We start from the raw sequence: 115,343 nt of genomic DNA on the forward strand, positions 1-115,343 counted from the left end.
AGTACCAATTTGATCGGGTGCTACGGCACTCATTACTTTTTGCCAATCAAGGCCACTGGAATGGATAGCATCACTGGCTGCAAAAATTGTCGCTTGCAGCCCCCGAGGCTGATAACGGCTGTTATATAACACCGACGGGTCAAAGCCCGTTGGCAATTGCCCCGCCGCTTTAATCGGGTTATCTCGGAAACTATCATGTTTAAAGGTAAATTCGCCGTTGATACGTACTTCAACTTGGCCTTTATCTAGCTCAGTTATTTGCCAGTTACTAGGCACTGGCGAAGGTAGTTGCCGTGCTCGCGTGGTAAAGGTGATCGCTTGTTCGCTGTGGCCAGTTAACTTTTGCTGCCAGTGAGTCGCATCCACATCAAAGTGCGTCGCCTCAATACGGCGAATTAGCGTACCCGATAAAATTTGTTCGCCAAGCTGGCTCTCAACATTGTCAAGAGTAATGGTATTTCCATCGCCATCAACTAATTGCTCTTCTTGCTTACTCACCAAATTCATAAGCGCAGCAAGACCAAGTAAGGTTTCTTGGCGCTGTTGCTGCCCTAAAGCATCGAGGACAACACGACGAAACCCTTGGTTAAACGAAGTACGGCCAGCGGCATTGATGCCACCCATAGCGACAATGACAGGTAATGCTTTCATAATAACTCTAAGACGTTAAGACTTTATATGCCTCTAGTGTAAGTGGAACTACACCAGGCCTTTGTGCTTTAATGGCCATATATTTATTAAAAATAGCCAAATTGAAGTGGTCGGAGCTTTGTATGTCCCCTTACAACGTCATGATTGCCCTGTATCCGCATATGCTGGCCACCAGCTTAACTCTGCCGTTTGAGATGCTTCAGGCTGGCTACGCCTATGCTAAGCGCCATGTGCCAAATTGTCGGGCACTGAGTATTGAGCTGCTTAGCCATAACCGAGAGCCGGTTACCGCACACAGCGGATTGCCGTTTTTTCCAGGCCGTAACTATGATGATATTTCGCATTGTGATTTATTGATTTTACCGAGCCTATGGCGTAACCCCAGACCAGTATTGCGCCAACAGAATGCATTGGTAGCGGCATTACGGACGATGAACTGCAAGCACACAGCCATGATAGGGGTGGGCACTGGCAATTGCTTTTTAGCAGAGGCTGGGTTGCTGGATGGTCACCCTGCCACCACGCACTGGCATTATGCTGCGCAGTTCAAACGTGACTACCCCAAGGTTGATCTAAAACCGGAATACTTCATCACCCAAGCCGAAGGGCTATACAGTGTTGCCAGCCTTAACGCGCTCGCAGATGTGATTGTTCATCTATTAGAAAGCCTCTACGGTCGCGCATGTGCTTTACATGTGCAGCGTAACTTCTCACATGAGGTCCGTAAGCCCTATGAACAGCAGCGTTATCTAGAGGGGATGAATGAACGCCACCCTGATGAGCTGATAGCGCAAATCCAGTTTTGGATGAAAAACAACTTAAGCGCTGAGTTGAGTATTACTGGACTTGCAAGCTCCTTTGATATTTCTCAGCGTAGCCTCACCCGGCGTTTTAAACAGGCCGCAGGCCTCAGCCCCAACCAATATTGGCGTAAACTGAAAATTCAAAGCGCTCAAGAGCTGCTCGCCAGCTCGAACTTAACGATTAACGACATCGCAATGGAATTAGGCTTTAGTAATCAAGCCCTTCTTAATCGCCTATTTCGTCAAGAGCTGGGGCAAAGCCCCAGTGAGTATCGAGCCTTGGTGCGCAAAAAGCTGTTCGACAGCAGTGGCTGAGACATTGTTACGAACGCCCGTTAAATTCATCCCGAGGCAAAAACTCTAATACCGTCGCATTGATACAATAGCGCGCCTTGCCACCAGGCCCCTCATTGGGAAACACATGACCCAGGTGAATGCCCGACGACTTTGAGCGGATCTCAATGCGCTGCATACCGAAGCTGCTGTCTTGATGACGAGTCACTTGCCCTGCCACCGGCTGAGTGAAAGACAACCAACCGGTGCCGGAATTGAAGCGATCGCGAGTATCGAACAGTGGCGCCCCTGATAGTTTATCAACAAACACTCCGTCCGGCGTGTTTTTGAACACCTCATATTGCTTACAAAATCGGCTGTCCGTCCCTTTGGCGAATGCTACCCGATACGCTTCTGAATCACCCAGTTTAAAGGCGCCGAGAGCTTTGTAGAATAGCTCAGGTGGCATATAACCTTGGTGCGCAGCTACTTCTTGGCCATTTTCTATAAATAAAATAGTGGGGGTGGCGTAAGTCTCAGAAGTAATTGTAAGGTCTTGAAGCTGCGAGGCGTAACGTAAATGTACGTCAATCGTGCCCTGATAACTTGCCAACACCTCTTGTTTAAACTTTTCACAATAAGGGCAATAGTTTGGTGAGTCTAAAACGACAATGTGTTTGCCCTCAAGCAGCGGAGTGTTGTCTTGGTGCTCTGTCTCCTTGGCGTTAAACACCACGCCGGTAGAGTGATCCGGACAGTATCCATTAGGATTCTTACGCAAGTAGTCTTGATGATAGCGCTCAGCCATATGGAATTTATCGAGCGGTTTGATGAGCGTAGCTATCTTACCGTAACCCGCCTCGCTCAATAATGCTTGGTATTGTGCTTTTACTCGCTGCGCAAGTTCAGTTTGTTCGTTGCTGTAAGTGAGTATGGTCGAGCGATATTGCGTACCTCGGTCATTCCCTTGGCGATTGACTTGGGTGGGGTCATGTTGCTCAAAATAAAACTGTAAAATACGCTCTAATGAGATGGCATTGGCATTAAAGGTCACCCTCACCACCTCAGCATAGTTATTCTCATCATAGCGCCGCTTAGCAGCAATGATATTTTTGTATGTCGGTTTGAAACCACGCCCATCGGCATAGCCTGACTGAGCATCGAGCACTCCAGGGAGAGCTTCAAAGCGTTTTTCAACCCCCCAGAAGCACCCTGCTCCGAGCACGACGCGTTCTTTCGCGACACTCATTTGTGCGTCATTGTTGTCTGCGCCCATGGCTGCTGTGCTGGTAACGAGAAAAATAAGAAGAAAAAACAACTTGTTAAACATGCTAGCCTCATTAAACTAAATGATCATAGAAGCCCTGTAAGTACGTAGAGTGAATACAACGGTACGCCGGACCTGTGCTATTGCTTTACGCAGTAGCGTGTCTTTTAGTTGACCGTTCACACCAATAAATTTATTCATTGAGTACACGCATGAAAAACAAACTGACCAAAGAAGCCATATATGAACGCCTCGCCAACGTCGAAGATGCACGCGCTTGTAAAGCCATCGACGAAAATGCCTGCAAAGTGGTGCCCGGCAATTACTTAACCTTGCTACTGGCACAAATTCTCAGCAAGTTTGCTGATGCGCTACTCAACCCTAAAGTCACCCTGCCTTGGTTGATGCAAAGTTTGCAGGTTCCCAGTGCACTGATCGCGTGGCTGGTGCCTATTCGCGAGTCTGGCTCATTATTACCGCAGTTAGCAATTGCCGACTTTATTCGTACTTTAGCGGTGCGCAAGTGGGTGTGGGTGCTAGGTGCCATAGTGCAAAGTCTTTGTATATTTGCCATGGTCGCAGTGGGGTTAACCTTGCAAGGCACCACAGCGGGGCTTGCTATCATCGCTTTGCTGGTGGTGTTTTCCTTAGCGCGCGGGTTTAATTCCGTCGCTGCGAAAGATGTACTGGGCAAGGTCATCCCCAAGCAGCAACGGGGCAGTTTATCCGGCTTTGCGGCAAGTGCAGCTGGGCTTGCGACCATTACCTTTGGCCTTGGTTTATGGTTTTATCAACAACAAGGGGATAAATCAGCGGTACTCATTGCCTTAACCTGTGGTGCCCTTGTATGGCTAATGGCCGCCCTCACCTATGGTCGTATTCGTGAATACAGCGGCGCTACAGAAGGAGGTCGAAATGGCCTTCGCCATGCGCTGGGCAAGCTCACTTTACTTAAGACTGACAAACAATTTGCGCACTTTGTGCTAACCCGAGCATTGCTATTGTGTTCGGCGTTAAGCGCCCCTTTTTATATTGTGTTGGCCAGTGAGCAACAGTTCGACTTTTCATTACTCGCTTTATTTATGGGAATTTCCGGCGTCGCCAGCTTAATCTCAGCACCGATTTGGGGGCGTCTCAGTGATTTATCCAGTAAGCATGTGCTCGTCTTAGGTGCCACCTTAGTTAGCATCAATGGTTTTGCCGTTTATCTGGTCGCGACCTATTACCCTGGTTTGTTGAGTCATATTGCCTTTTTGCCAGCAATGTATCTGGTATTAACTATTGCCCACCAAGGCGTGCGTTTAGGACGCAAAACCTACGTGGTTGATATGGCAGAGGGCAATAAACGTACAGATTATGTGGCGGTAAGCAACACGGTTATAGGGGTCTGTTTATTGGCGTTTGGCAGTTTGGGCTTGTTAAGCCACTGGCTCAACAATGCTGAACTCATTTTTATTTACAGCATTCTCGGCATTGCAGGGGCTATTAGCGCTTTGATGTTGCCACGGGTTTAACTTTATCGCACGCGGTACTTAATTATCCGCATTTATGCTAATTTGCTAGCACAATAACAACAACTCAGTGAGGAGTTTATGGCCACAGCGAGACCTGATCCGCGCTTTTATCATATTGATACCCATACCTTGGTACTCGATTGCAGTGCCATAGACGGCATTGAGCATCAACACAAGCAGCGCATGGTCAATCACTTGGCCAACACGTATATAAATCAAGGCTGTTGTATTGATGTGGTCAGCGCCCATCAATGTCTGACTCTGTATTGCGCTCACGGCACTGATGTAGTGCAGTTGCAGCAGCAATTACTAACAGCGTGGCATCAGCTTGACGAAACAACGCTCAGTCACGCACACCACGACATTCCCGTGCACTATGGGGGCGAATACGGTATTGATTTAGAAGCCGTAGCTGAAGCCAGCAAGATGAGTGTCAAGGAAGTCATAGAGCTGCACAGTAGCGCCTTGTACGAGGTCGATTTTCTTGGCTTTCAACCTGGCTTCGCTTATATCAGTGGGCTCCCCAAAGCGCTGCATTTACCGCGCCTAGACACGCCCCGTACTGAGGTGAAAAAAGGCACCGTCGCCATCGCTCACGATAAAACCGCCATTTATCCTGCTCAATCCCCGGGGGGATGGAACCTGATTGGCTACACTGATCTGTGTTTATTCGACAAACATAACACCCCCCCTGCTTTATTTGCACCCGGTGATACTATTCGCTTTGTGGAGGTAAACCATGATTGAAGTGATAAAAAGCGGCCCACAGTTAAGTATTCAGGATTTGGGGCGATTCAATTATCGCCATTTGGGTGTATCGCAAGCAGGCGCTGCCGACAGTGATGCCCTGCGTATTGCCAACCGATTAGTGGGGAACCCAGATAATACGCCAGCGCTTGAAGTGACCTTGGGCATGGCGCAGCTAAAATTTTGCAGTAGCCAGTGCTTTTCACTCAGTGGCGCCGACATGAGTGCTAATCTCAATGGTGCTCGAGTTGACCCAGGCTGGAGTTATCAAGCGCAGCCTGGTGACATACTGACTTTCGCCTCCAGCGCACTGAACCTGCGCTGTTACCTTGCCTTTGCCGGAGGCATTGCCGCCACGGCAGAACTGGGTAGCTACAGCACCGATATCATGGCCGGTTTGGGCGCCAATCACGGTCGTGCACTATGTGCGGGTGAGCGAATAGCCATCCACCCTAGCAACTTTCACCCGCAGGGTTTTGGGGCCCGCTTACCGACCCGACAAGGGCCTATTCATTTTATCCCGGAACAACGCGATCATGGTTTAACCGCATCAATCAAGAGCGCTTTTATTGAAGGCCGTTGGCAAGTTGCACCGCAAAGTAACCGCATGGGATTGCGACTGCATTGGCCACAGCATGAGCGCCTGAGCCACTACCTCGGGATCGCCAGCACGGCGGTGAGCCCCGGTACCATCCAATTACCTGGCAATGGCGAGCCCATTGTGTTGCTCAATGATTGTCAGACAACGGGCGGCTACCCTATTCTCGGTCACGTGATCAGTGCAGACTTGCCCCGCTTAGGGCAGGCTCGCGCCGGCGCTGAGTTGCAGTTCGAGGCCGTGAGCCTAGCACAAGCAGAGGCGATCAATGCAACCCACCAGCATGAACTTAACCGCCTTGAGATTGCCATGCGGGGGCGCCAACACGCTCACTAAGGTATCGCGCTTTGGTTTTCGACAAAGTGCACCCCTCACTCTATCTAAGGCGCACCACCTTGGTGCGTCGCAATTACACCTATCGACCGAAAATGTGCTAAAGCTGTTGCTTTTTCCCCGCAACAAACTTACTCCGACCTATTATGGTGCATAACAGCTTTTTTATGACTTATTTCAGTGCATTAAATTTGCATTAAAGAGGTAAATTGCGGTGTGACTTGGCAAATTTTTTCTGATACAACAAAGGTGAAGTAACAGGAATGAGGAAAAACCATGTGTTCAATCTTTGCCGTGCTGGATATAAAATCTGGCGCACAAAAGCTGCGCGAGCAAGCCATAGATATGTCCAAGCTATTACGTCATCGGGGCCCCGATTGGTCTGGTGTTTACAGTAGCGATAATGCCATTTTGGTGCATGAACGACTGGCTATCGTCGGTGTTCAAAGCGGTGCCCAACCTTTGTATAACGCCGATCGAAGTCATGTTTTGGCTGTCAACGGCGAAATTTATAACCACCAGCAGCTCGCTGAGACGCTAACAATCGATTTTGACTTTCAAACGCAAAGCGATTGCGAGGTGATCTTAGCTTTATACGAACAACAAGGCAGTGATTTTTTAGATGACTTAAACGGTATCTTTGCCTTTTGCTTGTATGATGAGCGCAAAAATAAATACCTGATTGGCCGCGATCATATCGGTATCGTGCCCCTTTACACAGGTCGCGACGAGCAAGGCAATTTTTATGTTGCCAGTGAGCTTAAAGCACTGTCCCCTATTTGCAATCATATTGAAGAATTCCCTCCGGGCCACTACCTTGACAGTGATATCGGAGAGTATCGCCCTTACTATCAACGCGATTGGCAGCACTTTGACAACGTCAAGGATAACCCTGCAGAAGCCAAAGCCGTGCGTGAAGGTTTAGAAGCAGCGGTAAAGCGCCAGTTAATGTGTGATGTTCCCTATGGCGTATTGCTATCTGGCGGGCTCGATTCGTCGGTGATCTCGGCAATCACACAAAAATTTGCCAGTAAACGCATAGAAGACAATGACGCCAGTGATGCATGGTGGCCTCGCCTACATTCATTCTCCATTGGTCTGGAAGGGTCGCCCGACTTAGCTGCCGCAGAGCAAGTCGCCAAACAAATAGGCACTATTCATCACCCCATTCACTTTACCGTGCAACAAGGCATTGATGCCTTAAAAGAAGTGATCTATCACTTAGAAACCTATGATGTCACCACAGTACGCGCGTCCACGCCCATGTATCTAATGGCCCGGCAAATTAAAGCCATGGGCATAAAAATGGTGCTTTCCGGAGAAGGCGCCGATGAGCTATTTGGTGGCTATTTGTATTTTCATAAAGCCCCCAACGCGCAAGAGTTCCATGAAGAGCTTAATCGTAAAGTCTCTAAATTGCATATGTTCGACTGCCTGCGAGCGAATAAATCAATGGCAGCATGGGGGGTGGAAGCCAGAGTGCCGTTTTTGGACAAAGAATTTGTCGATACTGCCATGCGCATTAACCCTGAGGCGAAAATGTGTAAAGACGGGAAAATAGAAAAACACATTATTCGCCAAGCCTTTGAAGGCTACTTACCGGACGATGTGCTGTGGCGACAAAAAGAGCAGTTCTCCGACGGCGTTGGCTATAGCTGGATAGACTCACTGAAGGACTATGTCGATACCCAGGTCAGTGATATTGATATGGCCAATGCCCACTATCGTTTCCCACTAAACACGCCACAAACCAAAGAGGCGTACTTCTATCGCAGTATTTTCAGTCAACACTTCCCAGGAGAAGCACCAACCCGGTGTGTGCCTCATGGCAAATCCGTGGCCTGTTCAACCCCTGAGGCTTTAGCCTGGGATGCATCTTTTGCCGATAACGCTGACCCGTCAGGTCGAGCAGCCAACACTCACCAAGCGGCCTATGCAACGCCCAAAGCATAGGCTCTATCCGGCAAAATCAAAGCTTGCGCTGCGCTTGAGTAAACGCTTTGGCTGCAGCGCGCTTTACTTTGCCAAGGTATTCAGTCAGCTATCGGGCCGAGGGGCCAACCCCAGTTGGGTGTTTGATGGGCCACGATTACAGGCCCATCACTGCCGTCATATTTCAATGCGCTTAGCGCCTGTGATGTGCACCTTTGTGACTAACCACGCTCGTTCACAAGTGATCCAATGGTGGCAAAATGGCCATGCTGTGCGCCGCTGCGGTCACGGCACTCTCGCTCACATTGCGTGCAGCGCCAATGGCAAATCAATGTGCTCCAAAACCGAGCCTCTTAGCGGCGGACTGGCTGTTAACGCTCAAGCGATGTTAACTTTTGACGCCCTTGAAGCAAGCCCTTGCAATGACAACAGCTTATCAAAAATCGTAAACCTGCCTTTGAGCTTCACTGGCAACGAACCTTTTGGCTATGATTTCATGCAATGCGACAGCGACGATCTTCGCTTCCTTGAAGTGGATTTAGAGCACCTTGCTACGCGCCGCAACGCGCTGATCGTCATCAATAAGCCAAGTCACGTTCAACGACATTGGCAATGTCGCTACTTTGCGCCGCAATTCGGTAACCCGGAGGACTTGGCAACCGCATCTGCCCTCGCTGTGATAGCGCCCTGGCTGCACCGTCATTATGGTCTTAATAGCGCAGTCATCCACCAGGGTTCGAGTCGCCTAAACTATAAGTTATCGGGTCAATATGTGCTTATTTTTGCCAAGGTGTTAGCGCTGCGGCTTCACTAAGCACAGCGCAAAATCCCCTTGCGAATCGCACCAACTATCTACCAGGGTCAATCCGGCATTGCCAATCAAGGAACTAAAGCTCGCTAACGTGTACTTATGCGAATTTTCGGTATGAATGGACTCTCCTGCACGAAGCGTAAAACGCTGATCTCGCACACTGATGCAGGTGTCTTGATTCGCCACCAAGTGCATTTCAACGCGGTGTTGTTCACTGTTGAAGCGGGCCTCATGGCGAAAGTGCTCTAAGCACAGATGTGCGCCTAGCTCACGCGCAATACGCGTCAGTAGATTACGATTAAACGCAGCGGTCACCCCTTCTTTATCATCATAGGCGGCCAATAATCGTGGTGTCGCTTTAATTAAATCAATACCAATGAGCACACGGCCGTTGTGACCACACAGCGTACGTAAATTATGCAGCACTTCAATTGCATGGATGGGGGAAAAGTTGCCTAAGGTTGAGCCTGGGAAAAACACCACATTATTGCTGCCATTCAGGCCATGCTGTTGCACTAACGCCTTGATAGTCGGGCCATGGGTAAAGTCACAATGCAGTGGGTGGATGTTGACGTGGGCAAAGCGCTGGCGTAAACGCTGCTGAGTATACAGCAACATTTCTGTGGAAATTTCCAGGGGTATAAAGCCATTTACGTCAGGCATGTTATCCAGTAAATACGCGACTTTCTGGCCCGAGCCGCAGCCGGGTTCGATAACGGTTGCCTGTGTCGGCAAGTGCGCGACGATGTCCTGCGCATACTGTGCCAGCAAGGCCAATTCTGTGCGCGTAAGATAGTACTCTTGCAGCGCCGTGATCTGCTCAAACAATTGCGCACCAAAGTCGTCGTACAGATATTTGCATGGCAGCGTTTTTTGACTTCGCGATAGGCCATCAATAACGTCATCCAAAAAGCTCTGACGGCAGGTGAATGGCAATGCATGGTTACTCATAGATTCTGTCCTTGGCGAGGCGAATGCCACTACACATCCACCGTTGATGGGGGTAAAAAAAGTTGCGATACGTTAATCGCGTATGCTGCTTGGGGGTGAAATACGACCCACCTCTGAGCACCTGCTGATTCACCATAAACTTTCCGTTATATTCCCCGGCATCGCCCGCAAATGGCCGAAACCCAGGGTATGGCTGGTAGCTACTTAAAGTCCACTGCCAAGCGCAGTCATCAATTTGTGCGATATCACAATGACCTGCTTGAGCTTGCTCCATGGCCCACTCCCACTCAAACTCACTTGGCAACCGCGCGCCTTTAAATTGTCCGAAGGCACTGGCTTCATAAAAGCTGAGATGACGCACTGGTGCATTCATCGCAAGCGGGATTAACCCTTGGGGGGTGAATTCATACCAATTGTTATTCTGGTAGCGCCAATACAGCGGCGCTTTTATCTGCTGGCGCTGTAACCAACTAAAGCCATCACTGTGCCAAAACTCGCTGCGCTGATAGCCATCTGCGTCGATAAAGGCCAGATAGTCTGCGTTGGTGACAAGATGTGATGCAATGGAAAACTCATTAATATAGACGCGGTGACGGGGCCGCTCATTGTCAAAACTAAAGCCCGTTTGCGCCCCTATTTGCGCATCTGTGTTAGCAAAATCCAGCCACTGCCTGGGTTGCTCGTTCGAGGGACACACTAAGTGCTCGTCTAAAGTCGGGAACAGCGGATTAACACTGAAGTTATAAAGCATATCCATACGCATTAACTCTTGGTGCTGCTGCTCGTGCGCAATCCCTAAATTGACCCACTCTGCGCACTCATCGCTATCATGCTCAAGGGCGGCAACAACGTGGTTATCAACCCAGTGGCGATAATCCATCACTTGGCGCAATGAAGGACGAGATAATACGCCCCGTTGAGGGCGTGAGAACTGCTCACCGATACCTTGATAATAGGAATTGAACAGCACCTTGAAATCAGGATGGAAAGGCGCAGAAATAATCTTTTTTGGCGCAAGTAAAAATGTTTCAAAGAACCAACTGGTGTGCGCCAAGTGCCATTTCATTGGGCTCACATCAGCCATTGCTTGAATTTGACAATCTTCAGCACTGAGGTTTGCCACCAAGGCTTCGCTGTTCTCCCGACACTGGCGGTACTGCTCTATCAACGCATGGGTTGTTTTGGTCACGACACGGACACCTTAAATTATTGTTGTTGTGTTTGAGCTTGGTTCCTAAAGCCTAGACGAGCCTCAGTAATTTTCCATTCCCTTGTTTGTAATCGATTATTTACACATCAGTTGTGAACTTAGCAGCAAAAAGTTGCACCGAGGTGGCAGCTAAGAGACACTTTTGTGGCACTAAAATAACAACTAGGAACTCTTGATTATGCGTTTTCGCTCTCTTAGCGCCCTTGCGCTCGCTGTTGCTGCCTCACCGGCACTGGCAGACGAAGGTATGTGGCAACCTCACCAGCTTCCGGAATTGGAATCTGTGTTAAAGCAAAAAGGGTTAGAAATAGACCCTAAGAACATCTCTAAGCTCACCGAATTCCCGATGAATGCAGTTATCAGCTTAGGGGGTTGTACAGCCTCATTTGTGTCGCCTAAAGGTTTAGTCGTCACCAACCATCACTGCGCGTACGGCTCCATTCAATATAATTCCAGTGCCGATAATAATATTCTGGAAAACGGCTTTTTAGCGAAAAAGCCTGAACAGGAATTACCTGCCGCCCCAGGCTCTCGAGTGTATGTAACCGAGCAAGTTACTAATGTCACTGACAAGGTGAACGCCCAGTTAAACGATGATATGGATGGTAATACTCGCTACAAAGCCATCGAAAAAGCAGAAAAATCGCTGGTGGCTGAATGTGAAAAAGACGTGGGTTACCGCTGTAACGTCTATACCTTCCATGGTGGATTGGAATATTACCTGATTAAAGCACTGGAAATTAAAGATGTGCGTTTGGTTTATAACCCAGCCATGGGCATCGGTAAATATGGCGGTGATATTGATAACTGGATGTGGCCACGTCACACCGGCGACTATTCATTTTACCGTGCCTACGTCAGTAAAGACGGTCAACCCGCAGAGTACAGTGAAGATAATGTGCCGTTCACTCCAGATTCTTACCTGAAAGTCAGTGCCAAAGGCGTTAAAGAGGGTGATTTTGTGATGGTTACCGGCTACCCGGGGCGCACCAACCGTTACCGCACTGCTTCCGAAGTGGCACACCAATTTACCCATGTGTACCCTACTGCTAAAGCCTATCGTGAACAAAGCATTGATATCATAAAGGCGCAGGCTCCGGAAGGCTCACAAGCACGTATAGCCTACGAGAGTACTTTGGCTGGACTGGCTAATTATGCGAAAAACTATGGTGGCATGATTGACTCCTATCAAAACACTGATATGCAAACACGCAAAGATGCTTTGGCGCAAAAGCTTGCGACTTGGATCAAGGCGGACAGTGCGCGTCAGTCGCGCTACGGCGATACCCTTACCCAGCTCAATGAGCTGGTAAAGCAATCGCAAGCAACCAGTGAGCTGGACTTGATTTTAGGCTACATGGGCCGCAGTGCCATGCTCTCTAGTGCGCAGCGTTTATACCGCCTAGCCAATGAGAAGCAATTGCCTGATGCTGAGCGTGAACCTGGCTACCAACAGCGCGATCAAGCTCGTTTTGAAGCGCGCATGACCAGCCTATCTCGTCGTTACGACGACACCGTGGATAGCGCCATCCTCGCCCACTTTATCGACCTTTATGCACAACTGCCGCAAGCGCAGCGTATTGCATCTTTAGATAAAGCCTTAGGGATTGATAAGGGTTATGATAGCGAGGCCATGCGCCAGCGCATCGACTCTTGGTATGCCAAGACCGAGCTTAACGAACAGCAAGCTCGTATCGATTGGATGAACAAATCAGTATCAGAGTTCAAACAAAGCGACGATCCGTTTTTGGCCATCGCTGTAGCCACCTATGATGATATGCGCAGCCGAGAAAAGGCGAAAAAGGCGCTCAGTGGTGAACTGGCTAAAGTACGTCCGCAATATATGGCGGCCATTATTGCCTTTTACCAAGAGCAAGGGTTACCCGTCTATGCCGATGCCAATAGTACCTTACGCGTGACTTATGGCACAGTGAAAGGCTACTCGCCTAAAGACGCACTGACCTATACGCCGTTTACAACCTTAGAGGGCATCGCGCAGAAGTACACTGGCGAAGCGCCTTTTGATGCACCGAAAAAGCAAATGCAGCTAATTGCCGACAAACAATATGGTGAATACCAAATGTCGTCGCTTGGCTCAGTGCCGGTCAACTTTTTAAGCACCGTTGATACCACAGGTGGTAACTCAGGCTCACCGACGTTAAATGGTAAAGCTGAATTAGTCGGCCTTCTATTTGACGGTGTAAGTGAAAGTATTATCGGTGATTGGGACTATGATCCTAACCTCAACCGCTCCATTCATGTAGACACTCGCTATATGCTGTGGGTCATGGAGCATGTGGATAACGCCGATAACCTACTTGCTGAAATGGATATCGTTCGATAATTTGCAGTGAAATTATTTTTACTTATAAGCGCCTTCGGGCGCTTTTTTGATCGCCCCTTGAAACATCCCCGTAATGTATAAGATTCAAGCTGTTAGACAATTGGTGATTTACATTTACATTTTTGCTTCTAAACTAGTGTAAGTGATATGGGGCCTATTTTAGTTAGTCTACAAACCACCTCTCTGTGCGCTGGCACGCAGGGTAACTCACATAGGTCTAAGCTCTAAGGGCATTATGACAATAACTAGAGGTATGCATGAGTGAACATCATGATAAGTATAGTATAGAAAATACCGACTACACCGTCGGCCAGGACAACGTGCAAAAATGGGGGTTTGATGTCCATAACCCTGTTTTTGGCGTGAGCGCTGGCCTTATTTTGGTGTTTTTAATCGCCATTTTAGTGACCGACCCGGCCACCGCCAAAGGGGCGCTAGATGGTATCAAATGGGATATTATCGGCAACTTTGACGCCTTGTTTATGTGGGCGGCAAACATTTTTGTCATCTTCTGTTTAGCATTAATCGTCTCTCCTTACGGAAATATCCGCTTAGGTGGTGAAAGCGCCAGACCAACTCACTCACGTATTTCTTGGTTAGCGATGTTGTTTGCAGCCGGTATGGGGATTGGCTTGATGTTTTGGGGCGTTGCAGAGCCGGTTGCCTATTTCACAGGCTGGTATGAAACTCCCCTTGGTGTTGAAGCAAACACACCCGAAGCAGCGAAGGTCGCTATGGGGGCAACCATGTTCCATTGGGGTTTACACCCTTGGGCTATCTATGCAGTTGTCGCGTTATCTTTAGCTTTCTTCGCCTACAACAAGGGCTTACCCCTCTCTATTCGCTCTATTTTTTACCCGTTACTGGGCGATCGCGCTTGGGGCTGGCCTGGTCACATCATTGGTATTTTAGCTGTTCTTGCAACTTTATTCGGTCTTGCTACCTCACTGGGTTTAGGCGCTCAACAAGCCTCCGCAGGGATTAACCATGTGTTTGGCAGCGACGGCGATATTGGCATGCAAGTGGCCGTTATCGCGGGCGTTACCTTGTTAGCTATTATCTCAGTAGTGCGCGGTATTGATGGCGGTGTAAAACTGCTCAGTAACGTCAATATGGCCATCGCCTTTGCATTACTGGTGTTCGTTGGTTTGGTGGGTTTTGCCGCAGCAGTGGGCAATGTGCCTAATACCATTATGGGGTATGTTGAAAACATTATTCCACTTAGTAACCCGCACGGTCGCGAAGACGAAGCCTGGCTCCATGGTTGGACTGTGTTCTACTGGGCGTGGTGGATTTCTTGGTCGCCGTTCGTTGGCATGTTCATCGCGCGTGTATCCGAAGGCCGTACAATTCGTGAATTCTTAACAGCGGTACTGCTGATCCCGACGCTCGTAACCGTATTGTGGATGTCTATCTACGGTGGTATTGCTATTGAACAAGTTATTGATGGGGTTGGTACCTTAGGTGAGAAAGGCTTGACGGAAGTTCCTCTGGCGATGTTCCAGATGTTTGAACAACTGCCTATGGCAAGTGTCCTTTCTTTTATCGCCATTGTTTTAGTATTGGTATTTTTCATCACTTCATCTGACTCTGGTTCTTTGGTTATCGACTCGATTACCGCCGGCGGTAAAGTAGATGCACCTGTTCCTCAGCGTATATTCTGGGCAACCGTGGAAGGTGCCATTGCCGCTGCATTGCTATGGATTGGTGGTACTGAGGCCATAGAGGCGCTGCAAGCCGGCGCTATATCCACAGGCCTCCCCTTTACCATTGTGCTATTGCTAATGTGTGTAAGCTTAATTTTAGGCCTGCGCACCGAGCCCCGCCCTGGTAAATAGTTAACCTTAACCTAAGTAAGACGCCGCAATATTGCGGCGTTTTTTGTATCTAGGGTGTCACTTCCATAACTGCGACAGCGGTGTGTCAGGGCGATAATGATAACGCAACTGCGCTTGCAGTAATTCGGCGGTCGCAAGAGCATCTGTCAATGCGTTATGACCCTGATAGGCCGGCAGATTATAGCGCAGCCGAGTGTCCCCCAAACGCAAAGAGCCAATCTTGTCTTTAAATAGCCGACCTAATAAGCCACGACGTGCTAGTAGCGCTTGGTGCTCAACATCCATGGTATCAATTAACGCAAACTCGATCCCCTCACCTATGCGCCGCTCTAATGCATTAAAGAAAAATGGCCGCTCAATCGCATGGTAGTGAACCACAGCTACATGCCCGGCGAGAGCCTCAAGTACAGGCTCTAATACGGCGGTTAAATCCGGAGCATTGGCAATTTCAGAATGAGTTATACCATGAATAACAATGGACGATTCTGCTAGTTGCTGGCTTGGCTTAACCAACCAATGCCCCGACCGTTGGCAATAAATGCGATGCCAACTAAACGGCACCACACCAATACTGACAATATCATCGTTGCGAGCATCTAAACCTGTGGTTTCAAAATCTAAAGCCGCAAAGGGCACATGTTCTAAAGGGGTATCTCCAGCGGGGATACCAGCTTGATAAAACTGCCTCAGTTGCGGCGACTGGCATTGCTTCGCTAGTGCTTGATAGCGTGATGGCCAATCAAGCAAAGACGCTTTGTTAGCCATTACTTCAACCCTGCGCCGTTTTGATAACGAAATTTTAAGAAACTTTGTGCTTTTTCTAAAATCGCAAAAGCCTCTTTTAGGTTTCGTTGCTCGAAAGGCGACAGCAAATGCGGGTCTAGGTGGTTATCCGGTGCTTCGCCTTGCTCTATTTGCCATGCTTGGTGACGAATACGGGTCATGGCAATGTATTCAAGTGCATCGCGCAGATCCTGTGCCTTGCCTTCAGGCAATAACTTGGCTTCAATAATATCTTCTAGGCGTTCAAAGGAGTTTTGCTTACGCGAGCTGACCGCTAAGGCATGGACCCGCACCACGTCAGTCAACGGCGCTGTACCACGGCGTTTAAGGTTAATTGAGCGCTTGTGTTCACCATCATGTTCGAGTACGAACCCTTTAAAGAACCCCAGTGGCGGAGTTCTATTTCGCGCATTGGAGGCGATGTTGGCAAGGAAGCGACGGTTTGCTTTGGCTTCTTTAGCAATAAAGGATTTTAGCGCGTCGGCCCATTTAGTTTTGCCCCACACGCCATCGAGGTCAAAAAAGATAGAGCAATGCAGTAGCGCCTGAGGTTTGGGCTCAGCTATCCACGAGGCAAATGTGTCTCGCCACTGCGAGCGTGTAAGGCGCCATTTTTTAAACGATGCCATAATTTCACCCTCGCAATAGCTGTACCCGCACGCAGCGAGCCCATCACAAACAAAGTCCGCTAGCGCTTGAAAGTACTCGTCATGCTGCGCTTCATCAAAGCTGTCATCAAGAATAATGGCATTGTCTTGGTCCGTCACTATCAATTGTTCATCTCGCGCCATTGAACCTAACGCGATAAAACAATAAGGGATAGGAGGAGGTCCTAGCTTTTCTTCTGCTAATGCTAACAGCCGCTGTTTAAACGTACGACCAATCACCGCCATAGCAGTGCCTATCATGTGTGAATTGGCATCTTCATTAACCATACGCACAAATACAGAGGGTAATTGCCGAGCATAATGAGTGAGGTCTTCAACGCTTTGCTGCGCAAGAATACCGCGCACTAACAATAGGCTACTTTGCGATTCATAACGCAAAATATCAGAAAGTGAAATGACACCGATGGGCCGACGTTTATGCAATACCGGCAAATGGTGCAAGTTATCACGCAGCATCGCTAAAACGGCTTCAAAGACATAGTCATTGGCATCTAGCAGCGTAAGGTTAGTCGACATAACTTGCTCAGCAGCAATAGCTAAAGACTGCCCCTGCGCCACAACCTTAGTGCGTATATCGCGATCTGTAATAATACCCACGACTTGCCCATCATCTTCTTCTGGGTCATCGCTAAGAGGCTTGTTGGCATCAGTGACCAACACACTGGATACGCTCTCTTGGGTCATCAAAGCCGCAACTTCCTGCACACTGGTAGTGGTGCTGACAGTAACCACATCACGATGTAATAAAACCTTGAGTTTAGCGGTAGTCAAATCATTACTATCAGCTTGCTCAACAACGGCTTGGTGCAAACGAACATTGCCATCTGCTTCAAAATAATCCGCAAATTGCTCAAATTTATCGCAATAGTCACTAAATAGCTCAACACTAATGCAATACACCAGGGTGTCTTCCATTGCTTTGACGGGAAAGCGCACTTTGCGGTTCATCAATAAGCCCATTTGGCCAAAGATCCCGCCTTCGTCCATACGGTTGTACAAGTCCCCATTGCGCCGATACGACTCCACTGAGCCACTGCGGATCACGTACAAATCGGAAATGTCATCGCCATAATTGAGAATGTCAGAGCCGGCGCGGAAATACGCTACCTCGATCTGTTGAGCAAGATTATTAAGGGCATCTTCGGGGAGATCGTCAAAGGGTGGATGGGCACTCAAAAATTGTGCAATTTCGATTTGCTCAGCTTGCATAGTGCTGCCTTTAAAGGTGCTAATATACTGAGCTTAATACAAAATTGCTGAAAAAAAAATGTCCGCACCAGGTGCGGACATTTATTTATTAATGCGCTTGTTCTAATTCCTGCGCCAGTTGTTTGCTTTCATCACCTCGTGGCGAGGTGAAACGCGCCAGTCCTAAGTAAATCACCGGAGTGAGGAATAAAGTAAACAACACCGCTAACGCCAAACCGCCGAAGACCACCCAACCGATGGCATTGCGCGCTTCCGCCCCTGCACCGGTGGATAAAATCAGCGGTAAGGCCCCCAATAAGGTGGACACTAAGGTCATCGCAATGGGACGTAAACGCACTAGCGCAGCACGCTCAACCGCCTCTCGCACAGGGTGTCCTCGGTCACGCAGTTGGTCGGCAAATTCCACCAACAAGATTGCGTTTTTAGCAATCAAGCCAATCAGCATCACTAAACCAATCTGCGAATAGATATTCAGCGATGTACCGGTTAGATACAGTGCTAAAATCGCCGACGTGATACCGAAAGGCACTGTGATCATCACCACCACAGCACTGTTAACACTTTCGAATTGCGCTGCCAGTACCAGTAACACAATGACAAAGGCCAATACATAGGTCATCAGTACTTCATTGGCCGTTTCTTCAAAGGTCAATGCCTCGCCTTTGAATGCCAAAGTGATGCCACTGGGCAAGTGCTGCTGCGATAAGTCTCGCAGCTGCTCTACAAGCTGCGCCATTGGCATTTCCGGTGGCAACTCCATATCCATTTCTATGGCGCGGCGCTGCGCATGGCGCTCAAGCTCTGCAGCCACCCCTTCTTCGCTGATATTAGCAACAGAGCTCAACGGCACCAATTGACCATTACTGGCGCCAACATACAGGTTTGCTAGGTCGCTAGGAGAATTGATAGTGCGATTTTGTGCTTGCAGCATAATCGGGATAGATTGGTCACCGACATTTAAATCCGCCACGTCGTCGCCATTGATGGCTGCGCGTAAGGTGATGGCAATGTCACTTAGATCAACACCCAGCTCTTGTGCGCGACGGCGATCGATATTAACCCTGAGCTGCGGCTGCGACGGCTGATAAGAAATGCGTACTGGCGCCACTTGTGGGATAGCCTTTTCCACTTCAGCGGCGAATTGTTGGGCAGCAATAAAAATTTGCTCATAATCTTGGCCCAATAATGCCAGCTCGACCCCACCCCCTTGACCGCGCAGATTCAAACTATTAGAACCAAATGCGCGCGCAGGTGCGCCGGGTATATCACCTAATGGCCCGCGAATTTTGTTAATAATTTCCTGTTGGCTAAAATGACGCTCATCCCAATGCTTTAATGGCACAGTGATAAAGGTAATATTCGGATCCCACTGCCCAACCACGGTATAGATAGATTCTATTTCGCCACTTTCGACGTAGGGCAACAGAATGTCTTCCATTTCCTTGGCTTGGCGGTCCATAAAGTTGAGACCGACGCCATCTGGTCCACGAGCAAAAATACGGATTTTACCTCTGTCTTCACTCGGTAAAAGCTCATTTTCTAATTGCGAATAAAGTGCCCCCGACGCCACAGCCACCAAAGCACAGGCAATTAACGTAAGCCAAGCATGGTTCAGTACTTTGTGAATACACCACTTGTAAACATTCGCCAGCGCATGCCCTACTTTACCAAACACATGTTTGCCGCTGCTTTTTAGTTTTAGTTTCGATGTCAAAGCGGGCACTAAGGACAACGCCACAAAGCTGGATATAATTACTGCCCCAGCTAATACACCACCAAATTCACGAAATAATTTTCCTGCGGTAGAGGGCAAAAATGCGATGGGTACGAAAACAGCGGCTAACACGGCGGTTGTCGCCACCACCGCAAAGAACACCTCGCGCGTTCCCACTACAGCAGCCGCACGACGCCCAAGGCCTAAGCTTCGTTGGCGCTGAATATTTTCACTGACAACAATGGCATCATCGACTATCAACCCGGTCGCTAAAACCAAGGCCAGCAAGGTCAAAATATTAATAGAAAAGCCCAGTGCCCAAATCAGCGCTAACGACCCCACCAGCGCCACAGGAATGGCGAAAGCCGGAACTAAGGTGGCACGCCATGAACCAATAAACACCCATAAAGTAATGACCACCAAAATGACAGTGAGCACCAAAGAGTTTAACACCTCATCCACTGAGCTGCGGATAAACTGTGCATCATCTGAGGTCAGCGTGAAAGTCATCTCAGGGAAACGCTCACGCATTTGAGTTAATAGCGATAGCACTTCATCAGAAATTTCGATGGTATTAGACTGGGCTTGGCGGATCACTTCCATGCCTATTACAGGCTGGCCATCTAAGCGCACCATGGAGCGTGGGTCGGCCGGGCCAAAATAGACCGCTGCGATATCGGCAATGCGGGTATCATCGCCGACGATAATATCGCCCACTTGCTCGGCCGTGACCGAAGTGGCATCGGCGCGCACAATTAATTGCTGATCATTCGATTTTAAACTCCCCGCCGGCACATCAAAGGGCGCTTGGCGCAGGGCATCAGCAACATCGGGGACAGTCAGGTTAAAGCTGCTCAGTTTAAGTGGGTCGATACGCACTCGCAGCACCCGCTCTCGGTCGCCATTGAGGCGTACATCAGCGACACCGGGAATGGTCAGAAATTGCGGTGCTAAATCAGTCTCAACTCGCTCTGTTAGCGCTTCCAAGGACAACGCCTCACTGCTGACCGTCAATGACACCACCGCCTCAGCGTCATTATCGGCTTTGATTATTGAGACACGCTCGACCTCTTCTGGGAGTTCGCGTTGAACCCGTGCCACCGATTCTCGCGTTTCGTTGGCGGCATCATCAAGGTTCACACCTGGGCGAAACTCGACCACGATACGAGAGCTCCCTTCCTCACTTTGTGCACGAATTGACTTTACGCCACTTACGCGGGCTACTGCGCCCTCAAGCTTGCTCGTCACTTCCGTATCGACCGTTTCCGGAGAGCCACCAGGGAAAGACGCTGACACAGTAATACGGGGGCGGTCGACATCGGGTAGCTCACGCACTTCAACGCCTGCAATAGCAGCAATGCCGGCAATAATAATGAGTAGGTTGAGTACAACAATGAGGACCGGCCGGCGAATCGCCATCGACGGCAAGTCTTGGATATGGGCAGATGTTTGCTCGCTCATCACTTACTCCTTGCGTGCCAATGCGGGTTGTTCAAAGCGCACACTTTGCTGAGGTCGTAAGCTTTGTACCCCTTCGACTATGAGGTAATCACCGGCATTTAAATCACCGCTTACAAGCAAACGCCCGGATAACCGTTGTGCTATTTTTACATCGACGCGAGTGGCTTTGTTATCGACGCTTTTCCACACATACGGGCCCGTTGCCCCCCATAACAGAGCGGCTTCAGGGACAACCGAATAAGCCTGCCCTTGCATGTTTAAATTGACACGAAAACCCATGCCCGGGATAAACTGTTCATTGTCATTGGCTATTTTTGCTTTGACACGAATAGTGCGGTTTTGCGCATCGATTCGCGAGTCCATATAAGCGATATCGGCACTGAGCTGTTTTTGCGTGTGCCATGGTACCACGGTGACACTGGCACCACCGCGCAGCATAGGCACAGCCGCTTCTGGGGCTTTAAAGTTGATGTACAACGCACTGATATCATCAATACTCGCAATCGCAGTTTGCTCGGTGATACGATCGCCGACTTCCACGTCGGTCAGCCCCATTACACCACTGAAAGGAGCGCGCACTTGACGGTCTTGCAGCTCTGCTTTTGCCACTTGCAACGCCACTTTGGCTAAGTCTCGCTGCGTCAGCGCATCGTCACGTTCGCTTTTAGGGATAGCGCCTTTAGCGAAGCTGTCTTCTAAGCGTTTTAATGTTCGCTCTGCATCGGCTAATTGTATTTGCGCTTCTTGAAGCGCCGCGCTTTGCAAGCGTGAATCAAGCTCCAATAGCAAGTCGCCAGCCTGCACTTCATCCCCAGGCTGAAAATATACACCGGTGACGCGGTCCCCCACTGCTGGGTAAAGCACGACCGAGCGAATCGCCTCCGTACTGCCGACCGCCTGAACTTGCTGCTGTGCACGCTCTTGGCTTACGGCATTGACGACCACACGCTTACCCTCAGCGGCCAGCGCATTGCTAGATACTAAGAAACTACAAATTAATGCACAAAATACCTGCTTCAAGGAACTCCACCTTCATTATTGTTGTTGGCCACAACCATTGGCCGCTTTAAATTAATACTCTGTGTACGTAGTGTAACAGCTCTGTGATCAGCCTTGACGCTAAGCTCGATCAGTGACCACTGTAATGCGACTAATCGCTTCCCCTTTTTGGGAAATACTATACATAGCGTTATTTAATCACACATAGCTGCGGACTCATGCTGACTTTGCATATCTTTACTTTGTGGATAATCAAGGGATGGTTGTTAGGTTCGACGCCAAGTGGATGCGGAAATAGGTGCAGCTTTGAGCCAATAACTTAGCTCAAAGCACGTCCTCTTTTGTCACTGGCTTTTGCGCCGCTATCTCCTGCGCTTGTTGCTTATCTTGTGCATCTGCGTTTATTCCCTGCTGCTGGCGGCCCTGCTGCGGGGAGAAAGTAAGTGAAGCGTATAATGGGAAATGATCTGAGCCAATATTGGGCAGTGGCCGAATCTCATTTAAGGTGAAATGGCGAGAGTGAAATAAGTGATCCAACGGCCAGCGCACCAAGGGGTAATCAGCATGAAAGGTATTAAATAACCCGCGACCTATACGCGGGTCTAAAAGGCCACTGATTTTTCTAAATAACCGTGTAGTACGCGACCAAGCGACATCGTTTAGGTCGCCGGTTATAAGCGTCGGTATCGATTGCTCAGCCACACGTCGAGCCACCACCAATAATTCAGCATCACGGGGAGTAGAATGGCTATTTTCAGTGGGACTCGGTGGCGCTGGGTGAAGGAAATGCACCCGCACTTTGTTCCCTGAGCGCAGTACCAAGTCGCCATGAATAGATGGCACATCATCCTCGACTAAATAACGTATTTCACTGTTTTCTATGGCGAAGCGCGAATAAACATGCATACCATAGAGGTTATCCAGCGGACATTTTATACTGTGAGGTCTTTGCGTTAACAACACATCCAGTTGGTCCTGCCACCATTGGTCAGACTCCAAAGTGATCACCACGTCGGGGTTATGTTCATGAATAAGCGCAAGCAGAGCTTTGCTATTGCGGTTGGTCATGAGCACGTTAGAAACCAAAATACTTAGGCTGTTGTCACTATCTTGGCTCTGACAACTATGCACTTCTTTACGCCACACTGGCGTATACGGTAACACCCACCATAATTGCCATAGCAAGCAACCGAGCGTCGCAGTGACCATGAGCCAAGATGCAGTGCTTGCAAAAGAAAGAAAGTATGCTTGCAGTATTAGTAAAAGAGTCGCGATGGCCGCAAACTGTAAACGCGGGAAATCAAAACCCCGAACACTCCAATGACCGATAGGTAATAGGGGTAAACAGGTCGCTAAAACGAGAAACAAAGTGACTGCCCCAAGCGCCTCAAACATGGCCTTTCCTTCTAATTGTTTTAATTCGGCTTTGCGCCCTGCACAGCTTTTTATAAAAGCACATAAGCTTATGAAAAAAAAGTGTTTTGTATATAGTTGATGGTGATAGGTAGGTCGTTGTAGTCGTCACGACGATAAAGACTGCTCATTGATTAATAGGCTCTTTACTTTATGTGCTTTTTCAAAATGATCGAGCCGATGGGTGTGAATCCACCAAGTAGCCGCCTCCATCAGCAGCTCTGGGTCATCATTTTTATTTTTGAAAAAAGCGTAGAAAGATAAACCTACCTGCTCTCCTTTGCGCGCTATTTGTTGCTCGCATTTAGCTATCATTGTGCTGCGTAGTGTCGCTCTCATCATCCTTGCTCTTTAAAACGAAAAAGGAAGCGTTAAACACTTCCTTTTCGGTGGCTAATTATTTGCTAGCGGCGCGTTGCTGTTCTTTGAGCTTTTGCTTTTGCTCTTTGCGCTTTTGTAGCATTTCTTGGGCCTCATGGCCAATATGACCCTCACCACGCTGCTTCGCCAAGTCAATTTGCTTTTGGCGCTCTGCAAAACGTTGGCGCTGCTCCTCGCTCAAACTGTCATGACAGTGATGACAAGACACACCCTGCATGTACTGCGGCTTTTGCTTATCGTCTTCGGTAATAGGCATGCGACAGGCATGACATTGGTCGTATTGACCCTTGTTTAGGTCATGATCCACAGCAACACGGTTGTCGAATACAAAGCACTCACCTTCCCACATGGTTTCTTCCTTAGGCACTTCTTCTAAGTACTTAAGAATACCGCCTTCAAGGTGGTAGACCTCTTCAAAACCCTGCTCTTTCATATAAGCTGTGGATTTTTCGCAGCGAATACCGCCAGTACAGAACATGGCTACTTTTTTGTGCTTTTTAGGGTCAAGGTTTTGCTCCGCCCAATTTGGAAATTCGCGGAACGTTTTCGTTTGCGGATCAACGGCATTTTTAAAGGTGCCAATTTCTATCTCGTAATCGTTACGGGTATCCACCAACACCACTTCAGGGTCGCTTATCAACGCGTTCCAATCCTTGGGTTTCACATAGGTGCCCACCACTTCTCGTGGGTCAATACCTTCAACACCCATGGTGACTATTTCTTTTTTCAGCTTCACTTTGGTGCGGTAGAAAGGACATTCATCGTCAAAAGACTCTTTGGTAACGATATTAGCGAGGTTAGGTTGCTTATCAAGCCACCCTAGTAAAGCATCAATCCCTTCGCGTTTACCCGCGACCGTACCGTTGATACCCTCTTTGGCAAGCAGTAATGTACCACGTACGTCATTAGCAAGCATGACATCTAAAAGAGGTTGGCGAAGTTGTTCGAAATCAGGCAGCGCAACAAACTTATACAGCGCGCACACGACGTATTGATCAGACATAGTAACTGTTACCTTAAGTGCTTTTAAAACGAAACCGAATCGTAAATCCGGCGCAATGGTCGGCGTATTTTACTGATTGTGGTGAAAAACGCAAAATTCACTGCCAGTGAACTGTCTCATTACGTTATAATAGCGGTGGATAAACTGTAATTTTGGAGAGTTAATTTGCAATTTAGTGATTTGGGTATCGATTCTCGACTGTGTGGGCAACTAACGCATCAAGGTATTACCACGCCCACCGATATCCAAGCGCAGGCCATACCCTTGGCACTCGCTGGCCATGACTTATTTGCGCAATCAAAAACCGGGTCAGGTAAGACGCTTGCCTTCTTATTGCCTGCTGTACAACGGGTTATGAAGCAACGGGCCCTATCAAAGCGCGACCCCCGTGTAGTAATTGTCACCCCGACTCGCGAGTTAGCGTCACAAGTATACTCACAGCTACGTTTACTGATAGCCGGAACGGCACTGTCGGGAACAAAAGTGATTGGCGGTGAGAACTTTAACGACCAAGTTAAGGCGCTGCGCAAGAATCCACATTTTGTGATTGGCACGCCAGGGCGAATTGCCGACCACCTTGATGGCCGCTCATTACAATTAGGCGGCCTGGAATTGCTCATTTTTGATGAGGCCGACCGCATCCTTGACCTCGGTTTTACCGAGCAAGTTGAGCGTATTAATGCGGCCGCAGATCATCGTCTTCGCCAAAGCCTTTTGTTTTCAGCTACTTTGGAGCACGCTCAGGTCGGTGCGCTCTCGCGTAACCTATTACGCAACCCTAAGGGCGTGACCATTAGTGCCGCCACGGATGAGCATAGCGATATCTCACAGCATCTTTATTTGGCGGATCACCTCGACCATAAAGAGGCGCTGCTCGATCACTTTATTGCCCAAGAGAATGTTGGTCAGTGTATTATTTTTACCGCCACACGAGATGATACCGAGCGCTTGTGTAACAAGCTCACGGCGCAAGGTTTTAAGGCCGTCGCTCTCGCAGGCACGCTGGCGCAAAGCAAACGGCTGGATATTATGGATGCCTTTAGCCGTGGACTATATCAAGTGTTGGTTACCACCGACGTGGCGTCACGGGGCCTCGATTTGCTTAACGTCACCCATGTAATCAATTTTGACTTGCCAAAACATGCGGAAGAATACATTCACCGTATTGGTCGTACTGGCCGCGCGGGCTTTAAAGGTCATGCCATTTCATTAGTGGGGCCGAAAGATTGGCAAAGCTACCTGGCGATAAACCAATTTATGCGCCGTCCTTTGCCGTTCAGTGAAGTTGAGGGGCTAGTCGGCAAGTTTAAAGGCTTTACTCGTCCAAAGCCGCCAGCGAATGCAAAGAAAAAGCCCCAGGATAAAACTAAGCCAGCAACATCTAAAAAACCTCTTGCTAAGCGCAAGAAAAGTAAATCTATGCAGGTAAAAGTGGCGCAACCCGCACCGTTTGATCCGAACAGCATGGGCGTAAAACGCAAGCCTAAAAAAAATAACGACACAGAGAGCGAATAATGAGTGAATTAGGTCAATGGCAAACGCTGTTTGTTGAGGAAGTCGCAGGCGAAGGCGCGTATTTGCGAAGCACCGAACTCGGTGAAGTATTTTTACCGGCCTCTGAGCTGCCCGATGATTTACAGCAAGGTGATAGCTTAGGCGTATTTGTCTATTTAGATAGTATGGGCCACGCCACCGCAACTCGAAAAAAACCATTAGCGCAAGTGGGCGATTTTGCTTTTTTACAAGTTAAACAAGTCAACAAAACTGGCGCCTTTTTAGATTGGGGTCTGGATAAAGACTTGTTGGTACCCTTTAACGAACAAAAACCCCGAATGCGAGAGGGAAATAGTTATTTAGTAAAGCTCTACTTGGACAATGCCTCCAAACGTATTTGTGCATCCAGTAACCTCAATAAATTCGTCGGTCACGCAAAGCCTCGTTACCAGTTCAACGATGCCGTTGATATTATGGTGGCTGCTAAAACCGATTTAGGCTACAAAGTGATTGTCGATGATAGCCATTGGGGACTTATTTTTCATAATCGCGTACATCGCCCGCTGTACGTTGGTCAACAGCTTAACGCGTTCGTCTTACAGTGCCGCGAAGATGACAAACTTGATATTGTCTTAGAAAAGCAAGGGATAGCAAAGCTAGACCCGCTTAAAGAGCAAATACTGCAAGCGTTAAAAGACGGTAGTGGCGTGTTGCCGCTTGGAGATAAATCTGCGCCGGAGGCCATAAAACGCCAGTTTGGCACCTCAAAAGCGAACTTTAAAAAGGCTATTGGCGGTCTGTTTAAAGATCAACTTATTGATATCGAGGCCACACGAATCACATTAAAAACGCGACCTTAAGTCGCGTTTTTACGTAGATTAGTAGGATTGATAACGAAGGTCATCATAAGGCAATGCGCAGCGTACATAACGCTTAGAATAATCAAGCAACTCTGAGCGGTTACTAATACTCAACGGAGCAAGCCGAAAGATACGCCCTTCACACTCTACACGCTTAATATCATGGCCTTCCATACAATTACCCACTGAACGCCCAGATTCCAACAGCATTGCTTCATTATTGGCGCAAATCGCATAGACACGTTTTGCCAGTGCCTCTTTTAGAGCAAATAGATCCACATCTTGGTATTCTACCTGTTCAATCAACAGCGCCAGTGCGCGCGCATTACTTTCTGCGGTGCTCTGGCGATGATAATAGTAACCTGCGGCCACAATGAGGGCTATCAGCAGAATGTATTTCACCTTAGTCTCCTAGACTCTCATTAATCTCAGTTAATACCGCAACTGGATCAGCAGCTTGCGTGATTGGACGACCAATAACCAGATAGTCGCTGCCGCTCGCAACGGCTCGCTCTGGTGTCATTATACGTTTTTGGTCCCCGGCGGCGCTTCCTGCTGGGCGGATCCCTGGTGTCACCAGTGTAAACTCTGACCCCAACTGTGATTTTAATAACTGCGCTTCTTGCGCTGAACAAACTACACCATCAAGACCAGCCTGATGTGCAAGCTTGGCTAGATACAATACTTGTTCTTGTGGGGATTTATCAATACCTAATTGTTTTAATTGTATTTCATCCATACTGGTAAGGACGGTCACCGCAATCAGTAACGGCGCTTTGTCGCCGAAAGGAGTCAATGCTGCTTTCGCCTTTTCCATCATTGCCACACCGCCACTGGCATGAACATTAACCATCCATACCCCTAATTTTGCAGCCGCAGTCACCGCTTTAGCAACAGTGTTAGGAATATCATGGAATTTCAAATCGAGAAATACATCGAAGCCCAAATCCACTAATTGTTTGACAAAATCGGGACCAAACAACGTAAACATTTCTTTGCCTACTTTTAAGCGGCAAGTGCTAGGTGATAATTGCTTTACAAAAGCTAAGGCTTTGCCTTGGTCGTCGTAATCTAAGGCGATCAGTACTTTTTTAGAATCAACAGAGCTCATTTTTTTCCTGTTTAAAAACCATCAAGCCCACGGCTTGGCTGTATAGACTCCCAGTGTCGACATGAAGGACATAACCAGTAATGGCTATGGCTTTCAAAACCACAATGCTGACATTGATAGTCTGCCTTGGTGTCTATATATGATTGGATCAGTTTATCTATGGGGTTTAATGCCTCATCGAGTTGGGCATTTTGACCAGCCAATAATTGTAACAGAAAACGAAAGCCACGGATATTCGGCTGTTTCTTCAAGCTTTTGGTGAGAAACTCCATAGCCGCTTGGTTTTCGCCTCGTGTTAATAAATGCTGGCAATAATGAATTTTAAGAAGGACACCGCCTTGCTCTACCAGCTCACTCAACAATTGCTCGAACTGTTGCTGTAAGTTCAAATGACGATAGGCGTTGGCTAGCTTATCAATCACTAACGGTGAGCAGCGGGTAAATTGAGTGACCAAGTCACGCCAATAGTGAATTGCTTGCACATAGTCTTCCCGTTGATAAGCCTGTAAGCCCAGTTCATATAAGGGGCGAATACTCGGCTCGCCTACCCCTAAGGCTTGTGACATCAACTCTGTTTGCTGACTGTTAAGTGCTGCCTCACAGTAAAAATTCGCAATCGCAATACGTTGTTGGCTGTGAATGAATAAATGGGCATGACGCTGGTATAACTCAACGCCTTTTTGCCACTCTCGCGTTTGTGAGTATAAGGTGATCAGCGGTTCAATGGCCTGCTGACGCTTCCCCTTAACGAGGATAAGTAGGTGCTCTTCTGCGCTATCAAGCAATCCAGCCAAGATATAGTCCTGTGCTAACTCTAAGCGACTTTCAGTGAGCTGATCTTGATTTAAGTTAGGGTGCTCAAGTAATAACTCATGAATCTTGATGGCGCGGTCAAGCTCGCCGCGCTTGCGAAATAGTGCCGCTAAGGTCAAGTAGTGCTCGACCGAGTCCGCAGAGACCTCGAGTAACTGAATGAGGTGTTCAAGGCCTTGATCCTCTTCCCTATCAAGCAGGTACTTAAGGCCTTTACTGTATTCGGCGGTGATTTTGCGATTATGTTGATGGGCTTGGTTTTTGGCACTGTTTTTACCCATTATCCAGCCGTAGCCCGCAGCTACAGGCAAGAGTAAAAACAACAGTTCAAGCATGGCTAACCGTCTTTTTCAGTGGCAGGCTCAGGGCCTATGTCATTGTTGGAATCACGGGCTAGCTTGGTATTGCGTCGCTGCAAGCGGTAGTTTTGCCACTTTAACTTGGAAAACACACGGAAACTTACAAAGCAACCGACTAATAGGCCAATAACAAAACACACGCTGATAAGGGCAGCAAGTGGTAATTGGGCGCTAGCAATAAGATAATTTACTTGAACAGACTGTGGATTTTGCGAACCCAATACGAAGGCAATAAAAACACACAGTACAAAAAGAACGATTTTTACAACCTTCACTCGGTAACGACTCCGTTGTTATTATTGTATGCTCTCGTTAACGCGATCGCGCAATTCTTTGCCTGGTTTAAAATGAGGGACATATTTACCGTCTAGTTCAACGGTTTCGCCGGTTTTTGGATTTCGGCCTGTACGTGGTGCACGGTAATGAAGGGAAAAGCTACCAAAGCCGCGAATTTCGATGCGCTCGGCGCTAGAGAGCGAGCCGGCCATCTGTTCTAGAATTTCTTTTACGGCATTTTCAACATCACGAGCTTGGATGTGTGAGTGTTGTTCTGCAAGCTGTTCTATTAACTCTGACTTGGTCATAATGTTTCCTCAAGTGCTTACAAAAGGAAGGGCTTGCGCCCTTCCTAGACTCGACTAAAGCTTAGTCTTTTTGTGCATTTTTAAATGCAGCAGCCATAGCGTTTTCGAACTGAGGCTCATCTGCCTTCAGTTTCTCAAGCGCTTCTTTCTCTTCAGCTTCGTAAATCGCTTTTACAGAAAGGCTGATAGCGCGGTTCTTACGATCTACGCCAACAAACTTCGCTTCGATTTCGTCGCCTTCAGAAGCAACTGCAGTTGCATCTTCTACACGCTCTTGAGCGATGTCTGCTACACGGATGTAACCTTCAACGCCTTCAGCAAGCTCAACTGTTGCACCTTTAGCATCAACAGCTGTCACTTTACCTTTAACAATAGCACCTTTTTTGTTTGCGTCTAGGTAGTTATTGAAAGGATCCGCTTCGATTTGCTTAACGCCTAGAGAGATACGCTCACGCTCTGGGTCAACTTGAAGAACGATAGCTGTGATCTCGTCACCTTTCTTGTATTCACGTACAGCTTCTTCGCCAGGCGTGTTCCAAGAAATATCAGATAGGTGTACAAGACCGTCGATGCCGCCTTCAAGACCGATGAAGATACCGAAGTCAGTGATTGACTTGATCTTACCAGTAACTTGGTCGCCTTTGTTGTTAAGACGCGCAAATTCCTGCCAAGGGTTCGCTTTACACTGCTTAAGACCTAGAGAAATACGACGACGCTCTTCGTCGATCTCTAGTACCATTACTTCAACAGTATCACCTAGTGATACCACTTTAGATGGGTGGATGTTCTTGTTAGTCCAATCCATCTCAGAAACGTGTACTAGACCTTCTACGCCTTCTTCGATTTCAACGAAGCAACCGTAGTCAGTTAGGTTAGTTACACGACCAGTTAGCTTAGCGCCTTCTGGGTAACGGTTAGCAATTTCTTGCCATGGATCTTCGCCAAGCTGCTTAAGACCTAGAGAAACACGTGTTTTCTCTTTGTCGAACTTAAGTACTTTAACGTTGATTTCGTCGCCAACATTTACGATTTCTGAAGGGTGCTTAACACGCTTCCACGCCATGTCAGTGATGTGTAGTAGACCGTCTACACCACCTAGATCTACGAACGCACCGTAATCGGTAAGGTTCTTAACGATACCTTTAACTTCTTGACCTTCAACAAGGTTAGCAAGTAGCTCTTCACGTTCAGCTGAGTTTTCAGACTCAATAACAGCACGACGTGAAACAACAACGTTGTTGCGCTTCTGGTCAAGCTTGATTACTTTGAACTCTAGCTCTTTACCTTCAAGGTGAGTGGTGTCACGTACTGGACGAACATCAACAAGTGAACCAGGTAGGAAGGCACGGATTGAATCTACTTCAACAGTGAAGCCGCCTTTAACCTTGCCATTGATAACACCAGTAACTGTTTCGTTTTCTTCACACGCTTTTTCAAGGCGAATCCACGCTTCGTGGCGCTTCGCTTTTTCACGAGAAAGAATAGTCTCACCGAAGCCGTCTTCGATAGCGTCTAGTGCTACATCTACTTCGTCACCAACGGCAACTTCTAGTTCACCAGCAGTATTTTTGAACTGCTCTGCAGGAATGGCACTTTCTGACTTTAGGCCAGCGTCTACAAGAACGATGTTGTTCTCGATAGAGATTACGGTACCTTTTACGATTGAGCCCTGTTGAGCTTCAAAATCCTGTAGGCTTTCTTCAAATAACTGCGCAAAATTTTCTGACATACTTAATACGTCTCTATAAGTTAAATTCTCCACATCGCGTCACTGCTCAGCGGGGTTATTAGTAAAACATCAGCATCCTGCCAATGTGAAATAAATTAGTCTTTTATACTCGTATGCGGGAGTTTGCCGGCTAAGACCGCATCTTCTAGGATCTTATTAACCTGAGCGAACACCTGTTCGGCATTGAGCTGCGTTGTATCAACAGTGATAGCATCATCCGCTGGCACAAGGGGTGCCACGCTGCGATTCATATCACGTTCGTCACGTGCTTTAATGTCCTCGAGTAGACCACCTAGTGTAACATCCAGGCCACGCTCCTTCAACTCTTTAAAACGGCGCTCGGCGCGCTCTTCGGCACTGGCAGTGAGGTAAATCTTCACCTCGGCATCGGGGAATACCACCGTGCCCATATCTCTGCCATCGGCGATTAAGCCGTTTTCGCTGCGAAATGCGCGTTGACGGCGCAGTAATGCTTCGCGTACACGCGGCAGCGCGGCAACTTTAGACGCCGCAGCGCCGACTTCTTCGTTGCGAATGCCATGGGTGACTTCTTCACCCTCAAGGATAATCTTGCTCGAGTCGGTCTCGTTATCAAACTCGAATTGCACATCTAAATTCGCCGCCAGAGGAACAAGGGCCTCTTCGCTATCTAGGGCTATTTGGTGGTGTAACGCGGCGAGCGCTAACACCCGGTAAATTGCACCACTATCAAGCACGTCCCAGCCTAATTTTTGTGCAAGTAAGCGACACACCGTACCCTTGCCTGAGCCACTTGGCCCATCAATGGTGATCACCGGCATTGATGCCTGCATTCAAACCTCCTGCATGCACAGCAAACATTAAAATCGGCGGTATTATACGCGAACTTTTCTGCAAATTCGCGTCATTACAGTAGTTTTTTAATATTGTTTTGTAACAGATCAAGTATCAGCCTGCTTGCGAAAAAGCGTAAACAGGCTGCAAAGGCTAGTACTGACTGACGTGTGACAGTGTATCAAAATAGGTAGGGAAGGTTTTCGCGGTGCAATTCGGGTCGTTAATAGTGACCGGCCACCCGCCCACTGCAACCAATGAAAAGCACATCGCGATACGATGGTCGTTATAAGTATCGATGGCAACATCATTAAGCGCTGCTACCGGGGTGATTTCGATATAGTCTTCGCCCTCAATGACCTCAGCGCCCAACTTCTTCAACTCGGTTGCCATTGCATGTAACCGGTCGGTTTCTTTGACTCGCCAATTATAGATATTACGAATTGCCGTTTTGCCCTTTGCAAACAGTGCGACTGTTGCCAGTGTCATTGCTGCATCAGGGATCGCATTGGCGTCAATGTCCACGCCTTTGAGTGTACCTTTGCGCACAACCAACTTGGTATCATGCCAATCAATGTCCGCCCCCACCTGCTGCATGACCTTCGCAAAGCCGATATCTCCTTGTACACTTTGCGAGCCAACACCATGAATGGTGATTTCACCGCCAGCAATGGCTGCCGCCGCAACAAAGTAAGATGCTGAGGAAGCGTCGCCTTCAACCATTATGCGTCCAGGGCTTTGGTATGTTTGTCCGCCTTTGACATAGAAGCGTTGATAATTGTCATGTTCAACATGGACACCAAATTTCGCCATCACTCCAAGGGTGATATCTATATAGGGCTTAGAAACCAACTCGCCTTTAATGCTGATGTTGGTATCCCCCTGAAACAGCGGAGCGGCCATCAATAAAGCGGTCAAAAACTGACTGGAAATACTGCCGTCAATGCTTACTTCGCCCCCGCTGAGTCCTTGACCGTGAATCACCAACGGCGGATAGTGACGCTGTTTGCTGTAGTGAATATCGGCTCCGAGGGACTGTAGCGCATCCACTAAGTGGCCAATCGGACGCTCTTCCATGCGCGGCTCGCCTGTCAGTGTGAAAGAGCCCGAAGTTGCTGCTAGCACCGCAGTCAGAGGACGAAATGCGGTACCCGCGTTACCGAGAAACAAAGCATCATCTGGGGTATCCAGTTCACCGCCCCGCCCGTGCACCACAGCCTGCGTTTTATCATCGCTCAATTCAACCTTAACCCCCAAGGCCGAGAGCGCTGCAAGCATATGACGAATATCATCGCTGTCGAGCAGGTTGGTCACTGTGGTGTTGCCCTGTGCAAGCGCTGCCAGCAATAAGATGCGGTTAGAAAGGCTTTTTGAGCCTGGGAGGGTGACCTCGCCATTGATGCCTTTAATTGGCGCTAATCGTAATGACTCCATCACCCATGCTCCTTGGCAAACTCATCCATAAAGGTCACTAGCGCTTCAATACCGGCAACCGGCATGGCGTTATAGATACTCGCACGCATTCCGCCAACAAAACGATGCCCTTCTAACGCCAGTAAGCCCGCCTGTTTAGACAGTGCTAAGAAGCGCTCGTTATGGCGCTCGTCGTTCAACCAAAATGGTACATTCATTAATGAGCGGCAGGCTTTGTCCACTTTATTATTGTAAAACGAGGAGCTATCGATGTAATCGTACAAGATGGCCGCTTTATTTTTGTTATGGCGCTGCATAGCTGGAACACCACCGTGCTCCTCGAGATATTTAAATACTTCATCAGCCAGATACCAAGCGAAGGTCGGCGGCGTGTTATACATACTGCCCTGCTTGGCTTCCACCGCGTAATCCAATATTCCTGGGCGCGGCAAACCTTGGCGTTCAAGCAGCGTCTTACGAACAATCACAATAGCAAGCCCTGAAGGACCAATATTTTTTTGCGCACCGGCGTAAATGACATCAAAATCATCAACATTGATTTCCCGCGATAGAATCATCGACGACATATCTGCCACGATAGGCGCACTAGGGTGGCGAGGCACATCAAATAATTCAACACCATCAATGGTTTCATTAGGGCAATAATGAATGTAGCTGGCTTTTTCAGGCAATGGCCATTGCGCCACCGGTGTTACGCCAAACTGACCATCACGGTCATCACGTACGTTCAGTTCAACCACATCGGTGTACTTACGCGCTTCTGTCGCCGCGCCGTCAGACCAAATACCGGTATTAACATACACCGCTGGTGCATCGTCCAAATGCAGATTCATTGGCACAGCGGCAAATTGACCACGACCGCCACCATGCATAAAGAGCACGGCAAAGTCATCGCTAATGTTCATTAACCGGCGCAACCGCGCCTCGCACTGTTGCGCCATGGTTAAAAACGGCTCGGCTCGGTGACTCACTTCCATCACCGATACTCCAAGATTTTGCCAATCCAAAAATTCACTCTGTGCCTTTTTCATAACCTCGGGTGGCAACATGGCAGGGCCTGCACAAAAGTTGTATACGCTCATTACTTCTATTTCCTCATTCCATATGCGTATGGATAACACCTAGGACGCTATGCACCACGATTAAGTGCTCGAAAGGTATTATCAACAAATAAAAAAAGCGGCCGAAGCCGCTTTCATATACTAAGAGATTTACTCAGGCGTGTCATCGCCTGCAGTGGGTGCCTGTGAATTTTCTGGCACCTCATTTTGCTCTATGTCGACTAGGTCTTCATCATCGATTTCTTCGATACGTTGTAACCCAACCACAGCCTCACCGTCAATGGTGCGGATCAAAATGACCCCCTGGGTGTTACGACCAACGCGAGACACTTCATTAACACGAGTACGTACTAAGGTACCGCGATTAGAAATGATCATGATTTCATCATTGTCATCGACTTGCACCGCACCAACTACAGGGCCATTGCGCTCGCTCACTTTAATTGAGACCACGCCTTGTGTCGCTCGACTCTTAGCAGGATACTCTTCTAATGGTGTGCGTTTACCATAGCCATTCTCAGTCACGGTCAGGATAGCGCCATCCCCTTGCGGTACAATTAACGATACCACTTTGACGTCGTCTGGCATCTTGATGCCACGAACACCTGTCGCAGTGCGGCCCATAGGACGCAGAGCGAGCAGTTCTTCGCCCGTTTCAGGGTCACGTTTAACTTCACCCGTTTCAGCGTCGCGTTGTTTCTCATTGAAACGCACTACTTTGCCGTGCTCGGTAAATAGCATGATGTCGTCTTCACCAGTGGTGATACGTGCACCGATTAAGCTATCCCCTTCGTTCAGGTTAATCGCGATGATGCCGCTGGCGCGTTGACGGCTGTAGGCCGTCAGTGGCGTTTTCTTAACAACACCGCTGGCGGTCGCCATGACAATAAACTTGTCTTCTTCGTATTCACGCACAGGTAATATCGTGGTGATGCGTTCATCAGCTTCGAGCGGTAGCAAGTTAACAATCGGCTTACCACGCGCTGCGCGGCTGGCAAGTGGCAACTGATAGACTTTCAGCCAATACAAACGCCCTGCGCTGGAGAAGCATAAAATGGTGTCGTGGGTATTGGCAACCAGTAAGCGTTCGATGAAATCTTCATCTTTCATCTTCGTTGCCGACTTACCCTTACCGCCTCGACGCTGGGCCTCATAATCACTCAAAGGCTGGTACTTAACATAGCCTTCATGGGACAAGGTCACCACCACATCTTCTTCGTTGATTAAATCTTCCAAGCTGATGTCGTGCGCCGCAGCACTGATTTCAGTACGACGTTCATCGCCATAGGTGTCTTTAATCAATACTAACTCGTCACGGATCACTTCCATCAAACGCTCAGGTGAACCGAGGATATGTAACAACTCAGCGATAAGCTCAAGTAGCTCTTGGTATTCATCAAGGATTTTACCGTGCTCTAGACCTGTCAGCTTATGTAAGCGCAGCTCCAAAATAGCCTGAGCTTGGGGCTCTGATAGATAGTATTGACCATCGCGAATACCTAGGCCATCAGCAAGCCAGTCTGGACGCGCAGCATCATCACCAGCTTTTTCCAGCATGGCTTTTACATTGCCGAGCTCCCACGGGCGAGATACTAACGCTTCTTTCGCCTCGGCCGGTGTTGGCGACTTACGGATCAGCTCAATGACCGGGTCGATATTCGCCAAAGCAATCGCAAGGCCTTCAAGGGTGTGTGCACGGTCACGGGCTTTACGTAAATCGTATACAGTCCGGCGAGTGACCACTTCACGACGATGAAGAATAAAGGCTTCAAGCATCTCTTTGAGGTTGAAACAACGTGGCTGATTGCCATCTAGGGCAACCATATTCATGCCAAACACTGTTTGCATTTGCGTTTGTGCATACAGGTTATTGAGGATAACTTCGCCGACTTCGCCGCGTTTTACCTCGATAACAATGCGCATACCGTCTTTATCAGACTCATCACGCAGCGCACTGATCCCCTCAATCTTCTTGTCTTTAACCAGTTCGGCGATTTTTTCAATCAAGCGCGCTTTGTTAACCTGGTACGGGATTTCATGGACAACAATGGTTTCGCGCCCGGTTTTTTCATCCACTTCGACATCGGCACGAGCGCGGATATAAATCTTACCACGGCCGGTTTTATAGGCCTGCTCAATGCCCTTTTTGCCATTGATAATGGCTGCAGTAGGGAAATCAGGACCAGGAATGTAGTCCATCAATTCTTCAATCGTGGTTTCCGGCTCTTTAATAAGCGCCAAACAACCATTGATCACTTCGGTGAGGTTATGCGGCGGTATGTTAGTCGCCATACCGACGGCAATACCCGAAGAACCATTGACGAGTAAGTTAGGCACTTTGGTCGGCAACACATCTGGGATTTGCTCGGTGCCGTCGTAGTTCGGCACAAAGTCTACAGTTTCTTTTTCTAAATCAGCCAGTAGCTCTTGTGATAGCTTCGCCATACGCACTTCGGTGTAACGCATCGCTGCCGCTGAGTCACCATCTACCGAGCCAAAGTTACCTTGACCATCAACAAGCATGTAACGCAAGGAGAATGGCTGTGCCATACGAACGATGGTGTCGTACACTGCACTGTCGCCATGGGGGTGGTATTTACCGATTACATCACCGACTACACGAGCCGATTTCTTATAGGGTTTATTCCAGTCATTGCGGAGTTCATTCATGGCAAACAACACACGACGGTGAACAGGCTTAAGCCCATCACGCACATCGGGAAGCGCACGCCCTACAATTACACTCATAGCGTAATCGAGGTAGGAATTTTTTAACTCATCTTCAATATTAACCGGAAGGACTTCGTTGGCGAGATCAGTCATTGATTCCACTTTCCTTCTTCATTGACAGCCTCCGTTCCCAACAAAGTGAAGGAGAATCAGCGACTGTCATTTGTCGTTATTATCTGCGTTCATGCTATCACATTATTTTTGATTTTACAGGCGCTAAATCTTTGCGATTTGCGAAAATCCCCCCGTATAATGGCCTCATAAACACGAGGAAGTTTTATATGACCGAACATCAAAATGTAGACCACAGTGAAATAGCTAAATTTGAGGCCATTGCCGAACGTTGGTGGGATTTCGACGGCGAATTCAAACCACTACATGATATTAACCCTCTGCGACTGGATTTCATCGCCCAGCATGCACAAGGGCTGGCGCAAAAGCAGGCCGTGGATATAGGCTGCGGAGGTGGAATTTTAGCTGAAAGCATGGCCAAGCTCGGCGCCCAAGTCACGGGAATTGATATGGGCCAAGAGCCACTCAATGTAGCGAAGCTGCACGCGCTGGAGTCTGGGGTAAAAGTGGATTATCAGTTAAGCACTGCCGAAGCATTTAGCGAACACCACAGTGAACAGTTTGATGTGGTCACTTGTATGGAAATGCTTGAGCATGTGCCTGAACCCGAGTCGGTTATTGCCGCCGCCGCCCGCCTCGCTAAACCAGGAGCAAATGTGTATTTCTCTACGCTCAATAAAACCACTAAAGCCTATTTATTGGCAATACTGGGGGCGGAGAAGGTGCTAAAAATGGTTCCTGAAGGCACGCACGACCACAGTAAGTTTATTCGCCCCTCGCAACTTATAGCATGGGCTGAGCAACAAGGGCTCAAAGTGCGTCACAGCGCCGGCTTAAGTTATAACCCGCTGACAAAACAATTTACCCTTAACAACGACGTTAGCGTTAACTATATATTGCACTTCGAAAAATTACTGTGATCGAAAATGATCCGCGCATTGTATTGGCAAATTCGCGGATGACGAATACACTATATCTGGTGGCTTGTTAATTTTTGAACACCAGATATAGTGATTTGAAATGATCGTCACGAATACAATTTAAGCGTATTGATGATAAAAAAATCAGTCGCTATCGGTACAAAAATTTCGTTTAAATTGTTTTTTTTGGCGTTGATTTTCATCTAAATACAGCTTTAAAAATGCTATAAGGTTAACGATCACTAACCCCTTGTAGTTATCCACAGATTGTCAAGGTATGCGCCTCTTGCAAAAGCATCGCTACCCCACTATCTTGTGAGTCGCTGTGATGAAAACACCATATATAGTGTTTAAATCTTGGCCAATTAGGCCGTGCTTTAATCTGCTGTACTCATAAATAGGTGATAGCGAAGCACTATCCTGGCAGTAAAGTAACATCCGCTGGTGTAAATACGGGCGGCAACACGTATTTCTCAGCCGTGCGCTAAGACAACTAATTATAAATACGGGCAATAACTATGAACCAACAGCTATCTGTTAGTAAACGCGACGGACGTAAGGAAGCGCTGGATTTAGATAAAATCCATCGCGTTATTACTTGGGCGGCAGAAGGTCTGAATAATGTATCTGTCTCACAAGTTGAACTTAAGTCCCATATTCAGTTCTATGACGGTATCCGCACCGAAGACATTCATGAGACAATCATTAAGTCAGCAGCAGATCTGATCTCAAAAGACACTCCTGACTATCAGTTTTTGGCAGCTCGCCTTGCCATCTTTCATCTAAGAAAGAAAGCTTATGGCCAATTTGAGCCACCGAAGCTGTATGACCACGTAGTTAAGCTCGTTGAAGATAAACGCTACGATCAACATTTACTCACTGATTACACTCAGTCTGAGTTCGAGCAAATGGATGCCTTTATTGATCATAGCCGAGACTTAAACTTCAGCTACGCTGCAGTAAAGCAGTTGGAAGGTAAATACCTTGTCCAAAACCGTGTTACTGGCGACATTTACGAGAGCGCGCAATTTTTATATGTATTAGTGGCTGCCAGCTTATTCTCTGAATATCCAAAAGAAACGCGTCTTGACTATGTTAAGCGCTTTTACGATGCCGTTTCTACATTCAAAATTTCGTTGCCAACACCGATTATGTCGGGTGTGCGCACACCGACTCGTCAATTTAGCTCATGCGTACTGATTGAGTGTGACGATAGCCTAGATTCCATTAACGCGACTTCTTCTGCAATCGTTAAATACGTATCACAGCGAGCCGGTATTGGTATTAACGCTGGACGCATTCGTGCCCTAGGCAGCCCAATCCGTAACGGTGAAGCCTACCATACAGGTTGTATCCCATTTTATAAGCACTTCCAAACGGCAGTAAAAAGCTGCTCTCAAGGTGGGGTGCGCGGCGGCGCAGCCACACTCTTCTACCCACTGTGGCACTTGGAAGTAGAAAACCTGCTGGTCTTGAAGAATAACCGAGGTGTCGATGACAACCGGGTACGTCATCTAGATTATGGTGTGCAGTTTAATAAGCTGATGTATACCCGACTCATTAAAGACGGCCACATTACCTTGTTCAGTCCATCGGATGTACCAGGCTTGTACGATGCCTTTTTCGAAGACCAAGAAAAATTCGAACAGCTATATGTGCAGTACGAACAAGACGACAGTATCCGCAAAAAGCGTATCAAGGCTATTGAGCTGTTTTCGATGTTTTTGCAAGAGCGTGCCAGCACTGGGCGCATCTATCTGCAAAACGTGGATCACTGTAATACTCACAGCCCGTTCGATGCTAAAGTCGCGCCTATTCGCCAATCTAATTTATGTTTAGAAATCGCGTTGCCGACTAAGCCGATGAATAATGTTATGGACGAAGAAGGCGAAATTGCCTTGTGTACGCTATCGGCATTTAACCTCGGTGCTATTAATTCACTCGACGAGCTCGAAGAGCTGGCCGAACTAGGTGTCCGCGCCCTTGATAGCCTGTTGGATTACCAAGAGTACCCTGTTCCTGCTGCGTATAACGCCACCATGGGCCGCCGTACTTTGGGTATTGGCGTCATTAACTTTGCCTATTACTTAGCTAAAAATGGCAAACGTTATTCCGATGGCAGTGCCAACGCGTTAACACACAAAACTTTTGAGGCGATTCAATATTACTTAATGAAAGCGTCAAATGAGTTAGCGAAAGAAAAAGGCGCTTGTCCTAAGTTTAACGAAACAACCTATGCTCAAGGCATTATGCCTATCGATACTTATAAGAAGGATCTCGATAGTGTATGTGACGAGCCGTTGCACCTTGACTGGGATGGACTACGCGAAAGCATTAAAACCCATGGTATGCGTAACTCAACGCTATCAGCGTTAATGCCTTCAGAGACATCATCGCAGATTTCTAATGCCACGAACGGCATTGAGCCACCGCGTGGGCACATCAGCGTTAAAGCATCTAAAGACGGTATTTTGAAGCAGGTAGTGCCTGAATATGAGCGTTTGAAAGAGCAGTACGAGTTACTTTGGGATATCCCTTCTAACGATGGCTACCTGCAACTTGTTGGCATTATGCAGAAATTCGTTGACCAAACGATTTCAGCCAATACCAACTATGATCCAAACAAGTTCGAAGGCGGTAAAGTACCTATGAAGTTACTGCTTAAAGACTTATTAACCGCGTACAAGCTTGGTGTCAAAACGTTGTACTACCATAACACTCGTGATGGTGCAGCTGACTCGCAAGACGAGCTTAAGCCAGAACAAGCCGATGACGGCTGTGAAGGCGGCGCGTGTAAAATATAATTACAGCATGCGGCTGTGTACAGCCGCATTCCTTTGTTGTTCTACCAAGTAGATTGAGACCCCACGACTATGTCATACACCACTTTTAGCCGTAATCATAACGACCAATTAAAAGAACCGATGTTTTTTGGGCAAACGGTGAATGTGTCACGTTACGACCAGCAGAAGTACCCTATTTTTGAGAAGTTAATTGAAAAGCAACTGTCTTTCTTTTGGCGCCCGGAAGAAGTGGATGTCAGCAAAGACCGTGTTGATTTTCAATCATTGCCCGATCATGAACGTCACATTTTCTTGAGCAACCTGAAATACCAAACCCTGCTAGACAGTGTTCAAGGGCGCTCACCCAACGTTGCCTTGCTACCTATCGTGTCGCTGCCCGAGTTGGAAACCTGGATAGAAACATGGGCGTTCAGTGAGACCATCCACAGTCGCTCATACACTCATATCATTCGCAATGTAACGCAATCCCCTGAGCTTATTTTTGATGACATTGTCACCAATGACAAAATCAATGAGCGTGCCGACGCGGTGACTCGTTACTATGATGACTTAATCCACTTAACATCAATTTACAACCTGTACGGCGAAGGTCAGCACACCATCAACGGCGATGTCATTGATGTGAGCCTGTACGAGCTTAAGAAACGTTTGTATTTAGCGATGATGTCGGTGAATATTCTCGAAGCCATTCGCTTCTATGTGTCGTTTGCATGCTCGTTTGCGTTTGCAGAGCGTGAACTGATGGAAGGCAATGCGAAAATCATTAAGCTTATCGCTCGTGATGAAGCCTTGCACCTCTCTGGTACGCAGCACATGCTCAATATTATGCAAGAAGGTAAGGACGACCCGCAAATGGCAGAGGTAGCAGCCGAGTGCCGCGAGCAAGCCATTGCGATGTTTGTCGATGCAGCGCAACAAGAAAAAGAGTGGGCTGAATATCTCTTCAAAGATGGCTCTATGATAGGGCTCAACAAAGACATTCTCTGTCAGTACGTTGAGTACATTACCAATGTGCGTATGAGCGCAGTAGGCTTGCCAACTCAATTTGAAACTCAAAGCAATCCGATCCCATGGATCAATGCTTGGTTGGTATCTGATAACGTGCAAGTTGCTCCGCAAGAAGCGGAAATCAGCTCTTACTTAGTTGGCCAAATCGATTCGCAAGTGGATGCTAACGACTTTGGTGACTTTGACCTTTAATATAAGCGGGGCCCCTTTGGGCCCCTACTTTTCCTAATCGTGTCTAACAAACCCGCTACAATCACACTTAATGGCCAAGCCCTGCTTCATCCAGAGCAGAGCCCTAGCTTGTTACATAGCCTAGAAAGCCAAGGTGTCGATGCGCCATATCAATGCCGTGAAGGGTTTTGCGGCGCTTGTCGAGCCAAGCTATGTCAAGGCAGCGTGGTGTATCGCCACGAGCCGCTTGCTTTTATTCGTGATGGTGAAATATTACTGTGTTGCTCCACCCCTGAAGGCGACATTGCAATAAGTTTTGACGACTAGAACCAACTCACCTGCAGTGCTGAACGAACAAATACATCGTTGGCAGTAATACTGATTTCATCACTGTCAACACTCACATGCCATGCCAAAGAGCGCGCCAACATGCCCTCTAGGCGCTCAATAAAAGCGTTTTCGATAGCAATTAGCTCAACTCGCTGATGTGCTAGTAACCAGTGCTGTAGCTCACTATCAACAGGCAGTACGGTGATCACATATAATTGTTGAGCCTCGCGATATAGCTTATTTAAGACCTTAATATCACCTGTAAACACTTCGATAACCAGCTCATAATCATCAAAATCATTTTTGGCATAAACATCACGCTGTGGTTTCTCACGAGCGTCACATAACGTAAGGTCATGGCGATAAGCAAATAAGCAAAATCCAAGCAGTCGTAGGATAAAGTGATGTAGGGATTCGTTATCTCGCCGCGCGGTTGTAAAATGCTCATTCAATTGGCAGTGATGAACGTTATCATTAATTGTAAAGTGTGCTTTAAACACCCTTCCTTTATCGCTCATAAGTCCCGCTTCCTGATCCTTGATACTTAGTAAGTATAGAGCAAGGCGCTGGGTAACAACGAATAAACTCGAGGTTATAGTATAACATTGTTGAGTTTATTGATTTGCTAATGTTATATTATAGCCAATGTCAGTAACTGGAAGTATTCTTATGTTCAAACCTGCGCCTCTTTCTCTCACTATTGCCGCGCTACTGAGTGCGCCCAATGCGCTCGCGGGCACTGTGACCGGAACCGTTATCGACCCTCAACAGCAACCCATCGAAAACGTTATTGTCCACTACCATGGTAAACAGCAAAGCGTTCGTACCAATGCCAATGGTGAGTTTTCAATCACCCTGGATGCAGCGGGCGAGCTACATTTCAGTAAAGACGACTATATTGATAAGCGCGTGGCGGTTAATGAGCAAGACCAAACGGTTCAAGTCAACCTTACCCCCTCCGCAATTGAAACCGTTGTTGTTTACGCTTCGGGACTGGATAAAAATAACCTCGACATGGTATCGCCAGTATCTGTACTGAGCGGCGATGCACTGCGTGATAGCGCGCAACCAACATTGGGTGAGACCCTCAAAGGGATCCCAGGCATTAACGCCAGTTATTTCGGCCCTGTTTCATCGAGCCCTATCATTCGTGGTTTAGATGGCCCACGTGTAAAGATCACTCAAAATGGTTTAGACAGCAGTGATGCCTCTCGCGTCGGTCCGGATCATGCTGTGACCACCGAGTCTATTGCTGCTGAGCAAATAGAAGTACTTCGTGGCCCAGCTACGTTGTTGTATGGCTCTGGTGCTATCGGTGGTGTAGTGAACGTCGTTGATAACCGTATCCCCACCAATCGTATTGAGGGTTACGAAGGAGCTGCTGAATACAGCCATGATACCGTATCGACTACCAACACCTATGCGGGTAAGTTTGCAGCGGGTCACGATGGCTTTAATGTCCATGTCGATGGCACTGACCGTGTTGGTCATGATTATGAGACTCCACGTTTTTATACCCAAGAGCATGAGGGCGAATTAGAGGCTCACGATAAAGTGGATAATACCTTTATCGATAGTGCCACGGTTAATTTAGGCACCAGTTATGTTGCCGATCATTGGACCCTTGGTTTGTCTTATGGCCGTATTGAGAGCGATTACGGAATACCGGCGCACTCCGAGCATGGTCATGAAGAGCACGGATACGATGAACATGGCCATGAAGATCATGGACACGAAGATGAGCATGACGGTCACGATGAACATGCCGGCGAAGAGCAAGCCCATAATGTATTTGCGCGCGTTGAGCAAGACCGCTGGCAAGCGTTAGCAAGTTATTCATTCCACGACAGTATCATAGAAACACTGAGCGTTCGCGCAGGTTACACAGACTACCGACACGCTGAAGTGGAAGAGCAGACAATCGGTACCTTATTCGAAAATACCACCCATGAAGCACGCATCAATGCCAAGCATCGCGTTGGTCAATGGCACGGTACATTGGGCTATCACTACACTGACTCTGACTATGCAGCTTCGGGTGCCGAAGCCTTTACACCTGCGACAGAAACGCAAGTACACGCCCTGTACTTGCTGGAAGAGCGTGAATTTGGTGACTGGACATTAGAGCTTGGTGCTCGCGTCGAAGATTACAGTTTGTCTAGCGATATAGCTGGTACATCAGAACATGAAGATGAACATGACAGTCATGACCATGAACAAGAGCATCATGATGAGCACCTCGAAGACCCAGAGCTAATCGCTTACGAGTATGATGAAACAAACATGAGTTTTTCATTAGGTGGGATTTGGCAGTACCAAGAAGGTTACAGTTTAGCTGTCAGTTTATCTCATTCTGAGCGTGCTCCACTCACCGCTGAGCTGCTATCTAATGGTGAGCATATCGCAACATCAACGTACGAGTTAGGTCTTGCTTATGATATAGAAGACGGTGAAGCACACTTTAACGGCCAAAATGTGCAGCAAGAAGTGGCAAACAACATCGATGTCAGCTGGCGTAAATACATCGGTGATTTTGGCGTTAACCTAAGTGTGTTCTATAACGACGTTGAAAACTTCTATTACCAACAAGATACTGGCTTGGTATATGAGCATGATGAAGGCTTCATTGCTGCACAGCTTGGCGATGAAGACGCCATGACAGTGTATCAATATCAGTCTCAAGACGCCGAACTATATGGCTTCGAGTTAGATATGCACTACCAAATTAGCCAGCAATGGCGTATCAAGGGCTTTGCCGACTCGGTCAGCGCAAAACTCGATAATGGTGAGTATATTCCTCGTATTCCTGCCGCCAAGCTTGGCACCCAGCTTGATTACACGCTACAAAATTGGGACTTAGCACTTAAGGCCACGCACTATCTTGAACAAGATGATATTGCCGCCTCTGAAACGGTCACTGACGCTTATACCTTAGTTGATTTCACCGTTGACTATAACTTTGCCGTGGGGTCGTTTGATGGCGTGGCTTACATGCAATTAAATAACCTGACTGATGAGCTTGGCTTTGTTCATAGCTCCTTTATAAAAGAGCAAGCTCCGTTACCTGGGCGTAATCTGCGTCTCGGTATTCGCGCTTACTTCTAATTCGGTTAGACGTAAAAAAGCCCGCATTTGCGGGCTTTTTTATGTTTGTAACCTTAACCGTGTTTACGGCGCCAGCCTAGCAGTGGTAACGCCAATAAAGCGAGCCAACCTAGACTTCCACTTTGACGCTCGTAGGTTTCTGCAGCCTCAGGTGGGCACTCTTCAACCTCACCGCCGGCGATAGGAGTGAGTTTCACTGGTTTGGCTACACTCTCGTATAGCGTCTCACCATCACTATCGACCTCCACTTCACCGAAAGAATTCAACTTAGGTTCGGTTTTAGTAGCAACACCATAAATGATGTTGTCATCATCAATGGCCGTTGCTTCAGCGAAGGTATACGGATAATTGCTTTCACCATCAACGTCGTAGCATGGCAATAAATCGTTAATATTGGCGATTTTGTCATCACCTAAGGTGTAGATGAAGCCTTCACGACGACGACTGCCTGAGTTAACAACATCGACTTCACCTTCGCCGACAATGACGCCCTGCTCGTTTATGTCACGGCCCACTGAGCTTGAACTGGTAAAGTAGTCTGTCGGGAACACTGTGGTGCCCGTTTCAATGTTATGGTAGAAGAACTTGGTCGTGCGTCGCCCTTCGATGTTTTTGGTGGCATAGCCGGTGACGATGCCATTATCAGTAATCGCCGTTGCCTTACCAGAGTACCAATCATCTTCTTGGTCGATGATTTCTAGTACTTCACCATCTTTAAACAGGGCTGGCAGGGTATTAATGCGATTATCGTTGTTATTATCACGGATATGTGAATAACCAACGGCAATTCCTTGTGCATTAACGGCCAACGCCGTAGAGACGAATGCACTGTTTTCGTCTTCTTCAATGCTCAACCCTAAACCAAGGTTCTTTGTATCAACCACATTTAAATCTGCATCCAAGGTCCACAACGTGGCTCGGCGGTCATACAAACCGTTGCGGGTATTGCTGGCGCTGCGATTTTCGATTTCCCAAACGCACACCGCAACCGGCTCATCTTCACCGTCGCAGCGATCGTCATAGTTATCTTGGCGATCTTCAGGCACGCCAGTTGAGCTGTCACCAACCACATAGTAACCGCCATCAGGGCGCATAACGATATCATTCGCTGTCCCTTGACCGCCGTATAAATCGCTGATCACTGGCAAGGTGACTACCGTGCCATCGACACCTACAACCACCCCGCGAGAGCGAAAATCGCGCACAAAATAGGTTTGCGCCTCATCATCGCCACTCGGCGTGAATTCTATTTGTTCATAAGGTGCTGATGACCACCCTGCGCGCACCCCATCTTCACTGATAGCGTTATATAAGTTGGCGACGCTGCGCGTCAAACCGTCGTAATGATCGCTTTGCTCGTCTAATAACACCTGCTCTGTTGCTGGGCTCGGTGTAAAGTTTACAGCCACGCTGTCAGCAATTTTCTGCCAGTTGGCATCGCTGTTAACACTAGATGTTGATAGGAAGCTAAGCATAAAACGATGCGCATCAGCATTGAGATTACCTGCTTCGATATCGTCCAAGGTAAAGGTAATTTCTTTATCAATGGCTTCGAACTGACTACGCTCCCAATCATCGTATGCGTTGGTGATCTGGCTATCGCTAAAGTCTATGTAACTAACATCGATTGGAAGATTGTATACGCCACGAGCTTGGCCAATAACCTCGCCATTATTATTAGCATCAGTAACGTAATGGTGTTTCGCAATATCTAAGGTACTCAGCTCCTCCACCTGATAAACGGCACCATGGACATGGGCGCTCAAGCCGGTAAGAATGCTCAATGCGACTAAGGATTTTTTCATGTTCTTCCCTACTACTGATTTTGTAATTCTTCGAGTTCTTCCCAACGGGCGAACGCAGCTTCAAGCTTCGACTCAAGCTCGGCCAATTGGTTCAATTTAGCGCTGGTAGTTTCGTTATCTTGCTTAAAAAAGTCACTACTATTGACCTCTTGTTGCAATGTGTCAATAGCTTGCTCAAACTGTTCCACCTGCTCAGGTAAGGTTTCGAGTTCGCGCTTATGCTTATAAGACAGCTTATTACTGGATTTAGGCTTGCTAGTTTTGCTCTGCGCTTGTTGCTGCTCGGCCTCGGCAATGGCTTTACGCTGCGCCTCTAGTGCCGCCAACTGCTGGGCGCGATAAGCTTCATAATCGCTGTAACCGCCCACCACTTCGGTGATTTTACCATTGCCGTCAAATCCCCATACGCTGGAACAGGTGTTATCGATAAACTCTCGGTCGTGACTAACAATCAACACCGTGCCTTGATATTGGTTAACAATATCCTCTAATAGCTCGAGTGTTTCAATATCAAGGTCGTTAGTCGGCTCATCGAGTACCAATACATTCGAAGGCTGCAAGAAAATTTTCGCTAGTAACAGGCGGTTCTTCTCTCCCCCAGAGAGAGCCTTCACTGGCGTACGAGCGCGCTTAGGGGGGAATAGAAAGTCTTGCAAGTAACCCAGGACATGGCGTGAGCGCCCGCCTACATTGACTTCCTGCTTACCGTCCGCGACGTTGTCTTGCACACTTGCCTCTTCATCAAGCTTGGCACGGTATTGGTCAAAATAAGCTATTTCTAAATTAACGCCTTGTTTAAGTTGTCCTTTGGTGCTTTGCAACTGCCCAAATAGTAGCTTCAACAAGGTCGTTTTGCCGACCCCATTAGGGCCGACGAGGCCAACACGGTCACCACGCATCAATAACGTGGAAAAGTCATCGACTATGACTTTATCACCAAAGGCGTGGCATAAATGCTTGGCCTCGGCAACTAACTTGCCTGAACGTGCTGCAGTTTCGATATTTAAATCGACTTTGCCGACTTGCTCTACCCGTTGTTTACGCTCTTGTCGCAGTGCTTTCAGTGCGCGTACGCGGCCTTCATTACGCGTGCGTCGCGCCTTAATGCCTTGGCGGATCCACGCCTCTTCTTCTGCCAGCTTTTTATCAAACTCGGCGTTTTGTTGTTCTTGCACCTTTAAATCGTGGGCTTTACGCTCTAGGTAAGTTGCATAATCCCCTGGGTATGAGACCAACTGGCCACGATCAAGATCGAGAATTCGGGTTGCTAAGGCGCGGATAAAGGCACGGTCATGCGAAATAAAGATAATCGCGCCTTTAAACTCTTTCAAAAATTGCTCTAACCACTTAACCGATGCGACATCCAGGTGGTTGGTGGGCTCATCCAATAGCAGTAAATCGGGTTCACCAACCAGGGCCTTCGCCAGTGCCACTTTACGCAACCACCCTCCTGAAAGAGTGGCTAATTGCGCGTCTGCATCTAATTCTAATTGCCCCAGTACGAGCTTAATTTTGGAATCAAATCGCCAGCCATCTTGGGCTTCGATATCGGCAGAAATACTTGCCAGACGCGACAATGCTTTTTCATCATCGGCATGCTCAGCAAGCTGTGCGTTTAAGGCATGAAACTCTTTAAGTAATTTAGCAACGGTGGGCAGGCCATCGGCCACATAGTCGAATACGCTGCCCTCACTATCACGAGGCGGATCTTGCTCTAGGCGCGCAATTTTAAGCTCACCTACCTGATTAATGTCACCATCATCAAGAATGACATCACCGCTAAGGACTTTTAAAAAAGTCGATTTTCCGGCGCCGTTACGGCCAACAACACACACACGCTCGCCCTGCTCAATAACGGCATTGGCACCGTCAAGTAACGGATGAGTTCCATAGGCCAACTGGCCATTTGTTATTCTAATAAGGTCCATACTGCTCTATCAATTGATTGATTGCCTGCTGGTCAAAAGGCCATCCCAGCTCGGCCTCGGGTCGATGTGCCAACGCCATAACGGGAATACGCACTTGGTAGGCGCTAAGCCACTCGGGATCATCGATGATGTCACGCAATTCAATAGCACTCACTTGTGGATGCTGCGCCAACATTGCTTGCGCTTGCTCGCACAGGTGACACCCTTCGGTGTGATATAACACCACCTTAGCCACGGCGAATGACCCAGGCATTGTGAATATGTTTGTTACGGGCAAAATCTGCAGACTGCGTCTGCTCAGTGATATTTTCAACAACCAAGCCTTGTAAAGCCAGTGCGTCTTCGTCCATCTTAAAACCACGTTTATTGTTCGAAAACACTAAGGTGCCATTTTTTGCCAATAACTTAGCTGTGTCTACCAATAGGCTGACATGGTCACGCTGTACATCAAAACTTTCCTTCATGCGTTTTGAGTTTGAAAAGGTTGGCGGGTCGAGAAAAATAACATCGTACTCACCGCGCGTACGTTTTACCCACTCTAAACAATTGCCATGCTCAAAACGATAGCGCGGGCTCTTTAATTTATTCAATGCGAAGTTACGCTGCGCCCATTGCAGATAGGTTTTCGACATATCCACGGTGGTCACTGATTTAGCTCCGCCCAGCGCCGCTTGCACCGAGGCTGTGCCTGTATAGGCAAATAGGTTCAGCACCCGTTGATCTTTGGCAATATCGCGAATGTATTTACGTGCTAAACGGTGATCGAGGAAAATACCGGTATCAAGATAGTCATATAAATTCACCTCAAACAGCGCGCCATATTCGCTAATCACTTGGGTGCGACCTTGATTCGCTTGCGCTTGGTATTGACTGTCACCTTTTTGCCGCTGTCGCACTTTCAAGGCAACATTCGCTGGCGCCAGCGACAGCGTCTCACAGGTTAACATTAATACATCCTGCAGACGTTTCTGGGCGACGCTCTCATCGATGTTCTTCGGCGCAGCATACTCGTAGATCACCGCACTATCTGGATAGACATCTACGGCGACATTGTATTCAGGAATATCGGCATCATAAATACGATAAGCGGTGATTTGCTCTTGCTTGAGCCACTTTTTCAAACCTTGGCGGTTCTTTTTCAGGCGATTGGCAAAGGCCACCGACTGCTCAAAATGCAGTGGGGTTTTATCCCCTTTATGCCCTTGGGTCTGCTCTTCGGTAATGTCGTACAGTGCCAATACCGTATCGATGGGGCCATTTTTAAACTTGTATTGCTTGTGCTTAACTAATTTAAACAGCTTCAATAGCTCTGCATCACTCACTAGCAAAGCGCTGCGCCAGTGACAAAAGCCCTGTTTGAGTTGATGCCCCAGCTGGCGATACAGGGCCAAAATTTCGGCCATCGATCCTAAACGCTCACCGTAAGGTAAGTTCGCAATGACCACACCGGGGCGTTTACACGGCGCCTTCATATTGGCCAAATCACCGGTGTCAAAATCGATATACTCAGCGACTTCTGCGCGCGCAGCATTGTCTTTAGCCTTGGCAATGACGTTGGGATTAATATCATGACCAATGAGCCAAGGTTTAGCGCTGTCGTTAATCTCATCGCGTAGGGACTGCTTTAATTCTTTAAATTTGACCGCTCGGTGACTGGGTAAACGTTCAAAGGCAAACTGCTCACGTTGCAAACCCGGAGCAATGTTTTTTGCCATTAGCGCCGCTTCAATGAGTAAGGTGCCAGAGCCACAGGTGGGATCAAACAGCGGTTGCGTGGTGTCATCTAGCCAGCCACTGCGCATAATCAACGCGGCCGCTAGGTTTTCCTTTAAGGGAGCTTTACCCTGAGCGCTACGGTATCCACGCTGTGAAAGACGAGGACCTGAATAATCAATGTACAGCGTCAGCTTATCACGATTCAGCTTTGCCACCACGCGCACGTCAGGGTGCTCTTTGCTGACATTTGGGCGGCGCTCATATAAGTCGTGGAAGTAATCACAAATTGCGTCTTTAATAACAAGGCCACCAAACTGACTGTTTTTCAGCTGGCGGTTAGTGCCATTAAACTCCACGGCAAAAGACTGATCCGGCCCAAAATACTCTTGCCAAGGCTGAAAGCGGGCAAAATTATATAACGCGGTTTTGTCTTCAACACCACTGCCCTGTTGCAATTGCAGCATGACCCGAGTAGCAAGGCGCGTCGTTAAACAAATGCGTTGAGCAGTAAGGCTATCAGCACTGAACTCCACCGCGCCAACACGCTGTTTTTGTACTTCGGCGCCAAGCGCGCTGAGCTCTTGCTCGAGTAACTGTTCAATGCCTATGGAAGTAAGGGCAACAAATTGCAAAGTGACTATCCTATCTCGTAAATTCGCCGAGATTGTATCATAGCCGAGGAAGGTTAAGCGCGCTTTTGTTGGTTCTGAGCGGATAAAATAGGATGAATTCGGTTGTTCAGTACCTTGATAACCTCAAACTGTTTTAGGCTAAGATTTTCATCAAGTGCGAAGTGTGGTTCCAAGCACAAACAAACACTGGCGCCATCGGCACAATCAACAATGAGAAACTGGCCGCTTTGGCACTGTGAAGTAAGGCTAACAATGGCTTCTTGATTGATATCTCGGCCGGTGTATGGCGCAAAAAACCAACTTTTAGCGAGCACAGGCTTAAGGTAGTGTTTTACCGCTGTGGCGTTAAGTGCTATTTGACAAATCTGCGCATCACTCCACAGATTAAAGGTACTTAAATACTCGCCCACTTGCTTATAAAAGTCGGCGTCAAGGAGGTTAAATTGGGGCTCACTCAAGGCTTCATCTGTCAGCTGGCGCAGCTTATAGGGCGTGCAAAACTGCATCTCTCCCATATCGAGCACTAAGCGATTTTGCTCACTCGAAATTTGCCATTGCCAATGTCGTTGTGCCTGTAACATGTTGCCCTCTAAATCCGTAAAAGCCTTTGTACACCTACCTTATAACTTTGGATTATAGCGTTAGTTGATCCCATGTAAAATAGATTCTAAGAATATTTTATGAGGGATCAAACACTAACATAACTGATCCTTATAAGGCGCGAACGATCCTTTTCACTAAAGCCGGACCTTCATAGATAAAGCCGGTATACACTTGCAGTAGATCAGCACCGCCATCAAGCTTTTCCTTGGCGGCTTCGGCACTGTCAATGCCACCGACACCGATAATAGGTAAACGCCCTTGCGATAACCGTTTGATCTCTTTAATAACCTCTAGAGACTTAGCCCGCACCGGACGTCCTGATAGTCCGCCAGCCTCATCGGCATATTGCAAACCCGCGACAGCGCTGCGCTCTAAGGTGGTATTAGTCGCAATGACCCCGTCAATGTGGTTGTTCAATAACGATTGGGTGACCTGCTCGACTTGAACACTGTCTAAATCCGGTGCAACTTTGACCAGCATCGGGACTTGTTTATGGTGTTTGGCTGCCAAGTCGAGCTGTTCATTTTTCAAACTCGACAACAAGTCATCGAGCGCTTCGCCGTATTGCAAGTCACGCAGCCCTGGGGTATTTGGCGAAGAAATGTTAACGGTTATATACGAGGCATGTTCAAAGACTTTGCGCATGCAATGGATATAGTCGTCTTTGCCCTGCTCATTAGGCGTGTCTTTGTTTTTACCTATGTTGATCCCTAAGATGCCATCATAATTGGCGGCTTTGACATTCGCCACTAAGTTATCAACGCCTTTATTGTTGAACCCCATACGGTTGATCACCGCATGTTGCTCTGGCAAACGGAAAATGCGCGGCTTGTCATTTCCTTGCTGAGGTCGCGGAGTTACCGTACCTACCTCAATAAAACCAAATCCCATCTGGGCGAAGGCTTCAATGCATTCGGCATTTTTATCTAATCCAGCCGCCAACCCCACGGGGTTTTTAAATTCAAGGCCAAGGAAATTAACTGGTTTGTCTGGAACTGACTGGGACCACGCCATGGATAAGGGCGTGTTGGCATAGCGACTTAAATTAGACAATGCGAAGTCATGCGCCCACTCAGCGTCTTTAGTGAACATAAACCGACGCGCTAAATCATAAAACATGGAACCCCCAAAAAAATACCCCAGACAAAAGCTGGGGTATTCTACAGAGTTTTACTGCTTTTTAACAGCGGCGCTTACGCCCGTTGATCACAGTTGTGTGCAAGCAACATCAATTCCCGTAGTGCTACTGAGAACTTAGCAAAGTCATGGCTTTGTGAAGTTTTAAATTCGCTAAGCATTTGTTGCCAGCGATGCAATACAGCATTATTTGCTTCCATCCACGCGTCAATTTGCGCATCCACATCTTGCTCTTTGTCATCGAAGCTACGCAGTACCACATCAGTTAATGTGCGTTGCTGCCAATCGAGCTCTTCGCGATAAGATGCACGCGCCAAAGCTTGCCAATGGTTTTGCACTGGCTGATGAGTGATTTGCGTTAAGAACCAGTGCAAGCCCATGCGCGCACCCAGCTTGAAGTAGGTGTTTGACACCAAGGCTGTGTTGCGCTCGGTTTGCGCGGCCACTTCGGCCAAGTCCATGGTGGAGAACAAGCTCGATAGTGACACAATACGCATCGCCAATTGAGCGGGAACGCCTTGATCGGCCAGGCTCTTGGCGTTTTCGCGGATTTGCTCGCTCTCATCACTTACCATGTAGCTGTGCAAGTTATCCGTCAAGTCTTTAAAACAAGGCGCAAAATGAGCGATGGTTTGCTCAATAGTCCATGCCTTATTACGGTGACGTAAGAACCAACGTGTTACTCGACGTACAGTACGACGTAGCTGATACAGCATTTCTGTTTGCACTTCAGCATCTATCTTATTATCGAGCGCTTCGATTTCCGACCAGGTCTGCGGCATATCGAAAATCTCGCGAGCGATGGAGTAACATAAGGCGATTTCAGCGTCAGATGCGCCTGTTTCTTCGTGCATACGCACCATGAAGTTTAAGCCCATGTCGTTGACGATGTTATTGGCCAACTTAGTAGCAATAATTTCGCCACGCAACGGGTGGTTATCCATGGCTGAATTGAACCGCTCACGCAGTGGTACAGGGAACGACTGAACCAGCAGCTGACGGTAGTACGGGTTCTCAGTGATCTCATCGGTGACTAAGGTCTCTTTGAGCACCATTTTCGCATAAGACACCAACACTGACAGTTCTGGACGAGTCAAATCTTTACCCGCTGCAGCGCGCTCAGCAAGCTCTTCGTCAGTAGGTAAGAACTCAATAGCACGATCGAGCTTACCGTCTTTCTCAAGCGCGTGGATAAAGCGGATCTTCTCTTTTAATGTCGATGCGCCCTTAGATTGCGTCACAGAGATAGTGTGAGTCTGACGATAACAATCTTGTAGTACTAGCTCTGACACCTCATCGGTCATCGCGTACAACAGCTCGTCACGTTGCTTTTTAGTGAGCTCACCTTCACCCACTAAGGAGTTCAGTAGGATCTTGATGTTCACTTCGTTATCAGAACACGCCACACCGCCCACGTTATCGATAAAGTCGGTATTAATACGCCCACCTTTGGCCGCAAATTCAATACGACCAAGTTGAGTAGCGCCTAAGTTACCGCCCTCACCGAAGATTTTCGCGCCCAGTTCACCGCCGTTGATACGCAATGCATCATTTGCACGGTCGCCAACATCTGAGTCTGTCTCAGACTTAGCCTTGACATAGGTGCCAATACCGCCATTCCACAACAAATCGACTGGCATCTTCAGGAGCGCCTTGATTAACTCATTAGGTGTCATCGCCGCTTTCTTGGTACCCACCATCTTCTTGATTTCAGGCGTTAAGGTAATCGACTTAGCACTGCGGGCAAAGATACCACCGCCTTTGGAGATGAGTTCACTGTTATAGTCTTCCCAGCTCGAGCGCGGTAATTCAAACAAGCGCTTACGCTCGTCCCAAGATGTTGCAGCATCAGGGTTCGGGTCGATGAAAATATGCATGTGGTTAAAAGCCGCCTGCAGACGGGTATGCTTCGAGAGCAACATGCCGTTGCCGAATACGTCACCGGCCATATCACCAATGGCAACTGCTGTGAAATCGTTGTTCTGGCAATCAATACCAATTTCGCGGAAATGACGTTTAACAGACTCCCACGCGCCTTTTGCGGTAATCCCCATCTTCTTGTGGTCATAACCAATCGAGCCACCGGAAGCAAAGGCATCACCTAACCAAAAGTCATATTCGCCAGCGATCCCGTTGGCAATATCAGAGAAGGTGGCGGTGCCTTTATCGGCGGCGACCACTAAGTACGGGTCATCTTCGTCATGACGTGTGACATTCTCTGGCGGAACAATGTCACCATGTACGATGTTATCGGTGATATCAAGCAAACCACGGATAAAGATTTTGTAGCACTCTTGCCCTTCTTTAAAGAAGGCTTCACGCTCACTAGGCAGTTGCTTACAAACAAAACCACCCTTTGAGCCAACAGGCACAATAACGGTGTTCTTAACCTGCTGCGCTTTTACAAGGCCCAAAACCTCGGTACGGAAATCTTCACGACGGTCTGACCAACGCAATCCGCCCCGCGCTACTTTACCGCCGCGAAGGTGAACGCCTTCAACGCGTGGTGAGTAGACGAAAATTTCAAACGCCGGCAGTGGCAATGGCATCTCTGGAATCAAGCTTGGCTTGACCTTGAAAGAGATATACGACTTGAATACGCCGGTGTCGTCTTTCTGATAATAGTTAGTGCGCAGCGTGGCGTTGATCATATCAACGTACAAGCGAATGATGCGGTCATCATCAAGGTTGGCAACGTTCTCGAGCGATTCATACACCTGAGCAACGAGCTTCTCCAAGGCTTTTTCGCTGCCTGGTGCTTTCACTGAGAACTTTTTCGCAAACAGCTTCACGATTTGTGTCGCAATATCTGGGTAGTTAGCGAAGGTGCTTTCAATGTAAGTCTGCGAGAACGTCACTCCGATTTGGCGCATGTACTTGGCATAAGCACGCAAAATCGAGGCTTCGCGGCCCGTTAAGCCACCATTGAGCACTAAACGGTTAAAGCCGTCGTTTTCCAGGCGGTTATTCCATACATCGGTGAGCGCTTTTTGGAAACGCGCAGATACTTTGTCAAAGTCAGCGATCTCTTTGTTGTCGAGCAACATTGAGAAGTCCATAATCCAATTCACTTGGCCGTCTGAGGTTTTTACTGCATACGGCGTTTCACCGATAACGCGTAAGCCAAAGTTTTCTAACATCGGCATCACGTCAGACAAATGAATAGGCTCGTCTTTGTGGAACAACGACAAACGAACAATATTCGAGCTCACTTCTTCTTGTGGGCGGTAGAACAACATCTCTAGTTTGTTGTCGTCATTGAGCAGCTCAAGCTTTTCAATATCAACCACTGCGGCACTTGGCAACACTTGGTCTTTATACGAGCTGGCGAAGGCGTTGGCATATTTACGGTTTAATTCATTACCGCGCGCTTCGCCGTTGCTGCCTAATAGCGCTGATTGTAGTTTGTCTTCCCAAGTACGGGCTGCTTCTACTAAATTATTTTCGATTTCTTTCACGTCGTAATCTACGTCACTGTTGTTAACTCGCACAATATAGTGGGTACGAGCAAGGCTGGACTCGGAGAAATAGGTGGTAAAGCTGACTTTCTCATCGGAGCCAAAGGCATCAGCAAGAATTTGCTGCGTTTCACGGCGCAGTGCAGTGTTATAACGCTCACGTGGCACATACACCATGCACGAGAAAAAGCGTCCGTAAGTGTCTTTGCGCACAAACAGGCGGCACATGTCGCGCTCTTGAATATGTAAAACCCCCATGGCTACATCCAGTAGCTCTTGTTCGCGGGCTTGTACTAGCTCATCACGAGGATAGGTTTCGAGAATATTAAGGACCGCTTTGTAGGCGTGGGTGCCCTCGGCAAAGTCGCTCATCTCTAGAACACGACGAATTTTCGACTTCAACACGGGCACATCGGCCGCACTGTTGTTGTAGAAACTGGATGAGAACAAGCCAATAAAGCGGTCCTCGCCAATGACGTTGCCGTCTTTATCAAAGCGCTTCACACCGATGTAATCGATGTGTGCAGGGCGATGCACTCGCGATACCGAATTGGTTTTCGTTAATACCAACAAATTATTGCTGCGTGCTTCTTTGCGTGCGATTTCTGGCATATTAGAAAGTAACCGCACTTGCTCTTCGTCAGAGTTCTTCATTAACCCTAGACTTGTGCCTTTCACACCGCTGAGCTGATGATCACCTTTTACCGGCTTAAGTTCGTATTGACGATAGCCCATCAAGGTAAAGTTATCGCTGGCCAGCCACTCTAGAAATTCAACCGTTTCGTTTAATTCGGTTTTATCGACATTGTGTGGACGCTTAGGGAGATCGTTAATTACATCCAGCAACTGCTGACGAATGGGTTGCCAGTCTTCAACAGCCACCGACACATCATTAAGCACAGAATCAAGCTCTTCTTTAAACGCTTTAATTTCCGCGTCATCGGTCTGGCGATCGATTTCAATAAAGAACACGGTTTTGGTCGAGCTCGACTCTTGTTCCGCTTTTAAGTTTGAGAGATTAGTAATCGTGCCATCTTTATCGCGCTGAATTTTTAATGGCGTATGCAGTAATAAGTGAGAAGCGATGTTCGCGCGGTTAAGTGCCATGCGAACGGAGTCAACGAGAAACGGCATATCTTTAGCAATGATCTCGACAATGGTATGCGAGGACTGCCAGCCGTGCTTAGCAACTTCGGGATTGAATACGCGGATAACAGCATCATCGCCTTTTTTACTCTCTAACGAGTTCCAAAGGCTCAACGCTGCGCCGTAGAGGTCACTGTCGTTTCGGTGTGTCAGATCTTCATTCGACATGTTGCGATAAAGCGCCTTGGCGAATTTGTCGACCAGTGACACTTTGTCTGCGTGAACTTTGCTTTGAATAAGCTTGCTGACGTTATTAAGAATAACGGAAGCGTGACCATCATTTTGTGTCATTGTGTGTTCCTTAATCTATACCGCCTTGTGAACGGGTGACTGAATAGCGTGGAGTCAGTTAAATTCTAACGCTTTTGCAGCTAATAAAAAGCCTTTTCGATGAAATCAGACCAATGATTTCAGCATGTTGGCATTCTATTCACAAAATATAGATAGAAATGGCCGGTTAAGGCCATTTCTGTACACAAGTATTCACATTATTTTTTCTGGTCAGACCAGAGGAAGGCACCAATTGCTGGCAAAATGAGCACTGCACCGAGCATATTCACTAAGAACATGAAGGTCAGCAAGATGCCCATATCCACTTGGAACTTCAATGCAGAGAAGATCCAAGTGCTCACTCCCACTGCCAAGGTGATACCAGTAAAGAGCACGGCACTGCCCCGCTCTGCTAGTGCATTTCGATACGCTTCACTTAAGTGCACGCCTTGTTTGAGCTGAGTCATCATTGACGAGAGTATGTAAATACCATAGTCGACACCGATACCCACCCCCAGTGCAATGACGGGTAAGGTCGACACCGTTAGGCCTATTTCTAGCCCTACCATCAGCGCCTGCGCCAACGTTGAGACAATGTATAGCGGCAACACCACGGCGATAGTGGCGCGCAGCGAGCGGAAGCTCAATAAACACAATACGATCACCGCACCGTAGACGTACAGCATCATCGGCGTTTGCGCTTTAGATACCGATTCATTCGTTGCCGCCATCACCCCAATTGGTCCGGATGCCAGTCGGAATGACACTTTGTCTGTGCCAAATTCAGCACCGTATTCTTTCACTGCGGCCACTACGCGCTCTATGCTCTCGGCCTTATGATCTTCCATAAAGATGATCACTGGCATCACCGAGCAATCGCCATTGAGAAGACCTGAACTGGTTTCCACCCGTGAAGTTGCTTGCACGAGAGAAGCGCTATTGCGTGGTAGCGTTTGCCACTTCAAATTGCCTTCGTTGTAACCGGCATTCACGGCTTTAGCGACACTGGCTAGAGAAACACTGCTTTGCACCCCAGGGATATTATCCATACGCCATTGGAATTGGCTGATACGGTCCATCACTTCGTGCTCGGTACAAGCTGCTGGGTAGGCTTCGACAATCACTTTTAAGATATCGACAGATATACTGTAGCGATCAGAGATGAGGAAGGTGTCTTGGTTGTAACGCGCCTCCTCGTGTAGCGCCGGTGCCCCAGCGTGTAAATCGCCTATGCGCATGTTTTGTGACTGCCAGTAGCCAAATGCAAACAACACAGCGGTGCAAATTAAAATAGCCGTCGCATTTTTCTTGTTAGTAGTGGCAACCAACAATTCACGGAGCTTAAATAGCGCGTTCTTATTGGCATTATCGGCTTCTAGTACCGCGAGCTTCGAAAAGGTCAGATAAGACGCTATCACAGGCAACAGAAGCAGGTTAGTGAAGATGATCACCGCCACACCTAAACTGGCGGTAATCGCCAACTCGCGAATAATACCGATGTCTATCGCCAACAAGGTTAAGAAGCCCACCGTATCCGATAGCAAAGCAATGCCGCCGGGGATCAGTAAGGCTTTAAAGCTTGATTGCGCAGCGGTTTTAGCATCGCTGCCTAACTGCACTTTCTTGGCAATGCCGTTGATCATCTGCACACCGTGGCTCACGCCAATAGCAAATACCAAGAACGGCACTAAAATCGACATTGGATCAAGGCCAAAGCCAAGTGTTGATAGCAGCCCCATTTGCCAAACCACAGCAATAATCGAGCAGCCTATTGGCAGCAGTGTGAGCTTGAAGCTTTTACAAAACAGCCAGACCATCACCAAGGTAATTGCGATGGCGATAGCGAAGAAAAGAACCACGTCTTTGGCACCCTCAGCAATATCACCGGCCATTTTTGCAAAGCCGATAATATGGATGCTGACGTTATCAGTGCTTAGAGGAGTGCGAATTTTACTCTCTAATTGCTCTGCAATATCAAGAGTGTCGAGCTTTTCACCAGTCTGTGGGTCAAACTCCATAAGCTGAGCGCTGACCATGGCACAGGAATAGTCCGAGGCCACCATGCGTCCTACAACTTTGGCCTTTTCAATATTTTCTTTTACTCGTGCAAGGCCTGCTTTGTCGGCACTGAAGTTAGCAGGAATAATAGGGCCACCGCTGAATCCATCTTCAACCACCTCAACAAAGCGCGCGCTTGGAGAGTAAATTGAATTAACCAGAGGGCGGTTAACCCCAGGGATGAAATACAGTTGGTCGTGTACTGCTTTTAATTGGGTAAAAAATTCCGGGTTAAAAATATCGCCACGCGCATCACACACGGAAATGAGAATGCCGTTGGCGCCACCAAACTGCTTCTCGTGTTTGGTATACACCTTCATGTATTGGTGATTAAGCGGGATATTCTTATTGAACGACGCATCTAATTGCAGTTTAGTTGCCTGCCACGCCAAGGCCACGGTGGCGATAATAAAGGCCAAGATCACCCACATGCGATGGCGGAATAAACTGCGCTCTAATAATTCCACTAAAGTTTGCATGATTAGTTTAACTCCTTGGTTTGAATGCCCGCTTCCGTTGCTAGAATCAACTTACCAGCAAACTCCGCGCCATCCATCACGGCTTTACCATCAGCGCGTTGACGCGCCTTGAGCTGGTTCTGTTGCATGTTTTCTAAGCGGTAAATCACAGCGGAGTTACCAAAAATATACACCCCACCCTTGTTGCTCTCGACGATGCTGTTCATGGTTGCTTGCTCTTGCGTGCGCAGTGCTTGCCACTGGCCGCTATCGTCTAGTTTAAATGCATTACCGCGTAAACCGGCAACCAGTATTTCGCCTTCGACCTCAGCAATATCGAAAAAGGAGCCATGATATATCTCCTGTTCCCGTTGCCAGCTTTGACCCTGGCTGGAGCTGTGCGCTATCAGTCCCATTTCACCTGCAATGTAAAGCCCTTTGGAAGTCTCAGCAATGCGGTTAAAGTGCGGCAAGATGGAGCTAGTTTCTATCTCATAACCTTCTGGATCGTTGACCTTCAAATCATTGAGGTAGTCCCTATCTTCGGGGTAAAGAAGGCTATCTAAAAAGCGTTTAGTCCAGTTTTGACCACCATCTTTGGTCTCGAAGTACATTCCATAGGCACCCACAGCAACGCCGTTTTGCTTATCGAAAAAGTGAATATCCAAGCACGGTTTATCAAGATCAGGACGATACTGCAGTAACTGCCAGCTGGCGCCGCCATCGGTGGTGCCTAAGATGCTGGCATCGTGACCACATGCCCAACCTTGTTGATTATCAATAAAGAACACCGCTGTCAGCAGGGTATCAATAGGACTTCTGGCCTGCTGCCATTGCTCGCCATCATCGCTGTATACAATGGTGCCATGTTGGCCAACGGCGATAACGCGTGATTCTGTTGTGGTGATATCGGTAAATAACGTGCGCGTGGCACTGTCAGCCTGATAAGCCGGTTGTGGTGTCTCTTGTTGCGCGCTGACGCCAAGGGGCAAAAGCAACACCGCCCAAAGCAAGTACTTCATATCTAATTGAGCCTATAGAGGGTTAACGTGAGAGCCTCAGGCCTGCAGCAGCAGACCTGAGGAGTTCCGAGGAGATTAACGGCGCCCTTCGCGACGAAGTGCATTAGATGTAAACTCGTTGTCTTGGAACGACTCAGAGAAGTCGTACATTTTCTCTTGGTTATCTAAGCCAATAGCCAAGTAACGACGTGAGTTTAGGTCGTGATAAACATCCAACGTACTCCAGTGCGTTGGTACTTCGTAATAGTTCACACCGTGGGCCATGGCTACACGATACATTTGGTCGCGGTTATCGTATAAATCGGCGACCGAAATCTGCCAGCTGTCCTCATCGATGTAAAACACGCGTTTCTTGTAAATGTGGCGAGTGCCTTCTTTAAGCGTCGCTTCAACCACCCAGACGCGGTGTTTTTCGTAACGCACATGTTCTGGATTAACGTGACCAGGCTTAAGAATGTCATCGTACTCTAGCTCATCGCTATGCAATTTATAGCTGTTATACGGAATGTACATTTCTTTTTTACCTTTGAGTTCCCAGTTATAACGGTTCGGTGAGCCGTTGAACATGTCGAAGTCATCGGTAGTACGCAAGTTATCAGACGCTGTTCCCGGTGCATCGTATGCAACATTAGGGGCACGGCGAACACGGCGTTGACCGGTGTTATACGTCCATGCTTGGCGTGGCGTGAGGATTTGGTCCATGGTTTCGTGCACTAACAACGCGGTGCCTGCAAGGCGCGCTGGCTCGGTGACACGCTGTTTAAATTTAAACAGAATATTCGACTCTTGCAGCTGCTCCGGTGTGGCCTCTGGATCCGAGTACTTCACTAACAACTGCTCATCAAAACCAATCAGGTTGTACGAACCCGAGGCTGTTGGCATGGCTTGACCACCATAACGAGCAATCGATAAACCACGGTAGCGCAACAAGTGGTTCCACACCGCCTCTAAGCCGTTTTCCGGAATTGGAAATGGCACACCGATAGCGGTATTTTTGATGCCGTTACCGCCTTCAATCAACTCCGCTTCAGTGGCGTACTTCTTCGTTGCATCGTAATAAAACTGCGGGAAAGATGCACTACGGCGAGTCGGATAGATATGCATTTTGAAGGTGTCAGGGTACGCCTCAAATAAGGCTATCTGACCCGGGCTCAAGAATTCCTTGTGCTGTTCCAAGTTTGACTTATCAATGGTGACAAGGACCTGGTCATCTGCATAAGGGTCAGGGTGATGCATCCCTTGCTCATAATTCTCTGGTGCTTTAGTAATACCACCATCCCAAGCAGGGATAGAGCCATCTTCATTACCTGCTTTAAGTGCACCAATAGGTGTCAAATCCGCGCCCAGGCGTTCAGCCTGCTCGGGTGTTATTTTTGCCTGTACTGCAGAAGTGGCAAAGATGCCACAAAAGGCTGCTGCAATGAGGGTAGGTTTAGTTAACATGCGTGTACCCTTTTAAATTGAATATTTAATATTAAACGACACAAAGTCTCGGTCTGAGAAGTTATTCGTCGCACCACCGCCCCAGAAAGAGCTATAGCCTACGTCGAAAGACCAAGTATTTTGATAATTAAAGTTCAGGTTAATCCCCAACGATTTTCTATCTTCAATAAACAAGTACATTGGGTCAGGTGTAATGCCATTGACGTCGTGGGAGAATACGAACTTAGGTGAAAAGTTTACGCCTGAGAAGAGATTGAAGTAATCCCCCTTGGCAATAAGACGATATCCCCACGCCGAAGCCGTTGGGAATGGATTTGTTTCAGGGCCATTGGAAAGCGCCATTTGCAACGCGGTATAGTCAGCCGCAGGTCCTTGAATGACGCCACTGCGTCCAGTCCCCGCCACATTCAAACGCAGCTCATCGTACTCTGGCATGTTATTAACACGCACCCCGCCGACTTCACCAACAACGGCCCAGCTGTCAGCACCGAGATGAGGGCCAAACAGGTGTGTGGCGGTAAATTGTAGCTGTGCCGTGTTGCGCAAGATATAACCTTGTGCCGTTTCACCTGGGCCTACAACCGACGTCGCATCGCCTGGGCTCAACTGTGAAATACCCGCAAATTCTGGACGTAACCCGGCAACAGCTAGTTGCTCTGGCATACCGGCATAAAGAAGCTCTACGTCATCCACTTGCAGTGGTTCATCCTGACGAAACGCAAATTCGCCTGAGAATGCGGTCTCGCCTAACGCCGTGTTAAAGCTCAAGCCATACAGTTTAATGTCTTCTGGATAAGCTAATACCGCTTTGGTAAACGCTTGCAGATCGGTGACGTTGTCTTCTGTGATTTCCGTCGTCGCCAACATCGCTAAATCATCGCCAATGGCAGTAAAGTCCGATACTTGTCCAGAGATAACTGGGCGGCGGCTATGATAATTGATGTAGTAAAGCGCTAGTTCAGTATCATTAAAGTCAGGCATAAACATACCTAGGCGCAAACCATACTGGCCGCCATCATCGGGCTCAGTCTTACCTTTGTGACCTTTGCCTTTAAGTGCCACCTTAGTGGGGTATGCCAAGTACATATTAGCCAGTAACTGTTGCCCCGCTGCTGAATTAGGGTCAATACCCTGCGCCGCTGCGGCCATCTGCCAATCACTGCCAAGGTTGTTGAGGCTCTCGGTTAAAAAGGCAAGGTCAATATCTGGGTTGGAGGTGAAACCTAACTGTACGTTTTGGTTAAAACCGTTTTCCGAGGCAAAATCGTTGGTCGAGAAATAACTTCCCGATGCTGGTAGACGAGTTTCATGCCACTCGTACTGATAGAAACCTTCAAGATAGATGTTATCGGTAATACCTAGTGAGGCCCATAACATGCCGACGGGAATAAAGGCTTCTTTTACTTCAGCACCCGGTGCCTTCAGACGGTCGATATCTACAGGGTTAACATTGATACCATGTGATATCAGGGTACTTTCACCCCAGTTTACAACTTGTTGACCTAAACGCACAGAGAGCGGGTTGCGACCTTCATTGAAATCGAAATCAGCCCAAATGAAGGCATCAAGCAAACGAAAATCAGCACAGACTTGCTCTTTGGTTTCGTCATAGTCACAGGGATCAACCTGCTCCCCTGAGGTAGGATTGGTGTAAGCAAAGTCACCATCCATCAAAGCGAAATCATAAAAATACATGAAGCGCGAGAAGAAACCGTACATGTCGCCATTGATGGCTAACTCATGTGTGCCTTTTAGCTGCTGTGAAAAGGTATCGCCACTATCAAAGTTTAAGTTACCCGCATCACCATTATTAGAGTAAGCGCCAGGTTGGGCCCACACGTCTGCAGATGAATAGATTGGATTCAAAGCGGCGTTATAACCGGTCCAGTCAAAGCGTGGATGGTTACTTTTACCTATGTTGTCGTCGAAGTTTCTATCTTCCGTACGAATGCTTTGTCCGTATGAAAATGTCGAGTCGAAGTTAACGTCGAAGTCCCCGACTGTAAAACTGGCACTGTGTGCGGCGCTACTCATGCCGAGCATCGCTCCCCCTACACAGAGCGCTAAACGATGCTTAGCAAATAGTGGCTGTCTTATCATTGTTGCTTCCCCCCTTTGCGCGGGTAATTAAGATCAAGTTATTGTTTTTAGTGTAGTCTTATACATTAGAAAGGATACGCGAAATTTACAAACAATCTAGATTAATGGCCTGTAATAAGCGTTAATTTTCCTTTATCTGCGCTAATGGTATGACATCCTACCACTATTTTTATACATGACAATAACGTTAACGACAAATGCAATTTACAACTGTTTAAAAATAGCGCACATAAGCAGGTTGAATTAGTGAACGCGCTCTAAGCGAATAAGCTTATTATTCGCATCCAATAACAAGCGAAAACGCCCACGGATGCCGATTTGTGACATATAGGGAAGCAGTTTGTTAGCCGGGAAACGAATTTTTCGCCCGGCGTCGTCAATGACTTGCACAGCAGAAATCCGGCCTTTGTAATAGGCCAGACACTGGCTGTAACTCATAGATAGCGTGAAATAAAATTCTTTAATCTCATTCACTGAGGGCTTTATCTACCTTTTCAAATAAATCTTTGCTGAGTTTTGGTAATACCTTTAAACGCTCTAGTTGCTCTTTCATCAACTGCTGACGCGTACTATCAAAACGTCGCCATGCCAACAACGGCGTGATCAGGCGCGAAGCGTTCTGTGGATTGATATCATTGAGCTTCACCAAGGCATCACCCAATAGCGCATAGCCCTGCCCGTCTTTGGCATGAAATTGCGTTGGGTTACTCATCGCAAAGGCACCAATAAGAGCACGCACTCGATTGGGGTTACGCCAACTAAAGTGAGGGTGTTGGTATAAACGAGTCAGATTGGCGAAGCTGTCCGAACCTTTGCGCAGGGCCTGAAGATTAAACCATTTATCCATCACAAGAGTATCATGCTGCCAACGCGCCGCGAACTCGTCTAACATAGCGCCACTGCGAGGGTGTTGAGCAAGGATCAACGCTTTTATCGCCGCCAAAGATAAAGTCATTGAGCCCTGATGTGCCTGGGTCTCAATAAATTCAAGCTGCGTATCTACGCGCGCTAAATACCCCATACAGGTCGCGAGTAACGCTCGCTTGGCAACGCTTTGTTGCGATTGCTGCTTATCGTCGCTGAGTTGGCTCACTACTTCGCTCAGCGGCACTTGCAAGTGCTCGGCAATTTGTTGCGCAAATGCCTCAGTCACCGCCGTGATGGCATCAACAGGAACTTGCTCAAATTGGGCACTCAGGGTATCAAAGCTAGGTAGTTGTAATAGCTCTGCGACTAAGGCCAGATCATGTTCTTGACCGGCTAATGCAGCATTAAGTAAGTCACTCAATGTGGCTAACACTGCTTCATCAAGCTGGGCTTTTTCGCCCCGTCCAAGCTCGTCTAGAATACACCCGCTTAATGCACTTTGCTGCGCATCCCAGCGGGAGAAGTCGCTGCTAGCATGGCGCACTATATGCAATTGATCGTTAAGGCTCTGCTCAAACTGAACTTTAACCGGCGCGGAGAAATCCTCAAACAGCACCGCTACGGGTCGCTCGGTGATGTTATCAAACACGAACTGCTGTTCACTTTGGTGTAACTGCAATACGTTATCAGCGACGCCATGCGCATTTAAGCTCAATGCCTTACCTTGGCTATCAAGCAGTTCAATCGCCACAGGGATGAGCAAATTCTCTTTGCTTGGTTGATCTGCTGTCGGGCTATGATGCTGACTCAGGGTGAGTACATATTGCTGCTGTTGCGCGTCGAACTGTTCCTGAACATGCACTTGTGGGGTACCCGATTGGCTGTACCAGCATTTAAACTGAGAGGCATCAAAGCCATTCGCATCACTCATAGCGCTAATGAAATCATCACAAGTCACCGCTTGGCCGTCATGACGCTCAATGTAGCACTGCATGCCTTTTTGGAAGCCTTGCTCACCCAGCAATGTATGCAGCATACGGATCACTTCGGCGCCCTTATCATACACCGTCACGGTATAAAAATTATTCATTTCTAATACCTTCTCAGGGCGAATAGGATGAGCCATTGGCCCCGCATCTTCAGCGAACTGATGTGTGCGCATCACCTTAACCGCATCAATTCGGTTGAGGGCCCGTGAGCCTAGATCACTGCTGAACTCCTGATCTCGAAACACCGTCAACCCCTCTTTCAAAGAGAGCTGAAACCAATCCCGACAAGTCACACGGTTACCCGTCCAATTATGGAAATATTCGTGACCGACAATAGATTCAATCAAATGGAAATCGCGATCCGTTGAGGTTTCTTCATTGGCGAGCACACATTTCGAGTTAAAGACATTTAACCCTTTGTTTTCCATCGCTCCCATATTGAAAAAGTCGACCGCCACTATCATGTACACATCAAGGTCGTATTCAAGATTAAAGCGCTGTTCATCCCATTGCATTGCCCGCTTGAGGGACGCCATCGCATGCGGGGCTTTACTTAAATTCCCCTTATCTACATAGAGCTCTAATGCCACTTCACGACCAGAGACGGTTGTGTAGCTATCACGTAATACGTCAAAGTCCCCGGCTACCAAGGCAAATAAGTAGCTTGGCTTTTTAAAGGGGTCGTGCCAAGTTGCAAAGTGGCGGCCATCGGCTAAGTCACCGCTGGCAATCTTGTTGCCATTTGACAGTAGATAGGGGAACTGGGCTTTATCCGCTTTGATGGTGACCTCATACTCGGCCATAACATCGGGTCTATCAAGGAAATACGTGATTTTACGAAACCCCTCAGCTTCACACTGAGTGCAATAAGCACCGTCTGATAAATACAGACCTTCTAATGAACTATTGGTTTGTGGCGAACAGGCCGTTGTTATCTCTAGTACAAAGTGTTGTGGCACATCGCGCAGCAGTAATTGCTCATCGTTAATGTCGTAATTGGTGAATATATGACCATCAACTTTCACCTCTTTAAGAGTTAAATCTATACCATCTAACACTAAGTCGTTTGCCGGGTTTGCCTCATTGCGACGCACCTCGGAGCGGGCATACACTGTGGTTTGCGTCGGCTGTAAATCAACGTCCAAGGTGAGGGTATCAATAAAAAAGTGAGGGGGTTGGTAGTCTTTTAAATACTTCGCATTGCCATGCTGGGAGGTCATATAGGACAGTCCTCTGTTGCTCAGAGTGGGCATCAGGTGATGCCCACATTATAGGTTATTCGCTACGTTGCGCTTGTGTTTCAGGCTGTAAGTGTTTTGGCTCTAGCTTTAAAATCTTAATACCGAAATAAGCATAGATCACTGCTAACACTGGATTAATCAAATTAAAGAAGGCGTATAGAGCGTAATCAAATGGGTTAATTAGCAGTACACTTTGCATGTAGGCACCACAGGTATTCCAAGGGATAAGTGGGCTGGTTATAGTGCCGCCATCTTCTAACGTACGAGACAAATTCACTGGGCGTAAACCCCGTTTTTTGTATTCTTCTTTAAACATTCGACCCGGCACGACAATAGCAATGTACTGATCAGCAGCAACTAAATTGGTACCGATACATGTGGCGATAGTGGATGCGATAAGCGAACCTGTGGATTTAGCTATTTTTAAGATGCTGCGCACAAACACATCTAGCAGGCCGGTCTTTTCCATGATAGCGCCGAACATCAACGCCATCATAATGAGCCAAGTGGTGGTCAACATCCCCGACATGCCGCCGCCGGAGAGCAAGCTATCCATTTTTGCATTGCCAGTTTGAATAGCAAAACCATCAAAAAAGGTTGCCCAAACTAGCTTAAAATAGCCAACTAATTGGCCTTGGGAGACATCCACTTGGCTGGCTAATAATTCGCCTTGGAACAGCAGCGCCCACACTGCGCCTAATACTGCCCCAATAGAAATTGCCGGGAATGCCGGCATTTTGCGAATAGCCAGTGCCAACAACACCACTAAAGGCACCAAGTTGACGATGCTGATGTTAAAGTTGTCCTGCAACAGCCCGACCATGTTATCTATGCCTGCGGTATCACTGCTCACATCGGCATTAAAGCCCATTAAGATGAAAATGATCACGGCTATCACAAAACTCGGGACCGTGGTCCAGAGCATGTGGTGGATATGAGTAAATAAGTCGGCCCCTGCCACTGCTGGCGCTAAGTTAGTGGTTTCCGACAGTGGGCTGAGCTTGTCGCCGAAGTAAGCACCGGATATAACCGCACCGGCGGTGACCACAGGATCTAAGTCTAACCCATTGGCTACCCCGAGTAAGGCCACACCTATGGTGGCTGCGGTAGTCCAAGAACTGCCGATACTCATCGCTACAATTCCGCATATAACGCAGCTTGCGGCATAAAACCAATGCGGGTTAATAATTTGTAGGCCGTAATAAATGAGCGTCGGCACGGTACCCGATAGCAGCCAAGTGCCAATCAAGGCACCGACCATCAACAGTATTAATATAGCGCCCAAGGAGATAGTGATGCCTTTGATCATCGCCTCTTCAAGGGTTTTCCAGGTATAGCCGTTTTTTAAACCAATCAATGCTGCGGTGAACGTCGCAAACAGTAAGGCTATTTGGTTGGGGCCTGACGACGAGCTGTCACCATAGAGATACACCGCTGCGCCGAGCAAACAAATAAGCACGACGATGGGGATCAATGCATCAAGAAACTTGGCTTCTTTGGTGGTTGTCACAATGATTCTCCTGCCCTCGCCTTAAGCACGACACACGAGGGTTATTGTTATTATCAGCGCAAAGAGTACCAGAGGAAAACATTTTTAACACCGTCTAAACGACAAAAAGGGCGCTCAAAGCGCCCTTTTTCGTGGTTTTTGGTTACTTATTGTTCTTCGCCAAGCGCCCTTGTTTAATATAATCTTGGGTGATCAACGCCGCCTCTTCCAAGAATGGGTCGAATTCATCTAATACCTCAGGGGCATCATCAACGTCTTCCACTTTTTCCAATCCTAGACGCGCAAGCCGCTCGTTGGTGCGCTTCAAGGCAAGTTCTTTGCGCTCATCACGTTGGTCAAGGCGTTCTTTCTCATTCAAAGAGATGAACTTACGATCTTTCTCTTCTTTGTACTTTTTGATGTCTTGCATCACGTAATTGAATTCAGGCTCGCTGGCAACACGCTTATCGTGCTCCTTCGCCAAATAATTGATGGTGCCATCAAGGGTATCGACCATCGCGTAATTAGCACGGACAATGCTATCCCATGGCAACGCGTTGTCTTCTTGGCTCTCTCCCCACTCTGCGGGGTCTATCGGAGAAGGCAACTCAATATCAGGGACCACGCCTTTGTGCTGGGTACTGCCACCATCAATGCGGTAGAACTTAGCGATGGTGTACTGCACGCTACCTAGTGGGTTGTCGTACAAGTCGTAGTTGCGTCCCAAGCCTCGGTGTTGCTGCACCGTGCCCTTGCCAAAGGTTTGCTCACCAATGATCACCGCACGACCGTAATCTTGCATAGCGGCCGCGAAAATTTCCGATGCCGATGCACTGTAACGGTCCACTAGCACAGTCAATGGACCATCATAATAGGTCACGCCATCTCGGTCTTTTTGCTGCTCAATTCGCCCGTTAAGAGTATGAATTTGCACCACCGGCCCTTGATCGATAAACAAGCCTGTTAGCTTGGTGGCTTCATACAAGGAGCCGCCACCATTTTGGCGTAAATCAATAACCACGCCATCTACTTTTTGCTCTTTTAACTTGACCAGCTCGCCTTTAACATCCTCAGAGAGGTTGTTATAGAAGCCTGGGATTTCAATCACGCCAATTTTGCTGGTCAGCTCAGAATAGCTGGCTTCGAACACACTCGATTTCGCTGCACGATCTTCAAGACGCACTTTATCACGTGTGATCTCTACTACTTTGGGCATGCCGTGGTCGTCTTTCCCCTCTAGGTACTGCAACCGCACCACAGTGCCTTTAGGGCCTTTAATGAGATCAACGACATCATCTAAACGCCAACCGATCACATCAACAAAATCGTCTTCCCCTTGAGCAACACCGACAATGCGGTCTTCGGGGCTGATTTCACCGGTTTTATCCGCTGGGCCGCCGGGCACTAGAGAGCGAATAACGGTGTAGTCTTCATCGTAACTGAGGACCGCGCCAATGCCTTCGAGTTCAAGATCCATGTCCATCTTGAACTGCTCAGCACGTCGTGGTGATAAATAGGAAGTATGAGCTTCAATAGAACGCGCGAACGCGTTCATAATAATTTGGAAAGCGTCTTCGCTTTTTGTTTGCACTAAGCGTTTTAACGTGTAGGTATAGCGTTTTTCCAATACCTCTTTGATGCCTTCCCAGTCTTTGCCGGTCAGCTTCAAACGCAGCGCATCGTATTTGACCTTTTGTCGCCATAACTCATTGAGTTCTTCCTGCGTTTTCGCATAGGGCGCCTGTTCACGGTCAAAGTAATATTTGTCGTCCTTAGTGAAGTCAAATTCATTCTCAAGTAAAGACAATGAATAGTCATAGCGCTCGAAACGACGCTTCATACTAAGGTTAAATAAATCATAGGCAAAATCGAGTTTGCCGGATTTCAACGCATTATCAAACTTATCACGATATTGCTCGTACTTAGCAATGTCCTGCTCTAGGAAGATAGTGCGATTGAAATCCAACGATTCAATGTAACGGTCGTACATTTGCTCCGACAGTTCATCATTGAATCGTATTGGCTTGTAGTGTGCACGTGTGAAGAGATTCGTCACTCGTTTACTTGCTGTACTGTGTTGCGACTCCTGCTGTAGGGTCGGCAAATCAGCCATGGTGACCTTATCCAGTGAGGCTAAGGCCGGTGCTGCTACAAGGGCAGCGACCAGTGGGATGAGTGAAAACGACTTACTCATGCACAACTCCTTCTTTTTATACTAGGTATAAGCTATCTGCTTTAGTTTTTACCTGCATGCCGGTGACTAATTCAACGTGGATATCATCTTTGTTGACTTCAGTGATAGTACCGTTGACTAGCGCCTGACCTAGTTTAACTTTAACTTTGGTATTAGCCTTGACCTTGTCGCTTGGCAAAGGTTCAACTTTGTTACTACGACGCGGTGCAGGTTCTGCATTTTTTTTGACTTTAGCGCCTTTAGGGTGAGGCTTACCAGGTCCACTTGGACGTTTTTTGTAACCCTTTGTATCACCGTCTTTAGCACCACGAGCAGGCTTTTTACGTTTAGCCATTTTTGCGCGGCTTTGCTCAAGCGCAGTTTTTGCATGCTCAACGTGCTCTTGCTCTACTTTTTCTGCTTGGTTGCCATCTAAATCAACGCGGTATTCATTATTAACAACCGCTTCAAGGTAGCGCCAGTGTGAAGTGTACTTTCTCAACGCTTGACGAACTTGCGTTTTGCTGACCTTTTCACTGCCTTCAATACGCTCAGCAATGTCTTTAAAAATACCGACTTTAAGTGGCTTAATGCCTTCTTTTTGTTTAAAACAATTGGGAAATTCCTGGTATAGGAATTCCAATACTTCGTTTATGTCTTTTAGCTTGTTTGTGGTTTCCATTTCTAAACCTTAAATTTACATCTGCTCGTCTTGCGCCGAGTCGACATAGTGTTCAACCCAGTCCATTAATTCTTCGTGTTCAGCATCGAGAAGCGCGGTGTCTCCGCGTAATTGCTCCCAAATACCGTTAATTATTTCATCTATGCGTTCGCAGCTTAGATCATCATCCAAGCGTTCCCATGCATGGTGGATTAGTTCGTTGTAACGCTCAGTAACGAACTCCTCTTCCCCTTCCCAGTCGCCGATATCGGACTGTGCGAAAAGGTAGTCATGTACACTAAGTAAGTCTTTCATTACAGGTATTTTTCGATGCTGTGAACTAGCTTCTCAAGGCCCTGCTTATCTTGCTCATCGAACCGTCCCACTGTAGGACTGTCGATGTCAAGAACGGCAATGGCATTTCCTTGCTTTTTCACCACCACCACAACTTCAGAATTTGACGCCGCATCGCAGGCGATATGCCCGGGGAATTGATGAACGTCAGTTACCAGTTGAGTGGTGTCTTCAGCAACAGCAGTACCACACACACCTTTTCCAACTTCAATGCGTACACACGCTGGTTTTCCTTGGAACGGCCCTAACACCATTTGTTGTGGCGACTCCAAAATGTAAAACCCTGCCCAGTTTATATCCTCTAAAGACATAAATAACAGCGCACTAATGTTCGCCATATTAGCAATTTGATTGGTTTCATCACTGACCAGCGCGAGTGCTTGCTGTGTCAGGGATTCATAAAAGGCTTCTTTACTCATTCACACTACTACTTCACATAGAATACGCAGTGTTTAAGGTACTCTTTGTGGCGCGCAAATGAAACCTTTTATCATGAAAAAAGTGATGCAGTCGCTTGAAAAAACGCTGATTGATTATTTTTACGCCATGAAGATAGGTAAGATTAAGCTTCGCGGGCGCTGCCCCGGCGCAGGGCAAACAAGAACAGTCCACTTCCAAGTGCCGCCATCAGTGCGTTGACAACGAGTAAAAACCCCGCCTGCGCGCCAAAAGCATAACTGAACAACGCCCCTCCTAGTAGACCTAATGTGAGTACGCCGCTGTAATGCACTTTATTGTACTTGTACATCAGCAAATAACCGGGGACGACAAACACAGCCATCGCCAATCCCAAGATATGGGCGTTAGCAATAGCAGATAACAATACGGCAAAAAATAGCTGCGCACCGTTTTGCTGTGCCCCTAAGGCGTAATAAATGCCTAACACCACACCAATCAATACCGGTGCTAATAAGGAATATAAAACTGCTTTTGCGAGGGTGTGTTTCATAATAGTGACTGCTGAACATGATTTATGAAAGCATTGCAGATCTGCAAAATCCTGCCAATAGCGACGTTAGTCGTAGAAAGCAAAAAGGCCTCAGCATATGCTGAGGCCTTTAATAGTGGCGGAGAGATAGGGATTCGAACCCTAGATGGGCTATTAACCCATGCCGGTTTTCAAGACCGGTGCATTCAACCGCTCTGCCATCTCTCCTAAAGCGGTACTTAGATAACTGCGTCACCTAAATAGAAATTAAGTGGCGGAGAGATAGGGATTCGAACCCTAGATGGGCTATTAACCCATGCCGGTTTTCAAGACCGGTGCATTCAACCGCTCTGCCATCTCTCCGCAGCGGCGTGCATATTAGTGAAATGCCTGACGTTTGTGAAGTGTTATTTTGAAATAATGTTCTAAATGGCTATTTTTTATCACAATCGCACAGCAATCGAACAATTTGCGAATTTTGCAGTCTATTGAAAGGTAAAGGTTTGCCCATATATAGAAGACTTGGTAATCTTTAACTCAGGTGCCCTCGGGTACTTCGAGGATCGATTTCAATTTAAGGAGTTTCACAATGGCGTTTAATAACTCGTACAGCTCGGCTAAGCCGGTGATGTCGACCATTGAGACAAATAAGGTTTTAAAAAACACTTACTTTTTACTCGCGATGACGTTGGCATTTAGTGCTGTGACAGCGGGTATTTCAATGGCGCTTAACCCACCGTTCTTCACCGGTATCGTTTGTTCACTGATTGCCCTCGGCATGTTGTTCATTATCAACAAAAAAGCAGACTCTTCAGCGGGTGTGCTACTGACCTTTGCCTTTACCGGTATTCTTGGTTTCGGCCTCGGTCCGATGTTGAACCACTATGCTGCGATGGCAAACGGCCCAATGTTGATCATGCAAGCACTTGGCTCAACGGCGCTGATCTTCTTTGGTCTTTCTGCTTATGCACTCACGACTAAGAAAGACTTCTCCTTTATGGGCGGTTTTTTGATGGTTGGCTTGGTTGTTGTGATTATCACCAGCATCGTTAATATCTTTATCGGTAGCTCGATGGTGTTCATGGTCACTAATGCAGCCGTTGTGCTTATCATGTCAGGCCTCATCCTGTTTGATACCAGCCGCATCATTAACGGGGGTGAAACTAACTACGTGCGTGCAACTGTGGCGTTGTACCTAAACGTATATAACTTATTCACTTCGTTACTGCACCTACTTGGCGCAGCTGATGACTAATTAGCAATATTTGCTAAAATGAGCCCCATTCATTGGGGCTTTTTTGTGGATGTAATTTGGCCAGCTTCGTATTATCACTGCATAGCGCACCGAGTGATGCCATCACTTTGGTGGCGCTCAAACGCTTTGTTGACAATGCCCTCTCGCTTGGGCACCAAATAAAAACGATTTTTCTCTATCAAGATGGGGTTTATCATGCGCTGGATCAGTTCGATGTCAGTAGCGATGAATTCGATGTCGCAGCGCTGTGGCAGCAGCTCTTTGATAGCGGAATTGAATTGAGCCTGTGTATCACCGCAGCTAACAAGCGCGGCATTGACACCGAGCAGGTTAAACTATTTACCGTCTCGGGACTTGCAGAGTTTGCCATGCTCGCCACTGACGCCGACAGGTGGGTACAATTCAAATGAATAACATCTTAGTCATCTCTAAACACGGGCCCTATCATCAGCAAAGTCTGCGCGAGTCCTTAGATATGGTCCTTATTTTCGCCGCTATTGATCAGCAGGTTACCTGGTTACTAGAAGGCGCAGCAGTACTCTCACTAGTGAAAAATCAACGCCCCAGTGCGCAGCAACAAAAAGACTTCACTAAAGCCATCGGCATGTTGGAAATCTATGATATTGAATCTGTCTATGTGTGCGCCGATGCGCTGAACGAGCATGGCTTGAGCACAGATGACTTGGCGATAGAGGTGCAAATCGCCTATGACAATGACAAGCGTGCATTAATCAAGCAAGTGGATAAGGTAGTGACTTTATGAGCAAAGGTACATTATTCATTGTGCGTAGTGCACTTAGCGAGCACCCTACTCTGAGCAGCATCATTAGCAAGGAAGACGGCGTGTTACTGCGCGCTGAGGCCTGTTACAATGCGTCGGCTTATGTAGGGCTGGGTGTGGCCACTTATGCCCTTGAGCAAGATGTGAATGCCTGTGGCGGGCACCATCGCACAACAGGTGTCACCGTGATTAACGATGCGCAATGGGTCGAATTGACCTTACAATACCAACGAACAATCAGTGAGTAAATCAGTGAGTAACATGATTGAATTCAACGGCCAAGAAATAGCAACAGACAAACAAGGCTATCTGCTCGATAGTAGCCAGTGGCAGAAAGAGTTAGCTCCAGTTATCGCCGCGCAAGAGAATATTGAACTCACAGAGGCGCATTGGGAAGTGGTGATGTTTGTCCGTGACTTTTATCAGGAATTTGATACCAGCCCAGCGATTCGTATGCTGGTAAAGGCCATGGCAAAGAAATTGGGAGAGGACAAGGGTAATAGCAAATACTTGTATAAGCTCTTTCCCAAGGGGCCGGCAAAACAAGCGACTAAAATAGCCGGTTTACCCAAACCGGCTCGATGTATTTAGCCTTACCACCAACAAGCTATGCTGAGCTTGTCAGAATCATCTGGCAGGCTCAGAAACTTTTCTTTTGAGCCAACATACCACCTTTTAAAGTTTCTTCGCTTTGCGCCGAAAGGGGATAGTCCAAGCACCAAACTTATACCTTCCTGAATATCTTCGTTTCCATAATCAGCCCTCAAGCTCCTTCTTAATTCGGGGAACTACCACACGATAAGTTTTATCTGCTTCTTGTTTAGCAAATATCTGCTTCACACCCATTGTTATTAAGGTGGTAAAGTGCGACACGGCTCTCAAGTCCTTTAGGAAGGCAGCGAAGCGTCCCTATTCGGTACTTTTGAGTTCCATTTTGAGTTCTCCATTATCACATAAAAAATGATTAGGTCAGTCAAGGTGAAAACGATGATATCTATCGTTATGTTTGCCTCCTGCTCCCAATAAATAATAACGGGCGCAAAAATCAAACAAATACTGGAGGCAAGATAACAACACCCTATTAGCTTCAGCTTACCCCCAGTGAAGATTTTGCGTTCATAGCCTATACCGTATAAAGCAATGACCGCAAAAAATGTCGCTACTGTAGATGCAGTATTAACAGCCATAGAAAAGTAAGACTGCTCCATTCCTTGGTAAGCTGAAAACGGTACTGCGGTAGCCAATGAATTTCCAATTATGAGTAACCAAAAAAATAGCTTCGCTAAAAATTTGAACCTCATAGAGCCCTACTCTAGCTTAATCTAAGCCATTAAGGGCGCCACGTACACTGCGATACAGGGCTCCCATGGTCGAGTCGAAGACCCACTTAATCATTTTATAAGTTAGTTCAAACGCTTTGCCCACAACCTTGCCTGCGAAAACCAGCATATGCCCTAATAAACCCAAGGTTTGCTCGGCAAAACGCGCAGACGCCTTCGCTACTTGTTCTAAGGTACGCGCGACCATATCGTAAAACGTTAACGAGCTGCTGATCGCCGCTTGCGTTACCACTGCCGTGTAATAGCCGGAGTCTTTCAACAAGGTGATCAATGCTGAGCTTATTTTATCCGCCCAATGGCTTGAGAATGAAGCCTGAGCTCTGTCTTCAAAACGAAGACGCACAGGCTGGCTCAAGAAATTATCTGAGCGCTGCTTTAAGGTGGACCAGTCACTGGCGCTAGCGGTATTTAAGTAACCCGGAGTGCCATCGAGCTTATGGGCCGACACGTTAAGGCCTTGGCCATCGTCGAGGCGGAATTCACTGCCATTAAACGGCGCGTGAATAAAAGGCCAAAGCGGCACTTTAGGAACCGGATCGGCACCATGAGTAGAGCGGTATATATTCTCTAGTTTCGTAGTGGTTGAGCGGGCAAAATCGGTCTTACCTACACGCGGTGCGCCAAAGGTATATAGTTTAGTTGGCAAAGAATACTCGGTATTCACCCAATCAGCGGTCAATTGTGCCAACGCCCCGCCTAAGCTGTGGCCAACACAATGCACAACACCTGTGTTGCCGGCTTTGCGGTTACTATCAACAAACTGAGCAAACGCCTGCTTCATGGAGTTGAAGGTTTTATTAAATCCGGCGTGTACCATTTTATTACTGCTGCTGGCGCTAAGACCACAGTTTAAGTCTGTCAGTCCATCACGTAATGAGGCAGTACCACGAATCGCAATAACGCTATCGCCGGCAAACTCGTTGATGCCTTTACCAACAAAAGCAAAGCCCGTGCTTAAGCCGAACAGATGAGAGAAAAAACCACCTGAGACACCGTCAACAACACTGTCACCGGTGACAAACTCAAACGAGTTACGTAGATTAGGGCCAACGATAGAGCGCACATCTAGCACCTTACTTGCACCTTTAGCACGGTACGCCATGGCGGCGAGTTCAGAGGCCTGACGCGGGGAAAGAGTGTTCATAATTACTTAATTCCTTGTATGAGTATTTTTTTGCGTCGCTAAACCGCAGCGATCAGTCTAAGTTGCAAACACCATAAATAGTTTGGTATCTGCCCGGTACATCTTTAAATTCAAAGTCGTATATTTTTTCTTCACGCCCTATATCACAGTGCAAATCTTTAAGTTTGGCGGCAACAATATCATTTCCTTCAACTTGACCAATCAACGTGCCCCAGAGCGTGTATTTTTTATCGTCAACAATGACATAAATTGCTTGCGCGATGCCTTCGTTATCGAACATATTGCCCGGCTTTGACGATTCAATATTCTTTTCTTCAAAGTGAAAACGGCCCTTCTCGTCAGTGGTCACACTGTCACTGTAAACGTCGCCATAACTAATATCGCGGTGAATGGTCATGTGCGCCAGCGCGTCGCCGTTGTGTTGCACTTGGCCATACACTTCGGGTGATAACTGTACGGTGTGTTTTTTAAAAATTCCGAACATAGCGAATACCTTTATAGAAAGTACTAACAGTGATATACCAACGAGTACAGTGACCGAGAGCTTAAGCTGTCGGTACCACGACCCAGATTCAACATTGGAATTATCTATCAAAGCGAAGCTCCACATAGTGAAGCGCAACGAGGAAGGGGGACATACCTATGCAGTATGGCGATTCTTCCCTGAGCGCAATTCATTCCCTGGCTAAATGCAAACTACGCAGATAACCTGTTTGAGTATGTTCACATATTGTAAACAACACTGTGAGCAAAACTCAATCACTATTTGGCATAAAAAAAGGCGCTTTTATAGCGCCTTTTAATACTTTTTCATACTAATGACTTATTTGGTGTAAGCCCTTGGCATCTCACTATCCGTGGTATAACGCTCACGTAATTTATCATGGCGCGACTGAGTTGAGACCTCAGTACCGTTTATCCACACTTTTTCAATGCGAGTACTGAACTCGAACGGATCGGCACTCCAAAGTACCAAATCAGCGGGTTTACCCGGCGCAATTTGCCCTACATCTAAATTAAATGCCGAGGCAACATTACTGGTGATCGCTGCCAGTGCCCCTTGCGCTGTCATGCCATATGACACGGCATTGCCCGCATCAAAGCGCAATTGATACAAATTGTGAGCGCTATCTCCAGCAATGGTCAGGATCACGGTGACGCCTGCTTGCTCCAATTTCGCAGCGTTCTCTAAATGAGCGTGCATTGAGTCAAAACTACCTGGCAGGTTATCCATGGCACTGATCACCACAGGTGTATCACTGTCAGCAAGCTGCTCGGTAATTAATACGGCATCTTGCGCCCCCGCAAAAACCATGTCGACATCAAAGCGTGCTTTTACTTTGAGCAGCTCTAACATATCCGATGCCCGCGACACGTCTATCACTAGCGGGATTTCTTTGGCAAAGACTGCATCGAGGATTTCTGCCTCTTTGCCTTTGGACTTATCGTCGTCTTCATCACGTTCACTGTGCTTTTCTAGCGTATCAATCAGTGTTTGCAACGACAGCGCACGTGAGCCTTCATGTTTAGCTCCAAGCTTTACATGTAAGGCCACGCCTTGGCGGGTTACACTGTCAAATTCGCCTGATAACGACACCAATGACGCCAGGCCGGCAAAAATATCATCGCCACCATAGGGTGCAATCACATTGCTGGTAATACCGCCTTTGCGTGCATAAGGGATTAAGCTTGAGCGCGGATTGAAGGCTAAGCTTGGGTCGAAAGTCATTGTCGCTTTTTTATCACCGCCATCACGCGAGTCTGCAACGGCACTGACCTCCACAAGGCCTAAGCCGTTCAGCGAGCCAATAAAGCCCGGAGTGAGGATTTTATCCTCAGCATCAATAATGGTATCGGCGCTCACTTCACTGGGGTTCACAGCAACAATGTTACCGCTTTCTATTACCACTGTTGCGTCTTTTAATACGCCCTGCTGTGCTGCGGTATAGACCGTGGCATTGGTAATCGCCAGGCTTTCAGCGTAAGTTTGCGTGCTCATTACGAAGGCGGCGCTAATTGCTGTCAATTTAAATAAGTTCATCATACAACTCCTTAGCGTTGGCCTAACATAAAGTCACTTTGTGCTTGGTATTTTTCATCGTTACGGTCATACACTTTGGCACCGTCGATAAACACCTGCTCTGCTTTGGCATACACACTGAATGGGTTTTGATTCCAAAGTACCACATCGGCTTGCTTGCCTGCGCTTAAGGTACCCGTTTTATCTGCTACGCCCAGTGATTTTGCAGCATTGGAGGTGATCCACTTAATAGCATGCGCTTCATCAATGTCGAAGCCATTATCATTGGCGCGATACATTACTTTCGCCGCTTCTTGGTTTAGGCGCTGAATTGTGGTGTCAGAGTCTGAATGCACAATAGCGCAGGAATTTTTAACCGCATCTACGATGGCAACATTCTCTTGTACCATGTCATAGGCTTCCATTTTGAATCCCCACCAATCTGGCCACAGTGCGGCACAGTTGCCATTCTCAGCGAGTAAATCAGCGATTTTGTAAGCCTCGATACCATGGTGGAACGTGCCTGAGTGGTAGCCAAACTCTTTACCTAAATCAATCATCATCGCCATTTCTTCAGCTTTATAGCAATGATTGTGAATGAGGATGTCACCGTCCAATACCGCACTGAGCGTATCTAACGTAATATCACGCTCAGGCGCTTCTACGTTCTTACCCGCATCGTAGTCCGCTTCATACTTCTCCCAAGCACGCTTGTACTCAGTTGCGTCAATCCACGCCTTTCGGTAACCCGCCATGTTGCCCATTCGCGTTGATGGCAACACACCTTTACTGCCATAAACGCGCTTAGGGTTCTCACCACAAGCCATTTTTAAGCCATAGGGTGCCTCAGGAAACTTCATTCCCTGCATAGTGTGTGCCGGTACATTTTTTAGCGTCACGCTGCGCCCACCGAATAAGTTCGCTGAGCCGGGCAAAATCTGCAAAGTGGTGATCCCGCCTTCACGGGCACGGTTAAATCCAGGGTCTTGCGGCCACACTGAATGCTCCACCCACACGGCTGCGGTGTTAGGGCTGGTCATTTCATTACCATCTTGGTGTGATTCTACCGCTGGACTTGGATAAGCACCCAGGTGGGAGTGGACATCAATGATACCAGGTGTCACCCATTTACCTTGTGCGTTGATGGTGACATCGGCTTGCACGTCCAGGTCTTTGCCTACCTGCTTAATTTGCCCGTCAACCATGTACACATCGCCGGCATCGATGCGCTGACCATCACCCGTTAATACTGTGGCATTGGTGATCAACGTCGATTGACGTGGCATAGGCTGATAAGTACTTGGATAGGGGTTCTTTTCGATAGATATTTTTTCGCCTTGCGGACCGTCACTTTGCTGGCAACCGGCTACTGCCAGCGCCACGGCAACAGCACTTAGGCTTGCTGTGTATTTACGCATTGTTTTCATCACTCCGTTTTTTGCGTAACTTTAACCAATCATTGCGCAAAATGCGAAAATTTAAGGTTAATGAACAGTAAACTGAGATGAAAAAGAGAGGGTTATGGGTACACGCTTGGCAAAAATGATTAAATAAAAAACAACAGTGCCGACGCCTTGAGGTGGGTTATCCTGACACCCGCAGTTACATCTGCCGTGACACAATCCCAGCGACTGATGAGGATGAGCCGTCAAACTCGAAAAAGCGTCACCCTTTTCAACAAAAAAAGCAAAAAAAAAGTGTGTCCAAATAGGGTCGCCAATACCTTGAAAAATGGTGCGCTTTGCGCCCTTCGACACACTTGACACAGATGCTTACATTCGGAGACACCTTATTCATGCTATGAACAATTATGTGGCGCATACTTACATTGCACCCGACGAATGTACTAAGGAGAATACAATGAAACGCACCGCATTATTAACCAGCGCTTTGGCCCTTGGCCTACTTTCAACTACAGCCTCTGCAGATAGCTCAAAATTTATAGCTGCCGATAACAGCGCTGGCACCGAGTTATGTATGGCAATTACTAAAAACAGCCCACTGAAGCTGCGCCGCTCTATGAAAGAGCATTACGTTAATACCTACACCATGGAAAACAAATTAGCGTGTAATGATTTAACTGTTCGCCAATTTGCCAGCCTTTACGGCTTCGATCGCAGCCTCAAAGTCCTCAATATAGAGCGCCTAACTGAAACCTCTATTCGCGATTTAGCAGCCAAAAACGACACCGATTCTTTTATGGTGTACGGCTCAAAGTAATATCACCTTTGATTCCATCCCTGGAAGTAAAGCCCGCCAATGCGGGCTTTTTTTTTACAGCCAATAAGCGAGCGCACCGAACGCACCGCCAAAGACCCCTCCCCATACGACTAACCAGCCTAAGTGAGCGCGGATCATCGTTTGAATAATCTCTTTGACCATGGCTGGGGTTAACTCATCTAAGCGCTGGCTCACCAGTTGCTTAACCTGCGCCTGCAAATCGCTACCACCGCCTAGTTGCGCAATAATCTGCTCGCGTGTTTGTTCATCTTGTAGCATTTCTGCGATGGCCTCACGCATTTTATCAGCAAACGGCTCACGCATCGGCTCGAGCGCTGCTCGACCACCAAACATACCTAGCATGGACCCAAACTGTGACTGCTCTATCACCTGTACCAACTTATCAAAAGCCAGCGACATATCCAGATGGTTAATTAATGCATCCATTTGCGGCGCTGGCATCTGCGCTGAGGCCTTTTTGAGGTTCTCAGGAGATAGAAACTGCTCTTCAATGAGCTCATGTATCCCTTGTTTAAACGCATTAAATTTAATCTGCACCACACCTGAGCCGTACAATAACGGTACTTTTTCGAACAGCATATGCACGGCAAGCCAATTGGTTAGTGCGCCTGATAACGCAAATAACCCCATGCTCAACAACAGTGGCTGCTCTAGGTGCCACCCGACTAATGTAACAATGAGGGCAATCAATGACGTTACACTGCTTTTATTCACGCGTTCACTCCTTCTAAAATCGCTGCAGACTATTTTAACGTGGGATTAGACTTTGCGGAAAATTTTTGCATCAATCAACAACTTTGCCATACTCATATCACCGCACTCTAAATTTGCTAACTTGCCATGTGGAACGCCGTCGCCCAAGTAATTAGTGATACCTTAGCTACTCCTTTCGAAATCACGCAAAAGCAGCAATTAAGTAATTCCTCGGCCGATATGCTATTTCGTATCAGCGATGGGCAACATACATTTTTTGTTAAAGTTGCCCCGCTCAGTGCGCTGGAGCGTCTTGAGTGCGAAGCGCAAAGCTTGTCGCTATTAACACAAGAGTCGTTGTTTTTGGTGCCGGACTGCTTAGCCACAGACACCACTCTGGAGTTTGCTTTTAATATTATAGAGTGGCTGGATTTTAGTGACCCTACCCCTCCCAACTGGGCAAAAATGGGTGAATATCTGGCGATGATGCATCAAAAGCACGAACAGGCCATGTTTGGCAATGAACAAGACAATTTCATTGGCGTTACTGCACAGCCCAATCGATGGCACAAAAAGTGGGATGTATTCTTTAGTGAAGAACGTATCGGCTGGCAAATGCAGTTACTGGCGGAAAAAGGGTTTCACTTTTGTGATATCGATACGTTAGTGGATTGTGTTAAAGCGCGCTTGCACAGCCACAACGTGCAACCGTCATTATTACATGGGGATCTGTGGCGCGGTAATGTCGGCTTTGTTAACTCCGTCCCATGCCTATACGATCCAGCCTGTTATTACGGTGATAGAGAAGCGGATATTGCTATGACACGGTTATTTGGCCCTTTCCCAGACGCCTTTTATACCGCTTATAACGCACACTACCCGCTGGCGCACGATCATCGCTCCCGCGAGGGAATATACAACCTCTATCACCTGCTTAATCATGCCAACATCTTCGCCGGTCATTATTTGACGCAGGCGCGTGACAGTATCGAAACCATAATTCATCAACAAAACGGTGGCGATTAATAGCACAATTGCGCCTTTTCACTGCGTCAAATTAGTCGGAATTCGTAGCAAAAACGCACTATACTCAAAGTATGTCATCAGACTGTCATACGAGGCGGCTATGAAAGACTACAGCCTACAGCGCATTCGCTGTCCCCATTGCGGCAATCATATTTTTGTTGATGTCGATACATCTTCAGGGGATCAAGACTACTACGAGGATTGCTCAGCGTGCTGTAACCCTATTCACCTTAATATGCACATCGACTACGCCTTAAACAAAGTACAGTTAAGGGTCGACGCCGACGATGAGCAAATTTTTTAACCTGCGCATTGTTAGGGTTTGTGTTGTTGTAGGTAACGCTGCACCGTATTGACTATGGTGTAAGTCTGCTGGTCTACCTCAATATTAAAGACACTGCCAGTGACTGCCTCGCCAATATTGGTAATGCTTAAGGTTTCAGGAATAAGATGCAGCCAAAAGCCCTGTTCACTGAGCTCGCCCACGGTAAGGCTTGCGCCATTAACGCACACAAACCCTTTATATAAGACGTAGTCACGCCACTTCTCATCCAAGGATAAATGCAAGCGGCAGTTATCTTCACTGTCTATACGCTCAAGTACTTCACTGGTGGTGTGAATGTGCCCAGAGACAATATGCCCGCCTAACTCAGTGCCAAAGGTGACTGACCGCTCAAAATTAACTGCGTGGCCTGGTCGCAACTGGCCTAAGTTGGTGAGAGCCAAAGTTTCATCAATTACATCGAAATGCACTTGGCCGACAACATCACCGGCGGGGCTTTCTACTTTAACAACGGTAAGACAACAACCATTGATGGCAATGCTGGCCCCTAAGTCTAGGTGCTGTAAGTAATTTTTATTCACAGAAAGTACTAACCGCAGAACCGCGTCTTCGAGCTTTGCAGCAACGACATGAGCTTGGCACTGCACTATTCCGGTAAACATCGCTATTCCTTTTTTTCATATCACACACAGGATACACTTACCTTTTATCTTATCTGATGTTTTCTCTCTTATGAAGTTTTGTACTTGGGAGGCTGGGCGTTTGTTGCGTTTGGCCGCACCGGTGTTTTTTGCACAAGTTACGTTGGTATTAATGTCGGTCGTCGACACCATTATGGCTGGCCAAGTAAGTGCCGTTGACCTAGCCGCTCTTTCAATTGCGACCGGATTGTGGAACCCCATGGTACTGGCACTGTTAGGCGTCTTATTGGCACTCACTTCGTTAGTTGCTCATAGCTTTGGGGCAAATGACGAGCCGGCAATTCGTACCCATTTTCAGCAAGGCTGTTACTTAGCCGTGCTGCTCTGTTTAGCCGGCGTCGCGATTGCGCAATTGGCGCCGGTGCTCATTGCACAACTCGATACTCAAGCCAGCGTAAAAGTACTGGCTCAAGATTATATCGACTATATCCAATGGGGCCTGCCTGGGTTCTTTGTTTACTCGCTGTTTCGCAACGTGGCTGAGGGGAAGGCCTACACCGCGCCTGCATTTTATATTTCAATTATCGGTTTGCTGGTGAATATTCCCGCCAATTATATATTTATACACGGCCACTTCGGCGCACCTGCGCTCGGAGGTGCTGGCTGTGGCGTCGCTACGGCCCTCGTCTTTGCGGCCATGGGCAGTGCTCAGTTTATTTATAGTTTAATAAGTAAACGCATCGATGGACCAGGTTTGTTTCGTCATTTTGCCAAGCCTGACGGCAGAGCTATTTGGGCGATGTTTAAACTCGGCGTGCCGCTGTCATTAGCGACCTTTTTCGAGGTGACGTTATTTGCTTGTATTCCTTTATTTATTGCCTCGCTGGGGGCTATCGCCGTCGCCGGTCACCAGGTCGCCGCTTCGGTCACTACCTTGTTGTTTATGCTGCCAATGAGCCTATCGATGGCAGTGGCCATTCGCTTTGGCAACCTATACGGACAGCAGGACTTTGTTGCACTTAAACGCTGCATGAGTACAAGTTTTGTGTTGTCTATCGCCATCGCGGCATTGGTTGCCTTAGTCACTTACCTGCTGCGTTTTGATATCAGCGCCATATACAGTGATAACCCCGAGGTAATAGCACTTGCCGCAAGCATTATGGTGCTCGCCTGTTTTTATCAACTACCGGATGCACTGCAAGTGGTTAGCAGCGGTATGCTCAGAGGGATCAAGCATACCAGTCCAATTTCATACATTACCTTCATCTCTTACTGGCTGATCGGCTTTGCTCTAGGCTACGTACTAGGTCGTACTGATTACATCGTGCCAGCGATGGGACCGCAAGGGTTCTGGTTAGGGATCATTGTCGGCTTATCTTGTGCTGCGGTACTGCTTATTTGGACTCTCAGGAGGCGACTTGCTCAGGCTCCTTTTAATTTTTAGTTTGGTTGTGCTCGCTGGCTGCGCCGAGGGGCCCGAGCAGGTCCACGAAGAATATCGTGCGCGGCTCGCTAAATTTTTACCTATTAATGAAGCACATACCCTAACCGTTGAACGCTGGCCTGAGTTTAGCGCAGAGCCTCTGGACAGCGGCGTGCGCATGGGCATTTTGGAGCTTGGCCAACTGGGCCATTGTCAGCTTGCCACTGACATTGCCGGGCGCAACAATCAACTGGGTAAAGTTGCTACGGCCAGTGAACGTTTTAAGTATCACCTACGCTTTTTACAACAAGTGAACGCCTGCCTAAATCACCCCGATAGCGAGACATTAAGTCCATCGCTTATCGCTGCTCTTGAGCAGGAAAAACAATTTAAGACACGCACCCTGGGCCAAGCTTTTAATAACTTGCTGGCCCAAGAAAAAGAGCTTAAACACCTCTTTACCTTTTCGCGCAACGCGCTCGATTTTGACGAGCAAGCGGGTCGCGTAAATAGCCAAAGTGCGCTGACCCAACTTGCCAATATTGCAGATAACCTTGCCCAGCACAATGTTGAAGATATTGATACCGAGCAACTGACGCAAGCGCTTGAGCAGCTAAACCGCAGTGATTATATAGCCAAGTTACTGCGCGCAACGCGCGAGCAAATTGCCCTAAACAATGCCCTGAGCGCCGAGCTTGAGCGCATCAAGTTACCCGGAGATATTTGCGCTGCCCATAAAAACAACCGTAATAGCATGATAGTGCATAATATCTTTAACAAGTTCTACATTGGCCAACTGCAAGGCTTTCAAAGCCACCTCGCCGGCAGGTTACAGCAATTACAGCCCATTTTTACCCGCATACTGCAATTTCAGCCAGACGACAGCCATATCAAGGTACAGTTGCTAGGCACTCATGGCGAGCCGAGCTTGCTCGCGGAGCTTAAAACATCGAGCCGCCGCCATGTAACCTGGTGGCAAGCGTTTTACAAACACTGCGATTTAACACCAGGTGAGTAAAATAACAGCAAACAAACAATAATTCCTTGAAAGTTGCTTGATTAGCTTCGTTTCTCGCTATATATTACACCGCGTTGTCAACGCCGTAACGTTTTGCCTTGATAACAAAAAATTGTACGACCGTAGCTCAGTTGGTTAGAGCACTACCTTGACATGGTAGGGGTCGGTGGTTCGAATCCACTCGGTCGTACCAATTCTCAAAAAAGACATCTCGTATTCTGTACGACCGTAGCTCAGTTGGTTAGAGCACTACCTTGACATGGTAGGGGTCGGTGGTTCGAATCCACTCGGTCGTACCAATTCTCAAAAAAGACATCTCGTATTCTGTACGACCGTAGCTCAGTTGGTTAGAGCACTACCTTGACATGGTAGGGGTCGGTGGTTCGAATCCACTCGGTCGTACCAATTTATTTTCCAGCCTTTATTAATAAATTCAGAAAAATTTATTTCTGATATTGTATATTCAAGTGCCTATACAGAGTAACTCGAATAGAGCTTAAGCCTGTAGGTGAATTTGCCAATAGCCAACGTCCAGCCATTGCTCAAATTTGTACCCCACTTTTTCAAAATGCGCGACCTTATGCATGCCTAACGCCTGATGCAAAGCAATACTCGGGGGGTTAGGTAACGTAATGCCACCGATAGCGGTATGCACCCCCTGCGCGGTGAGTGTCTCGAGCAGTGCGCTATAGAGCTGGCGCCCTATTCCTTGGCCCTGATGTTGATGCGCCACATACACGCTCGTCTCGACAGCAAAACGATAGGCGCTGCGCTCTTTCCATTTACTCGCATAGGCGTACCCTTTGAGTTCGCCGTCTTGTACATATACCAGCCAGGGTAAGTCCACCGCTTTAATGCTTGCGATCCGCTGACTCATAAGCTGGGTATCGACAAGCGACTCTTCAAAAGTAAAGGTGGTGTGGCGAATATAATAGTTATATAGCTCGGCGATGGCCTTAGCATCTTCAGGCGTGACGTGTCGTAACAAAAGTACCTCGAAAGAAGTAAAGGAGCCCGAAGGCTCCCATAAAAGTAGGCTTACAGCTTAAACTGATTCACTGTGGCATTTAAAGAGCTCGCTAAGGCGTTTAAGTCTTTCGCCTCATTCGCTAAGGTGTCGGCATGGTGCGCGGTATTATTAACAAGATCGTTAATAGCACTCAAACTGGTGTTGATATCCTCAGCAACAATACTTTGCTCTTCAGTGCTGGTCGCTATTTGGTGACTCTGATCAAGCACATGCGCCACCGACTCCCCTATTTGCTCTAATGACTGCAACACGGCTTGGGTTTGTGTGACCGAGCCCTGAGCCCGCTCTTGGCCCTGCGCCATCATATTTGAGGCCTTATCAGCAATGCTTTGCAGTTTATCAATCATAGTGCGAATATCGTCGGTCGACTCTTGTGTGCGACTCGCAAGCGATCGCACCTCATCCGCCACCACGGCAAAACCGCGACCTTGCTCGCCAGCTCGTGCGGCTTCAATTGCAGCATTGAGTGCCAGCAGATTAGTTTGCTCAGCAATGCCGTTAATCACATCGATCACCGCGCCAATATTATTGGTTTCTTGCGCCAAGCCAGTGACCACTTGCGCGGCCTCGCCAATGTGTTCAGCTAGCTCATGCATCACCTGCTGTGACTGATTTGATTGCGAACGCCCTTGCTCACTAACCTGTTGCACCGATGCAGCGGCATCATTGGTTTGATTGGCGTTCCGTGAGATTTCATTGACTGTAGTGGCCATTTCGGTCACCGCCGCGCTGACACTGTCGACTTGTTGCTTCTCTTTTTGGATTTCACTGTTGGTTTGCCCAGAGACTTGTTGCAACTGGCTAGCGGCGGCACTTAACTGCTCTGCCTGCGCAGCAGTGTTCAGCATCATCGCCCGCAGCTTATCGATAAAGGTGTTCATGTGATGGGCAAGCTGGCCCACCTCATCGTTACTCGAGATATCAATACGCCGCGTTAAGTCGCCCTCACCGGAGGCAATATCACGCATAATATGGGTTAAGGTGGTGATAGGCTTGGCAACTAAATGAGTCACCCAGAAAATCATCGCAACAATAATGGCAAGAATCACCACCACGGCGATGGACGCCGACATCACCGCATCATTAACGGGCTCTTCAATTAAGCTCACTGGAATAAGCACTCCTAAGTGCCAATCGATCACCGGCTTATCGAGCTTTAGGCTATTGAATAAAGCATAAAACTCTTGGCCTTTAAGGGTCACCTTAACAATGCCACTGTCGTTGTTGGCTATTGCGCTATTAAGCGTATCAAACCCTTGAGTTTGCTTGAATTGTTGCTCAAGAGCACTCAAGTTATCTTTACCTTCACCGGTATCTGTTATCGACAATGAATGCCCGGTACGCTGCGATAAATGCACCACATTTAAATCACTGTCGAGCAAAAAGCCAAAGCCCTCGCCTTGGAAAGTAATGTCCTCGACAATGTCTTTAATGGCATTAATTTGTAAATCAACCCCACCTACACCGACCAGTTCTTTGGCGTCATTGTAAACCGGCTGCTGCACCACAGCGGATGCGTCTCCCGTGTTGATGTCGACAGAGATAGCGCCAACATAAAGTTGACCTTTATTCAGCGCATCTTGCCACCAGGGTCGCTTATACGCATAGTAAGGGCGACCATCGCCATACGCTGAGGTACGCTCATTTTCTTTGAAGTATTCACCGGTGTGAGCCGAGGCAAAAAACGCAGACAAAATATTACTGTCGCGACCGCTAATACGGATAAAATTATCGTTCAGTAGTGGATAATCAGGTAAAGAGGATAACGCCACACCGCGCTCACGGTAGTTATCGAAAAAGTCGACCATATGCGGGCTGGTCACATAGGTTTCAACTACCTTGCCGTATTGCGCAAAAAACGACTGCATCGACAAACGCTCAGCATCTAAGTAATTTTGTACTTCGCGCTCAACACTATTTCGAGATAAAGACGCGATATGGTTAATGAAGAACACGGCCACGGCAACCATTAAAACGCTCAAGGTGCCACCGATCAGCAATAAAATCTTCTGACGTAAGGAGAGGTTGTTTAACATAAGAATAATTATTATTTTGTTAAGCTAAGCTTCTATAAAAACACATCCTTACGCCCTTGACTACGTTATCATGACCAAAAAGTGAATAACCGCACAACATTTGACCAACCCTAATAATGCCACCGCCGCACCGTTTAGCCCCCTACCTTTGCCAAGGCTAGGGTTTTATACCTAATGTGATAAGTTAAGCTGCCACGACACACCATACCGGTCATTGAGCCAACCAAACCTATGGCTAAAGGCGTAGTTATCCAAAGGCATTAGCTCTGTGCCGCCCTCGGCTAAGGTGCGAAAGATGCTCTCTATTTCGCTCAATGATTGGCACTCTATGTACAACGAGATGGAGGGGGTAAAACTAAATGAGTGGTTAAGGTGGCTGTCGAGGGCCATAAATTCTCTGCCATTAATATGAAACTTTGCCCTTTTCACACTCCCCTCGGGTTCATGCTCGTCGGCGGTGTAATACTGAATATCGATGATCTCAGCATCGCAGAACAACGACGTATAGAACTTAATCGCCTCCTCGCACTTGCCCGCCTGATCGCCAACGAACATCAGTGAAGTTAAAATGGATTTCATCTCTGCCTCCGTTCTATCCGATGATACTGGACGCCTTATTTGCAGGCCCAAACCTTGTTGCGTAACGGCCAACCCACTGACGAGCACAACAAGGCTAAATTAAGCCAAGCACTTTATTTTCGCTTACTGCGCAAGTAGGTGAGAAAAACCAATCGCCCTAACTTAGCCAAGGTGTTGTTGCGGGAAACACCGTAACTCACCAAGCTTAAGCCAACAAACAGCAGCAGTCCCATGCCTAAGCAAAAGAGTAAATCATAGTTCTCATAGCCGCGACTGCCACTCTCAAGGCTACTTACTAACCCTACCGCCAGGCTAGCAATGGCTAAAATAAGTGCACATAAACCCATGCGAAATGGCCGTTTTCTGCGAGTCATGTTGTTCCTTGCAAAATTGCCGCCGCAACCACGGCAAATAACAGCCCAGTACATCGCAAAGCGTCAGGCTTCCCCCTAACCAGAGGGCGACCAACCATGTGCTGCGCCACAACTTACCGCCAAAACATAATGGGCAGCAGCCCCCAAGCAACAAGCACAACGCACCATTGTAACGCCAGTACCAGTGATGCGACATCAAGGCGTTTACATTGCTGCCCTTTACGCGCTGCCCACAAGCAGAAGACAAGGGTTAGGGGCAATAGCCCAGATAACACCGCCAAACTGATACTGGCTGCATTGATATCACCAAACTCCAGGAACGACTGGTTCATATAGAGGCATATCGGCAAAGCAAATAGCCCCAGATTGATAAACCCCCATTTGATCGCGCCCAACCCCTGGTTATTGCGCTTAACCAACCTTATCAAGCCGACAATAAAGATATAAATCAGCCCACTTAGGCCAGCAAGCATGCTTAACCAATACAGTGACAATGCCACGCCAGATACTTTGCGGTAGGTTTTGCGTCCGTCATGGATAAACCACTGCCCTTGCTTATTAGCATAGAAAACGTGCGAGCCTTGTGTCCGGGTTGTGTCTCGAAATAATCCCCCTTCGATAGCAAGCAGTTGCTTATCTTCCTTTTGCAAGGACTTCACCACAAGGTGCTCGTTTGCTTGCTCTAACCATATGAAATGAAAAAGCATATCCATAAATTCAAACTCAGCCATACTATTTGGCGACGGCGTATAAACCCCTGGCAAGGCCGAGCGCTCAATGGCGTTTCCCTTAGGCGCGACTGGCGTCGCTTTGCTGATATCTAACTCATTGATAAATAGTTTATTAAACCTTTCATAGCCGGATGTTTCGTTATCGGTGTTAATGGCATAGAAAAAGCCCTTTCTTTGCTCGGGGAAAAGGCAAATATAGGCCCTAAAACCAAATGTCGTACCGGGGTGGCACATGCCTAACACCTGATGGCGGTCTCTACTTGCAAAGGCGAGGCCGTGGCCAATGTTAAGCCCAGCTCGCTGTGCGTCGGTATGCAAAGGTGTGGCGAGCCGAGCCATATGATTGGCGGCGATAAGCCGCTCACCGTTAACCCTGCCATCGTGCAACAAAAAGCGGATAAACTTAGCCATATCTGGCGCGGTCGTGGTGAACTGACCCGAAGGCCTAAGGTAATTCGCCACTGCAGGTTGAGCAACATGATTTTCATGATACCCCATTGCCAGTAATGGGTCGGCGAATGGTCCCTGCTGACTAATAAACTCAAAGCTGCTGTTATGCATGCCTAAAGCTGCCAACAGGTTAGTATCGAGATACTCTTCGTAGCGCTGTTGAGTAACCGCTTCTATCACCATCGCGAGCAAGGTATACCCCATATTAGAGTATGAATATTGGCTTCCTGGCTCGGTTCTAACCGTTAGTAAATTGCCCTGACTTGAGGAAAAAGCGTGTCGCAATGGCGAGTCTGGCGACGCATGGGTATTTAATAATTGCCACATGCGAATGTTGTCTAATCCAGCGGTGTGTTCGAGTAAGTGTTTAACCTGAATTGGCGAGTGCTGAGACCAGGGGTTATCGAAGTGCAATTCACCCAGTAAGGCCTCAACGTTGGTGTCTAAAGAAAGTGCGCCTTGGTACACTAAGTGCAAAACCCCCATAGCCAAAACCGACTTGGTCACAGAGCCAACATGCATTTTTTGCTCGGGCTTCATCGCCTCTTGGCTGGACACATTGGCATAGCCTGCACTGCCTACTTGCACATGCTCATCGGCGACCGCCGTCCAAGTGATCCCCACTAGCTGCTCCTGTTCGATGGCCTTTTCGACCTTAGTTGCCAGCTGCGCATTGCTATTGGCATAGGCACTATTAAACGACAATAAAATAAGCAGTGAGGAAATGATTGTTTTTATCATGGGGTTCTCTGTATACAACTCAGGTTTTACGGGCACGTAAAACGCAGATAATGCATGACGATAATCACAGGGAATGGAGGTTTGTCATGCTTTACGCGTCCATGCCTTGAGCTGCTTGCCCTGTGCATTGATGACTTCGGCTGGCCTAGGTCAATATTGCACCGCTATAACCATACCTTTTTTCAGGTAAGTTTATAAGCACAAGCGGCTGTTAAGCTCATTTATAAGCTCAGGGTTGCGCGTAAAGCCCTGAAGCCAACACCATGTGAGTTTACAAACGGATTTCAGCAACTTGTTAGGAATTGCTTACATCAATAATGTCACTACTTGCCACAACTCCACACAACCCAGCAGTTTCGGGCCACCACATAACATGCAAGAAAGGTAATAAATTCTCTTTTTGCACCACTGTAAAAGTTCCTACAGCGTTACCATCAATAACCTTAAAATCAAGCTTTAGAGATTCTTGTATAAATTTGAAACCCTCAGCATTTTTAGGTGAGTAACCCAGGTTAACTTCTAACTCATCTAACCCCTCCATTTCGGAAGGAATAATGAACTTATAAACGTCTGTATCTTTGGTGCTGATAATTTCTATTTGTTTATTGTATTTTTCCCCGCTCATGGGAAAAGTACAAGACCAAACACTTGTGGATATACAAAATAAAGATATTAAAGTGATAACAAACTTCATTGCGATACCTAACGCTTTTGTATGCGTCCACCGAAGCGGTAGCATAGGTGGTCTGGCACGCGCTTTTTGCGTGCGAACATGACAAACTTGTTAAACGCTGCCTTCTTTCTCAATTACCAAAATCCTTGCTTCGCCAAGTGGATGAGCAACATGCTCTGTGCCTATGGATGCGAAAAATATATCGCCAGCTTCCAGGATGCTGGATTGCTCGCTTCCATTTTCTTTAAAGAACATTTCCACTTTTCCATCGAGCACCACGAACACTTCTTCGCCATCATTCACATGCCACTTATATGGCTCTTTTGTCCAATGGAGCCTAGTAGAGATTCCATTCATTGATGCTATATCTTTAGCTCCCCACGAACGATCTGATATAAATTTTTTGCTTCTAATTATTTCCACGAAATTTCCTTAATCGTAAACGCCCTGTTAAGGTGTGAGCAACACAATACCGAAGCTCCCGCATACCACCTTAACCACTAAAATCAACGCATAGTAAAAATGCCACGCGTTGCGAATCACTCTTAAACAGATTGTATGGATAATAACTCCATATTTTTATTCTTTTAAACCAGTTTAGGGTAATGTGAGACCCAGGCTTAAGCTGCAACTTAAGCTTTCCATGCGGCAGTTCGATTGAGCGCTGGGTCCTCAGTTGAGAGGCCAATGACAAAACCCGCTATTTACACTAGGCAAACTCCAAGCCAAGACAACATCCCACACATAAATCTTTTGTTGGGGATCATAGCTTAGAGAAATAACACTTAAGATACTTACCAAAGAACAAACTATTCTCCCGCCTGATAGGATGCACAGCGCTATAAAGAATCTGGCTATTAAAATGCGTTGATTTGATATTTAAATTGGAACCTTCGAGCTATACATAACGCCCACCTGAAACAAACCGAATACGGAAGTTGCCTTGTGTTAAGTTGGACCAAAGCGAAAACACGAGACAACTGGAGTGTTTAGTTCGTTTTTAATGCACTTATTACATGTTTGCCGCATTTGTGATGGCTTTTGCACATGCTACAGGATTTGACTGTGCTATAAAATGCCCACCTAAAACCTCTATTTTTGTAAAGTTGGAGCACAATGATGCCAAATAATGAACAGAGCGGCTAGCAATCAAAAGGTCCTTGCTTGGGCTTATATAAGTCACAGGACAAGTAATTCTCTTGGTAGGCTTATCCAAACGAGCGATATTCCTCAGGCGTTCTTTTAACTTTTTGTTATCAGTATGCCCGAGCGAATGGAAAACAGGGCTTACAAGCTGAATACCACCTGACATATTAAAGCCGACAATATAGACCAATAACCTTGTAATAAAATTAGGCCTCAAAAATGAGATTGTGTCCACTTCCCCGTTAATGACACAGTTCTAAATTAGAATCTTCCAGTTTTGCTCGGTAAGCAGCCGGTGGCAGGTTTCCGAGACTTTCATGGGTTCTTTCTTCGTTATAATCCAATCGCCAGAACCAAGCCATATCTCGCACTTGGCTGAGATTCTCAAACAAGTAGGCATCAAGAAACTCTCTGCGGAATGAACCGTTAAAGCGTTCAACAAAGCCATTTTGCTGCGGCTTGCCAGGCTGGATATACATCAGCTCAATGTGATTGGCCTCGCACCAATCAGTCAGGGTGGCCGATATTAACTCTGGGCCATTATCTACGCGCAGCTGATTCGGTAATCCGCGCTCAGCCTTAAGCTGCTCTAACACGCGTACGACACGGCTAGCGGGCAACGAGGTATCCACTTCAATTGCAAGGCACTCTCGCGTTCCTTCGTCCACCACATTTAACGTTCTGAATCGTTTACCGCAATACAATGTGTCATGCATAAAATCGAGCGCCCATTGGTGATTGGCTTGCTCCTGCACTTCTAAGGGCTGAACAATTCGCTTGGGTAGCACACGTTTCGTTCTTCGTTTTAGGTTCAGCCCCATCTGGCAATACACGCGATAAACGCGCTTATGGTTGAAGGGAAAGCCTTTGAAGCGCATTCGGCCAAAACACTTCCAGAAGCCTGCTCGTGGCGACTTCTCAAGCTCGGCATTGATAGCATCAATGACAGCAGCATCTGCTTTACGCCAGTCTCGTTCAGGGCGATAAAAGGTCGAACGGCCAATGCCAACAAACAGACAAGCCCTTACGATACTTAGCCCCGCACCAACCATTACGCTGACGCATTCTCGTTTATCCGCTGTCACCAACCCTTTTTTGCGAAAAGCTCCTTAATCGCATGATTTTCCAAACTAACATCTGCAAACATCTTTTTAAGCTTGGCATTTTCCTCTTCAAGCTCCTTCAACCGTTTGACGTCAGAGGCTTCCATCCCACCGTATTTGGACTTCCAGTTGTAATAGGTTGCACTACTGATACCGTGCTGACGGCACACTTCCTCAACCTTCCTACCCGCATCGACTTCTTTTAATACTGCGATGATCTGAGATTCTGTATAGCGTGATTTTTTCATAGTCGTCTCCTGCATTAATCATTACAGAAAACTCTAATTATGTCTGTCTCAGTTTATGGGAAGTGGACAATTGGAACTATAGAAGCTAAGCGTGAGTAAATGGATGGCTTAGAAACAAAGCTAGCCAAGAATACTAAGCCTTTGACTCGCTCTCCAAGTAAATGACAGAGTTCATATGCCACACGACCAGAATATGACTCTCCAACTATCAAGACGTCTTCATCGGAGTGAAGAGTGGCGATTTCTTGAGCTTGCCCATAATACGATAGAGATGAAATTGAAGAATAAGAAATTACTTCAACGCTTAACGTCGAAGGTAATTCTTTCATTAAGTTTTTAAAAAGATAGCCTGTACCGTCAAGCCCAGGAAGCAGAATAATTTTCATCTTATATTTTAACGCTTACATAATCGGAAAATTATAGTTGGCTATAATGTTTGAGGAACGAAAAACAGCCAACTGTAATTTTTCCGTTTGATGTTCTTGTTATACCTCAGCTTCTTCGCTTTCGTGAGTTAATACGACATCTTTAGTGTATTCAGAGTATGATTCCTGTAGGTACTTTAGGCCATCAGAATTATCAATATTAATATCCAGTTGTTCCCTGACAAACTCTAATCTATGTTTACATTCTTGAATCAGTTCACCCCAAGTTTTCACCCAAATTGTGATACCATCAGCATCATAGATAATACCTTTTCCTTTATTATCTTGTTTTAGCCGTCTCTTTGCATACGCATCAAGATCATTGGATATAACCCAGAAATTCCATTTTGTCTTTAGATGCTTGAATCGTTCATCTTCAGCAACAGCGAATGCATATGATTCAATTTGATTTATTTCATCCTGCCCTATTTTTACTTTAGGTGCTTTAAGTTCAACAACTAAATGTTCTCTTTCATCAGAATGATTTTTTCCAATGCTTCGAGTCAACATTAAATCGACAATACCCACTCGGCCATCGACCCTCTTAACAGGTTTATCAAGTTGTATATCTAGTCGTTTTTTATTCAAGTGTACTTTAAGAACTTCACTGAGAGATTGATCGTTAACAGTTAATGAAAACTCATCGCCAAAAACCCAAGTGTTTTCTGCAAGAATTTTATGTAGCTGCGTTCGCTCTTTTAGAACTTTCTTCTTCTCTGGATGAAAAAGCATCTCTTCTAATCCAGTTACAAATTTCAAGCGATCTGATACGACCTTAGATGCACTGATTATTGATGATAGAGAAGCTTCTTTTAGTAACTCTGCAAGCTCTGATTGCTTAACCTTCGTCAAGTTGAGAACTTCAGTTAAAATGATATGTAAGTCATCAGGTTTAGATCCGACTATTTGTTTTAGCAATCTAAACTGAAACTTTTTAAGCTTGATATCCGATCTGTCAAATTCTGGTATTTGCTCACTAATATTTAAAGCTAAAATATCAAAAACTTGTCTTTCAGCTTCTTCAATTGGACCATTTGCTAAACTAGAATAAGGATAAATATTTTCATTTTTCCATTTTCTAATTTTATCTGCCGAGAGCTCAATCCGTCGCGACATGAAGTGGTTCTTTAGGACAGAGATTGCAGCGTCAATTGGCTTAGACAATGACGGTTCAAGATCTCCAAGACCTAATGTGCCAACTGTATTTAGCTTACTAATATGTTCGGATTTTAAGTAAGCCGTATATGAAAAGTCACCAGTTCCTCGAATAGTTTTTTCATAAGGTAAAAAAGGAAAACCATTGCTATTACAGAGCAGTACTTCATTTGTTGTATTGCAGTTCCATTCTATAATCTGCAATTCATACGGGTAATCAATATTATCATATAGAACATCATCTAAAGGGAGATTGGTCTTGTGTTTAATTTGACTCTCTGGATCTACCAGATCGCCATCCACATAAAGCTTAATAGACTTATATTGTGATAGGTATATAGCAAAAACTGACGAAAAGTGCTCAAGCAACCGTTCTTTATTAATAGATGTAAATTCTTTGTGCGGTTCGTATATTGAAACGGTTGTTCCTGTAGACTGATTACCGCTAATTTTGGGAGATGTCGGGTAAAATATACCTTTATTATCAGCTTTACCTTTCATTGTGTATGAAAGTGTATTTTCACCATCAAAGAAAGATGTATTCCATTCAACCGTCCTTCCAATAGCAAATGATTTAAACCTGCCTTGACCTTCTTTACCGTGTAAGAATCGTCCTTTAGGTGAAATTCCTTTTTGCCCTTTCCACGAACCACCAAGGGAACTAAAGAGTTTTTTGGAATCTTTATGGACGATTCCTATTCCATCATCTTTGATATGGACGGCTTGTAACCCAAAATCAGTACGATCTATTGTAACTTGCACTAAATCCGCGTCAGCATCAAAAGCATTCCAAACTAGTTCAGTCAAAGCACTTAGAACTGGAGCTCGAGAGACTTTATCCAAATGATCCTTTTTTACTTCTACTTTAATTAGATCTTCCATTTAACACCCAAATTTGAATAAAACACTAAGAGGTATACGCCCTAATAACAGGCAAAAAATAGTTTGCTAAAATGTTGAGGAACGAAAACAGCAAACTGTTTTTTGTCCTTGTTAATTAACTTGTTATAAGTAAAAACATCAAAACCATTGCCCATAAACCGACACAAATTGGAATTAATATTTCGATGGTTAATTTTAAATAGATCATTTTATACAACAAACTGAGCTTATTTTTAACCTGCCAATCTGCGGTAGAAAGAGCATCAGCCTGCATATCATTTTTGTCTCCCTCATCAACTTGATTGGGGATGTTTACAAAATCTTCTTCATCGAATGCATGGGAATATGAAGTAAGCATTATTTTCTTAGCGGAAATTGTTTTCAAAAATGGATGAATCCATTTAGCAACCTCTACAGCAGCATTCGAAATAAAATGTAAATAGAAATAAACTAAAATAGCTAGAAAAAACCAACCTATTGTACTTTGCTGGGATGTATCAAAGCTAACACCAAGCAAAGCAAGCTTTGATGGTAGCTCACCAGTAAGCCCAATAAACAGACAAATTCCAGATAAAAGTAAGCTATTCCGCCTTAACACCTTAGTTTCATCAGAAAAAGGGCTATCGTAAATTGAAAATTTGGTACTCATAAATAGTCATCCTTGAGAAAATCCGCCCCAAGCGAGTGGCACTTATAACGCTTTGCTAACCGGTAAATTAGTAGCGAAGCGAGTAATTTATCCGAGTGCAGCAACTTGTTACATTTATGTTAATCCTCGTCATTTTCATCATCGTCCGCATCATTAGCTTCATTATCATGTCGGGATGATTTCCATAGATCCTTCAGTTTTATATAGTGAACCAATTCATTTCTTTCATTTATTCGTTTCTTAAGGTCTTGGAGCTCTTCGTCTTCCAGACTTCCGTACTGGTATTTAAGCTCTAAGCCTCGGAACTTATCGTATTCTTTAAACGACTTCAAAGCCTTTGTGAAATAGCGTTTCTCCAACTCTTTTTCAGAGAGATCTGATTCCAACTTCCGAGTAACTCGACCTAGTGATTGTAAGAAAGTTGTATTTGCATCTTGGATCGAACTGTCATGAACACCCAAATTCAGTATTTCCTTTCCACTTTCTAAGAAAGATGAAGTGTTGTACATATGAAATATATCCAGATTTGCTTCTCGATATATTTCACTCTGTAAATTTGCATGAGGCCCAATTTGTTTTTTACCTCTAGATTCTAGGATGTACCACCAGTCTTCTTTCGAATCATCTGTAACAAATATTACGTTTTTTATTCCCTCATCTTTAGCTTTATTTATGAGTTGCTTCCAGAGGATTAAATCGCCATATTGCCGTTCATATTTTAACCCGTTATACGAAAAGGTATTTTGCTCAGATTTTGACTTATTGTTATCCTTATATCCAGGAGGGATTTTATTTTCATATCGTTCCTTTCCCTCATTGTATATACTTTCCAACCAGTCTTGGCTCTCAGGGGCATCTCCAACTTTGCCCTCAGTTAAGTCATTCAACTTTTCTCGTATCGAATCATGTGACCTAACACAGGGTTGCTTTTCATCCCAATAGGATACCGACTTTTTATAAGAGGATATCGACTTCCCAATCTCCTTATGCAGCTTTTCAGTGTTATCCTGAAGCCTAGGAAAGCGTCTCTTCAATGCCAATTGTTCAAAATCACCTTTGAATATCTTTTCAATTTTATCTAGGTTGTCGTTTATTTTATTAAAGATTCCTTTTTCATCTCTAATAACTTCGAGACGACGTCTTTGATATTCAAGACCCACATGAAATGGAATCCATAGCTTTTCTCCAAGCGAACCGAGTAGCTCGAAGAAATCTTCACGCGTTTGCTCTGCATAGCCGTATAAGTTAAGCAATACATTGGTATCGAGGACAAATAGCGTTTCTTCACTACCCCAAGCAGCTTGCAACTGCTCTTCTGTTGGGTTGTAAAACCCTTTAAAGCAATCTCTCAATTTGACCTACCTTGTGAGTGAGAAATATAACGCCGTTGTAACCGGCAAATAAAAGTTGGCTAAAATTTGTGAGGCACGAACAAAGCCAACTGTTTTTTGTCCGCGTTTACAACTTTGTTATGCATTTACCATTTCAGACGCCTTAGGAATTCTATACTGCCGCCAACCAAAATAGTTAAAGTTAAATCATTTGTGTACCAAAACACTAAAACGTCTATGATTATATTAAGAGTTACCCAAATCGTGTTATATGCTAACTTCAACTCAGTAATCAAATGTAACTTTTGATTGTTTAACTTATAAAGTTGCTCGCCTTTTGAATGCTCTAACGAAGTTGATGTAACTCTTTTTAGCAACCTGTAGTGTTGTACATACTTTATTCTTAACAGATTGATTATACGTTCAGATAAAAATTTATTTATCATTGTAGACGGGATGAAATCTATTAAGGGCCTTTTCCACCCATTCGAATCACTACCAATAATAAATTCTTCGGACTCATAATTATATGATGAGGTGTTAGCTAACATTTCTAAAAGCTGCTCGCCTAAATAAATCTCAAGTAGAAGAAGTTTAAGCCAGGTATAAAAACTAATTGCCTTTCTCTTTCCAAGAAAGACTACTTTAAAGACACTATCCCTCAAACCAGACTCCCTGATGCATAACAGCTTATTAGCGTGCATTTCGGGTTAAACCAAATACTGAACCACGCTAACGTTCATTTAGTGTTAATAAATCATTAAGTTATCAGCTGGAGGTTCCTATGTCGATACGCAGTTGTGTGGTTGAAAACACACAATAAGATAATCGTGCCGAGATTGGCTCGCTACATATAAATAAATGGCTATATTTCAACACCTTAAAAATTTTATTGGTTTAGTCGCAGCTGATATTACTTTGCATAACACGCCTTGTTTTTGCTTTTTTGATAAAGGCCATCTTTAACGTTACATACAGCTTATTTTGGCTTTTTTATGCACTCATTTCTATTTTTAGAATCAGTAAGTACAGAGCCAAGAACAGGCGTTACAGCTTAGGAACGGAAAAGTTTACTTGATGTGGATAAGGGGTTTTAAACTTTTAAATGGATAAACAGACCCAGAGTCGTGGCACTGCTCAGCAAGCCAGCTACCTCAGTTTGCATCGCTATTCACCCTCTATTAATACCCCTTTTCTATAATTGCATTTTTATTCTCGCTATTGTTAATTATGAAGCGTTTAGCCATTGTTACCGCCGTTCTGACTCTTGCCGCCTGTCATGTTGCTACCGCACCAAGCGGTGAATCCACACCAGCAGACATTCCCACATCAACCCAATGTACCCAAGCTAATCTCAATGCAATTGAGCAGCTAGTCAGTACTGGCGATGGCAGCGGACACGGGCCGGATATTGGCACTACGGAATGGGCAAACAGTGTAGAGTATCGTTTAGATATCAATAACCATGCAGATAAGCCGCCATTATTAACACCGAACTGGTGCCAATGGGTGGCAAGCCAAGCGAACACCTCCGCCAGCTTTAACTGTGAGCAAGCACAAAGTGATATCGCCCGCCACGTATGCCAGTCGCCAAGGCTCAGTCAATTAGATGCGCAATTGGCCGACACCTTCGAAAAAGCACTGGCACAATCCGATAGCGACAAACATAAAAGCACGTTACGGGCCATGCAACGTGGTTGGATAAAAGGCCGTGATGCATGCTGGCAAGCAGATAACGTAAAACAGTGCATTATTGATGCCTATCAGCATCGCAACGCTTCACTGCAAGTGCAGTATCAACTCACCACGGCTGTGGACCACCTTCAGTATGATTGCGAGGGCAAACAGGTAAGTGTTGATTTTTATGATACCACGCCACAATTTATTGCCCTGCGCGAGGGTGAGCAACAATGGCTGATGCAGCGCGTGATTGCCGCCAGTGGTGCTAAATACCAAGGCCGCAATCAGGTTTTTTGGCAAAAAGGCGATAGTGCCTTTGTGCAATGGCAGTACAACACGCCCATGCAGCAGTGCACTTTACGCTAAGCAGGCTCCGACCACACCGCAAACTCATTACCACTGGGCTCCACAAAGTGAAACCGTCGCCCGCCGGGGAAATCGAATAATGCCGTGGAGATCTCACCTCCCGCTTGCTCTATCTTAGCTTGGGTTTGCGCAATATCGCTGGAATAAAAAACCAATAATGCACTGCCTTTGCTGGTCTGAGCATTTAAGTCGCTGCGATAAAAGCCGCCATCAAGCCCTGCTCCGCTAAAGGCTGTGTAATCTGGGCCGTAGTCAGTAAATTGCCATGCAAAAACTTGGGTAAAGAATGCTTTTGTGGCCTCGAGGTCACGCGCAGGGTATTCCACATAGTTCAGCATTTCGTGATTATTTTTCATCCTTGTCGCCTGCTATAAAACAAAAAAGGTGCGCTAAGCATAGCGCACCTTTTTTATTGGTTCTACTGGGTTGCGTATTAACGCATAAAGGCCCTATTGGCCTTTATCTTGTTGCTCTATCTTAGCCCAAGAATCACGTAGCCCCACGGTTTGGTTAAACACTAAGTGTGCAAAGTGATCGTCACGGCAGAAATACCCGGTACGCTCAAACTGATACCCTTTTAGGGCAGCGGCTTCGCTTAAGCTAGGCTCTAATTTAGCGTTTTTAACCACTTTTAATGACTCTGGGTTAAGGGCATCGGTAATGTCCTCTGCCGCACCTGGGTTAGGCACATTGAATAAGCGGTCGTACTGACGCACTTCGGCTTCAATACAATGGCTGGCACTCACCCAGTGAATAACCCCTTTAACCTTGCGGCCATCGGCTGGGTTTTTGCCTAATGTTTCCGGATCATAAGAGCAATAAATAGTGGTGATATTGCCTTGCTCGTCTTCGTCAATGCGCTCTGCTTTAATCACATAAGCATTACGTAAACGCACTTCTTTGCCTAGCACTAAGCGCTTAAACTTCTTATTCGCTTCAACACGGAAGTCTTCGCGTTCAATGAACACCTCGCGGGTAAATGGCAACTGACGCGAACCCATTTCTTCTTTGTTCGGATGATTAGGCGCATCGAGCATTTCCACTTGCTCTTGTGGGTAATTTTCGATCACGACGCGCACCGGGTCCAATACCGCCACGGCACGTGGTGCGTTTTCATTTAAATCATCGCGAATACAGGCTTCAAGCATACCCATTTCCACTAGGTTATCTTGCTTGGTTACACCAATGCGCTTACAGAATTCACGAATAGAGCCTGGGGTGTAACCGCGTCGGCGTAGCCCGGCAATCGTTGGCATACGCGGGTCGTCCCAACCATCAACATGACCATCGACCACCAACTGATTAAGCTTACGCTTACTCATAATGGTGTACTCAAGGTTCAGTCGTGAAAACTCGATTTGCTGTGGGTGGCACTCTAGGCTGATATTATCTAACACCCAGTCGTATAAACGGCGGTTGTCTTGGAACTCCAAGGTACACAATGAGTGGGTAATGCCTTCAAGCGCATCGCTAATACAATGGGTAAAGTCATACATTGGGTAAATGCACCACTTATCACCGGTTTGGTGGTGGTGGGCAAAACGAATGCGATAAATAATCGGGTCGCGCAGCACCATAAAGGAACTGGCCATATCGATTTTGGCTCGCAGTACACACTCACCCTCTTTGAACTCACCGTTTTTCATTTTTTCGAATAACGCCAAGTTCTCCGCCACAGGTGTGTCGCGGTAAGGGCTGTTTTTACCCGGCTCTTTTAACGTGCCACGGTACTCGCGAGCTTGCTCTGGTGTTAAGAAACACACATAAGCGAGGCCTTTTTCAATAAGCTCAACAGCGTACTGATACAACTTGTCAAAGTAGTTAGAAGAGTATTGAATCTCACCGCTCCACTGAAAACCCAACCAGTTCACGTCTTCTTTTATTGAGTTCACATAGTTGATGTCTTCTTTTTCTGGGTTGGTATCATCAAAGCGCAAATTACACAGCCCGTTGTAGTCTTGTGCAATGCCAAAATTCAGGCAAATAGACTTGGCATGGCCAATGTGCAAAAAGCCATTTGGCTCGGGTGGAAAACGCGTGTGCGTTTGCTGATGTTTGCCTGAGGCTAAATCTGCGTCAATGATGTTACGAATAAAGTTCGTTGGGCGATTCTCAATCTCCGCCATTGGGATACTTTCCTCTGAATTCTGCGTGACTTATAACCCACGCATTATGACAAATACTGCGCTTAACTTACAGCTTTTAGTAAGGTCACACCAGCTTTAATTCAACGGTGTTGCCGTCTGGGTCAAGAATGTATAAAGAACGACCAAAACCAGTGGCCCCGTAGCGCTCAGCGAACTGCAACGACTGGTTTACGCCTTTGGCTTTTAAGGTGCGGATCACCGCCTGTTCGCTCGCGGCGCTGATTTGCAAGCAAAAATGCGCCAGTGGCGAGGTGCGCACCTGCACCGGTTGCTTGCTATCTAAGCTACCCTGAGTACTTAGAATATCAATCAGGGCTTGGCCGGCGCGCAACTGATACAACCCCTCTTGCTCCAATACGCGCTCTAACTGAGCGCCAAGTACTTCCTCGTAAAATGCGCACATGCGAGGTACATCATCGGTGCGCAGCACAACATGGTCTAGCCCGTGTAATTGCATTGAATGCTCCTTTTATTGATTAGGATCTAATCACTGTGCGTCACGCTAAGCTATGCTACAGAGACATTCATTACAACGCTAAAGGAGCCGTGATGCAATTGCATACTGCTGCAGATTTAATGACCCCAGCGCCGCTGACCGTAACCGCTGATGCCTCGTTGCATGATGCCCATGCATTAATGCGTGAGCACAATATTCGCCATATTCCCGTCACCGATGAACACGGCACACTTGTTGGCATGCTGACGCAAAAACTGATGATTGCCCAAGTGATGCGCATTATTTCAGTGTTTGGTGCACCGGCACTTGAGCGCAAAGAGAAACAAACGCAAGTGGGCGATATCATGCTTCAAGATTTTGATACCGTGGCTCCCGGTGATGCTTTAAGCGATATCGCCGAATTTTTTCTCAATAACCGTCATGGCTGTATGCCGGTGGTTGAGGAGCAAAAACTGCTCGGCATACTCACCTCTTCGGACTTTGTGCGCCTAAGCGTTGAGCTGTTGAAAAAGTCATAAAAGTTTAATCTAGCGCAACATCGCTGACATTTATCTGCCCTACACTTGAGGCGAATTTAACAAACCTAGGAACAAGGAATAACCATGGCTTCACAGAATCAACATCGCGTTTATATACCGACCAATGCTCGCGCCAACCAGTATATTCTCGCCGAGTTTAAACCGGATGATGATTTTTACGCCTGCTTTAGCGATTATCGCAGCGCATATCAGCGCGTTGCCCGACAACTGTTCGCGTTATGTGACGATGCCGAGCTCTACAATGTGCACATGCTGGTCAACGACAAGCTGCCCATTGTGCGCTTTCATGAAGAGGCATATTGCTTAGAGACTCAACGTCAGCAGCTGTTTTTTTATAATCCGCGATATCACGAGGCTCATCAGCTACATGGCTGCTGCGAAAGCCGAGCACGCAAAGTACGGTTGCTATTCCTCGCTACAGGTGAAGACATTCGTGCCCATTCTGCCGATTTTCACCGCCGCGTTGCCAAGGTGCTAAGTGCACTGCAAGAGCAACTTCCCGGCGACGCCAACAAGTTGAAAGTGCGTGACCATCAGCACCTAACCTATGATTTGTTCGCCCGCGCCAAAGGGCATAAAGAGAGCTATGGATATAAACTTAGAGCACTGGCACCACGCTATGAAGCCCGTGGCTGCCCCTTACCCAGCCATCGCGACCTGACTTATGCGCGTTTTACTTTGCCACTCACACGGCAGTTAAAAACGCAGCTATTGGATGCCAGCGCCACGGATTACGGAAACTTTTATAGCCATATTGAAGATGCGTTTATCAGCGCCTGTGAAGCCAAGCGCCTACCGCGCCGCGCAATGGTGGCCAATGGCCGCACACCGCTTATTCGCCATCGTGATATCGACACCAGTGCTCACAATGAGGAACTGGAAAAGCTCAGCTTTGAACCCGGCAAAGGCGAAACCCAAAGTCATGTGCTTTTTGATGCCGCCAACTTGGTACAGAGCATTGATTTTGTGATTGTTGCCGGCGTCGAGGATCATCATGATATGGGCTATGGCCGCTTTATGAATCAAGTCGAGAGCGTGATCAAGGCGCTGTGTAATAGCTTACAGGTGAACCCAGAGCGCCAAGATATCAACACCCGCTTTTATCAGCACCTGAGCTACAGCCTATAACTGCACGATAAAAACAATAACAAGGCCGCTATTGAGCGGCCTTTTTTGTTGCTTGGTTCAGTCCCTTACCAGCCTAATTTAGCGTGTTATCCCCTCCGTAAAAAAGACTTTTTTACGCTTTATATCAACACCTTAAAAGTAAACGAGATAGTTTACCTTGCTTACATACATTCATGTATGTATATTCCTGCTCTAGTCGGTTTAATAAATTGTTCAGCTAAAGGTAGGTTATGAATGTAAAAACGCTGGTCGCAGTCACCGTACTTGCGGCGCTTAGCTTAAGTGGTTGCCAGGAGCAACCACAACAACAAGCCCAAACGGCCCCCACTGCCGTTGAAGTCGAGGCCATAACGTTGTCGCCACAAAGTATTGACCTCAGCACCGAGCTGGTTGGCCGCACGGTCGATTTTCGTCAAGCTGAGATCCGCCCTCAAGTAAGCGGTATTTTGCAGGCGCGGCTGTTCGAAGAAGGACAAATGGTGAGCAAAGGAGATGTGTTGTATCGGATTGACCCCGCGCCCTACCAAGCTGAACTTGCCAGCGCCAAAGCGGCGCTCGCCAAAGCCCAAGCCAGTGTTCGCAACAGTGGCATGAAGGCCGAACGTATCAAAGGCTTATTAGGCAATAAATCGGTCAGCCAGCAAGACTATGATGATGCCGAAGCCACCTTGTTGCAAGCAAAGGCCGATTTAGCAGCCGCCAAAGCCGCTGTACTGAGCGCCGAAATTAATCTTGATTACACCCAAATCCGCGCCCCCATTGACGGTCAGATTGGTCGCTCTAGTGTTACCGAAGGGGCCTTGCTGACAGCCAATCAAAGCGCTGCGCTGTCGATAATTCGCCAGCTTGACCCTATTTATGTGGATATGACGCGCGCCGCCTCCAAGCTATCTTCTTTGCGCAGCGCCATGCATCAAGGCAATCTCAGCCAAAACCCCGAGGTTAAACTGAGATTAGAAAATAACGACTGGTATGCGCTCTCGGGTGAGCTGAAGTTCTCCGAGGTAAGCGTTGACCCATCAACGTCTATGGTTACCATGCGCGCAGTGTTCCCCAACCCCAATGGTGAATTACTGCCAGGCATGTTCGTGCGAGCGCAGTTAGCTACCGGCCAAGATGATGACGCCTTATTGGTACCGCAAAAAGCCATTGTGCGCACGCCCAAAGGTGAGGCCACGGTGATGGTGGTCAGCAAAGAAGGCACGGCGCAAACTCGCGTAGTTGAGCTCGGTCAAGAGATAAACCAAAGCTGGCAAGTCCACTCCGGTCTACAAGCGGGTGACCAAGTGATCGTCGCCGGGCTGCAAAAGGTTCGCCCCGGTAGCAAAGTGACAGTGGCAAAACAGGACACGGGGGCATAATTTATGGCTAATTTTTTCATTGGCCGGCCTATTTTTGCTTGGGTGATCGCCATCGTGATCATGCTTGCGGGCCTGCTATCGGTAAAACAGCTGCCCGTAGAGCAATACCCTAAAGTTGCGCCACCGGCGGTCAGCATTAATGCCAGCTACCCTGGTGCCACGGCACAAACAGCCGAAAACGCCATTACTCAGGTGATAGAACAAGCCATGAACGGCTTGGACAACCTCATGTATATGTCGTCACAAAGTGACTCGGTGGGCAATGTCAGCCTGACACTCACCTTTGAAACCGGCACTGACCCCGATATTGCTCAGGTTCAGGTGCAAAACAAACTGCAACGGGCAATTCCTCTGTTACCGCAAGAAGTGCAGCAGCAAGGGGTTTCGGTGGCCAAGTCTAATGGCAGTTTCTTAATGGTTATTGGCTTTATCTCCGAAGATGGTTCGATGAACCGCGAAGACATCGCCGACTATGTGGTTTCTAATGTTAAAGACCCAATTAGCCGCACCCCAGGGGTGGGCAATGTCACCGTATTCGGCAGCCAGTATGCCATGCGTATCTGGCTTGATGCGCAAAAGCTTAACCAGTATCAACTGACCCCCACCGATGTCACCGCTGCCATTAAAGTGCAGAATAATCAGGTGACAGCCGGACAGCTCGGCGGCGCCCCGGCGTTACCCGGGCAGCAATACAATGCCGCCATCACCGCACAAAGCCGCCTCAGTAGCCCAGAAGAATTTGGCCAAATTCTATTACGGGTTAACGAAGATGGTTCACGAGTGCAGCTTAAAGATGTGGCTCGCGTCGAGCTCGGCGGTGAAGACTATTCCGTTATGGCTCGCTATAACGGCATGCAAGCAACGGGGATCGCCATCGAGTTAGCCACCGGAGCCAATGCCCTCGATACCGCCGAAGCGGTGCGCGCTCGCCTTGACGAACTAAAGCCTTATTTCCCGGAAGGGCTAAAGATTGAAGTGCCCTACGACACCACGCCGTTCGTTGAGCTTTCTATCAGCTCGGTGGTGCAAACACTGTTTGAAGCCGTGCTGTTAGTGTTTGTGGTGATGTATTTGTTCTTGCAGAACTTCCGCGCCACCTTAATTCCGACCCTAGCGATTCCTGTGGTCTTGCTTGGTACCTTTGGCATTATGTCGGCGATGGGCTTTTCGATAAACACCCTCACCATGTTTGGTATGGTGCTGGCCATCGGCTTATTAGTGGATGATGCCATTGTTGTGGTCGAGAACGTTGAACGGGTCATGAGCGAGGAAGGCTTGGGGCCTGTGGAAGCAACGCGCAAGTCCATGGGACAAATCACCGGTGCCTTGGTGGGCATAGGCTTGGTGCTCTCTGCCGTATTTGTGCCGATGGCCTTTTTCGGCGGCGCGACCGGGGCTATCTATAAGCAGTTCTCTATTACCATCGTTTCGGCCATGGCGTTATCGGTGTTGGTGGCGATTATTTTCACGCCGGCCCTGTGTGCCACCATTTTGAAACCCATCAAAGGCGACCATTTGGAAAAAGGCGGCTTCTTCGGCTGGTTTAACCGTACCTTTGATCGCTCTAACGATGGTTACCAAGGGGCAGTAGGTGGCCTGCTTAAGCGTCCGGTGCGCTCAATGGCGTTATATGGCGCGATTATCGCAGTGATGGCATTGATGTTTGCCCGCCTGCCCTCGTCATTCTTGCCCGATGAGGACCAAGGTATCTTTTTAACCATGGTGCAGCTGCCAAGTGGTGCCAGCCAAGAGCGTACCGAAGAAATAATGACTAAGGTCGCCGATTACTATCACGGCGAAGACTCAGTGCGCTCAGTGTTCACCGTCAGCGGCTTTAGCTTTGCCGGGCGTGGACAAAACGTCGGCCTTGCCTTCGTGCGCCTTAAAGATTGGAGTGAGCGCGACGACAGCCAAAGCGTACAGGCCACTATCGGCCGGGCGATGGGGTATTTTTCCACCATTAAAGAGGCGCAAATTTTTGCCTTTAACTTGCCTCCTATTCAAGAGCTAGGACAAGCCACTGGCTTTAACCTGTTCTTGCAAGATAGGGGCGCCTTAGGCCATGACGCGTTACTGCAGGCCCGTAATCAACTACTGGGAATGGCGGCGCAGCGCCCTGAGCTGATGGCTGTGCGCCCTAACGGCATGGAAGATGCGGCGCAGTTACAGGTGGATATCGACCAGCTTAAAGCGCAAGCGTTAGGAGTCTCAATTAGTGAGATAAACCAAGCATTGTCTATTGGCTGGGGCTCGCGTTACGTCAATGACTTCACCGACCGAGGCCGTGTTAAAAAGGTCTATGTGCAAGCCGATGCCAAGTACCGCATGACCCCGGAAGATTTAAGCCATTGGTATGTGCGCAATAACGAAGGTGAAATGGTGTCCTTTGATACCTTTGCCACCAGCCGCTGGGTGTATGGCCCGCAACGTCTGGAGCGTTACAACGGCATCTCAGCCATGGAAATTCAAGGTCAGCCAGCACCGGGATACAGCTCCGGCGTGGCGATGCAAACTATGGCCGAGTTGGTTGCTCAATTGCCACCGGGCATTGACTTTGAATGGACCGGCACCTCTTACCAAGAGAAAATGTCTGGCTCCCAGGCGCCGATGCTCTATGCCTTGTCGATTTTGGTGGTGTTCTTATGTTTAGCCGCCCTATACGAGAGCTGGGCTATTCCATTTTCGGTGATTATGGTGGTGCCGCTGGGGATCATCGGGGCGCTCAGTGCCGCCTTCTTGTTCGGTCTTCAGAACGACGTGTATTTCCAAGTGGGCTTGTTGACCACCATGGGCTTGGCATCGAAAAACGCGATTCTCATCGTGGAGTTCGCCAAAGATTTACAGCAACAAGGTCGCTCGGTGATCAACGCCACGCTCGAAGCCGTGCGCTTGCGTTTACGACCCATCATCATGACCTCACTGGCGTTCTCGCTTGGGGTTTTGCCATTGGCGATAAGCTCCGGGGCCGGCTCAGCCAGTCGCAATGCCATTGGTATTGGCGTTCTTGGCGGTATGCTCAGTGCCACCTTCTTGGCTATCTTTTTAGTTCCCGTGTTTTATCTCGTGGTGCAAAAGCTCTTTGTTCGAAAGTAACTGCACCCAACCCCAAAGCCGGACTTTTTAGTCCGGCTTTTTTATGCCTAAAAACAAGGTATCAAGGAGGGCTTGCGCTTGCTCAATAAGGTCAATATAGCCAGGGTGTTGCAGGAATTTACTGATAAGGCCACCGACGAGAGAATTCATCGCCGCTGCCGCGATTCGCGGCTCGATGGCCGGGTTAAGCTCACCATTTTCCAATGCCCTGGCGAACGCCAGTGTGAGCGTGTCCTGCACTTCTTGATTGAGTTGTTCTTGTTGCTGTACGGCGGGGTTAAGCTCGTCAACATATTCACAGCGATGGAACACCACCGTTAGCACGCGATGATACTGGGGGTCTTGTTGCACTATCACCAAGGCGCGATGCATCACGTCTTTTATTTGCGCCAAAGCGCTCAGATCATTGGCACTTTGCAGCTCACTGAGCATTTGTCGAAACGGCAGACGAATACGGTCTAACATGGCGTTGAACAGATCGGCTTTATTGTCAAAATGCCAATAGATTGCGCCGCGCGTGACGCCTGCGGCGCTGGCGATGTGTGCCAAGGTGGTACGCGACACACCATGCTGGTAAAACTGATGCTCGGCGGCATCTAAGATAGCACTGCGGGTTTGTTCGGCATCAGCCTTCAAACGCCTGACCATGGCCTTGCTCGATTAGGAAATAATGATCGCAATATTAACATAGTTGCTACCTGAACCAACAGCCATGGCGGTGTTATCGATACTCCAGCCGGGCGGTTAGGCGATTAAATAACCTGGGAAAAAAACGCTTGATGGTCGGTGCCCAATAACTTAAGCCTTGGCCAATCACCACTTCTTGCTTTTGCTTTTCAATCGCGGTGATGATTTCTTGCACACAGGCGCTTACCGGCATACCGTTTTCAATCGACTGTTCACTGTGATTTTGCGCCACCCCTTTCTCGTTTAAGGAGTTATGAGCAATGCGGGTTTGCACCGAGCCAGGACACACGGTGAGGCAATGAATGCCATCAGCGGCAAGCTCGGCGCGAATGCAATCCATAAAGCCGACCACCGCATATTTGGAGCCGGAATAACCGGAGCGAAACTTAGAGCCCACTTTGCCCGCGACGCTGCTGATTGCCACGATCATCCCCTGCTTTCGAGCCTGCATTTGCGCAACCACCAGTTTAGTCAGGGCCACAGTGCCAAAGTAGTTGACCGCCATTAATTGCTGGTAAGTAGCAAAGTCGGTGTCGGCAAATAAGCTACGTTGCGACACCCCACCATTATTAATCAACACATCAATATCACCGATGGCTGCGAGCTGCTCGGGCAGCTCTTTGAGCAGGCTCTCAGCGGCGCTCAAATCCAAAGGTAAGACAACATGTCCCTGCCCCACCAAGCTATTTTTCACCTGCTCAAGGGCTTGCTCGTTGCGCGCCGATAACACCAGCTTAGCGCCTTTGGCCGCAAGTTGTTTAGCCAGCTCCTCACCAATGCCCGATGATGCGCCGCTTAACCACACCCGTTTGCCATCTAAGTTCATTTTATCGCTCCTGCTTGGTGTTCAATTTGCGCTTGCAGCTCTTTGCAAAGCCCCATTAAAAATAAGGCTTCAACGACAACAAATAAGGGCCCAATAACCAAGCCGATTAAATCATCCACAAAGGCAGGTTTTTTGCCCTCGTAATAGTGACCGACAAATTGAAATACCCAGCCCACGACGAATAATCCGATACCAACGGACAGCCACAGCCACGTGCTAAGCATCGCCACGGGCGCAGCCCCGAGCAGACCCAGCACCAACAGCGCGCTCATTAGCAGGCCAAGCCTGAGAGATAGCTTTAAATAGTAAAGGCAGGTAATACTCACGACCAACACAGCTGGAGTGAGGCTGAGCGCTAAAACGGTAAAACTCGGGCGGGAGAGCAGCACCAGCAAGGCATACACGATTAAGGGTATGCCGATAAAATGGGTGTATATATTACGTTTATCACGATGATAACGAGCGTAATTACTTAATTGGGTAACCAAGGTTTTCATGGTGTTAGCACCTTTTTTATTATTAACCTTGTGCTCAGTTTAGAGTAAAACCCCTAACTTGCCTATATTTTTGGCTCGTCTCGCTCGCCCTCATCAAGATTACCAGTGGCATGAGTATTCATGCGTACTAAATTAGGCTTACGCTCACTCGCAGCGGCGCTCTTTAATGGCCCCTGCCCCGGTGGAGAATTAGGCTCATCAGACACTGGCTCACCGTTTTTAAAGGGCTGGATCATATTGGCGTATTGTTCAATGAGCCGATGCATTCCCTCTGGTGCTTCACAACGCGTAAACTGCATCTCCACATCGACAATATCGGTTCGCCGGCGGTTGCTGTCGCTGGTTTTCGGCGAAAGGTTCACCTT

98 protein-coding genes and 5 tRNA genes (2 of these 103 cut by a window edge) are annotated in these 115,343 nt (G+C 47.3%); 33 read left to right on the top strand and 70 right to left on the bottom strand.

What is annotated here, in order from left to right; genetic code table 11:
- Positions 1-651: the 5' portion of a beta-ketoacyl synthase gene (locus PRUTH_RS05775; protein WP_151172819.1), read on the bottom strand. It extends 1,242 nt beyond the left edge of the window; only the first 651 of its 1,893 coding nucleotides appear in the window; the start codon lies at positions 649-651; the stop codon falls past the left edge of the window.
- A gap of 122 nt (positions 652-773) precedes the next feature.
- On the opposite strand from PRUTH_RS05775, the gene PRUTH_RS05780 reads away from it, so the two are divergent.
- Positions 774-1,769: a GlxA family transcriptional regulator gene (locus PRUTH_RS05780; RefSeq protein ID WP_138588277.1), complete on the top strand. Its 996-nt coding sequence runs from the start codon at positions 774-776 to the stop codon at positions 1,767-1,769.
- A 7-nt stretch (positions 1,770-1,776) separates the two neighbouring features.
- Here the strand turns inward: PRUTH_RS05780 and msrA are convergent, their stop codons facing one another.
- A complete protein-coding gene (msrA, locus tag PRUTH_RS05785; protein WP_257221075.1) occupies positions 1,777-3,003 on the bottom strand; it encodes a peptide-methionine (S)-S-oxide reductase MsrA in 1,227 nt (408 codons plus the stop codon).
- Positions 3,004-3,206: 203 nt separating this feature from the next.
- On the opposite strand from msrA, the gene PRUTH_RS05790 reads away from it, so the two are divergent.
- From PRUTH_RS05790 to PRUTH_RS05810, 5 genes are all read left to right on the top strand, one after another.
- Positions 3,207-4,508: an MFS transporter gene (locus tag PRUTH_RS05790; RefSeq protein ID WP_151172821.1), complete on the top strand. Its 1,302-nt coding sequence runs from the start codon at positions 3,207-3,209 to the stop codon at positions 4,506-4,508.
- A gap of 78 nt (positions 4,509-4,586) precedes the next feature.
- A complete protein-coding gene (gene pxpB, locus PRUTH_RS05795; RefSeq protein ID WP_151172822.1) occupies positions 4,587-5,255 on the top strand; it encodes a 5-oxoprolinase subunit PxpB in 669 nt (222 codons plus the stop codon).
- Positions 5,248-6,189, top strand: coding sequence for a 5-oxoprolinase subunit C family protein (locus PRUTH_RS05800; RefSeq protein ID WP_151172823.1), 942 nt, complete (start codon positions 5,248-5,250; stop codon positions 6,187-6,189). Before pxpB ends, PRUTH_RS05800 begins: the two co-directional genes overlap by 8 nt.
- 273 nt (positions 6,190-6,462) lie before the next feature.
- Complete coding sequence (asnB, locus tag PRUTH_RS05805) at positions 6,463-8,139, top strand: asparagine synthase B (RefSeq protein ID WP_151172824.1); 1,677 nt, start codon at positions 6,463-6,465, stop codon at positions 8,137-8,139.
- Positions 8,120-8,932, top strand: coding sequence for a PhzF family phenazine biosynthesis protein (locus PRUTH_RS05810; protein ID WP_170268898.1), 813 nt, complete (start codon positions 8,120-8,122; stop codon positions 8,930-8,932). Before asnB ends, PRUTH_RS05810 begins: the two co-directional genes overlap by 20 nt.
- Here the strand turns inward: PRUTH_RS05810 and egtD are convergent.
- Together egtD and egtB are read right to left on the bottom strand one after the other, a co-directional pair.
- Positions 8,912-9,880, bottom strand: a complete 969-nt coding sequence (egtD, locus tag PRUTH_RS05815; RefSeq protein ID WP_151172826.1) for an L-histidine N(alpha)-methyltransferase — start codon at positions 9,878-9,880, stop codon at positions 8,912-8,914. The genes PRUTH_RS05810 and egtD overlap by 21 nt on opposite strands.
- Positions 9,873-11,069, bottom strand: a complete 1,197-nt coding sequence (gene egtB / locus PRUTH_RS05820) for an ergothioneine biosynthesis protein EgtB (protein WP_151172827.1) — start codon at positions 11,067-11,069, stop codon at positions 9,873-9,875. The genes egtD and egtB overlap by 8 nt, the downstream gene beginning before the upstream one ends.
- Positions 11,070-11,268: 199 nt before the next feature.
- On the opposite strand from egtB, the gene PRUTH_RS05825 reads away from it, so the two are divergent.
- Together PRUTH_RS05825 and PRUTH_RS05830 are read left to right on the top strand one after the other, a co-directional pair.
- Positions 11,269-13,434: a S46 family peptidase gene (locus PRUTH_RS05825; RefSeq protein WP_045978742.1), complete on the top strand. Its 2,166-nt coding sequence runs from the start codon at positions 11,269-11,271 to the stop codon at positions 13,432-13,434.
- 257 nt (positions 13,435-13,691) lie between these two features.
- Entirely contained in the window at positions 13,692-15,272 is a 1,581-nt protein-coding gene (locus tag PRUTH_RS05830; protein ID WP_151172828.1) for a BCCT family transporter, read from the top strand.
- Positions 15,273-15,329: 57 nt separating this feature from the next.
- Here the strand turns inward: PRUTH_RS05830 and PRUTH_RS05835 are convergent, their stop codons facing one another.
- From PRUTH_RS05835 to trhO, 7 genes are all read right to left on the bottom strand, one after another.
- The gene (locus tag PRUTH_RS05835) at positions 15,330-16,037 is read right to left on the bottom strand and encodes a 3'-5' exonuclease (protein ID WP_045978740.1); all 708 of its coding nucleotides are present in this window, start codon (positions 16,035-16,037) and stop codon (positions 15,330-15,332) included.
- Positions 16,037-17,932, bottom strand: coding sequence for a DUF294 nucleotidyltransferase-like domain-containing protein (locus PRUTH_RS05840; protein WP_151172829.1), 1,896 nt, complete (start codon positions 17,930-17,932; stop codon positions 16,037-16,039). The genes PRUTH_RS05835 and PRUTH_RS05840 overlap by 1 nt, the downstream gene beginning before the upstream one ends.
- An 88-nt stretch (positions 17,933-18,020) precedes the next feature.
- Positions 18,021-21,107 (bottom strand): efflux RND transporter permease subunit, encoded by a 3,087-nt coding sequence (locus PRUTH_RS05845; protein ID WP_151172830.1) that lies wholly within the window; start codon positions 21,105-21,107, stop codon positions 18,021-18,023.
- Positions 21,108-21,110: 3 nt separating this feature from the next.
- The gene (locus tag PRUTH_RS05850) at positions 21,111-22,127 is read right to left on the bottom strand and encodes an efflux RND transporter periplasmic adaptor subunit (RefSeq protein WP_151172831.1); all 1,017 of its coding nucleotides are present in this window, start codon (positions 22,125-22,127) and stop codon (positions 21,111-21,113) included.
- A gap of 303 nt (positions 22,128-22,430) precedes the next feature.
- The gene (locus PRUTH_RS05855; RefSeq protein ID WP_151172832.1) at positions 22,431-23,501 is read right to left on the bottom strand and encodes an endonuclease/exonuclease/phosphatase family protein; all 1,071 of its coding nucleotides are present in this window, start codon (positions 23,499-23,501) and stop codon (positions 22,431-22,433) included.
- Between the two features lie 126 nt (positions 23,502-23,627).
- Entirely contained in the window at positions 23,628-23,858 is a 231-nt protein-coding gene (locus PRUTH_RS05860; protein ID WP_053911322.1) for a DUF6500 family protein, read from the bottom strand.
- A 58-nt stretch (positions 23,859-23,916) separates the two neighbouring features.
- A complete protein-coding gene (gene trhO / locus PRUTH_RS05865; RefSeq protein ID WP_022943844.1) occupies positions 23,917-24,903 on the bottom strand; it encodes an oxygen-dependent tRNA uridine(34) hydroxylase TrhO in 987 nt (328 codons plus the stop codon).
- A gap of 165 nt (positions 24,904-25,068) precedes the next feature.
- On the opposite strand from trhO, the gene PRUTH_RS05870 reads away from it, so the two are divergent.
- The gene (locus PRUTH_RS05870) at positions 25,069-26,418 is read left to right on the top strand and encodes a DEAD/DEAH box helicase (RefSeq protein ID WP_151172833.1); all 1,350 of its coding nucleotides are present in this window, start codon (positions 25,069-25,071) and stop codon (positions 26,416-26,418) included.
- Positions 26,418-27,257, top strand: a complete 840-nt coding sequence (locus tag PRUTH_RS05875) for a CvfB family protein (RefSeq protein ID WP_151172834.1) — start codon at positions 26,418-26,420, stop codon at positions 27,255-27,257. Before PRUTH_RS05870 ends, PRUTH_RS05875 begins: the two co-directional genes overlap by 1 nt.
- An 18-nt stretch (positions 27,258-27,275) precedes the next feature.
- Here the strand turns inward: PRUTH_RS05875 and PRUTH_RS05880 are convergent, their stop codons facing one another.
- The 10 genes from PRUTH_RS05880 to gyrA form a co-directional block, all read right to left on the bottom strand.
- Positions 27,276-27,659: a hypothetical protein gene (locus PRUTH_RS05880; protein ID WP_022943841.1), complete on the bottom strand. Its 384-nt coding sequence runs from the start codon at positions 27,657-27,659 to the stop codon at positions 27,276-27,278.
- Position 27,660: 1 nt separating this feature from the next.
- Positions 27,661-28,368, bottom strand: a complete 708-nt coding sequence (pyrF, locus tag PRUTH_RS05885) for an orotidine-5'-phosphate decarboxylase (RefSeq protein ID WP_151172835.1) — start codon at positions 28,366-28,368, stop codon at positions 27,661-27,663.
- Between the two features lie 11 nt (positions 28,369-28,379).
- A complete protein-coding gene (lapB, locus tag PRUTH_RS05890; protein WP_022943839.1) occupies positions 28,380-29,516 on the bottom strand; it encodes a lipopolysaccharide assembly protein LapB in 1,137 nt (378 codons plus the stop codon).
- 2 nt (positions 29,517-29,518) lie between these two features.
- Positions 29,519-29,815 carry a lipopolysaccharide assembly protein LapA domain-containing protein gene (locus PRUTH_RS05895; protein ID WP_045978733.1) on the bottom strand — a complete coding sequence of 99 codons (297 nt, stop codon included), beginning with the start codon at positions 29,813-29,815 and terminating at the stop codon, positions 29,519-29,521.
- Positions 29,816-29,836: 21 nt separating this feature from the next.
- Positions 29,837-30,124 carry an integration host factor subunit beta gene (gene ihfB, locus PRUTH_RS05900; protein ID WP_022943837.1) on the bottom strand — a complete coding sequence of 96 codons (288 nt, stop codon included), beginning with the start codon at positions 30,122-30,124 and terminating at the stop codon, positions 29,837-29,839.
- A 61-nt stretch (positions 30,125-30,185) separates the two neighbouring features.
- Complete coding sequence (gene rpsA, locus PRUTH_RS05905; protein ID WP_022943836.1) at positions 30,186-31,853, bottom strand: 30S ribosomal protein S1; 1,668 nt, start codon at positions 31,851-31,853, stop codon at positions 30,186-30,188.
- Positions 31,854-31,948: 95 nt separating this feature from the next.
- Positions 31,949-32,665 carry a (d)CMP kinase gene (gene cmk, locus PRUTH_RS05910; RefSeq protein ID WP_045978732.1) on the bottom strand — a complete coding sequence of 239 codons (717 nt, stop codon included), beginning with the start codon at positions 32,663-32,665 and terminating at the stop codon, positions 31,949-31,951.
- 154 nt (positions 32,666-32,819) lie between these two features.
- On the bottom strand, positions 32,820-34,100 hold the full coding sequence (gene aroA / locus PRUTH_RS05915) for a 3-phosphoshikimate 1-carboxyvinyltransferase (protein ID WP_151172836.1): 1,281 nt from the start codon (positions 34,098-34,100) through the stop codon (positions 32,820-32,822).
- Positions 34,100-35,182: a 3-phosphoserine/phosphohydroxythreonine transaminase gene (gene serC, locus PRUTH_RS05920; RefSeq protein WP_045978730.1), complete on the bottom strand. Its 1,083-nt coding sequence runs from the start codon at positions 35,180-35,182 to the stop codon at positions 34,100-34,102. Before serC ends, aroA begins: the two co-directional genes overlap by 1 nt.
- A 129-nt stretch (positions 35,183-35,311) precedes the next feature.
- On the bottom strand, positions 35,312-37,984 hold the full coding sequence (gene gyrA, locus PRUTH_RS05925; protein WP_022943832.1) for a DNA gyrase subunit A: 2,673 nt from the start codon (positions 37,982-37,984) through the stop codon (positions 35,312-35,314).
- A gap of 188 nt (positions 37,985-38,172) precedes the next feature.
- Between gyrA and ubiG the strand changes: the two genes are divergently transcribed.
- The 4 genes from ubiG to yfaE all read left to right on the top strand — a co-directional run bounded on the left by ubiG (position 38,173) and on the right by yfaE (position 43,193).
- A complete protein-coding gene (gene ubiG, locus PRUTH_RS05930; protein WP_151172837.1) occupies positions 38,173-38,883 on the top strand; it encodes a bifunctional 2-polyprenyl-6-hydroxyphenol methylase/3-demethylubiquinol 3-O-methyltransferase UbiG in 711 nt (236 codons plus the stop codon).
- A gap of 518 nt (positions 38,884-39,401) precedes the next feature.
- Positions 39,402-41,687, top strand: a complete 2,286-nt coding sequence (gene nrdA, locus PRUTH_RS05935; protein WP_022943829.1) for a class 1a ribonucleoside-diphosphate reductase subunit alpha — start codon at positions 39,402-39,404, stop codon at positions 41,685-41,687.
- A gap of 69 nt (positions 41,688-41,756) precedes the next feature.
- Positions 41,757-42,887 (top strand): class Ia ribonucleoside-diphosphate reductase subunit beta, encoded by a 1,131-nt coding sequence (nrdB, locus tag PRUTH_RS05940; protein WP_045978727.1) that lies wholly within the window; start codon positions 41,757-41,759, stop codon positions 42,885-42,887.
- 39 nt (positions 42,888-42,926) lie between these two features.
- Entirely contained in the window at positions 42,927-43,193 is a 267-nt protein-coding gene (gene yfaE, locus PRUTH_RS05945) for a class I ribonucleotide reductase maintenance protein YfaE (RefSeq protein WP_138508394.1), read from the top strand.
- Here yfaE and PRUTH_RS05950 read toward each other — a convergent pair.
- Complete coding sequence (locus tag PRUTH_RS05950) at positions 43,190-43,714, bottom strand: YaeQ family protein (RefSeq protein WP_151172838.1); 525 nt, start codon at positions 43,712-43,714, stop codon at positions 43,190-43,192. The two genes, yfaE and PRUTH_RS05950, sit on opposite strands and share 4 nt — an antisense overlap.
- A gap of 151 nt (positions 43,715-43,865) precedes the next feature.
- Between PRUTH_RS05950 and PRUTH_RS05955 the strand changes: the two genes are divergently transcribed.
- Positions 43,866-46,301 (top strand): TonB-dependent receptor, encoded by a 2,436-nt coding sequence (locus PRUTH_RS05955; RefSeq protein ID WP_151172839.1) that lies wholly within the window; start codon positions 43,866-43,868, stop codon positions 46,299-46,301.
- A 53-nt stretch (positions 46,302-46,354) separates the two neighbouring features.
- Here the strand turns inward: PRUTH_RS05955 and PRUTH_RS05960 are convergent, their stop codons facing one another.
- From PRUTH_RS05960 to PRUTH_RS06060, 21 genes are all read right to left on the bottom strand, one after another.
- A complete protein-coding gene (locus PRUTH_RS05960; RefSeq protein ID WP_138508391.1) occupies positions 46,355-48,106 on the bottom strand; it encodes a DUF3466 family protein in 1,752 nt (583 codons plus the stop codon).
- 11 nt (positions 48,107-48,117) lie between these two features.
- Positions 48,118-50,034 (bottom strand): ATP-binding cassette ATPase Uup, encoded by a 1,917-nt coding sequence (uup, locus tag PRUTH_RS05965; RefSeq protein WP_151172840.1) that lies wholly within the window; start codon positions 50,032-50,034, stop codon positions 48,118-48,120.
- A complete protein-coding gene (locus tag PRUTH_RS05970; protein WP_045978722.1) occupies positions 50,021-50,287 on the bottom strand; it encodes a glutaredoxin family protein in 267 nt (88 codons plus the stop codon). The genes uup and PRUTH_RS05970 overlap by 14 nt, the downstream gene beginning before the upstream one ends.
- Positions 50,262-52,382 carry a bifunctional 23S rRNA (guanine(2069)-N(7))-methyltransferase RlmK/23S rRNA (guanine(2445)-N(2))-methyltransferase RlmL gene (gene rlmKL / locus PRUTH_RS05975; RefSeq protein WP_151172841.1) on the bottom strand — a complete coding sequence of 707 codons (2,121 nt, stop codon included), beginning with the start codon at positions 52,380-52,382 and terminating at the stop codon, positions 50,262-50,264. Before rlmKL ends, PRUTH_RS05970 begins: the two co-directional genes overlap by 26 nt.
- Positions 52,383-52,435: 53 nt before the next feature.
- Positions 52,436-52,963, bottom strand: coding sequence for a cell division protein ZapC domain-containing protein (locus PRUTH_RS05980; protein ID WP_022943964.1), 528 nt, complete (start codon positions 52,961-52,963; stop codon positions 52,436-52,438).
- Between the two features lie 130 nt (positions 52,964-53,093).
- Positions 53,094-54,104, bottom strand: coding sequence for a quinone-dependent dihydroorotate dehydrogenase (gene pyrD, locus PRUTH_RS05985; RefSeq protein ID WP_022943965.1), 1,011 nt, complete (start codon positions 54,102-54,104; stop codon positions 53,094-53,096).
- A gap of 74 nt (positions 54,105-54,178) precedes the next feature.
- The gene (locus PRUTH_RS05990; protein ID WP_022943966.1) at positions 54,179-59,017 is read right to left on the bottom strand and encodes an NAD-glutamate dehydrogenase; all 4,839 of its coding nucleotides are present in this window, start codon (positions 59,015-59,017) and stop codon (positions 54,179-54,181) included.
- A 197-nt stretch (positions 59,018-59,214) separates the two neighbouring features.
- Complete coding sequence (locus PRUTH_RS05995; protein ID WP_022943967.1) at positions 59,215-61,533, bottom strand: efflux RND transporter permease subunit; 2,319 nt, start codon at positions 61,531-61,533, stop codon at positions 59,215-59,217.
- A 2-nt stretch (positions 61,534-61,535) separates the two neighbouring features.
- The gene (locus PRUTH_RS06000; protein ID WP_151172842.1) at positions 61,536-62,534 is read right to left on the bottom strand and encodes a WD40/YVTN/BNR-like repeat-containing protein; all 999 of its coding nucleotides are present in this window, start codon (positions 62,532-62,534) and stop codon (positions 61,536-61,538) included.
- 75 nt (positions 62,535-62,609) lie between these two features.
- On the bottom strand, positions 62,610-63,977 hold the full coding sequence (locus PRUTH_RS06005; RefSeq protein WP_022943969.1) for a DUF1329 domain-containing protein: 1,368 nt from the start codon (positions 63,975-63,977) through the stop codon (positions 62,610-62,612).
- A 12-nt stretch (positions 63,978-63,989) separates the two neighbouring features.
- Positions 63,990-66,077, bottom strand: a complete 2,088-nt coding sequence (locus PRUTH_RS06010) for a DUF1302 domain-containing protein (protein ID WP_151172843.1) — start codon at positions 66,075-66,077, stop codon at positions 63,990-63,992.
- A 243-nt stretch (positions 66,078-66,320) separates the two neighbouring features.
- Entirely contained in the window at positions 66,321-66,551 is a 231-nt protein-coding gene (locus PRUTH_RS06015; protein ID WP_371741519.1) for a DUF2835 domain-containing protein, read from the bottom strand.
- Positions 66,544-69,153, bottom strand: a complete 2,610-nt coding sequence (gene pepN, locus PRUTH_RS06020; protein WP_151172844.1) for an aminopeptidase N — start codon at positions 69,151-69,153, stop codon at positions 66,544-66,546. Before pepN ends, PRUTH_RS06015 begins: the two co-directional genes overlap by 8 nt.
- A 55-nt stretch (positions 69,154-69,208) precedes the next feature.
- Entirely contained in the window at positions 69,209-70,684 is a 1,476-nt protein-coding gene (gene nhaC / locus PRUTH_RS06025; protein ID WP_151172845.1) for a Na+/H+ antiporter NhaC, read from the bottom strand.
- Positions 70,685-70,826: 142 nt separating this feature from the next.
- Complete coding sequence (gene prc / locus PRUTH_RS06030) at positions 70,827-72,857, bottom strand: carboxy terminal-processing peptidase (RefSeq protein WP_022943974.1); 2,031 nt, start codon at positions 72,855-72,857, stop codon at positions 70,827-70,829.
- A 16-nt stretch (positions 72,858-72,873) separates the two neighbouring features.
- Positions 72,874-73,518 (bottom strand): RNA chaperone ProQ, encoded by a 645-nt coding sequence (gene proQ, locus PRUTH_RS06035; RefSeq protein WP_022943975.1) that lies wholly within the window; start codon positions 73,516-73,518, stop codon positions 72,874-72,876.
- A gap of 15 nt (positions 73,519-73,533) precedes the next feature.
- Complete coding sequence (locus PRUTH_RS06040) at positions 73,534-73,812, bottom strand: hypothetical protein (RefSeq protein ID WP_022943976.1); 279 nt, start codon at positions 73,810-73,812, stop codon at positions 73,534-73,536.
- A complete protein-coding gene (gene msrC, locus PRUTH_RS06045) occupies positions 73,812-74,270 on the bottom strand; it encodes a free L-methionine (R)-S-oxide reductase MsrC (RefSeq protein WP_022943977.1) in 459 nt (152 codons plus the stop codon). Before msrC ends, PRUTH_RS06040 begins: the two co-directional genes overlap by 1 nt.
- A gap of 143 nt (positions 74,271-74,413) precedes the next feature.
- On the bottom strand, positions 74,414-74,800 hold the full coding sequence (locus PRUTH_RS06050) for a hypothetical protein (RefSeq protein WP_151172846.1): 387 nt from the start codon (positions 74,798-74,800) through the stop codon (positions 74,414-74,416).
- Positions 74,801-74,916: 116 nt separating this feature from the next.
- Positions 74,917-75,007, bottom strand: a tRNA-Ser gene (locus PRUTH_RS06055).
- Positions 75,008-75,051: 44 nt separating this feature from the next.
- Positions 75,052-75,142, bottom strand: a tRNA-Ser gene (locus PRUTH_RS06060).
- A 226-nt stretch (positions 75,143-75,368) separates the two neighbouring features.
- Here PRUTH_RS06060 and PRUTH_RS06065 point away from each other — a divergent pair.
- From PRUTH_RS06065 to PRUTH_RS06085, 5 genes are read left to right on the top strand one after another with little or no spacing between them, the layout of a single operon-like run.
- Positions 75,369-76,034: a Bax inhibitor-1/YccA family protein gene (locus PRUTH_RS06065; RefSeq protein ID WP_022943979.1), complete on the top strand. Its 666-nt coding sequence runs from the start codon at positions 75,369-75,371 to the stop codon at positions 76,032-76,034.
- Between the two features lie 56 nt (positions 76,035-76,090).
- Positions 76,091-76,444: a sulfurtransferase complex subunit TusD gene (tusD, locus tag PRUTH_RS06070; RefSeq protein ID WP_130145235.1), complete on the top strand. Its 354-nt coding sequence runs from the start codon at positions 76,091-76,093 to the stop codon at positions 76,442-76,444.
- On the top strand, positions 76,441-76,797 hold the full coding sequence (gene tusC, locus PRUTH_RS06075) for a sulfurtransferase complex subunit TusC (RefSeq protein WP_138508381.1): 357 nt from the start codon (positions 76,441-76,443) through the stop codon (positions 76,795-76,797). The genes tusD and tusC overlap by 4 nt, the downstream gene beginning before the upstream one ends.
- The gene (locus tag PRUTH_RS06080) at positions 76,794-77,063 is read left to right on the top strand and encodes a DsrH/TusB family sulfur metabolism protein (RefSeq protein WP_151172847.1); all 270 of its coding nucleotides are present in this window, start codon (positions 76,794-76,796) and stop codon (positions 77,061-77,063) included. Before tusC ends, PRUTH_RS06080 begins: the two co-directional genes overlap by 4 nt.
- A 13-nt stretch (positions 77,064-77,076) precedes the next feature.
- Positions 77,077-77,406 (top strand): TusE/DsrC/DsvC family sulfur relay protein, encoded by a 330-nt coding sequence (locus tag PRUTH_RS06085; RefSeq protein ID WP_138508472.1) that lies wholly within the window; start codon positions 77,077-77,079, stop codon positions 77,404-77,406.
- A gap of 296 nt (positions 77,407-77,702) precedes the next feature.
- Here the strand turns inward: PRUTH_RS06085 and PRUTH_RS06090 are convergent, their stop codons facing one another.
- The 5 genes from PRUTH_RS06090 to PRUTH_RS06110 all read right to left on the bottom strand — a co-directional run bounded on the left by PRUTH_RS06090 (position 77,703) and on the right by PRUTH_RS06110 (position 82,737).
- The gene (locus tag PRUTH_RS06090; RefSeq protein ID WP_151172848.1) at positions 77,703-78,059 is read right to left on the bottom strand and encodes a hypothetical protein; all 357 of its coding nucleotides are present in this window, start codon (positions 78,057-78,059) and stop codon (positions 77,703-77,705) included.
- A 73-nt stretch (positions 78,060-78,132) separates the two neighbouring features.
- Positions 78,133-79,299, bottom strand: coding sequence for a lipase family protein (locus PRUTH_RS06095; RefSeq protein ID WP_053911359.1), 1,167 nt, complete (start codon positions 79,297-79,299; stop codon positions 78,133-78,135).
- Between the two features lie 52 nt (positions 79,300-79,351).
- Complete coding sequence (locus PRUTH_RS06100) at positions 79,352-79,783, bottom strand: DUF6795 domain-containing protein (protein ID WP_022943985.1); 432 nt, start codon at positions 79,781-79,783, stop codon at positions 79,352-79,354.
- A 339-nt stretch (positions 79,784-80,122) separates the two neighbouring features.
- Positions 80,123-81,343, bottom strand: a complete 1,221-nt coding sequence (locus tag PRUTH_RS06105) for an amidohydrolase family protein (RefSeq protein WP_151172849.1) — start codon at positions 81,341-81,343, stop codon at positions 80,123-80,125.
- 8 nt (positions 81,344-81,351) lie between these two features.
- Positions 81,352-82,737 (bottom strand): amidohydrolase, encoded by a 1,386-nt coding sequence (locus PRUTH_RS06110; protein ID WP_151172850.1) that lies wholly within the window; start codon positions 82,735-82,737, stop codon positions 81,352-81,354.
- A gap of 442 nt (positions 82,738-83,179) precedes the next feature.
- On the opposite strand from PRUTH_RS06110, the gene PRUTH_RS06115 reads away from it, so the two are divergent.
- Positions 83,180-83,539, top strand: a complete 360-nt coding sequence (locus PRUTH_RS06115; RefSeq protein WP_170268900.1) for a DUF3718 domain-containing protein — start codon at positions 83,180-83,182, stop codon at positions 83,537-83,539.
- A 54-nt stretch (positions 83,540-83,593) separates the two neighbouring features.
- Here PRUTH_RS06115 and PRUTH_RS06120 read toward each other — a convergent pair whose 3' ends face one another.
- Positions 83,594-84,274 (bottom strand): DUF445 domain-containing protein, encoded by a 681-nt coding sequence (locus PRUTH_RS06120; RefSeq protein ID WP_045978707.1) that lies wholly within the window; start codon positions 84,272-84,274, stop codon positions 83,594-83,596.
- Between the two features lie 126 nt (positions 84,275-84,400).
- Here PRUTH_RS06120 and PRUTH_RS06125 point away from each other — a divergent pair, with 126 nt between their 5' ends.
- Together PRUTH_RS06125 and PRUTH_RS06130 are read left to right on the top strand one after the other, a co-directional pair.
- Positions 84,401-85,279, top strand: a complete 879-nt coding sequence (locus PRUTH_RS06125; protein WP_138508373.1) for a fructosamine kinase family protein — start codon at positions 84,401-84,403, stop codon at positions 85,277-85,279.
- 100 nt (positions 85,280-85,379) lie between these two features.
- Positions 85,380-85,583 carry a CPXCG motif-containing cysteine-rich protein gene (locus tag PRUTH_RS06130; protein WP_022943991.1) on the top strand — a complete coding sequence of 68 codons (204 nt, stop codon included), beginning with the start codon at positions 85,380-85,382 and terminating at the stop codon, positions 85,581-85,583.
- Between the two features lie 11 nt (positions 85,584-85,594).
- On the opposite strand, the gene PRUTH_RS06135 is transcribed toward PRUTH_RS06130, so the two are convergent.
- Complete coding sequence (locus tag PRUTH_RS06135) at positions 85,595-86,224, bottom strand: riboflavin synthase (RefSeq protein ID WP_022943992.1); 630 nt, start codon at positions 86,222-86,224, stop codon at positions 85,595-85,597.
- Between the two features lie 70 nt (positions 86,225-86,294).
- Here PRUTH_RS06135 and PRUTH_RS06140 point away from each other — a divergent pair, with 70 nt between their 5' ends.
- From PRUTH_RS06140 to PRUTH_RS06160, 5 genes are all read left to right on the top strand, one after another.
- A complete protein-coding gene (locus tag PRUTH_RS06140) occupies positions 86,295-87,647 on the top strand; it encodes an MATE family efflux transporter (RefSeq protein WP_138547204.1) in 1,353 nt (450 codons plus the stop codon).
- Positions 87,622-88,644: a DUF3080 family protein gene (locus tag PRUTH_RS06145; protein ID WP_170268902.1), complete on the top strand. Its 1,023-nt coding sequence runs from the start codon at positions 87,622-87,624 to the stop codon at positions 88,642-88,644. Before PRUTH_RS06140 ends, PRUTH_RS06145 begins: the two co-directional genes overlap by 26 nt.
- A gap of 116 nt (positions 88,645-88,760) precedes the next feature.
- Positions 88,761-88,837 (top strand) — tRNA-Val (locus PRUTH_RS06150).
- 29 nt (positions 88,838-88,866) lie between these two features.
- A tRNA-Val gene (locus tag PRUTH_RS06155) sits at positions 88,867-88,943 on the top strand.
- 29 nt (positions 88,944-88,972) lie between these two features.
- Positions 88,973-89,049, top strand: a tRNA-Val gene (locus PRUTH_RS06160).
- Between the two features lie 91 nt (positions 89,050-89,140).
- On the opposite strand, the gene PRUTH_RS06165 is transcribed toward PRUTH_RS06160, so the two are convergent.
- From PRUTH_RS06165 to PRUTH_RS06230, 13 genes are all read right to left on the bottom strand, one after another.
- Positions 89,141-89,632, bottom strand: coding sequence for an arsinothricin resistance N-acetyltransferase ArsN1 family B (locus tag PRUTH_RS06165; protein WP_045978704.1), 492 nt, complete (start codon positions 89,630-89,632; stop codon positions 89,141-89,143).
- Positions 89,633-89,682: 50 nt separating this feature from the next.
- Positions 89,683-91,710, bottom strand: a complete 2,028-nt coding sequence (locus PRUTH_RS06170; RefSeq protein WP_151172853.1) for a methyl-accepting chemotaxis protein — start codon at positions 91,708-91,710, stop codon at positions 89,683-89,685.
- 171 nt (positions 91,711-91,881) lie between these two features.
- Positions 91,882-92,289, bottom strand: a complete 408-nt coding sequence (locus PRUTH_RS06175; protein ID WP_045978702.1) for a VOC family protein — start codon at positions 92,287-92,289, stop codon at positions 91,882-91,884.
- Positions 92,290-92,402: 113 nt separating this feature from the next.
- Positions 92,403-92,663 (bottom strand): hypothetical protein, encoded by a 261-nt coding sequence (locus PRUTH_RS06180; protein ID WP_138542802.1) that lies wholly within the window; start codon positions 92,661-92,663, stop codon positions 92,403-92,405.
- Between the two features lie 113 nt (positions 92,664-92,776).
- Positions 92,777-94,585, bottom strand: coding sequence for a serine hydrolase domain-containing protein (locus tag PRUTH_RS06185; protein ID WP_151172854.1), 1,809 nt, complete (start codon positions 94,583-94,585; stop codon positions 92,777-92,779).
- A gap of 295 nt (positions 94,586-94,880) precedes the next feature.
- Positions 94,881-95,279, bottom strand: coding sequence for a hypothetical protein (locus tag PRUTH_RS06190; RefSeq protein ID WP_151172855.1), 399 nt, complete (start codon positions 95,277-95,279; stop codon positions 94,881-94,883).
- Between the two features lie 90 nt (positions 95,280-95,369).
- Positions 95,370-95,681: a cupin domain-containing protein gene (locus PRUTH_RS06195; protein ID WP_045978698.1), complete on the bottom strand. Its 312-nt coding sequence runs from the start codon at positions 95,679-95,681 to the stop codon at positions 95,370-95,372.
- 589 nt (positions 95,682-96,270) lie between these two features.
- The gene (locus PRUTH_RS06205; RefSeq protein WP_151172856.1) at positions 96,271-96,570 is read right to left on the bottom strand and encodes an alpha/beta fold hydrolase; all 300 of its coding nucleotides are present in this window, start codon (positions 96,568-96,570) and stop codon (positions 96,271-96,273) included.
- 76 nt (positions 96,571-96,646) lie between these two features.
- Positions 96,647-97,755 (bottom strand): IS3 family transposase gene (locus tag PRUTH_RS06210; RefSeq protein WP_151172498.1). Its coding sequence is split into 2 segments (ribosomal slippage): positions 96,647-97,506 and positions 97,506-97,755, totalling 1,110 coding nucleotides; the frame shifts between segments, so codons are not numbered across the junction.
- A 53-nt stretch (positions 97,756-97,808) separates the two neighbouring features.
- On the bottom strand, positions 97,809-98,141 hold the full coding sequence (locus PRUTH_RS06215) for an alpha/beta fold hydrolase (protein ID WP_151172857.1): 333 nt from the start codon (positions 98,139-98,141) through the stop codon (positions 97,809-97,811).
- A 99-nt stretch (positions 98,142-98,240) separates the two neighbouring features.
- Positions 98,241-100,217, bottom strand: a complete 1,977-nt coding sequence (locus PRUTH_RS06220) for an ATP-binding protein (RefSeq protein ID WP_151172858.1) — start codon at positions 100,215-100,217, stop codon at positions 98,241-98,243.
- Between the two features lie 115 nt (positions 100,218-100,332).
- Positions 100,333-100,866, bottom strand: coding sequence for a hypothetical protein (locus PRUTH_RS06225; RefSeq protein ID WP_045978695.1), 534 nt, complete (start codon positions 100,864-100,866; stop codon positions 100,333-100,335).
- 119 nt (positions 100,867-100,985) lie between these two features.
- Positions 100,986-102,218 (bottom strand): PIN-like domain-containing protein, encoded by a 1,233-nt coding sequence (locus PRUTH_RS06230; protein ID WP_052698151.1) that lies wholly within the window; start codon positions 102,216-102,218, stop codon positions 100,986-100,988.
- Between the two features lie 1,209 nt (positions 102,219-103,427).
- On the opposite strand from PRUTH_RS06230, the gene PRUTH_RS06235 reads away from it, so the two are divergent.
- Positions 103,428-104,243 carry an MliC family protein gene (locus PRUTH_RS06235; RefSeq protein ID WP_052698149.1) on the top strand — a complete coding sequence of 272 codons (816 nt, stop codon included), beginning with the start codon at positions 103,428-103,430 and terminating at the stop codon, positions 104,241-104,243.
- Here the strand turns inward: PRUTH_RS06235 and PRUTH_RS06240 are convergent.
- The 3 genes from PRUTH_RS06240 to PRUTH_RS06250 form a co-directional block, all read right to left on the bottom strand.
- Positions 104,240-104,599, bottom strand: a complete 360-nt coding sequence (locus PRUTH_RS06240) for a VOC family protein (RefSeq protein ID WP_022944011.1) — start codon at positions 104,597-104,599, stop codon at positions 104,240-104,242. The two genes, PRUTH_RS06235 and PRUTH_RS06240, sit on opposite strands and share 4 nt — an antisense overlap.
- Positions 104,600-104,692: 93 nt before the next feature.
- A complete protein-coding gene (gene glnS / locus PRUTH_RS06245) occupies positions 104,693-106,369 on the bottom strand; it encodes a glutamine--tRNA ligase (protein WP_151172859.1) in 1,677 nt (558 codons plus the stop codon).
- Positions 106,370-106,454: 85 nt separating this feature from the next.
- Positions 106,455-106,847: a VOC family protein gene (locus PRUTH_RS06250; RefSeq protein ID WP_045978693.1), complete on the bottom strand. Its 393-nt coding sequence runs from the start codon at positions 106,845-106,847 to the stop codon at positions 106,455-106,457.
- A 92-nt stretch (positions 106,848-106,939) separates the two neighbouring features.
- Between PRUTH_RS06250 and PRUTH_RS06255 the strand changes: the two genes are divergently transcribed.
- The 4 genes from PRUTH_RS06255 (at position 106,940) to PRUTH_RS06270 (ending at position 112,968) form a co-directional block, all read left to right on the top strand.
- Positions 106,940-107,365 carry a CBS domain-containing protein gene (locus PRUTH_RS06255; RefSeq protein WP_151172860.1) on the top strand — a complete coding sequence of 142 codons (426 nt, stop codon included), beginning with the start codon at positions 106,940-106,942 and terminating at the stop codon, positions 107,363-107,365.
- Positions 107,366-107,449: 84 nt separating this feature from the next.
- Positions 107,450-108,514, top strand: coding sequence for a DUF3083 family protein (locus PRUTH_RS06260; protein ID WP_022944015.1), 1,065 nt, complete (start codon positions 107,450-107,452; stop codon positions 108,512-108,514).
- A gap of 230 nt (positions 108,515-108,744) precedes the next feature.
- Complete coding sequence (locus PRUTH_RS06265; RefSeq protein WP_151172861.1) at positions 108,745-109,875, top strand: efflux RND transporter periplasmic adaptor subunit; 1,131 nt, start codon at positions 108,745-108,747, stop codon at positions 109,873-109,875.
- A 3-nt stretch (positions 109,876-109,878) separates the two neighbouring features.
- Positions 109,879-112,968: an efflux RND transporter permease subunit gene (locus PRUTH_RS06270; protein ID WP_151172862.1), complete on the top strand. Its 3,090-nt coding sequence runs from the start codon at positions 109,879-109,881 to the stop codon at positions 112,966-112,968.
- A 27-nt stretch (positions 112,969-112,995) separates the two neighbouring features.
- Here PRUTH_RS06270 and PRUTH_RS06275 read toward each other — a convergent pair whose 3' ends face one another.
- The 4 genes from PRUTH_RS06275 to PRUTH_RS06290 all read right to left on the bottom strand — a co-directional run.
- Entirely contained in the window at positions 112,996-113,616 is a 621-nt protein-coding gene (locus PRUTH_RS06275; RefSeq protein WP_151172863.1) for a TetR family transcriptional regulator, read from the bottom strand.
- 73 nt (positions 113,617-113,689) lie between these two features.
- Complete coding sequence (locus PRUTH_RS06280; RefSeq protein ID WP_151172864.1) at positions 113,690-114,481, bottom strand: SDR family oxidoreductase; 792 nt, start codon at positions 114,479-114,481, stop codon at positions 113,690-113,692.
- Entirely contained in the window at positions 114,478-114,978 is a 501-nt protein-coding gene (locus tag PRUTH_RS06285; RefSeq protein ID WP_045978688.1) for an Mpo1 family 2-hydroxy fatty acid dioxygenase, read from the bottom strand. The genes PRUTH_RS06280 and PRUTH_RS06285 overlap by 4 nt, the downstream gene beginning before the upstream one ends.
- A 62-nt stretch (positions 114,979-115,040) precedes the next feature.
- Positions 115,041-115,343 carry the 3' end of a DUF2589 domain-containing protein gene (locus tag PRUTH_RS06290; protein ID WP_081604450.1) on the bottom strand. It continues 342 nt past the right edge of the window, so the window shows 303 of its 645 coding nt (coding positions 343-645); its start codon lies off the right edge, out of view — the gene reads right to left on this strand; the stop codon is at positions 115,041-115,043.

Origin of the sequence: Pseudoalteromonas ruthenica (assembly GCF_008808095.1) — a bacterium.
GTDB lineage: Bacteria > Pseudomonadota > Gammaproteobacteria > Enterobacterales > Alteromonadaceae > Pseudoalteromonas > Pseudoalteromonas ruthenica.

Excerpts from the sequence above, each read along its gene's own strand:
- cmk (WP_045978732.1), bottom strand. The coding sequence starts at position 32,665 with ATGCAGGCATCAATGCCGGTGATCACCATTGATGGGCCAAGTGGCTCA.
- serC (WP_045978730.1), bottom strand. The coding sequence starts at position 35,182 with ATGAGCGTATACAACTTTTGTGCAGGCCCTGCCATGTTGCCACCCGAG.
- PRUTH_RS06130 (WP_022943991.1), top strand. The coding sequence starts at position 85,380 with ATGAAAGACTACAGCCTACAGCGCATTCGCTGTCCCCATTGCGGCAAT.
- uup (WP_151172840.1), bottom strand. The coding sequence starts at position 50,034 with ATGGACCTTATTAGAATAACAAATGGCCAGTTGGCCTATGGAACTCAT.
- PRUTH_RS06085 (WP_138508472.1), top strand. The coding sequence starts at position 77,077 with ATGATTGAATTCAACGGCCAAGAAATAGCAACAGACAAACAAGGCTAT.
- PRUTH_RS05855 (WP_151172832.1), bottom strand. The coding sequence starts at position 23,501 with ATGTTTGAGGCGCTTGGGGCAGTCACTTTGTTTCTCGTTTTAGCGACC.
- PRUTH_RS06135 (WP_022943992.1), bottom strand. The coding sequence starts at position 86,224 with ATGTTTACCGGAATAGTGCAGTGCCAAGCTCATGTCGTTGCTGCAAAG.
- PRUTH_RS06115 (WP_170268900.1), top strand. The coding sequence starts at position 83,180 with ATGAAACGCACCGCATTATTAACCAGCGCTTTGGCCCTTGGCCTACTT.
- PRUTH_RS05860 (WP_053911322.1), bottom strand. The coding sequence starts at position 23,858 with ATGAGAGCGACACTACGCAGCACAATGATAGCTAAATGCGAGCAACAA.
- asnB (WP_151172824.1), top strand. The coding sequence starts at position 6,463 with ATGTGTTCAATCTTTGCCGTGCTGGATATAAAATCTGGCGCACAAAAG.
- nrdB (WP_045978727.1), top strand. The coding sequence starts at position 41,757 with ATGTCATACACCACTTTTAGCCGTAATCATAACGACCAATTAAAAGAA.
- lapB (WP_022943839.1), bottom strand. The coding sequence starts at position 29,516 with ATGCTTGAACTGTTGTTTTTACTCTTGCCTGTAGCTGCGGGCTACGGC.
- gyrA (WP_022943832.1), bottom strand. The coding sequence starts at position 37,984 with ATGACTGATCTCGCCAACGAAGTCCTTCCGGTTAATATTGAAGATGAG.
- nrdA (WP_022943829.1), top strand. The coding sequence starts at position 39,402 with ATGAACCAACAGCTATCTGTTAGTAAACGCGACGGACGTAAGGAAGCG.
- PRUTH_RS05790 (WP_151172821.1), top strand. The coding sequence starts at position 3,207 with ATGAAAAACAAACTGACCAAAGAAGCCATATATGAACGCCTCGCCAAC.
- PRUTH_RS06220 (WP_151172858.1), bottom strand. The coding sequence starts at position 100,217 with ATGGAAGATCTAATTAAAGTAGAAGTAAAAAAGGATCATTTGGATAAA.
- PRUTH_RS06235 (WP_052698149.1), top strand. The coding sequence starts at position 103,428 with ATGAAGCGTTTAGCCATTGTTACCGCCGTTCTGACTCTTGCCGCCTGT.
- PRUTH_RS05845 (WP_151172830.1), bottom strand. The coding sequence starts at position 21,107 with ATGAGCGAGCAAACATCTGCCCATATCCAAGACTTGCCGTCGATGGCG.
- proQ (WP_022943975.1), bottom strand. The coding sequence starts at position 73,518 with ATGGAAACCACAAACAAGCTAAAAGACATAAACGAAGTATTGGAATTC.
- msrC (WP_022943977.1), bottom strand. The coding sequence starts at position 74,270 with ATGAGTAAAGAAGCCTTTTATGAATCCCTGACACAGCAAGCACTCGCG.
- PRUTH_RS05830 (WP_151172828.1), top strand. The coding sequence starts at position 13,692 with ATGAGTGAACATCATGATAAGTATAGTATAGAAAATACCGACTACACC.
- PRUTH_RS06240 (WP_022944011.1), bottom strand. The coding sequence starts at position 104,599 with ATGAAAAATAATCACGAAATGCTGAACTATGTGGAATACCCTGCGCGT.
- PRUTH_RS06285 (WP_045978688.1), bottom strand. The coding sequence starts at position 114,978 with ATGAAAACCTTGGTTACCCAATTAAGTAATTACGCTCGTTATCATCGT.
- PRUTH_RS05970 (WP_045978722.1), bottom strand. The coding sequence starts at position 50,287 with ATGCCTGGGTCATTCGCCGTGGCTAAGGTGGTGTTATATCACACCGAA.
- pyrD (WP_022943965.1), bottom strand. The coding sequence starts at position 54,104 with ATGTTTTATGATTTAGCGCGTCGGTTTATGTTCACTAAAGACGCTGAG.
- PRUTH_RS05840 (WP_151172829.1), bottom strand. The coding sequence starts at position 17,932 with ATGCAAGCTGAGCAAATCGAAATTGCACAATTTTTGAGTGCCCATCCA.
- PRUTH_RS06275 (WP_151172863.1), bottom strand. The coding sequence starts at position 113,616 with ATGGTCAGGCGTTTGAAGGCTGATGCCGAACAAACCCGCAGTGCTATC.
- ihfB (WP_022943837.1), bottom strand. The coding sequence starts at position 30,124 with ATGACCAAGTCAGAGTTAATAGAACAGCTTGCAGAACAACACTCACAC.
- prc (WP_022943974.1), bottom strand. The coding sequence starts at position 72,857 with ATGAGTAAGTCGTTTTCACTCATCCCACTGGTCGCTGCCCTTGTAGCA.
- rpsA (WP_022943836.1), bottom strand. The coding sequence starts at position 31,853 with ATGTCAGAAAATTTTGCGCAGTTATTTGAAGAAAGCCTACAGGATTTT.
- PRUTH_RS05800 (WP_151172823.1), top strand. The coding sequence starts at position 5,248 with ATGATTGAAGTGATAAAAAGCGGCCCACAGTTAAGTATTCAGGATTTG.
- PRUTH_RS06180 (WP_138542802.1), bottom strand. The coding sequence starts at position 92,663 with ATGACTCGCAGAAAACGGCCATTTCGCATGGGTTTATGTGCACTTATT.
- PRUTH_RS06005 (WP_022943969.1), bottom strand. The coding sequence starts at position 63,977 with ATGTTAACTAAACCTACCCTCATTGCAGCAGCCTTTTGTGGCATCTTT.
- PRUTH_RS06065 (WP_022943979.1), top strand. The coding sequence starts at position 75,369 with ATGGCGTTTAATAACTCGTACAGCTCGGCTAAGCCGGTGATGTCGACC.
- glnS (WP_151172859.1), bottom strand. The coding sequence starts at position 106,369 with ATGGCGGAGATTGAGAATCGCCCAACGAACTTTATTCGTAACATCATT.
- PRUTH_RS05875 (WP_151172834.1), top strand. The coding sequence starts at position 26,418 with ATGAGTGAATTAGGTCAATGGCAAACGCTGTTTGTTGAGGAAGTCGCA.
- PRUTH_RS05780 (WP_138588277.1), top strand. The coding sequence starts at position 774 with ATGTCCCCTTACAACGTCATGATTGCCCTGTATCCGCATATGCTGGCC.
- PRUTH_RS06270 (WP_151172862.1), top strand. The coding sequence starts at position 109,879 with ATGGCTAATTTTTTCATTGGCCGGCCTATTTTTGCTTGGGTGATCGCC.
- PRUTH_RS05995 (WP_022943967.1), bottom strand. The coding sequence starts at position 61,533 with ATGCAAACTTTAGTGGAATTATTAGAGCGCAGTTTATTCCGCCATCGC.
- PRUTH_RS06175 (WP_045978702.1), bottom strand. The coding sequence starts at position 92,289 with ATGAAATCCATTTTAACTTCACTGATGTTCGTTGGCGATCAGGCGGGC.
- PRUTH_RS06140 (WP_138547204.1), top strand. The coding sequence starts at position 86,295 with ATGAAGTTTTGTACTTGGGAGGCTGGGCGTTTGTTGCGTTTGGCCGCA.
- PRUTH_RS06190 (WP_151172855.1), bottom strand. The coding sequence starts at position 95,279 with ATGAAGTTTGTTATCACTTTAATATCTTTATTTTGTATATCCACAAGT.
- PRUTH_RS06265 (WP_151172861.1), top strand. The coding sequence starts at position 108,745 with ATGAATGTAAAAACGCTGGTCGCAGTCACCGTACTTGCGGCGCTTAGC.
- pepN (WP_151172844.1), bottom strand. The coding sequence starts at position 69,153 with ATGACCTCCCAGCATGGCAATGCGAAGTATTTAAAAGACTACCAACCC.
- PRUTH_RS06095 (WP_053911359.1), bottom strand. The coding sequence starts at position 79,299 with ATGAACACTCTTTCCCCGCGTCAGGCCTCTGAACTCGCCGCCATGGCG.
- PRUTH_RS06125 (WP_138508373.1), top strand. The coding sequence starts at position 84,401 with ATGTGGAACGCCGTCGCCCAAGTAATTAGTGATACCTTAGCTACTCCT.
- PRUTH_RS05825 (WP_045978742.1), top strand. The coding sequence starts at position 11,269 with ATGCGTTTTCGCTCTCTTAGCGCCCTTGCGCTCGCTGTTGCTGCCTCA.
- aroA (WP_151172836.1), bottom strand. The coding sequence starts at position 34,100 with ATGGAGTCATTACGATTAGCGCCAATTAAAGGCATCAATGGCGAGGTC.
- PRUTH_RS05950 (WP_151172838.1), bottom strand. The coding sequence starts at position 43,714 with ATGAGCGATAAAGGAAGGGTGTTTAAAGCACACTTTACAATTAATGAT.
- PRUTH_RS05980 (WP_022943964.1), bottom strand. The coding sequence starts at position 52,963 with ATGTTACAGGCACAACGACATTGGCAATGGCAAATTTCGAGTGAGCAA.
- tusC (WP_138508381.1), top strand. The coding sequence starts at position 76,441 with ATGAATAACATCTTAGTCATCTCTAAACACGGGCCCTATCATCAGCAA.
- PRUTH_RS06215 (WP_151172857.1), bottom strand. The coding sequence starts at position 98,141 with ATGAAAATTATTCTGCTTCCTGGGCTTGACGGTACAGGCTATCTTTTT.
- PRUTH_RS06080 (WP_151172847.1), top strand. The coding sequence starts at position 76,794 with ATGAGCAAAGGTACATTATTCATTGTGCGTAGTGCACTTAGCGAGCAC.
- trhO (WP_022943844.1), bottom strand. The coding sequence starts at position 24,903 with ATGTCTGATCAATACGTCGTGTGCGCGCTGTATAAGTTTGTTGCGCTG.
- PRUTH_RS06255 (WP_151172860.1), top strand. The coding sequence starts at position 106,940 with ATGCAATTGCATACTGCTGCAGATTTAATGACCCCAGCGCCGCTGACC.
- pyrF (WP_151172835.1), bottom strand. The coding sequence starts at position 28,368 with ATGAGCTCTGTTGATTCTAAAAAAGTACTGATCGCCTTAGATTACGAC.
- PRUTH_RS05960 (WP_138508391.1), bottom strand. The coding sequence starts at position 48,106 with ATGAAAAAATCCTTAGTCGCATTGAGCATTCTTACCGGCTTGAGCGCC.
- PRUTH_RS06260 (WP_022944015.1), top strand. The coding sequence starts at position 107,450 with ATGGCTTCACAGAATCAACATCGCGTTTATATACCGACCAATGCTCGC.
- PRUTH_RS06110 (WP_151172850.1), bottom strand. The coding sequence starts at position 82,737 with ATGCGTAAATACACAGCAAGCCTAAGTGCTGTTGCCGTGGCGCTGGCA.
- PRUTH_RS06185 (WP_151172854.1), bottom strand. The coding sequence starts at position 94,585 with ATGATAAAAACAATCATTTCCTCACTGCTTATTTTATTGTCGTTTAAT.
- PRUTH_RS06010 (WP_151172843.1), bottom strand. The coding sequence starts at position 66,077 with ATGATAAGACAGCCACTATTTGCTAAGCATCGTTTAGCGCTCTGTGTA.
- PRUTH_RS06100 (WP_022943985.1), bottom strand. The coding sequence starts at position 79,783 with ATGTTCGGAATTTTTAAAAAACACACCGTACAGTTATCACCCGAAGTG.
- PRUTH_RS06170 (WP_151172853.1), bottom strand. The coding sequence starts at position 91,710 with ATGTTAAACAACCTCTCCTTACGTCAGAAGATTTTATTGCTGATCGGT.
- pxpB (WP_151172822.1), top strand. The coding sequence starts at position 4,587 with ATGGCCACAGCGAGACCTGATCCGCGCTTTTATCATATTGATACCCAT.
- PRUTH_RS06040 (WP_022943976.1), bottom strand. The coding sequence starts at position 73,812 with ATGAAAGACTTACTTAGTGTACATGACTACCTTTTCGCACAGTCCGAT.
- PRUTH_RS06000 (WP_151172842.1), bottom strand. The coding sequence starts at position 62,534 with ATGAAGTACTTGCTTTGGGCGGTGTTGCTTTTGCCCCTTGGCGTCAGC.
- egtD (WP_151172826.1), bottom strand. The coding sequence starts at position 9,880 with ATGAGTAACCATGCATTGCCATTCACCTGCCGTCAGAGCTTTTTGGAT.
- PRUTH_RS06250 (WP_045978693.1), bottom strand. The coding sequence starts at position 106,847 with ATGCAATTACACGGGCTAGACCATGTTGTGCTGCGCACCGATGATGTA.
- PRUTH_RS06105 (WP_151172849.1), bottom strand. The coding sequence starts at position 81,343 with ATGATGAACTTATTTAAATTGACAGCAATTAGCGCCGCCTTCGTAATG.
- PRUTH_RS05955 (WP_151172839.1), top strand. The coding sequence starts at position 43,866 with ATGTTCAAACCTGCGCCTCTTTCTCTCACTATTGCCGCGCTACTGAGT.
- PRUTH_RS05990 (WP_022943966.1), bottom strand. The coding sequence starts at position 59,017 with ATGACACAAAATGATGGTCACGCTTCCGTTATTCTTAATAACGTCAGC.
- PRUTH_RS06280 (WP_151172864.1), bottom strand. The coding sequence starts at position 114,481 with ATGAACTTAGATGGCAAACGGGTGTGGTTAAGCGGCGCATCATCGGGC.
- PRUTH_RS06205 (WP_151172856.1), bottom strand. The coding sequence starts at position 96,570 with ATGTCAGGTGGTATTCAGCTTGTAAGCCCTGTTTTCCATTCGCTCGGG.
- msrA (WP_257221075.1), bottom strand. The coding sequence starts at position 3,003 with ATGGGCGCAGACAACAATGACGCACAAATGAGTGTCGCGAAAGAACGC.
- ubiG (WP_151172837.1), top strand. The coding sequence starts at position 38,173 with ATGACCGAACATCAAAATGTAGACCACAGTGAAATAGCTAAATTTGAG.
- PRUTH_RS06225 (WP_045978695.1), bottom strand. The coding sequence starts at position 100,866 with ATGAGTACCAAATTTTCAATTTACGATAGCCCTTTTTCTGATGAAACT.
- PRUTH_RS05835 (WP_045978740.1), bottom strand. The coding sequence starts at position 16,037 with ATGGCTAACAAAGCGTCTTTGCTTGATTGGCCATCACGCTATCAAGCA.
- PRUTH_RS05810 (WP_170268898.1), top strand. The coding sequence starts at position 8,120 with ATGCAACGCCCAAAGCATAGGCTCTATCCGGCAAAATCAAAGCTTGCG.
- PRUTH_RS06050 (WP_151172846.1), bottom strand. The coding sequence starts at position 74,800 with ATGAAACACACCCTCGCAAAAGCAGTTTTATATTCCTTATTAGCACCG.